Annotated in this window: 107 protein-coding genes and 5 pseudogenes (2 of these 112 only partly in view); 34 read left to right on the forward strand and 78 right to left on the reverse strand. The window is 41.4% G+C overall.

Annotation, left to right across the window (positions count from 1 at the left end; genetic code table 11):
• The 7 genes from GLV98_RS09965 to GLV98_RS09995 form a co-directional block, all read right to left on the reverse strand.
• Window positions 1-440: the 5' portion of an STAS domain-containing protein gene (locus tag GLV98_RS09965; protein ID WP_160914666.1), read on the reverse strand. 397 nt of this gene lie to the left of the window's left edge; only the first 440 of its 837 coding nucleotides appear in the window; its start codon is at window positions 438-440; its stop codon lies beyond the left edge, outside the window.
• A gap of 367 nt (window positions 441-807) precedes the next feature.
• Window positions 808-1,908 carry an NADH:flavin oxidoreductase gene (locus tag GLV98_RS09970; RefSeq protein WP_160914668.1) on the reverse strand — a complete coding sequence of 367 codons (1,101 nt, stop codon included), beginning with the start codon at window positions 1,906-1,908 and terminating at the stop codon, window positions 808-810.
• Between the two features lie 219 nt (window positions 1,909-2,127).
• Entirely contained in the window at window positions 2,128-4,344 is a 2,217-nt protein-coding gene (locus GLV98_RS09975) for a YhgE/Pip domain-containing protein (protein ID WP_202410008.1), read from the reverse strand.
• A 130-nt stretch (window positions 4,345-4,474) separates the two neighbouring features.
• Entirely contained in the window at window positions 4,475-7,630 is a 3,156-nt protein-coding gene (locus GLV98_RS09980) for a bifunctional cytochrome P450/NADPH--P450 reductase (RefSeq protein ID WP_160914670.1), read from the reverse strand.
• An 81-nt stretch (window positions 7,631-7,711) separates the two neighbouring features.
• Window positions 7,712-8,287 carry a TetR/AcrR family transcriptional regulator gene (locus GLV98_RS09985; RefSeq protein WP_160914672.1) on the reverse strand — a complete coding sequence of 192 codons (576 nt, stop codon included), beginning with the start codon at window positions 8,285-8,287 and terminating at the stop codon, window positions 7,712-7,714.
• A 168-nt stretch (window positions 8,288-8,455) separates the two neighbouring features.
• Window positions 8,456-9,664: a Bcr/CflA family efflux MFS transporter gene (locus GLV98_RS09990; RefSeq protein WP_160914674.1), complete on the reverse strand. Its 1,209-nt coding sequence runs from the start codon at window positions 9,662-9,664 to the stop codon at window positions 8,456-8,458.
• 164 nt (window positions 9,665-9,828) lie between these two features.
• The gene (locus GLV98_RS09995; protein WP_160914676.1) at window positions 9,829-10,815 is read right to left on the reverse strand and encodes a Gfo/Idh/MocA family protein; all 987 of its coding nucleotides are present in this window, start codon (window positions 10,813-10,815) and stop codon (window positions 9,829-9,831) included.
• A gap of 251 nt (window positions 10,816-11,066) precedes the next feature.
• Here GLV98_RS09995 and GLV98_RS10000 point away from each other — a divergent pair, with 251 nt between their 5' ends.
• From GLV98_RS10000 to GLV98_RS10015, 5 genes are all read left to right on the forward strand, one after another.
• Complete coding sequence (locus GLV98_RS10000) at window positions 11,067-11,801, forward strand: GntR family transcriptional regulator (RefSeq protein ID WP_160914678.1); 735 nt, start codon at window positions 11,067-11,069, stop codon at window positions 11,799-11,801.
• On the forward strand, window positions 11,794-13,332 hold the full coding sequence (gene gntK / locus GLV98_RS10005; RefSeq protein ID WP_160914680.1) for a gluconokinase: 1,539 nt from the start codon (window positions 11,794-11,796) through the stop codon (window positions 13,330-13,332). The genes GLV98_RS10000 and gntK overlap by 8 nt, the downstream gene beginning before the upstream one ends.
• A 24-nt stretch (window positions 13,333-13,356) precedes the next feature.
• Window positions 13,357-14,703 carry a GntP family permease gene (locus tag GLV98_RS10010; RefSeq protein ID WP_160914682.1) on the forward strand — a complete coding sequence of 449 codons (1,347 nt, stop codon included), beginning with the start codon at window positions 13,357-13,359 and terminating at the stop codon, window positions 14,701-14,703.
• A 219-nt stretch (window positions 14,704-14,922) separates the two neighbouring features.
• Complete coding sequence (locus GLV98_RS19980) at window positions 14,923-15,066, forward strand: hypothetical protein (RefSeq protein ID WP_167355989.1); 144 nt, start codon at window positions 14,923-14,925, stop codon at window positions 15,064-15,066.
• Window positions 15,067-15,132: 66 nt separating this feature from the next.
• Window positions 15,133-15,429: a hypothetical protein gene (locus GLV98_RS10015; RefSeq protein WP_160914684.1), complete on the forward strand. Its 297-nt coding sequence runs from the start codon at window positions 15,133-15,135 to the stop codon at window positions 15,427-15,429.
• Between the two features lie 136 nt (window positions 15,430-15,565).
• On the opposite strand, the gene GLV98_RS10020 is transcribed toward GLV98_RS10015, so the two are convergent.
• The 8 genes from GLV98_RS10020 to GLV98_RS10050 all read right to left on the reverse strand — a co-directional run bounded on the left by GLV98_RS10020 (window position 15,566) and on the right by GLV98_RS10050 (window position 22,223).
• Window positions 15,566-16,168 carry a class D sortase gene (locus tag GLV98_RS10020; RefSeq protein ID WP_423785009.1) on the reverse strand — a complete coding sequence of 201 codons (603 nt, stop codon included), beginning with the start codon at window positions 16,166-16,168 and terminating at the stop codon, window positions 15,566-15,568.
• Window positions 16,169-16,196: 28 nt separating this feature from the next.
• Window positions 16,197-17,201 (reverse strand): processed acidic surface protein, encoded by a 1,005-nt coding sequence (locus tag GLV98_RS10025; RefSeq protein WP_160914688.1) that lies wholly within the window; start codon window positions 17,199-17,201, stop codon window positions 16,197-16,199.
• Window positions 17,202-17,939: 738 nt separating this feature from the next.
• Window positions 17,940-18,113: a lipase/acyltransferase domain-containing protein gene (locus GLV98_RS20395; RefSeq protein ID WP_160915320.1), complete on the reverse strand. Its 174-nt coding sequence runs from the start codon at window positions 18,111-18,113 to the stop codon at window positions 17,940-17,942.
• 149 nt (window positions 18,114-18,262) lie between these two features.
• Window positions 18,263-18,931 (reverse strand): methanogen output domain 1-containing protein, encoded by a 669-nt coding sequence (locus GLV98_RS10035; protein WP_160914690.1) that lies wholly within the window; start codon window positions 18,929-18,931, stop codon window positions 18,263-18,265.
• Window positions 18,932-19,693: 762 nt separating this feature from the next.
• Complete coding sequence (locus GLV98_RS20120) at window positions 19,694-19,906, reverse strand: PF20097 family protein (RefSeq protein ID WP_237417105.1); 213 nt, start codon at window positions 19,904-19,906, stop codon at window positions 19,694-19,696.
• A gap of 504 nt (window positions 19,907-20,410) precedes the next feature.
• Window positions 20,411-20,851 carry an SMI1/KNR4 family protein gene (locus GLV98_RS10040; RefSeq protein WP_160914692.1) on the reverse strand — a complete coding sequence of 147 codons (441 nt, stop codon included), beginning with the start codon at window positions 20,849-20,851 and terminating at the stop codon, window positions 20,411-20,413.
• 123 nt (window positions 20,852-20,974) lie between these two features.
• On the reverse strand, window positions 20,975-21,187 hold the full coding sequence (locus tag GLV98_RS10045; protein ID WP_160914694.1) for a hypothetical protein: 213 nt from the start codon (window positions 21,185-21,187) through the stop codon (window positions 20,975-20,977).
• A 277-nt stretch (window positions 21,188-21,464) separates the two neighbouring features.
• The gene (locus GLV98_RS10050) at window positions 21,465-22,223 is read right to left on the reverse strand and encodes a DUF4397 domain-containing protein (protein WP_160915322.1); all 759 of its coding nucleotides are present in this window, start codon (window positions 22,221-22,223) and stop codon (window positions 21,465-21,467) included.
• A gap of 1,225 nt (window positions 22,224-23,448) precedes the next feature.
• Between GLV98_RS10050 and GLV98_RS10055 the strand changes: the two genes are divergently transcribed.
• Window positions 23,449-24,846 carry a sodium:solute symporter family protein gene (locus GLV98_RS10055; RefSeq protein WP_160914696.1) on the forward strand — a complete coding sequence of 466 codons (1,398 nt, stop codon included), beginning with the start codon at window positions 23,449-23,451 and terminating at the stop codon, window positions 24,844-24,846.
• A gap of 148 nt (window positions 24,847-24,994) precedes the next feature.
• Here the strand turns inward: GLV98_RS10055 and GLV98_RS10060 are convergent.
• A pseudogene (locus GLV98_RS10060) lies at window positions 24,995-25,470 on the reverse strand (N-acetyltransferase family protein); the annotation flags it as partial.
• A gap of 764 nt (window positions 25,471-26,234) precedes the next feature.
• Here GLV98_RS10060 and GLV98_RS10065 point away from each other — a divergent pair.
• Both GLV98_RS10065 and GLV98_RS10070 read left to right on the forward strand, forming a co-directional pair.
• Complete coding sequence (locus GLV98_RS10065; protein WP_237417106.1) at window positions 26,235-27,356, forward strand: chloride channel protein; 1,122 nt, start codon at window positions 26,235-26,237, stop codon at window positions 27,354-27,356.
• Window positions 27,357-27,362: 6 nt separating this feature from the next.
• Window positions 27,363-27,974, forward strand: coding sequence for a DUF421 domain-containing protein (locus tag GLV98_RS10070; RefSeq protein WP_160914700.1), 612 nt, complete (start codon window positions 27,363-27,365; stop codon window positions 27,972-27,974).
• 248 nt (window positions 27,975-28,222) lie between these two features.
• Here GLV98_RS10070 and GLV98_RS10075 read toward each other — a convergent pair whose 3' ends face one another.
• From GLV98_RS10075 to GLV98_RS10110, 8 genes are all read right to left on the reverse strand, one after another.
• Complete coding sequence (locus GLV98_RS10075; protein WP_160914703.1) at window positions 28,223-28,678, reverse strand: hypothetical protein; 456 nt, start codon at window positions 28,676-28,678, stop codon at window positions 28,223-28,225.
• Between the two features lie 378 nt (window positions 28,679-29,056).
• On the reverse strand, window positions 29,057-30,310 hold the full coding sequence (locus tag GLV98_RS10080; RefSeq protein ID WP_160914705.1) for an MFS transporter: 1,254 nt from the start codon (window positions 30,308-30,310) through the stop codon (window positions 29,057-29,059).
• Window positions 30,311-30,384: 74 nt separating this feature from the next.
• Window positions 30,385-30,993, reverse strand: a complete 609-nt coding sequence (locus tag GLV98_RS10085) for an ArsR family transcriptional regulator (RefSeq protein ID WP_160914707.1) — start codon at window positions 30,991-30,993, stop codon at window positions 30,385-30,387.
• 1,450 nt (window positions 30,994-32,443) lie between these two features.
• Entirely contained in the window at window positions 32,444-32,935 is a 492-nt protein-coding gene (locus tag GLV98_RS10090) for a hypothetical protein (protein ID WP_160914709.1), read from the reverse strand.
• Between the two features lie 248 nt (window positions 32,936-33,183).
• Entirely contained in the window at window positions 33,184-33,555 is a 372-nt protein-coding gene (locus tag GLV98_RS10095; protein ID WP_160914711.1) for an FAS1-like dehydratase domain-containing protein, read from the reverse strand.
• A gap of 94 nt (window positions 33,556-33,649) precedes the next feature.
• On the reverse strand, window positions 33,650-34,162 hold the full coding sequence (locus GLV98_RS10100) for a GNAT family N-acetyltransferase (RefSeq protein WP_160914713.1): 513 nt from the start codon (window positions 34,160-34,162) through the stop codon (window positions 33,650-33,652).
• Window position 34,163: 1 nt separating this feature from the next.
• Window positions 34,164-35,249 (reverse strand): hypothetical protein, encoded by a 1,086-nt coding sequence (locus GLV98_RS10105; RefSeq protein ID WP_160914715.1) that lies wholly within the window; start codon window positions 35,247-35,249, stop codon window positions 34,164-34,166.
• A 200-nt stretch (window positions 35,250-35,449) separates the two neighbouring features.
• On the reverse strand, window positions 35,450-36,157 hold the full coding sequence (locus GLV98_RS10110; RefSeq protein WP_160914717.1) for a class I SAM-dependent methyltransferase: 708 nt from the start codon (window positions 36,155-36,157) through the stop codon (window positions 35,450-35,452).
• Between the two features lie 467 nt (window positions 36,158-36,624).
• Here GLV98_RS10110 and GLV98_RS10115 point away from each other — a divergent pair, with 467 nt between their 5' ends.
• Together GLV98_RS10115 and brnQ are read left to right on the forward strand one after the other, a co-directional pair.
• Complete coding sequence (locus tag GLV98_RS10115; protein ID WP_160914719.1) at window positions 36,625-36,804, forward strand: hypothetical protein; 180 nt, start codon at window positions 36,625-36,627, stop codon at window positions 36,802-36,804.
• A gap of 235 nt (window positions 36,805-37,039) precedes the next feature.
• A complete protein-coding gene (gene brnQ / locus GLV98_RS10120; protein WP_160914721.1) occupies window positions 37,040-38,422 on the forward strand; it encodes a branched-chain amino acid transport system II carrier protein in 1,383 nt (460 codons plus the stop codon).
• Between the two features lie 41 nt (window positions 38,423-38,463).
• Here brnQ and GLV98_RS10125 read toward each other — a convergent pair whose 3' ends face one another.
• Together GLV98_RS10125 and GLV98_RS10130 are read right to left on the reverse strand one after the other, a co-directional pair.
• Complete coding sequence (locus GLV98_RS10125; protein WP_160914723.1) at window positions 38,464-39,120, reverse strand: YdeI/OmpD-associated family protein; 657 nt, start codon at window positions 39,118-39,120, stop codon at window positions 38,464-38,466.
• A 76-nt stretch (window positions 39,121-39,196) separates the two neighbouring features.
• Entirely contained in the window at window positions 39,197-39,550 is a 354-nt protein-coding gene (locus GLV98_RS10130; protein WP_160914725.1) for a glyoxalase superfamily protein, read from the reverse strand.
• Window positions 39,551-39,763: 213 nt separating this feature from the next.
• Between GLV98_RS10130 and GLV98_RS10135 the strand changes: the two genes are divergently transcribed.
• The 5 genes from GLV98_RS10135 to GLV98_RS20125 all read left to right on the forward strand — a co-directional run bounded on the left by GLV98_RS10135 (window position 39,764) and on the right by GLV98_RS20125 (window position 45,216).
• On the forward strand, window positions 39,764-40,333 hold the full coding sequence (locus tag GLV98_RS10135; RefSeq protein ID WP_160914727.1) for a glycerol-3-phosphate acyltransferase: 570 nt from the start codon (window positions 39,764-39,766) through the stop codon (window positions 40,331-40,333).
• Window positions 40,330-41,919, forward strand: a complete 1,590-nt coding sequence (locus GLV98_RS10140) for a GNAT family N-acetyltransferase (RefSeq protein WP_160914729.1) — start codon at window positions 40,330-40,332, stop codon at window positions 41,917-41,919. Before GLV98_RS10135 ends, GLV98_RS10140 begins: the two co-directional genes overlap by 4 nt.
• Window positions 41,916-43,709: an LTA synthase family protein gene (locus tag GLV98_RS10145; protein ID WP_160914731.1), complete on the forward strand. Its 1,794-nt coding sequence runs from the start codon at window positions 41,916-41,918 to the stop codon at window positions 43,707-43,709. Before GLV98_RS10140 ends, GLV98_RS10145 begins: the two co-directional genes overlap by 4 nt.
• Window positions 43,710-44,079: 370 nt before the next feature.
• Complete coding sequence (locus GLV98_RS10150; protein ID WP_160914733.1) at window positions 44,080-44,916, forward strand: protein-glutamine gamma-glutamyltransferase; 837 nt, start codon at window positions 44,080-44,082, stop codon at window positions 44,914-44,916.
• 117 nt (window positions 44,917-45,033) lie between these two features.
• Window positions 45,034-45,216, forward strand: a complete 183-nt coding sequence (locus GLV98_RS20125) for a YjcZ family sporulation protein (RefSeq protein WP_237417107.1) — start codon at window positions 45,034-45,036, stop codon at window positions 45,214-45,216.
• Window positions 45,217-45,329: 113 nt separating this feature from the next.
• Here GLV98_RS20125 and GLV98_RS10160 read toward each other — a convergent pair whose 3' ends face one another.
• The 5 genes from GLV98_RS10160 to GLV98_RS10180 all read right to left on the reverse strand — a co-directional run bounded on the left by GLV98_RS10160 (window position 45,330) and on the right by GLV98_RS10180 (window position 51,550).
• Window positions 45,330-47,261 (reverse strand): fructose-1,6-bisphosphatase, encoded by a 1,932-nt coding sequence (locus GLV98_RS10160; protein WP_160914735.1) that lies wholly within the window; start codon window positions 47,259-47,261, stop codon window positions 45,330-45,332.
• Window positions 47,262-47,426: 165 nt separating this feature from the next.
• Entirely contained in the window at window positions 47,427-48,707 is a 1,281-nt protein-coding gene (locus GLV98_RS10165) for an MFS transporter (RefSeq protein ID WP_160914737.1), read from the reverse strand.
• A 76-nt stretch (window positions 48,708-48,783) separates the two neighbouring features.
• Window positions 48,784-49,926 (reverse strand): winged helix-turn-helix domain-containing protein, encoded by a 1,143-nt coding sequence (locus GLV98_RS10170; protein ID WP_160914739.1) that lies wholly within the window; start codon window positions 49,924-49,926, stop codon window positions 48,784-48,786.
• 66 nt (window positions 49,927-49,992) lie between these two features.
• On the reverse strand, window positions 49,993-50,388 hold the full coding sequence (locus GLV98_RS10175; RefSeq protein WP_160914742.1) for a nuclear transport factor 2 family protein: 396 nt from the start codon (window positions 50,386-50,388) through the stop codon (window positions 49,993-49,995).
• Between the two features lie 166 nt (window positions 50,389-50,554).
• Entirely contained in the window at window positions 50,555-51,550 is a 996-nt protein-coding gene (locus GLV98_RS10180) for an NADPH:quinone oxidoreductase family protein (RefSeq protein WP_160914744.1), read from the reverse strand.
• A 161-nt stretch (window positions 51,551-51,711) separates the two neighbouring features.
• On the opposite strand from GLV98_RS10180, the gene GLV98_RS10185 reads away from it, so the two are divergent.
• Window positions 51,712-52,296, forward strand: a complete 585-nt coding sequence (locus GLV98_RS10185) for a TetR/AcrR family transcriptional regulator (RefSeq protein WP_160914746.1) — start codon at window positions 51,712-51,714, stop codon at window positions 52,294-52,296.
• Window positions 52,297-52,378: 82 nt separating this feature from the next.
• Here GLV98_RS10185 and GLV98_RS10190 read toward each other — a convergent pair whose 3' ends face one another.
• The 6 genes from GLV98_RS10190 to GLV98_RS10215 all read right to left on the reverse strand — a co-directional run bounded on the left by GLV98_RS10190 (window position 52,379) and on the right by GLV98_RS10215 (window position 57,649).
• Window positions 52,379-53,263, reverse strand: a complete 885-nt coding sequence (locus tag GLV98_RS10190) for an NAD(P)-dependent oxidoreductase (RefSeq protein ID WP_160914748.1) — start codon at window positions 53,261-53,263, stop codon at window positions 52,379-52,381.
• Between the two features lie 86 nt (window positions 53,264-53,349).
• Window positions 53,350-54,351 carry a serine hydrolase gene (locus GLV98_RS10195; RefSeq protein WP_160915324.1) on the reverse strand — a complete coding sequence of 334 codons (1,002 nt, stop codon included), beginning with the start codon at window positions 54,349-54,351 and terminating at the stop codon, window positions 53,350-53,352.
• 259 nt (window positions 54,352-54,610) lie between these two features.
• Window positions 54,611-54,880, reverse strand: coding sequence for a hypothetical protein (locus tag GLV98_RS10200; RefSeq protein ID WP_160914751.1), 270 nt, complete (start codon window positions 54,878-54,880; stop codon window positions 54,611-54,613).
• Window positions 54,881-55,095: 215 nt separating this feature from the next.
• Complete coding sequence (locus tag GLV98_RS10205) at window positions 55,096-55,968, reverse strand: AraC family transcriptional regulator (RefSeq protein WP_160914753.1); 873 nt, start codon at window positions 55,966-55,968, stop codon at window positions 55,096-55,098.
• Window positions 55,969-56,555: 587 nt separating this feature from the next.
• Window positions 56,556-56,966, reverse strand: coding sequence for an NUDIX domain-containing protein (locus GLV98_RS10210; RefSeq protein WP_160914755.1), 411 nt, complete (start codon window positions 56,964-56,966; stop codon window positions 56,556-56,558).
• A gap of 137 nt (window positions 56,967-57,103) precedes the next feature.
• Window positions 57,104-57,649 carry a hypothetical protein gene (locus GLV98_RS10215; protein WP_160914757.1) on the reverse strand — a complete coding sequence of 182 codons (546 nt, stop codon included), beginning with the start codon at window positions 57,647-57,649 and terminating at the stop codon, window positions 57,104-57,106.
• Between the two features lie 319 nt (window positions 57,650-57,968).
• Between GLV98_RS10215 and GLV98_RS10220 the strand changes: the two genes are divergently transcribed.
• Together GLV98_RS10220 and GLV98_RS10225 are read left to right on the forward strand one after the other, a co-directional pair.
• Window positions 57,969-58,277, forward strand: coding sequence for an inner-membrane translocator (locus GLV98_RS10220; RefSeq protein ID WP_160914759.1), 309 nt, complete (start codon window positions 57,969-57,971; stop codon window positions 58,275-58,277).
• A gap of 699 nt (window positions 58,278-58,976) precedes the next feature.
• Window positions 58,977-60,140, forward strand: a complete 1,164-nt coding sequence (locus tag GLV98_RS10225) for a CapA family protein (RefSeq protein WP_160914761.1) — start codon at window positions 58,977-58,979, stop codon at window positions 60,138-60,140.
• A 211-nt stretch (window positions 60,141-60,351) separates the two neighbouring features.
• Here the strand turns inward: GLV98_RS10225 and GLV98_RS10230 are convergent, their stop codons facing one another.
• Window positions 60,352-60,669 (reverse strand): hypothetical protein, encoded by a 318-nt coding sequence (locus tag GLV98_RS10230; RefSeq protein ID WP_160914763.1) that lies wholly within the window; start codon window positions 60,667-60,669, stop codon window positions 60,352-60,354.
• A gap of 1,183 nt (window positions 60,670-61,852) precedes the next feature.
• Window positions 61,853-62,827, reverse strand: a complete 975-nt coding sequence (locus GLV98_RS10235) for a DMT family transporter (protein WP_160914765.1) — start codon at window positions 62,825-62,827, stop codon at window positions 61,853-61,855.
• A gap of 93 nt (window positions 62,828-62,920) precedes the next feature.
• On the opposite strand from GLV98_RS10235, the gene GLV98_RS10240 reads away from it, so the two are divergent.
• Window positions 62,921-63,502 (forward strand): helix-turn-helix domain-containing protein, encoded by a 582-nt coding sequence (locus tag GLV98_RS10240; protein ID WP_160914767.1) that lies wholly within the window; start codon window positions 62,921-62,923, stop codon window positions 63,500-63,502.
• Between the two features lie 210 nt (window positions 63,503-63,712).
• Here the strand turns inward: GLV98_RS10240 and GLV98_RS10245 are convergent, their stop codons facing one another.
• The 3 genes from GLV98_RS10245 to GLV98_RS10255 form a co-directional block, all read right to left on the reverse strand.
• A complete protein-coding gene (locus GLV98_RS10245; protein ID WP_160914769.1) occupies window positions 63,713-64,090 on the reverse strand; it encodes a hypothetical protein in 378 nt (125 codons plus the stop codon).
• A 198-nt stretch (window positions 64,091-64,288) separates the two neighbouring features.
• The gene (locus GLV98_RS10250) at window positions 64,289-64,906 is read right to left on the reverse strand and encodes a DUF2651 family protein (protein WP_160914771.1); all 618 of its coding nucleotides are present in this window, start codon (window positions 64,904-64,906) and stop codon (window positions 64,289-64,291) included.
• Between the two features lie 599 nt (window positions 64,907-65,505).
• Window positions 65,506-66,978: a flavin monoamine oxidase family protein gene (locus tag GLV98_RS10255; protein WP_160914773.1), complete on the reverse strand. Its 1,473-nt coding sequence runs from the start codon at window positions 66,976-66,978 to the stop codon at window positions 65,506-65,508.
• 1,160 nt (window positions 66,979-68,138) lie between these two features.
• Between GLV98_RS10255 and GLV98_RS10260 the strand changes: the two genes are divergently transcribed.
• Together GLV98_RS10260 and GLV98_RS10265 are read left to right on the forward strand one after the other, a co-directional pair.
• Window positions 68,139-68,483, forward strand: a complete 345-nt coding sequence (locus GLV98_RS10260) for a PadR family transcriptional regulator (RefSeq protein ID WP_160914775.1) — start codon at window positions 68,139-68,141, stop codon at window positions 68,481-68,483.
• Window positions 68,474-69,730, forward strand: coding sequence for an FtsW/RodA/SpoVE family cell cycle protein (locus GLV98_RS10265; RefSeq protein WP_160914777.1), 1,257 nt, complete (start codon window positions 68,474-68,476; stop codon window positions 69,728-69,730). Before GLV98_RS10260 ends, GLV98_RS10265 begins: the two co-directional genes overlap by 10 nt.
• A 910-nt stretch (window positions 69,731-70,640) precedes the next feature.
• On the opposite strand, the gene GLV98_RS10270 is transcribed toward GLV98_RS10265, so the two are convergent.
• From GLV98_RS10270 to GLV98_RS10320, 12 genes and pseudogenes are all read right to left on the reverse strand, one after another.
• Entirely contained in the window at window positions 70,641-70,985 is a 345-nt protein-coding gene (locus tag GLV98_RS10270) for a hypothetical protein (RefSeq protein WP_160914779.1), read from the reverse strand.
• Between the two features lie 156 nt (window positions 70,986-71,141).
• Window positions 71,142-71,447, reverse strand: a pseudogene (locus GLV98_RS20130) (S66 family peptidase); the annotation flags it as partial.
• A 42-nt stretch (window positions 71,448-71,489) separates the two neighbouring features.
• Window positions 71,490-72,161 (reverse strand): LD-carboxypeptidase, encoded by a 672-nt coding sequence (locus GLV98_RS10275; protein ID WP_237417117.1) that lies wholly within the window; start codon window positions 72,159-72,161, stop codon window positions 71,490-71,492.
• Between the two features lie 214 nt (window positions 72,162-72,375).
• Window positions 72,376-73,629, reverse strand: coding sequence for an MFS transporter (locus GLV98_RS10280; protein ID WP_160914781.1), 1,254 nt, complete (start codon window positions 73,627-73,629; stop codon window positions 72,376-72,378).
• A gap of 75 nt (window positions 73,630-73,704) precedes the next feature.
• Window positions 73,705-74,313, reverse strand: coding sequence for an ArsR family transcriptional regulator (locus GLV98_RS10285; RefSeq protein ID WP_160914783.1), 609 nt, complete (start codon window positions 74,311-74,313; stop codon window positions 73,705-73,707).
• Window positions 74,314-75,021: 708 nt separating this feature from the next.
• On the reverse strand, window positions 75,022-75,573 hold the full coding sequence (locus tag GLV98_RS10290) for a uridine kinase family protein (protein WP_337193747.1): 552 nt from the start codon (window positions 75,571-75,573) through the stop codon (window positions 75,022-75,024).
• 168 nt (window positions 75,574-75,741) lie between these two features.
• Window positions 75,742-76,548 (reverse strand): undecaprenyl-diphosphate phosphatase, encoded by an 807-nt coding sequence (locus GLV98_RS10295; protein ID WP_160914786.1) that lies wholly within the window; start codon window positions 76,546-76,548, stop codon window positions 75,742-75,744.
• Window positions 76,549-76,610: 62 nt separating this feature from the next.
• A complete protein-coding gene (locus GLV98_RS10300) occupies window positions 76,611-76,871 on the reverse strand; it encodes a hypothetical protein (RefSeq protein WP_160914788.1) in 261 nt (86 codons plus the stop codon).
• Between the two features lie 675 nt (window positions 76,872-77,546).
• Entirely contained in the window at window positions 77,547-77,855 is a 309-nt protein-coding gene (locus GLV98_RS10305) for a DUF5316 family protein (protein WP_160914790.1), read from the reverse strand.
• A gap of 114 nt (window positions 77,856-77,969) precedes the next feature.
• Window positions 77,970-78,155 (reverse strand): DUF6366 family protein, encoded by a 186-nt coding sequence (locus GLV98_RS10310; protein ID WP_160914792.1) that lies wholly within the window; start codon window positions 78,153-78,155, stop codon window positions 77,970-77,972.
• A 1,160-nt stretch (window positions 78,156-79,315) separates the two neighbouring features.
• Window positions 79,316-80,353: a hypothetical protein gene (locus tag GLV98_RS10315; RefSeq protein WP_160914794.1), complete on the reverse strand. Its 1,038-nt coding sequence runs from the start codon at window positions 80,351-80,353 to the stop codon at window positions 79,316-79,318.
• 78 nt (window positions 80,354-80,431) lie between these two features.
• Window positions 80,432-81,160, reverse strand: coding sequence for a distant relative of cell wall-associated hydrolase-like protein (locus tag GLV98_RS10320; RefSeq protein ID WP_160914796.1), 729 nt, complete (start codon window positions 81,158-81,160; stop codon window positions 80,432-80,434).
• A 229-nt stretch (window positions 81,161-81,389) separates the two neighbouring features.
• Here GLV98_RS10320 and GLV98_RS20135 point away from each other — a divergent pair.
• The 3 genes and pseudogenes from GLV98_RS20135 to GLV98_RS10335 form a co-directional block, all read left to right on the forward strand.
• A pseudogene (locus GLV98_RS20135) lies at window positions 81,390-81,595 on the forward strand (transposase); the annotation flags it as partial.
• 156 nt (window positions 81,596-81,751) lie between these two features.
• Window positions 81,752-83,017: a helix-turn-helix domain-containing protein gene (locus tag GLV98_RS10330; RefSeq protein ID WP_160914800.1), complete on the forward strand. Its 1,266-nt coding sequence runs from the start codon at window positions 81,752-81,754 to the stop codon at window positions 83,015-83,017.
• 113 nt (window positions 83,018-83,130) lie between these two features.
• Window positions 83,131-83,271 (forward strand): hypothetical protein, encoded by a 141-nt coding sequence (locus tag GLV98_RS10335; protein ID WP_160914802.1) that lies wholly within the window; start codon window positions 83,131-83,133, stop codon window positions 83,269-83,271.
• A gap of 176 nt (window positions 83,272-83,447) precedes the next feature.
• Here the strand turns inward: GLV98_RS10335 and GLV98_RS10340 are convergent.
• From GLV98_RS10340 to GLV98_RS10375, 8 genes and pseudogenes are all read right to left on the reverse strand, one after another.
• Window positions 83,448-83,628: pseudogene (locus tag GLV98_RS10340) on the reverse strand (PAS domain-containing protein); the annotation flags it as partial.
• A gap of 118 nt (window positions 83,629-83,746) precedes the next feature.
• Window positions 83,747-85,075 (reverse strand): DUF4179 domain-containing protein, encoded by a 1,329-nt coding sequence (locus GLV98_RS10345; RefSeq protein ID WP_160914805.1) that lies wholly within the window; start codon window positions 85,073-85,075, stop codon window positions 83,747-83,749.
• Window positions 85,076-85,618, reverse strand: a complete 543-nt coding sequence (locus GLV98_RS10350) for a sigma-70 family RNA polymerase sigma factor (RefSeq protein WP_237417119.1) — start codon at window positions 85,616-85,618, stop codon at window positions 85,076-85,078.
• A gap of 105 nt (window positions 85,619-85,723) precedes the next feature.
• Window positions 85,724-86,371 (reverse strand): hypothetical protein, encoded by a 648-nt coding sequence (locus GLV98_RS10355; protein ID WP_160914809.1) that lies wholly within the window; start codon window positions 86,369-86,371, stop codon window positions 85,724-85,726.
• A 707-nt stretch (window positions 86,372-87,078) separates the two neighbouring features.
• Window positions 87,079-87,270, reverse strand: coding sequence for a PspC domain-containing protein (locus GLV98_RS10360; protein ID WP_337193742.1), 192 nt, complete (start codon window positions 87,268-87,270; stop codon window positions 87,079-87,081).
• 67 nt (window positions 87,271-87,337) lie between these two features.
• On the reverse strand, window positions 87,338-87,997 hold the full coding sequence (locus tag GLV98_RS10365; protein ID WP_160914811.1) for a DUF5626 family protein: 660 nt from the start codon (window positions 87,995-87,997) through the stop codon (window positions 87,338-87,340).
• 424 nt (window positions 87,998-88,421) lie between these two features.
• Complete coding sequence (locus GLV98_RS10370) at window positions 88,422-89,504, reverse strand: mechanosensitive ion channel family protein (RefSeq protein WP_160914814.1); 1,083 nt, start codon at window positions 89,502-89,504, stop codon at window positions 88,422-88,424.
• Between the two features lie 135 nt (window positions 89,505-89,639).
• Window positions 89,640-89,849 carry a transcription initiation factor TFIIIB gene (locus GLV98_RS10375; RefSeq protein WP_160914816.1) on the reverse strand — a complete coding sequence of 70 codons (210 nt, stop codon included), beginning with the start codon at window positions 89,847-89,849 and terminating at the stop codon, window positions 89,640-89,642.
• A gap of 240 nt (window positions 89,850-90,089) precedes the next feature.
• Between GLV98_RS10375 and GLV98_RS10380 the strand changes: the two genes are divergently transcribed.
• On the forward strand, window positions 90,090-91,193 hold the full coding sequence (locus GLV98_RS10380) for a GGDEF domain-containing protein (RefSeq protein ID WP_160914818.1): 1,104 nt from the start codon (window positions 90,090-90,092) through the stop codon (window positions 91,191-91,193).
• 273 nt (window positions 91,194-91,466) lie between these two features.
• Here GLV98_RS10380 and GLV98_RS10385 read toward each other — a convergent pair whose 3' ends face one another.
• The 12 genes and pseudogenes from GLV98_RS10385 to GLV98_RS10440 form a co-directional block, all read right to left on the reverse strand.
• A complete protein-coding gene (locus tag GLV98_RS10385; protein WP_160914820.1) occupies window positions 91,467-91,925 on the reverse strand; it encodes a GNAT family N-acetyltransferase in 459 nt (152 codons plus the stop codon).
• Between the two features lie 154 nt (window positions 91,926-92,079).
• Window positions 92,080-92,259 (reverse strand): hypothetical protein, encoded by a 180-nt coding sequence (locus tag GLV98_RS10390; RefSeq protein ID WP_160914822.1) that lies wholly within the window; start codon window positions 92,257-92,259, stop codon window positions 92,080-92,082.
• 480 nt (window positions 92,260-92,739) lie between these two features.
• On the reverse strand, window positions 92,740-93,177 hold the full coding sequence (locus tag GLV98_RS10395) for a cell wall hydrolase (RefSeq protein WP_160914824.1): 438 nt from the start codon (window positions 93,175-93,177) through the stop codon (window positions 92,740-92,742).
• Window positions 93,178-93,337: 160 nt separating this feature from the next.
• A complete protein-coding gene (locus GLV98_RS10400; RefSeq protein ID WP_160914826.1) occupies window positions 93,338-95,299 on the reverse strand; it encodes a phospholipase D-like domain-containing protein in 1,962 nt (653 codons plus the stop codon).
• Window positions 95,300-95,486: 187 nt separating this feature from the next.
• Window positions 95,487-95,747: a hypothetical protein gene (locus GLV98_RS10405; RefSeq protein WP_160914828.1), complete on the reverse strand. Its 261-nt coding sequence runs from the start codon at window positions 95,745-95,747 to the stop codon at window positions 95,487-95,489.
• A gap of 175 nt (window positions 95,748-95,922) precedes the next feature.
• Window positions 95,923-96,762: a DUF817 domain-containing protein gene (locus GLV98_RS10410; protein WP_160914830.1), complete on the reverse strand. Its 840-nt coding sequence runs from the start codon at window positions 96,760-96,762 to the stop codon at window positions 95,923-95,925.
• Window positions 96,763-96,772: 10 nt separating this feature from the next.
• Window positions 96,773-96,985, reverse strand: a complete 213-nt coding sequence (locus tag GLV98_RS10415) for a helix-turn-helix domain-containing protein (RefSeq protein ID WP_089650949.1) — start codon at window positions 96,983-96,985, stop codon at window positions 96,773-96,775.
• Window positions 96,986-96,995: 10 nt separating this feature from the next.
• The gene (locus tag GLV98_RS10420) at window positions 96,996-97,478 is read right to left on the reverse strand and encodes a DUF2975 domain-containing protein (RefSeq protein ID WP_160914833.1); all 483 of its coding nucleotides are present in this window, start codon (window positions 97,476-97,478) and stop codon (window positions 96,996-96,998) included.
• 237 nt (window positions 97,479-97,715) lie between these two features.
• Window positions 97,716-99,035 carry an aspartate aminotransferase family protein gene (locus GLV98_RS10425; RefSeq protein ID WP_160914835.1) on the reverse strand — a complete coding sequence of 440 codons (1,320 nt, stop codon included), beginning with the start codon at window positions 99,033-99,035 and terminating at the stop codon, window positions 97,716-97,718.
• A gap of 40 nt (window positions 99,036-99,075) precedes the next feature.
• Window positions 99,076-100,473, reverse strand: a complete 1,398-nt coding sequence (locus GLV98_RS10430) for a YjiH family protein (protein ID WP_160914836.1) — start codon at window positions 100,471-100,473, stop codon at window positions 99,076-99,078.
• Between the two features lie 84 nt (window positions 100,474-100,557).
• Window positions 100,558-101,919, reverse strand: a complete 1,362-nt coding sequence (locus GLV98_RS10435; protein WP_160914838.1) for a sigma-54 interaction domain-containing protein — start codon at window positions 101,917-101,919, stop codon at window positions 100,558-100,560.
• Between the two features lie 252 nt (window positions 101,920-102,171).
• Window positions 102,172-103,346: pseudogene (locus GLV98_RS10440) on the reverse strand (lactate 2-monooxygenase).
• Window positions 103,347-103,604: 258 nt separating this feature from the next.
• Here GLV98_RS10440 and GLV98_RS10445 point away from each other — a divergent pair.
• The 6 genes from GLV98_RS10445 to GLV98_RS10465 all read left to right on the forward strand — a co-directional run bounded on the left by GLV98_RS10445 (window position 103,605) and on the right by GLV98_RS10465 (window position 108,298).
• A complete protein-coding gene (locus GLV98_RS10445; protein WP_160914840.1) occupies window positions 103,605-104,447 on the forward strand; it encodes an aldo/keto reductase in 843 nt (280 codons plus the stop codon).
• Between the two features lie 423 nt (window positions 104,448-104,870).
• A complete protein-coding gene (locus GLV98_RS10450) occupies window positions 104,871-105,371 on the forward strand; it encodes a DUF3231 family protein (RefSeq protein WP_160914842.1) in 501 nt (166 codons plus the stop codon).
• An 81-nt stretch (window positions 105,372-105,452) separates the two neighbouring features.
• The gene (locus tag GLV98_RS20255; RefSeq protein ID WP_272917292.1) at window positions 105,453-105,575 is read left to right on the forward strand and encodes a hypothetical protein; all 123 of its coding nucleotides are present in this window, start codon (window positions 105,453-105,455) and stop codon (window positions 105,573-105,575) included.
• 83 nt (window positions 105,576-105,658) lie between these two features.
• The gene (locus GLV98_RS10455; RefSeq protein WP_160914844.1) at window positions 105,659-106,792 is read left to right on the forward strand and encodes a zinc-dependent alcohol dehydrogenase; all 1,134 of its coding nucleotides are present in this window, start codon (window positions 105,659-105,661) and stop codon (window positions 106,790-106,792) included.
• Between the two features lie 108 nt (window positions 106,793-106,900).
• Window positions 106,901-107,338, forward strand: a complete 438-nt coding sequence (locus GLV98_RS10460) for a YndM family protein (protein WP_160914846.1) — start codon at window positions 106,901-106,903, stop codon at window positions 107,336-107,338.
• 111 nt (window positions 107,339-107,449) lie between these two features.
• On the forward strand, window positions 107,450-108,298 hold the full coding sequence (locus GLV98_RS10465) for a manganese catalase family protein (RefSeq protein WP_160914848.1): 849 nt from the start codon (window positions 107,450-107,452) through the stop codon (window positions 108,296-108,298).
• 92 nt (window positions 108,299-108,390) lie between these two features.
• Here GLV98_RS10465 and GLV98_RS10470 read toward each other — a convergent pair whose 3' ends face one another.
• Window positions 108,391-109,329: a nucleoside hydrolase gene (locus GLV98_RS10470; RefSeq protein ID WP_160914851.1), complete on the reverse strand. Its 939-nt coding sequence runs from the start codon at window positions 109,327-109,329 to the stop codon at window positions 108,391-108,393.
• A 425-nt stretch (window positions 109,330-109,754) separates the two neighbouring features.
• Here GLV98_RS10470 and GLV98_RS10475 point away from each other — a divergent pair, with 425 nt between their 5' ends.
• Complete coding sequence (locus GLV98_RS10475) at window positions 109,755-110,483, forward strand: PAS domain-containing protein (RefSeq protein ID WP_160914853.1); 729 nt, start codon at window positions 109,755-109,757, stop codon at window positions 110,481-110,483.
• A gap of 496 nt (window positions 110,484-110,979) precedes the next feature.
• On the opposite strand, the gene GLV98_RS10480 is transcribed toward GLV98_RS10475, so the two are convergent.
• Window positions 110,980-111,282, reverse strand: a complete 303-nt coding sequence (locus GLV98_RS10480; protein ID WP_160914855.1) for a DUF3243 domain-containing protein — start codon at window positions 111,280-111,282, stop codon at window positions 110,980-110,982.
• A 182-nt stretch (window positions 111,283-111,464) separates the two neighbouring features.
• On the opposite strand from GLV98_RS10480, the gene GLV98_RS10485 reads away from it, so the two are divergent.
• The gene (locus tag GLV98_RS10485; RefSeq protein ID WP_160914857.1) at window positions 111,465-111,653 is read left to right on the forward strand and encodes a YjzC family protein; all 189 of its coding nucleotides are present in this window, start codon (window positions 111,465-111,467) and stop codon (window positions 111,651-111,653) included.
• A gap of 409 nt (window positions 111,654-112,062) precedes the next feature.
• A complete protein-coding gene (locus tag GLV98_RS10490; RefSeq protein WP_202410010.1) occupies window positions 112,063-113,007 on the forward strand; it encodes an alpha/beta hydrolase in 945 nt (314 codons plus the stop codon).
• Between the two features lie 59 nt (window positions 113,008-113,066).
• On the opposite strand, the gene GLV98_RS10495 is transcribed toward GLV98_RS10490, so the two are convergent.
• Entirely contained in the window at window positions 113,067-114,215 is a 1,149-nt protein-coding gene (locus GLV98_RS10495; RefSeq protein ID WP_160914859.1) for a M14 family metallopeptidase, read from the reverse strand.
• A gap of 167 nt (window positions 114,216-114,382) precedes the next feature.
• Window positions 114,383-115,343 carry the 3' portion of an aspartate kinase gene (locus tag GLV98_RS10500; RefSeq protein WP_160914861.1) on the reverse strand. It continues 248 nt past the right edge of the window, so 961 of the gene's 1,209 nt are visible here — the last part of the coding sequence; its start codon lies beyond the right edge, outside the window — the gene reads right to left on this strand; the stop codon is at window positions 114,383-114,385.

Below are 115,343 nucleotides of genomic sequence, written 5' to 3' on the forward strand. Positions count from 1 at the left end.
ATCGTATTTTCAAAGTCATCCATATAGGATTTACTCATGAATTGCATCGCTTGGTCAACCGCATGATTAAACGGAGAAAGGATACCATAAAAATCGTCAAAAGACAGATTCTGTGTTTTCGCTTCGTCTTTGATAATAGCGCCAATGACTTCCCTATACTCACTGATTTCTCCGAGGGCCAAGTTTAAAGGCAACCTTGATTCTACTAGTTCCCCTGAGACATGATCGCTCCATTTTTCCAAATTTTTTGTAACTTCCTCAAAGTCCTGACTTAAAGAAGTTGCGTAGGCTTCAATCAATTCCATTCTCCAAGTAATGACTTGTTCTGAAGCTCCTTTTCCTATTTCACTAGGTATAGCAACCGCGCGGGCCAGCTGTTCTTTTTGTTCAAGTATTGTAGTCGTTACAGGCTTCAATGTTCCTGACTTTGCCGCCGTCATTTAATTTCCTCCTCAAAAAATGGGGATGAGTAATTAATATAAACCCCTTTTAAAAAGCTCTTGATCTTTTAATCGTTTATAATTCCCAAATGATATTCATTAATATATTACAATAATAAGTTGAAGAATTCGAGTGGAAATAATAAACTTTACGTACATGAGTGTATTCGTGTATTGGATATCTATCCATTTTACCATCACTTTATCTAAAAATTAATACGCTTTTCTTACATAGAGACTAAGTTATATAGCTAAAAACCCTGATTTCAGCTTAGAAAACAGGGATATCATAAATATTGAGGTTGTTTTGTTATTTTATATTGTACAAAAAAACAGACGCCCTGATCGAAGGACGCCTGTTTTACCATTAATATAGTTTTTGAAGTGCTTCTTTATTGAAAGCTAGAAGATCATCTGCTCTACCTTCATGAACTTTCTTCACCCACTCAGGGTCCATTAATAAGGAACGGCCAATGGCCACAAGGTCGAACTCTTCACGATCCAGCTTGTCCACTAAACCGTCAAGACTTGTTGTACCCGCACCAGAGAAGTCTGTGAAGACACCATCCAGCCCGACAGATCCTACAGAAATGACCGGTTTGCCGGACAGCTTCTTCGTCCAGCCTGCAAGATTCAAATCGGAACCTTCAAACTCAGGCTCCCAGAACCTGCGGGTCGAGCAGTGGAAAATGTCCACGCCAGCTTCTACAAGCGGCTGAAGAAAACGTTCAAGCTCATCTGGCGTGCGGACTAATTTCGCTTGGAAGTCATTCATCTTCCATTGAGAGAAACGGAAAATGATTGGGAAATCTTCCCCGACTTCACGACGGCACGCTTCCACGATCTCTACGGCAAACTGTGTACGCCCAACGAAATCGCCGCCATAACGGTCGGTACGTTTATTGGTGTTTTCCCAGAAGAACTGGTCGATCAAGTACCCATGAGCCCCGTGGATTTCAATCGCATCAAAACCGAGGCGCTTGGCATCTCCTGCTGCTTTGGCATAGGATTCCACCAGTTCCTCTACTTCTTCAGTCGTTAATGGTTCATTCACTTTCTCTCCATCCAGGCTCAGGCCTGAAGGTCCCACTGGCATGGCCTCTTCATTGGGAAGTTCCCCTTTGCTGCGAGTCATTCCTACATGCCATAGCTGAGGGGCAATTTTACCACCGGCCTCATGTACTTGGTTCACAACATCAGCCCAGCCGTTCAAAGCCTTCTCTCCATGAAACACAGGAATATTCGCACCAGATACAGAAGCTGGATGGTCGATCCCTGTTCCTTCTGTAATGATTAACCCGACTTCATTCTCCGCACGTCTGCGGTAATACGCGGCCACTTCCTCATTAGGGATGTTGCCAGGTGAGAATCCGCGTGTCATTGGAGCCATGACGGTACGGTTCGGAAGATTCAATTTATCACTCGTAAATGTTTTGAATAAAGATTTCGTTGTTGTTTGGTTTGTCATTGATCTGCCTCCTTTTCAACGATGTCTGTCATTATTACAGATGAAAAATGGAAACGAAAGAAATCTGCTTCAATACAGCACATTCATTTCTTCTAAGAGCAAGTCTAAAAGATAAGTCATTCTGTAAAAAAAAAATTTTTAGGAAAGGAGCAAAAAGGAACCTCCGAATCGGAAGTTCCTTCTTACCCACTTATCATCAATCGTATACGATCGCTTATATTAATGGAATAAACCTGATTCCCGTGATTTTTTCATGAGTTTTCTTGAATTCTCATGCAGTGGACCTTTCAAGAAAATGCCAATCGCAAGGAATACCCCGGCAAAGATAGATAAGCGGATCACGTCTGTTTTAACACGTGCCTGAACGATCCCTCCAACTGCTTCTCTTAGTAAGTCAACCGCATACGAGAACGGCAGGAATGGATGGATGTTTTGGAAGAATTCCGGAAGTAAAGCCACTGGATACGTTCCTCCTGAACCTGCAATTTGCAGAACAAGGAAAACAATCGCCCCTGCCTTCCCCACATCTCCAAGAACAGATACGAGTGTAAACACAATCGTCATGAAAACAAAACTAATCCCAAGTCCAAACAGAACAAAATAGAGGGATTCAGCGATTCCAATCTTTAAAAAGAAAAGATTACCCAACGTTACAACTAAGGTCTGCAGGAAACCAATACTTACAAAAGTCGCAAGTTTACCCAGATACTGTTCGTAGGATCGGTACTCAGACGTATGAACAGGTTCCGTTGATAAAAGTGAAACCAGTAGAAGAGCCCCTACCCATAGCGCAAGAACCGTGTAAAATGGTGTCATTCCTGTTCCGTAATTTTCAATCGGAAACCGTGTATTCTTACTTAAACTCACCGGCTCCTTAAAGAAGCTTTCCTCTGCTTCAGGATCGTTTTTCAGAAGCTCAATGATTTCATTAATATCTGTCTCTCCTTGAATCTCCCGGATACGGTCAGCCATCTGATTGACTTTTTCGTTCACATACGGATATTCATTTAACATGTATTCAAGAATATCCTGACCTTCCGCCAGGTTGCTTTCTGTACTTCCAAGAATCTGCGAGATCTGTGGAATCGTAGATTGAGCTTCAGTCAGAATACTGCGGGCATCGGATAACGTCTGCTGAGCCTGATTGATTTCTTGGAGGAATTTTGGCTCTATATTTTCCTTGTACTCTGTCAGAAAAGCATCGATTCGATCGGCTGTTTCGCCGGATTTCTCTTCCAGTGTCGTCAGTGTTTGATCAATCTCAGTCTGACTATCCTTGAGTTGTTCTTCAAGCCGTCCTGTATCATTCTGAACGCTCTGTAAACCTTCACGAATACGCTCGACCTCTTTTAAAGCTTGATTCACTGTTTCCTGAGACGCTTCAGAACCAGTCTGCTGATTCTGATTCTCCTCTCCGTTTTCAGGATTCTCTTCACCATTCTGCTGTTGCTGCTCCTGAACCTGCTTCAGCAAGTTTTCCACGGTATTCAACTGTTCCAGTGCTTCACTGGTACGTTGATTAATTCCATCTTTCAATTCCGTGACGCCTGTTAAATCCAGGTCCACAGACTGAACGTCATTTATGAAGCTGTTGACATCTTCTGCTGTCTGCTGAGCTTTTTTCAAGTCAGCTTCAACTCTAGGCGCCACTTCATTTAACCGCTGTTCTGCTTCATTTAAGAAGCTTGTTGTCTCATCAATGGTGCCAAGACTTTCGCGGGTCACTTGATCTGCCCGGGGTAGAAGTCCCTGTACATCGTTAATGATGGAAGCCGCATTTTGTGAATCGTCATAAGCTCCGGAAATCAGGTCATAAATTTCAGGAAGATTTTCCTCAAGCTTAAAGACATATTCTTCAAAACGTTTGATGTCGGGGAGGTCTTTTTCAAGTTCCAGCCCCAGTTCGTTAAACAATTCCGCGACCGTTCCATTCACTTCTGAAACAAACTCTTTCGTGATCTGATCCACAATGACGCTGGCACCCTTTTCTGTGATCTTAGGTGCGATGGCATTGATCTTTTCATTGACATAATACTCGACATTGGACTTTTCCGGTTGATCACTGACCACTGTGCCCAGTTTCTCAGAAAAGGCATCCGGAATGACGATGACGGCATAATAATCCCCGTACTCTAATTGGTCCATAGCCGTTTCCCGATCGGTAAACTGCCAGTCAAAACTGTCATTACCTTTTAATTCCTCAACTAAATCTTTCCCTACATCAATTTCCGTACCTCTAACTGTGGCCCCTTCATCCTCATTGACTACAGCCACAGGCAGCTGGTCGGTCTGACTGTAGGGATCCCAAGAGGCCTTAATATTGAACCAGGCGTACAAAGAAGGCAGAACAATTAATCCACCAATCAAGATCATAGCCACCCAGTTTGTTGAAATACTTTTCCAATCTCTTGCAAATATCTTCCACATCTGTTTCATACGTGATGCTCCTGTATATATAAAATAATCATGACTGATGCATGGAACAACGGTTTATTATTTACTTCAGAGTTATTTTAAGTTGTTCATGAATGGTTCCGTGCATTCATCAATCAAGTAGTCAAATGTATTAAGAACCAGCCCAGACATCTTTCGCAAGCCGCCCGGACTTTTCCAGATCATCCAACCACAAAACAGCTTCCTGTTCACTGACCTGATGAAGATCCCGGTAACTCTCCACAAGCGTACGCGTTACTTCAGGAGCCATTTTACTGCCATCCCCGCAAATATAGAAACGGCCTCCTTGATCTAATAGAGAAAGGATCGCTTCCGCATTTTTCCTCATCACATGTTGGACATACACTTTTTCTCCATCCTTTTGCCTTGAAAAAGCAGTATGCAGATCAATTAATCCTAGACGTTCCGCTTCTTTCAGTTCCTCTTCATATAGAAAGTCCTCCTCAGGACGACGGCACCCGAAATAAAGGTGAGCTTCTCCCAGCGTTTTCCCTTCCTGATGCATCTCCTTGCGAGCCTGGATGAACCCACGGAAGGGAGCGATTCCAGTTCCCGGACCGACAAGGATCATCGGTGTTTCAGGATCTTCCGGCAGTTGGAAGTCTGATTGAGGGGTACGGACGAAACAAGCGATTTTGTCTCCGATTTCTCTCGATGCCAGATAGTTCGAAGCCACACCTTCATACTCGCCTTTTCCACTCCATGCCTCTCCTCGAACGACACTGACCGTCACACTCGGTTGATGGGCATGTACCCGTGGGGAACTGGAAATTGAATAATAACGGACTTTCAAAGCTGGAAGCAGAGAAATGAATTGCTCAAACTCCATTTCACACGATGGATACGCTTCTAGCAGCTCCAGCATCGTTTGACGTTTCTCCAGAATCTCAGTTTTATAGTTTTCATCCTCAACGAGTTGTTCGAGCTCGATTTTGTGTGGCGGGCAGGGGTTGCTCGCAGCTAGCGCACGGATTTGTGCCCTTGTGGCAGTCTCCTGCAATTCGACGTAAGAGGACAGCAATTGTTTGAGTTGAACTGGCTTGCCTGTAGGCAGGTGTACGGCACGGCCGCTTCCTTCGCTCAAAATCACATGCTCTTCTCCTTTGATTCCGAACCGGTCCAGCACCCTGGTGATGAGAGCCTTTGTGTTTTCCGGCACGACACCAAGGTGATCCCCCTCCTTGAAGGTCACCCCTGTAGGAAGTTCGACCTCCACGTGACGCGTGCTGCGGTCATCTGACTTCAACAGCTCCCTATTTTCAAGCACCACGGCTGTGAATGCATCATAGGTGCGAGCCACAGGCGTATAGCTCGTTCCACTTACGAATTCCATGGAAACAGGGCTGGAAGCATCTTGTCCTTCTTCCAAGTCCAAGTTGAAATATTCGGCTAACGACGGCCATAGCTTTTCTTCCCATTTTTCCAGATCACCATTAAAGTCTTCGTTGGCATCTCCTTCTCCCCGTTCAAGCAGAAGGACAGCTCCTTTCGCATCGAGTTCGCGATCGATGGTTGCAGGAACCCGTTGATAGGTGCTCGCCCAATTTCGGTCGCCGCAGCCGAAAACGGCGTAGGTGACCCCGTCAAGCTCTCCTTCCTCAGCAGAAGTCAGCCACTGGACAAAAGAGGTTGCGTTGTCTGGTGGGTTGCCGTTATAGGAAGCAGATACAATTAAGATCGCTCCTTCTTTCGGAAGCATTCCTGTCCATTCATCTAGCGGAGCCGTCGTTACAGAAAAGCCTTGGTGGCGCGCAGTTTCAGCAAGCTCCCGGGCTACTCCTTCTGCGGTTCCCATGTTCGACCCGTACAATACGTGGAATGGCGTGCCATGGGACTCGCGGGCGGGTATATCCTTCGTATCTTCCTTTTGCTTCGCTTCTTGAGGCTGGAAGCCGTTGAATTCTCTTCTTGCTTTCACTTTCATCGTCAGCCCGTCCGGCTTGAACGTTAGCGTTTCTTTGACATCCAGTTCATAATCCGTATGATCGACAAGATCGAAATGCTGCAAGACCATGCCGAGAACGAGCGTCGCTTCATGGAGCGCGAACTGCTGACCGATGCACGCCCGTTGTCCATTCCCAAAAGGTTTATAGGCATGGTGTGGAATGTCAGCTGGATTTTCAAAGCGTTCTGGATTGAATGCCTCCGCATCATCGCCCCAGACGGTGGGGTCCCGGTGAAGTTCCGGGATGAGCAGTGTGAACGTGTCTCCTTTTTCTACTTCATATTCACCATCAAGGGTTGTATCTTCTTTGGCATGAACGGAAAAAGCCGGAGCGGTAGGCCATAAGCGCAATGCTTCGTTCAAAACCATCCGCACATACTTCAACTGTTTCACTTGTTTAAAGGAAGGAGTATCATCACCAAGCACTTCATCCACTTCCTTATACGCTTTCTGTAACTTCTCCGGATGCTTTAATAGGTAATACGTAGCGAAAGATAAGAGCCCGCTCGTCGTTTCATGACCGGCGATCAGGAACGTGATGATTTGAAAACGGATATTCACATCGTCCAGTGCTTCCCCTGTTTCAGGGTCTTTCCCTTTCAACATATGGCCGAGCAGATCGTCCTCTCCCTGATCTCCGGCTTGTTTTCTATCTTCGATTAATTGATCGACAAGATTGAACATGTAGTCGATATCTTCTTTGAATTGACGTTTAGAACGGACCATCAGCTTATCCTGGATGCCCAGGCGCTGCGTCTGACTCATCGATTCATCAAGTGCGCGCACCATTTTTTCTATAAAAGGATGCGCATCTTCACGATAGAAACTGTTGAAACGGTAATTGAATCCGCACAAACCGATCGTATCCAGCGTCAGGCGTGTCATATCATCAGGGACGTCAACATCTTCATTCGGATTCAGTCTCGCCCATTTTTGAATCAGCTGAGAAGCAAGGTCGAGCATTTTATCATGATAGCCTTTCATCGCTTGCTGACTGAAACTTGGCAGCAGAATGTTATGGGCTTTCTTCCAATTCGGCTCTTCCGTCCCACTCGTGAACAATCCGTCTCCACCAAAGGCGCGAACCTTTTGGAGCGCAGGCCCTACTTTTTTATCAAAGCGCGTTTCATCACAGATTTCCGCAGCAAAACGTGCGTTTGAAATAAATGTACTGACCCGGCCCGGGAATTGAATTTGGTAAATCGGACCGAGATCCCGGGCATGCTTCATGAACGACTGCACAGGCTTTTCTTTATCAATGACCGGTAAATTTCCAAGCGGTCCATAGGTTTTCGGTTGTGGAAAATTTTCTGTATGATTCATGGACAAACACCTCTTTTAATCGTATTGAAGATACCGGAATGAATATTCATTCCGCATATAGGAGAAGAAGGCTCTGCCCCATCACTCATGATGACGCACAGCATCCCAGCAACTTTCCTCGACACCTGCCAATAAATCATCCGTCGCTTCAATCTCCCCGGCACGGATCAATTTGAAGAGCTCTAGAAATCCGCCGAAGATAATCGCGATCAACGCCTTGGATGGCAGATCCCTGATTTGATCTTTTTCCTTACCTTCATCAATAAAACCTTCAAGAATCATCAAGAGATGATTGAATTGACTGCGGCTATTATCGTCAAGGAAATAGGCAGCGTTATGAGTTTTTATAAAATAAAGCGCATGCTCATGCTCATTTGTAAAACGCACCATACCTTGAAACAAGTGATGAAACTGATCACGGATCCCTGCTTCTTTGGGATAATCTTCTTCAAGTGTCTTTGTGAACAAGTCTGTGTAATGCTGAAACAATGTATTGACGAGAACCTCTTTATTTTCGAAATAGCGGTAAATCGTTCCCGCTCCCACGTTCGCATCGCTGGCGATCATCGGAATGGTTGTGGCATCAAACCCTCGTTCTGCGAATAGCGACAGTGCACTATGGAAGATATGATCCCTTTTGCTTGTGGATGTCGACATATAAACTTCCTCCCTTTCGCGCGGAATGAACATTCATTCCTGTTTATTTTAGTATATTTCATTATTCCCTTCAATCAATCGTTGGACTCATAATTTCGCTTTTTTTACCTCATAAAAAAAACCCCTTCCTTCTTTTACGAAGGAAAGGGGGGAAAGTTTCGTCAGTAATCACGCAGAGGCCTGTTGTTTTTTCGACGTCAACGTAAAGAAGATCACTCCACCAATGGAAGCGGTCGTAAACAAGATCGCTCCCATCGGTACAGCCGTCGTTTCATCAAGGCCGACGAGTGGAGAAACGGTCGCGCCAAACAACAACGGCAACATTCCGAGCACCGCACTCGCGCTCCCTGCCCGGTGACCTTGATGCTCCATCGCCAGGGTGAACGTACTAGTCAGAACCATCCCCATCGCAGTCATATAGATGAAGATCGGAACGACGATGGAATACAACGGTCCCTCAATGATGGTCATCACTAAAAGGAAGCCCGTCGCACTAACGGCTACGAGTACAGCGGTCCGGAGCAAACTTCTTTCATGGAAAATCCCACCGAGACGCCCGACTAAAAAGCTTCCTGTAATGATGGCCAGGCCATTAATCCCGAATAAGACACTAAATGCTTGTGGAGATACACCGTAAATCCCCTGATAAACGAACGGCGTCCCGGATACATATGCGAAGCTTCCCCCATGGACAAAACCGATGGTCAACGCGTACCCGATGAACGAACGGTCCTTCAGCAGTCGGCCAATCGTCAGGATGGACTCTTTCACAGAACTTGGAATCCGTTTCTCCACGGGAAGGGTCTCCGGTAATTTTCCTGCTACTGTCAACACAATCGCGACCCCTACGATACTTAAAAAGTAGAAAATCGTCTCCCACGTGGCGAATGGTAAAAGCAGAATCGCTCCACCTGTCATCGGTGCAATCATCGGTGCCGTCGCATTGATCACCATGAGTAAAGCGAAGAACTTCGTAAGCTCCCTTCCCGAAAACACGTCACGCACAACGGCCCGCGAAAGAACGACCCCCGCAGAAGCCGTGAAGCCCTGAAGGAAACGAGCGATGACGAGCACAAGAATATTCGGTGCAAGCGCACAAAGGAAGGACGCCAGCGCGAAAAGGGAAAGGAAAACGATGAGTGGCTTTCTCCTCCCCTGCGAATCACTGATGGGACCTACGACAATTTGACCGACGGCAAGACCGATCAAGCACGTCGTTAAGCTGAGCTGAACAAGGGATGCGTTTGTCTCTAAATCGGACGCGATTCCTGGAAAGCTTGGCAGGTACATATCAATGTTCAGTGGACCCAGGATCCCAAGCATACCAAGTAGAAACGCAAGTCCTATCCTTTCTTTCCCTTTTGGATTATGTAACATCGTTAAACACCTTCTTCTATTCAATCTACATTTTAAAAGCCCTTGAATATAATCCCCAAGTTCTCCTGGCTGTTAAACTATGATTTTAGCTTCAATCATCCAGGAAGTCTATTCATAAGCACAGAAAAACCGTTCCATTATAAAAACATGGAACGGTTGGGATCTCATTGTTTTCCTTGATAATACTCTTTAACAAGCTCCCCCATCACCCAATTGGTGCGAAGAGCCGTTTTTCCGGTGCTTGGACAAGTGCCTTTTCCGAGCAGCTCATCCACGATCGTTTGAATATGAGCCTGTTGAATATGTTTCGGACGCTCGATGTAAAAAGACTCCTCCCCTGCATCTGTGACAAGGACAACCGGTTTGTCATCGAAGGTGGAAAACTGGATTTCTCCTTTTGTTCCGACAATACGGTTGTCATCCTCATTCTTATAAGAAGAGAAATTCCATACTCCTGTACCAACCGCTCCGCTCTCGAATTTCCATACACCACTGACCGTGTCTTCTGCGGGGTAGGAATTAGCCAGGTTCAGTCCAAATCCTCTCACATCTTTCAAAGGTCCAAGCAGATAATCAAAGAGATCCAACGTGTGAGATCCGACGTCGTAAAATAATCCGGCCCCACTTTTCTCCGGAATCACTCGCCACGGCCAATTCCCATCCTCATCCTTTTGCACGATTTGCTGGGTCTGCTGCATAGACGCAAACCGCACCTCTCCAATAGCCCCTTCTTCAATCAATTCTTTTACTTTTAAAAATCTCGGCAGGGACCTCCGGTAATAGGCCACATATAACGGTACACCATGCTCTTCACATACACGCACCATCTCTTCACATTCTTCCAAGTTGTTTGCCATCGGCTTCTCCACATAGACGGGCTTTCCCGCTTTGGCTGCCATAATGGTATATTCCATATGAGATGACGGTGGTGTAGCAATATACACCGCATCCACTTCGTCATCATGGATCAAATCCTCGGCCTTGTCATACCATTTGGGTACGCCGTGACGTTCGGCGTAGTCTTTCGCTTTCTCGCCATTTCTTCTCATCACCACTTGAAGAGAACTTTGTTCGATCAGCTGAAAAGCAGGACCACTTTTCACTTCGGTCACGTCCCCGCATCCTACAATTCCCCACTTGATGGTTTTCATTGAAATTCCTCCCCGTATTTTTTCATAGAAGCTCATTCCTGCCTCCTCATCTGTTCCCACTTTAGCACATGAAAAAGAATGTACCAATAAAAGGAATCAGTGGGCTTCTGGTCCAGCGAGTCATTCCTGTTTCCATCAATCCTCTTTCGATTTTTTTCGACATTTTATTTAAAAAGCGTTTTCAAAATAGAAAAGTTGTACTACACTACTTGTATACAAGTATACAGATAAGCATAAAACGAGGTGAATACATGAAAGAGTCCAATGATTTTTTGTACCCGTCCCAATGGTTAGCCAAAGCATCCGCTGGTGAACGTGTCGCCTGTGAGCTCCGAATGCGGATCATCTCAGGCACGGTTGAAAGCGGTTCAATCCTATCTGAGAATCAGCTGGCTTCCGAATTTTCCGTCAGCCGTTCCCCTGTACGGGATGCATTGAAAGCCCTTGCTTCGGAAAATCTCATCCGACTGGAAAGGATGGGTGCACGGGTTCTCGATATCACAGAAAAAGAAATCCAGGAAATGTACGATGTCCGGTTACTTATTGAAAGTTTCGTATTCGAGCGGCTCGTCCACATGGAAACAGAGGAACTGGTCAAAGATCTCAGCAAGATTTTTGAAATGATGAAAATAGCGATTCAATACAAGGATGCCGATGAATTTTCCAAGCAGGACCTGGAATTTCACGATACGATTATCCGTTCGATTGGACATTCTCACATTCAGATGATTTGGAACAACTTGAAACCTACACTCGAAAGCCTTGTCCTCCTCTCCATGCGATACAGGTTTGAAGAGATGTATGAGGATTTTGAACGGATCATAGAGAACCACGAATTATACATTGAAGCCATCCAAAAGAAGGATCGCGACCTTATGGTTCAATCCCTGCACCAGAATTTCGATGATGTTGCCAAAGGCCGAGTCGAAGAACTATGGATGGCTCAAGAAACCTTTACGAAAGGAGTCGAAAAAGAAGATGACTAACTTCATGCTCGGGATCGACATCGGTACCACAAGTACAAAAGCCGTATTATTCAGCGAAAAAGGCGAGGTCATTCAAAAGGAAAGCAAGGGGTATCCATTGCATACCCCGGACATCTCAACAGCAGAGCAGGATCCGGATGAAATTTTCCAGGCGGTGGTCTCGGTCATGACCGCCATTATGGATGATCATAAAGACAAGCATCTTTCTTTTGTGTCCTTCAGTAGTGCCATGCACAGTCTGATTGCCGTCGATAAGGACGGCCATCCCCTCACCCCATGTATTACCTGGGCGGATAACAGAAGTGAGGGATGGACACAGAAAATCAAACACGAATGGAACGGCCATGACGTTTACAGACGGACAGGCACCCCGATCCACCCCATGTCTCCATTGAGTAAAGTGACATGGTTGGTTCAGGAGCATCCTGAAATCGATTCCAACACCAGCAAGTACATCGGAATCAAAGAATACATATTCTACAAGTTTTTCAACGAATATGTCCTTGATCATTCGCTTGCTTCCGCTACTGGAATGATGAACCTGGAAAAATTGGACTGGGATGAGGAAGCGCTTCAAATCGCAGGGATTTCCCGGGATAAGTTATCAAGGCTTGTACCCACGACGGAAGCTTTTACCTCCTGCAACCGTTCACTTGCAGAGAAGATCGGAATAGACCCGGAAACTCCATTCATTATTGGCGCGAGCGATGGTGTTTTATCAAATCTTGGTGTAAACGCTATCGGAAAAGGTGAAGTCGCGGTCACGATTGGGACGAGCGGGGCGATCCGGACGATCATCGATCAACCGCAGACCGATGAAAAAGGAAGAATCTTTTGTTACGCCCTGACCGAAGATCACTGGGTCATCGGCGGCCCTGTCAACAATGGTGGAATGATTCTGCGCTGGATCAAAGACGAATTCGCTGCAGCTGAAATTGAAACCGCGAAGCGTCTCGGCATTGACCCTTATGAAGTCCTGACTAAAATCGCGGATGGGGTGAGACCAGGGGCCGAAGGCTTGATTTTCCATCCTTATTTAGCTGGAGAGCGGGCACCGCTTTGGAATCCGGATGTCCGTGGATCATTCTTTGGACTGACCATGTCCCATAAGAAAGAGCATATGATCCGCGCGGCCCTTGAGGGAATCATTTACAACTTATATACCGTCTACCTCGCCCTTTTGGAATGTATGGACACACCAGTGACCCGGATTCAGGCGACGGGAGGTTTCGCCCGTTCTGACGTATGGCGTCAGATGATGGCCGACATCTTCGAGTCAGAAGTCGCTGTACCAGAAAGCTATGAGAGCTCTTGTCTCGGGGCTTGTATTCTAGGACTCTATGCCACTGGAAAAGTAGAGTCGTTTGAAGTAGCTTCCGAGATGATAGGAAATACCCATCAACATAAACCGGTAGAGGAAGCCTCTCACGAATACCGCCAATTGCTGCCGATCTTCATCGATCTATCCAGAAGACTGTGCAGTGATTATACAAGAATTGCCGAATACCAGAGAGGTTTAATTCACAAGTAAAAAACACAACATGGAGGGATCATCATGCCATTAGTCATGGTTGCTATAGGAATTGTCGCCCTGCTGATCTTAATTATGGGGCTTAAACTGAATACATTTGTATCACTTATTATTGTTTCGTTCGGTGTCGCGATCTTACTCGGAATGCCGCTTGAAGATATCGTAGGAACGATTGAAACCGGATTAGGCGGTACCCTTGGACACCTGGCGCTGATCTTCGGTCTTGGTGCGATGCTCGGTAAGCTGATTACAGATGCCGGCGGTGCACAGCGCATTGCCATGACGTTTGTCAACAAATTTGGGGAGAAGAACATTCAATGGGCGGTCGTTTCCGCTTCCTTCGTCATCGGTATTGCCTTGTTCTTTGAAGTAGGACTTGTCCTCCTCATCCCTATCGTTTTTGCGATTTCAAGAGAATTGAAAGTTTCTATTCTTTATTTAGGCATCCCGATGGCAGCTGCATTGTCAGTCACTCACGGATTCCTGCCACCTCACCCGGGCCCGACTGTCATTGCTGGTGAATATGGAGCAGATCTCGGGGAAGTCCTGCTTTACGGAATCATCATCTCCATCCCGATCGTTATCGTAGCGGGACCGATTTTTACGAAGATGGCTCAAAAACTCGTTCCTGATTCATTTACCAAACAAGGGGACATCACTTCCTTAGGGGAACAGAAGAAATTCGACCTTGATGATACACCGAAGTTCGGCATCAGTGTTTTCACAGCGATGCTTCCGGTTATTCTTATCGCTATTTCCACGATCATTACATTGATCCAAGAAATGGCCGGGTTTGAAACCAACACGATCTTATCCATTGTGAACTTAATTGGTAACGCCTCCACGGCGATGATCATTTCCTTACTTGTAGCCATGTACACCATGGGAATCGCTCGTAACATCCCTGTGAAAACCGTGATGGATTCCTGCTCGACAGCCATTGCCCAAATTGGTATGATGCTCTTGATCATCGGGGGCGGCGGTGCGTTCAAACAAGTCCTCATCGATGGCGGTGTCGGCGATTATGTCGCAGAACTCTTTGAAGGGTCTACCATGTCGCCAATCGTACTTGCTTGGTTGATCGCAGCCATTCTACGGATTTCGCTAGGGTCCGCAACCGTTGCTGCCTTGACAACTGTCGGACTAGTCATCCCTCTCTTGGGACAGACAGACGTCAACTTGGCCCTTATGGTTCTTTCTACAGGGGCGGGAAGCTTGATCGCCTCCCACGTCAACGACGCCGGATTCTGGATGTTCAAAGAATACTTCGGCCTCACGATGAAAGAAACCTTCGCCACATGGACACTATTGGAAACGATCATCTCTGTCCTTGGCCTTGCCTTTACCCTATTACTGAGTCTTTTTGTATAAAAAATCTAAACAAAACAAAGACGGTCGAGACTTTCTCGACCGTCTTTGTTTCTGGAATCTTTTTAGCAAAACAGAGGAAAAGGACCAGCGGCAGACATCCAAATGTATAAGTATTCTATTAAAAGAGGCTATTGTACAAGCGCATCTGATAGATTTTCATAGAGTATCTATGTAAGAGACGTCTCCTACACACATTCTTGTGATGAAGGAGGAAACATGATGAACTTCTTAAGAAACTTAGTCGCTGTGGTCATTGCTGTTTTGTTTTTATTGGCACTTTTGGTCGCTGTTCTACTAGGATCAAGTGAGCAACGCCAGATTGTCATTTCATGCATTAATGAGATTCTAGGAACGATCAGCTAAGACTTAGAGGGCTATGTAGGATAACATAGCCCTCTCTATATATCTAAATAGAAAGGGGACATAAATATGAAAAGGAAAAAACCAGCAGAGGAAAACACGCCTTCATCTAATGATCTGGATTTAGACAGCCTTCTGAAACTTGCTTCAAACCTTACCCATCAAGAATCATTATGGAATCAACTTTCCCGGAACCCTTTAGCGGATGACTCGGATGATGTGGATCTATCCGGCATCATGAAAGACATCTCTGAAGCCGCTTCTCATACATTCAGTGGAGTAGAAGAAAGATTAACCGTTATGATTGAAGAACTGAAAAAATTGAACAACAACCTGGAATCCTTAAATACAAAGCTTGAACAATAATGAAGCGGGGGATGAACACTGCTCCCCTCTTTCCATAAATAAAGAAGCGCCGATCCTCCGCGGGGATGGGCGCTTCTTGTTCATTACTCAGGATACCTTTCGTTCAAAGAGTAAGGTGGGTATTTCTCCCTCTTTTTTACCGCTCGCTCTCTATTAAATCAGCAATCAGAATATATCTTTCTGGTGCAGGGCCGATAAAATCAAAAGGGTAGCAGGTGGAAACCGTCAACGTAGCCTTCGGTTTGGGAACGATGATCGTGCGGTCGTCCTGATCGACGATTCTTACCTTCCTGACCTTGTAGGTGAACACACCTGCTTCAGACTTGACGGTCAACCGATCACCGACCCCTACTTCCCCCAGGCGGCGGAAGACGGTATCGCGGTGACCGGATAATACTGTATTATCCTGTTCCCCCGGGAGCACACTTCCAGCGAAGTGCCCCACCCCTTTTTCCAATTCATCCTCATCCGTACCATGATAGATTGGAAGACTTGCATCAAGCTTAGGAATGATGAGCTCTCCCATGTGATCCCCGATATCCGGAACCGACGTGTACAAAGGGTCGCCGACTTCGCTGGCTGTTTCTTTAGCAGAAAGGCCTGATTCCTGTTCTTCTGACTCAACGACCGGAGCGGCATTGGTTTTATAAAGATAGTATCCTTTCACTAAAGGATGCAGGTTGGAGCTTGTGTACCACCATCCGAACAGGATCAGTCCGACACCAACCGACAATAACAAAAAGTTCCTCTTACGGTGCTGCCTTGCTCTATGCATCCTGTCTACGGAAGCAAAGGACGAACCAAGCGCCGAGCCCCATCACACTCAAACCGGCGAACACTTTAGTAAGGTACCCTCCGGAAGTTACTGGAAGACGCTCTCCTTTGACCGTTTTATCAACGCCTTCAGGAGCACTTCCTCCCGTTTTCGCCTCCGATTTTTCCGGAGTTTGCTGAGCCGTGACTGCCTGTTCGACCGTCGGCAGATCTTTCGCCGTCTCTTGAAGAAGCTCAGAACCAAACATCTCATTCGTCAGAATAAAGTCAGCTAAAAATTCTCCTTGAAGATTGTGTAGAACAATTTTCAAATCATAGCCTCCTCCATCAGTCATCTGAATGAGGTCGGCCAAAGTCACAGGCATTTCTTCTCCACTTTTCACGAGAAAGAACGTCGCATCGATCTCGAACAGGTCAAGCATCTCCTGCATGATCGATAGCAATTCTGCAATTTGTTCCGCCGACAATTCAGTGGCAGACTCAAATTCTTCAAAGGCCATCAAGCGTTCGTACAACCCATCCAATCTTGCTTCAATGGCTTCACCATCGAGACTTTCCAAGTGAAGGAACAAACGATCCAGTTCTTCATTCGATAGTCCAAAATCGCTGAACATATCTTCATAGTCAATATCTATAGTTTCTTCAATCAAGTAGAATTCAATATCATCAATAAACGTGTAATCTTCCACCGTTTCACCATATTCAGCAAGAATATCATCCAATTGCTGTCGCGTTAGGCCATAGTCATCCAGCAACTGTTGTAAACTTTCTTCTGTGATCACCGGACCAAGAAAATCTTTTAATTCTTCCAATGAATCAAAATCACGAAGCCTCAGATCATAATACTCCCATAAATAAGTCTCCAACTCCGCTTCTGTCCAACGAAGCTCGGAAAGATAGACCTCCAATTCGTTTTGATTCACAGCTGCAAAACCAGTACCCGGAAAACTGCATACCAACATAACCACCGTGAGAAACAGCAACGTCAACCTTTTCAATCGTCATCTTCCTCTACCATTTTATACTTACGAATCTATTATAATCGAGGAATTGAGGAAAAGGATATAAATATTTTACAGGTCATCATAGATTTGTATTCGCACCTGGTCCACCTTCCGCTAAAAAGCACAGGCCATTGATTCGGCCCGTGCTTTTTTCTAAAGGATATTGACGTCAGCTGTATGAACCGATTATGCGACGAAAAATGTCCTTGGATTTGTAAAGGACTTCAATATGTATCCCCTCAACTGTGTAGTGGTCTCCGTCCAGCAAAAAACACTTTCTTCTATGGCAGCCCCGTCCCCCCTTATTCGTAAAAGAGGCAGCGGCGGTTACCTCCCCTCCTACGCTCCCTTTGCTGTATAAGGAACACCTTCCAAGTAATTGATCGATGCTCCGTTCATTTATAATGGCGCGTTCAGCATTCAGCGAATTGAGAAAAGCATTGGTCGTCTTCAATTGAGAATAAGGAAGAAGGTTGCGGTTGCTTAGATTATTCATGATTTAATAGTTCTGATAAAGGTAAGATATCCTGTAAACCTGGAAAGTGCGTATGAATGACATGCATCCGGTTCCCCTTGTAATGATGGCTCAGATACTCCAAATACCACCGTATATAAAAATGCACAAAATCGATCTTACCCTATAGCGGTGGCGACAGTTCTCCACCGGTCCAATAACTGTAGTTCGGTGCTGAGACGGCATTCGGTGTACAGAGTTGAATCAGCTGATTGACATCATTCTTTTACTCGTCCCCCTTGGACATACGCCCTAGCAACTAAGCCTCCCATACTGTGACTGACATGTTTCACCCGTTCCGCTCCCGTCTGCCGCTTAGCGAGAGCAACCGTCTTCGCCAAGTAATGGCTTGCGGAATGTTCTACTTTTTGCCTCCAGTCATAAAAACAAATGAAAAGAGAATTATTTCACTTACTTTCTTGCTGGGCCCGTCCAATCGATCAGATGACTTCTCAACCCGGCAGTAAATAAAACAGAACTCCATTCGTAACTACGAATGGAGTTCTGTTTTCCGAGTTTTCTCCTCTTTTACTCAGCGAGATTACTTCAGACTCTTCACGTTCATTTGAGAATCTTTCTTTTTTATACCATCCACTTCCAGGCGTAGACGCTCTAATTCTTCCAGTAACTCCATCACCATTTCATCGCTCTTTCGCAGCTCATCATTCATAGCAGCAATCATTTCTTCTTCCCAGTTGAACGGATCCCCTAGTTCAGGAGTGATGGGAATATCTTTATAAACGATTCCTTCTTCTTCCTCTGTGGGCTTAAAGAAAATAGCGACCTCACAACCTCTATCACCTACTGCAATCCGTTTGCGCAAATTCACTTTTCCATATCCCATTCTTCTGGAGGCCATTCCTCCAAATACACTGGATGTCATCATACATAAATGTGGAGCATCGTGGACAGCTTCTCCAAAAGGACAAGCAGAAGCTTTTACAATAACATGATCTTCATGAACTTCTGAGATTTCAAAATGTCCACCGATTGAATTCTTCAAGTCGACGATCACACGGGCATATTGATCAGGTGTCCATGCTCTCCCTTTTTCATCGTAGAAGGATTCAAACCATTCCCCTGTTTTGATTCCTAACTGGCGGATATACTCCTCCGCTTTTGATCCGACCGTACGGCTGTGCAGGTGAGCGTATTGGGCAATGAGTTTTGATAAAAATAACGTCCCAGAAAGTTCCATAGGCTTTCTCATTCTACTACCTCTCCCTATCTTCTTTCCTTACATTATAGCCGATAGAGGAGGGGGTTCCTAATGAAAAAATCCCGTTCGTGCAATAAATTCAGACCTTAACACATGTGTTTTTGCAGAATAGAAATACACTGAAAATAAAAAGTCCGACTAAATAAATGACAATAAGTATGTAATCAATAATAAAAGCTTTGAAGCGAAGTAAAAATGAGGCATTCATTCACACGCCTTCTTTCGTTTAGAGTTGTAAGTCTACTAAAACTGCTCCGTTAGCATAATAAGCGATAGCCACTGTATAGCTATCGCCCTGATAAAGTAAGACTTAATTTCAATTATTTTGTATAAATTATTTACTAACGCACCATTTAGCTCTGTAAATGATCAATATTATTCCACTCTTATTCAAAAAGTAACTGCCAAGTCACCTGTTAAACCTGCATGACTGGATTTCTTCTTATACTTGAGTGTCCTTTTTCAAATTGCCAATATAAGCCCTATGATACAATGTATAAATCTATTACCTACTGTAATAAGACCTACAAAAGCTGCCATTATTGATCCCCCTTGACCGGCGTTATCAGCACCTATCAGGATCCCACCGACAGCAAAGCCAAGCCCAACGCCAAGAATTGCTAATAAAACACCAGAAGCCCAGAGGGATAATCCCCACTTCTATGCCAATGAATTGCGTATAGGTGTGCGGATACATAGCTCCCGTTTGTTATATAAGTTAAGTTCCAAATTACTGCTATTTTAATCGTTGTTTTACTTATGTTTGAAAATAACTATCCTACACTCTTCACACCTTAACGCTTGTGTTTTTTTGACTTTAAACCATGCATCACCTATTAATGTTTCACTCCCAAAATCAGCAAAGATGGAATCAGGCGAGTCTGACCAGCAAATTCTTCGAGGAGAGAATATATATCCTTGCTTCAACTCTTTCCCACATTCAGGACACCTTACAACATCGTCCATTGTTAGTTACACCACCTTCATCTTAGCTTTCTTATTGAAATAGCTAGTAAGCATGTTCCCGTTATTTTTAAATTAACTTTTATTTTGTTCTATGAGTATGTAATATGAGCGAGTACTCTATTAAGCAATCGCCCCCGTTTACGTTAGAGCTCAGTTTCAAGATAATCTATAGATCATATCGTTCTTTTACCTCCTTCATCTCCCTCCTTATATCTTTACTTTTATCCCTAGACAAATTGTTTATAATCCGGTTAAGAATTTTCAAAGAAGGCTCTGGACATTCATAAAGGAAATATTCTGTATTAACTCCTATGACACTAGCCACTGCTTCCCTCAATGATAAACTTGAATGCTCAGTAAGTTGCAATAGCTTGGCTAAATACCACTCCGTATCTTCCGTGTCCTGATAGCTAAGAAGCACCTCTTCAATCAGAAATTCCTCTTGACCTAAAAATATGGTTTCAGCTTCTTCCTTTGACCAACTGTCTTTCTCATATTCTTGACTCAATTCTTTATAAGTAAGTTTTTCAAGAACTCTTCAAAGCTCGCAGCTACTTTCATTACTTCTTTACTATCTGCTTCAATATATATAACATGGGGGGGTTCAGAGGAGTAATCTAAAGCAAACCAAGCGTTTCCTTCACCATTGAAGACTAAAATGTCTTGAAGAAGGTCCCACTCCTTAATCAAATATGGACTGTCTAATAACCCGGGATAGCCAACTCCATAAATGTGGTTAATTTCTAAGTAAACGTCCTCTTCTTGAAAGCCACCTACATGAATTGAGTTATATTTAATAGTTCCACCGTTTTGGTTTTGTAGTATCCTCTTATAGCTGAGTGGTAACTTAAGCTTAAGACTTCTCTCATAAGCATTTATTGTTAGCTCATCAATATCCCCTAATTTATAAGGATCAGCATCATAATTTGTAACCCAAATATCCAAATTAATTTATACCTCCTCAAATAGTACAAACTTGATAACCAGGCAATAAATGGGCTTTCTCAGTGACGATCCTTTTATTGAGGAATTCCCCCCAATGACGGAAGACTTGAATTCGTGATACCCTCAACTTATATATTTTGAACGTTTCTTATTAAAGAAATTTGATGTAATTATCAATAATAGTCCCATTACTATCATGGGAATTGATGCAACCTCTAACAAATTTGGCGTACCATTAATACCCAAAATCTCACTAAATGCTAATCCAGCAGCAAAAATCCATAAACCTAAATAAGCAAGCCATTTCCCTGTTGTGGTTTTCCTATTTGAAAACACCCACATTCTCCTCTCAGCAAATGCTATTTCATTTCACATTTTCTATACAAATTATTTAATAATAGGCAAGCAAATACATCATATCAAATTTACAGTTTAATGGAAATAATAACCATATTAGTCGTTTAGTCGTATATTCCTTTAATTATCTCGAAACTCAGCCTTCAACAATCCTGCTCCGTTTGACGAAGACTCTGCTTCGAGACAATAAATATCAACAGAGCCAAATGTAAAGAGAGTACAAAAAAACAGGCATAAACAATGCCTGTTTTTTTATCTAAGGTTGTAGAAACATAGCTTCTAGCTGCGGTTGACCACCTGCTAAACCTAACGCTGCAGCTGTATACACCTGATTCGGGCTTACAGTTACTCCAGGTACTTCTAATGCCGCTTGATTGGTTCCTGCCACGCGGACTTCCAAATCTACAGTTGATGGCGGCAGAGTCACATAGCGGGTAGCTTTTCCAAAAGGAATGTTTCTAAAGAGAACGTCTCCTCCTTTGACGGCAATGTCAACAGCTGGTGCATTCGGGGATAAATGCCAGAAACGAACCTTAGCTTTTCCATTTGACACTGCGTTATTATCCATAACTGCAATCAGTTGGAGGTTGTTGAGTTTTCCAGCAGCGGCAACTGTGTACATGTTCCCTCCCTCTACGCCAACGTTCTGCGAAAGTACGGGCTGATTGGTGGTACCAGCTGGATAAATATCGATTGTATACTGGCCTTCTGGAACATCTAAATAGTCGCTTTGCTGCTTATAAGAAACGTTTTCTAAGACCTTCTGACCATTCACATACACATCAACAGCTGGTGCATCTGGGGACGCGTGGAGAACTCTCACTTGTGCCGGTGAGCCGGTCATCCCCATCCCTTGATCACTCCGCTCACACATCAACCACTGCTGCATACATTGCAGATGCATGTGGTAATAGTGCACATGTTTTTGCGGATTCAAATACTTATAATAGTTGGCGAGCATATCATATTTAGCAGCCTGCCATGCCAACATATCCGGGTTTCCATATTGGTACATCACACCCACCCCTTTCAAAAATTCCCCAATTAAAGCTTATTCACCTATGAGAAGAGAAGAACTAAAAGCACATCTTCTCTAATGGCGAAGGATGGGTTGTTATAAAAATTCTTAATTAGGGGCTTTATTAAGGTTGATTGTCGATCTGCCTTAGTAAAGAAACTACCAATATTCAAGGAAGTTTCCTTTGTATATTCGCTTATTAAACTAAACTAACCCCTTAGAATACGCGGATTTAAATAAAGGATTTAAGATCTTTTTAAGGAAAACAGTTCTTTCTCTTTAATTTTTCATCACAAAAAGCATACCATTTTACGCGAGTAATGGTACTTATCTTAATATGCATAATGTGTCATCTCTGGTGGAAAACCCTCGTTAGTTGAAGACTCGAAATCAAGATATCATAATACGGATCCTTAATTAACGTCCTAGATAGGTTAACTAGCAGATTGAAACTTCTTTTTTCTCGACTTCACCATTTCTATTTACAGTGGCGGTTTTTAAGACTCAGCTTCAAGATATTCTAAGAAAGAAGCATTTATTTATACCTCAACGCACACCCGAACCGTTCAATTCCAAAATACTTTTCTCCTAAACTTGTTATTCCTTTATAGAAATTCACAGCATCGATTGACCATCGATATAAAAAAATTGTCAAAATATGTTCTTTCTTAAATTGAAATTATCAATCCACAAAATGAAACTTTTTGTAATAAATCACCGTATTACAGATGACCATATCTGGAGGTGCGTTATGAAAAACATTATCAAACTTATACTTGCAGTAATATTAGGTATAGCATTATGGGATGGAATAAAGTACATATGGAATCTACTAGTTTAAATCACGGAAGAACAACCATTTTTGGTTGTTTTTTTATACGGTCAATTAGTGATCAATGAACTATTGCATAAAAGACCCAATTAGTTGAAGACTTGATTTCGAGATATCTGATATTCAATTTGATTCTATAGCGTTATCTTTTTATAGATGAATTTTATAAAAATCATTAATTCCTTCATATAAATTTATAGCGAAGGTCAGGGACCGCCATTTCGGTACACTCACTTAAATTCCTAGCTCTTCAGCAAATACTCACATTGATTGGCCAAATTCAGAAACTGCCTTTATTTCAGAGAACATCCAGTAGTCTTCAGTGAAAAGGGATAAGGTCACGGTTTAGGTCCACACTAAAAAAAAGTTCGTATAAGGAGGATCTTCCATATGGAGTTAACAAATAATCCTACCCTGCTTTGGTATGTAGGTATATATGGAGTTATCATGATCGTAATGGGTATTTACTTTTCAAGAAAAATATCAAATAGCGAAGACTTTATTCTGGCAGGAAAAGGACTGGGGACTTTTGTATTAACGGGAACATTGCTTGCCACATGGACAGGAAGTGGAAGTATATCAGGCGGTGAAACCTCCATGGCTTACAGCTATGGTATTATCCCTGCATTGCTTATGATGCTCCCAACCCTTGTGGGGATAGGAACTCTTTATTTAATCGCACCAAAAATCCGTGCATTTGGTAAGTACACCGTCTCTGGTATTTTGGAAGAAAAATACGGGAAAACCTCACGAATGATCGCGAGTATTATTATCATTCTTGCTTTTGTAGGCATTGTTTCTTACCAAATGACTGGTCTTGGATTTATTCTAAATCTAACGACGGGCATTTCTGTAGAGACCGGAACCATCATTGGAGCAATCATGATTATTTTCCTTGCTTCTATAGGGGGACTACGATCCGTAGCGCCTACAGATGCATTAAGTGCTTTTTTAGCGATTGCCGCTCTATTGATAACCCTCCCCACTATTATCGTGATTGCAGGTGGTTGGGACACGATCACTTCTAATGTTCCATCAACTCACTTAACAGCAACCGGATCCTTAACCAATATTCAATTGCTAGGATTTCTTTTGCCTTCACTCTTTTTGCTCCTTGGCGACCAAAATATGTATCAACGATTAGCTTCTTCTAGCGGAGATCAATCATCTAAAAAGGCACAAATTGGCTGGCTCATAGGGATGGTCATCATTTCACCTTGCATTTCATTTATAGCATTCGCATCTTTGTCCATGTTTCCAGATATAGAACCAGGAATGGCCCTTATGGCAACAACTTTAGTCATGCCAGCAGTAGTCGGTGGAATATTGTTAGCTGCCGCAACGGCATTTATAGTCACGACCGGTAATTCCTATCTCTTATCCGCAGCTACGAACGTGACCTATGATATTGTTGGAAAATATATTGATAAAGAAGCTAGTGATGAGAAACTTTTAAAATTGACAAAAATATTTATTATTATCCTCGGGGCTTTGGCTTATCTCTTAATTAGTTATTTCCCAACCGTATTATCTGTACAAATGTATGCTTACACAGTATATGGCGCCGGACTTACACCTGCTCTGCTTGCTGTGTTCTTTTGGAAAAAGGTCAATAAAGCTGGGGGATTATCTTCCATGATTGCTGGAGTTGTAACGACATTGATCTGGGAAATTCCGTTAGCTAAACCTTTTGATTTAAACAGTGTTGTAATAGCCTTGCCGATTGCTGTCCTAGTATTAATTGTAGTTACGTTGATGTCACAAACAAAGCCTACCTCTGATGAATAGTTAAAGCTTATAGAGAAAGGTGCCCTTCCGAGTGACCTATGGAAGCGCACCTTTTCATTTAGCAAGAGTAAAAAAACATTTCCTTGAATTGAATCCAAAACCATTAATTCTAATAAACAATCTTTCACAATTTTAATTTCCCCATCATTTAAGTATTGTAGTAATTACCATCAGATAATAACTTGTCTTTCTGTAATACACCTTCAATCTTAAAACCATGATTTTTATAAAGAGTTATTGCTTTCTCGTTTGTTTCCAGGACATTCAAAGTGATTTTCTTCATGTTATTTGCATCTGCCCAACTAACACATTCTACTAAGAAATTCTTTCCTATTCCATATCCCAATCCATCAATACACCTACACCAAAATCTACTTTATGAGAACTTCTTTTTAATGTATTTCCTTCACATCTAGAGAAACCAACAAGGGTTCCATTTACTTCAGCTACCAAGAAAATATTATTCAAACTTTCTGAGTCACTTTTAATAATATCCTTAGATCCTTCTCCGTTTATGTATGCTTCTTCTTTAACTCTATCCAAATTTTCAGTTTCACCATCTATCTGTAACCTTAATTCAGATAAAGCTTGCGCGTCTTTGGACTGTGCAGATCTTACTTTGTAATGGAGATTACGAACCTCATATTCTTATGATTTCATTATCATATTATCCCCCCTCTTAAGTGTCCCTTCGAACCCCCGTAACTTTCTAATTATAGAAGACAACTGTTCTTATTCAATTAATTGCCCCCTATTGCGGAACACTCGAATTCGAAATATTTTATATATCTTTTACTTCTAATATTAAACCAAGAGTTAATTATAGAACTTCTGATGAAGCATGCTGACAATCCAAAAAAGAAAAATGCTATGAATTACATTTCAACACATCTTCTAAGGGGAATTTGAATTGTAAATCGCGGTTTGGGAATCTTGTTCATTGGTTTGTCTTAATTAACTGAAGTATCATAACATACCTAATGTCATTGAAAGCACTAACATAAAATTGAGTGTTAAACATTGGAATACTGATTCGTAATTCCTGAACCAAGATCATCCTATGCATGGACCAGATCTTCGAAGGCGCAGCCACTAACCCTAATTTATTCCATCCATGGTTTCATAATTCTATTCCAATAGGCAAAACTAGAACCAACATTCCCACTAGATGCAAATGAGGTGATTGGTGGATGCTTCTAAAGTATAAAAACTTCTTTTCAATTCTGGGCTTATGGATCTTCTTTGGGAGCATAATTGGTTTTATTGTCGGATCGGCAACCACTTTCCTTTTAGAAGTGAACGATTTCCTTGGAGATGAGGTTCGGTTAAAAAGAGATTGGCTGATCTACTTCCTCCCCCTTGGAGGAGTTCTCATAGGATATATGTATATGAACTACGGCAAGGTGTTTCTGAATAACACCTTAAATGACACGGCGGAATTAAATAATTTGGTGATCGATTCCGTTCATGGGAAAAAAGAAGTGCCGCGGCGGATGGGGGTAATCGTCTATCTCGGTACCTTTATAACCGTCCTGTTTGGCGGATCAACGGGTAGGGAAGGCGCAGCTATCCAGATGGGCGGCAGTGTAGCGGCCGCCGTCAATAAATTCTTTAAGGTAAACAAACTGGACAGAAAAACGCTGCTGATGAGCGGAATAAGCGCCGGCTTTGGAGCTGCCTTCGGGGCACCCATCACCGGTGCTGTATTTGGCATGGAAATGACGGCATTAGGAAAACTGAGATTGGAAGCATTCGTTCCCTGTCTGACGGCAAGCTTCGTCGGCTACTATGTAACGACGGCAGCCTGGGGACATGAGCACGAAGCATTCATCATTCAGAGCGTGCCGGAAGGATCGATGATTACTTTTATGAAGGTGATTCTATTAGCGATCATCTTCAGCCTGGTCAGTGTGTGCTACTGTCAGCTGAGGCACGGCATCCAGAATATCTCTGAGAAACTTTTTAATAAAAATCATATGAAACGAGCCTTCGTGGGAGGACTGATCGTTGTAGGACTCACACTCCTCGTTGGACCCCAAGATTATAACGGCCGGGGATTACAGATGCTTGAACAATCTTTTCGGGAGGACGTACCTCCCTTTGCCTTCCTGGCGAAGCTGGTATTCACGGCGGTCACTTTAGGTAGCGGATTTGTTGGCGGGGAAGCGATTCCTTTATTTTTCATTGGTGCCACTCTGGGCAATGCTTTACATGCCTTTGTTGACTTGCCCCTGTCTTTTCTCGCAGCCTTAGGATTAATTTCGGCCTTTTGTGCAGGGGCCAACACCCCTTTGGCCGCATTCTTTTTAGCGATGGAGATGTTTGACGGAAAAGGACTGGAGTTCTTTTTGGTGGCCTGTTTAATCAGTTATCTTTTTTCAGGACACCACGGACTATGGCCTTCTCAAAAAATTCACGGCCTTAAGAGCAGGTTATATCGTATTCCCCCGGGAAAAACGCTGGAAAATGTGGAGAAAAAGAAAAAGCCAAATGGATGGCCATGGAGGTAGATACTTATGGATTTTAACTTCATATGGAAAGCCATTGCCGTGGTGGTTGGCGGTGTCCTTATTTTACGGTTAGCCGGCCGAAAGTCCATCTCCCAGCTTACGGTAGCCCAGACAGTCATGATGATTGCGGTTGGATCCTTGATTATTCAGCCGGTTGGCGACCGGAACATCTGGATTACCATGGCGATAACCTTTCTCATGGTCTTGACTCTTCTATCGATTGAGTATGTGGTTCTAAAATCAAATACTTTGGAAACCCTCATCTACGGAAAGTCACTTCTAGTCGTCGAAAACGGCCAGATTAATGAAACCAACTTAAAAAAATTGCGCTTAACGGTCGATATGCTTGAGGTACGTATGCGACAGCAGAACATCAAGCATTTGTCTAATTTGCAATGGGCGACCATAGAACCCAATGGGCAGTTAGGGTATATGCTGAAGCCTGATAAGGATTATGCGACGAAGGAGGATATTCAAATGCTAAAATCGTTAATTGAAGCCCGGCAGTATAAACCACAAAATGATTCGTCAAGTGCTCAATCCGATACCTCGGATAACTTGTTTACCGAGGTTAAAAATAGAAAGCATCAGGAAAAACCTAAAGAGAAGCTGGATTAGGAGTAAAAATTATAAACCTTGAAGTTCCAGACTTAACATATCCTAAGACTTCTTCCTTTTATTAAGGTAATAACTCTTGTTGAAGTTTAGTGTTGATATTACTAACAAGAAATAACTTCCAATTACATGGGTGTCATTCATTTTTTTATATTGGCCTTATTCAACTAAAGCCCCCGTTTGTTGAAGACTTGATTTCGAGATAAATGAAGCATATTTTTATCTAACGCACCCTTAGCGAAAGAAAATATTTATTGATTTTCAGTAATGATTTTCTTTAACTTACTGCTTTCAACGAAGTATTCAAGAGGTCTATCCTTAAAACTATCTCCAGGAGCGATTACCTTAAAAGTATTATCTCCTTTGTAGCCTATATAATAATCGTTCCCCGTGGATCCTAAAATGATGGTAAAGTAGGATGCTGTCAATTCTTCTAAGGGTCCATCCGTGGGGATAGGGTCAATATTTACATGGTTTTCTTTTTCTTCTATTTCAACTGAAAGAAATTTTGCGTTATTATAGCTCTCAACAGCTTCCTTCAATAATTTTTCATTTTTCATCAATCTGATATCTTTCACCAAAGTGCCATCTTTATGAATTTTAAGCGATCCAAATGAAATTTCATTTGCGTTTATAGTTTTCATCCCTTCATTTGAACACCCAGCAATTAAAAATAACATTAAAATAATAGTTATAAATTTTTCCACTTATCTATCCTTACCTTTTATGTATATTTTAATAGAGATAAATCTAAACCTGTTCACTAAACCTGATCTATCACCTCAATAAGAAAGGTCCGAACTCCTCCTAGAAGAAAAGCCCTGGCAGTTTAATTAGAATACATTACTAAGTCAGTAACCATAAATGCAATGTACAGTAAAGTAAGTGCTATAACAAATAATAAGAAGACCTTAAACTTCTCCAAAAACATTCCCGCCTTTCCTCCACACTACTGATCCATAAACACAAACGATATTAAATGTGCAGCTAACGCCCCCGTTTCTTTAAGACTCAGTTTCGAGATAATATTGCTAAGAACTCAGATATATTTATACATTTAATCGAATGAATGTTCATTTTCAGTATTAGTCAGCTGTCCTCAATATAGGGTTTAGAAAGAACAATAAAACAACACTAAGTATTAATGGAAAGGAACTCCACGCCATCAAGGTTTGAATTTTTATTCCCATTCCCAAGAAAATAGATGTCACTGCATATGAAAGTGGAATTAACCCTAATGATCCAGTACGAATCAAACTCATTACGCGCCCTACTTTTTCTTGATTCGCATACGACTGGACCAATGAAATTAATGGAATGTTAACTCCGGGATTAAGCATACCGATAAAAATAATAATACTTACAGCAACCACAATAGAATTTACTTGACTAAAAATGAGCATGCCTACCCCTTGAAGACCGATTAGATACAGTGCATAAGCCCCTCTCTTACGTTGTATGTTCAATACTCCTATAAGCACTGAACCAAGGACCATTCCAAACGTAAATCCACCTTGCACAAAACTAAAGTCCACAGAGCTTCCATTAAGTACTCCCTCTACGAATATCGGTAGTCCCATCATTAAAGGGCCAGATATAAAGAAGTTCACAATAATTGTAATGATAAACAAAGCCCTCAACAAAGAAGAATTCCATGTATAAGTGAATCCCTCCCTTAACTGGACCTTAAAAGATTGCTGATTAATTTTACCTTGTTTGTTTTGATGTTTGTCAGTCCATTTTATGAATAAAACACCGATACCAGATATGATTAAAAATAAACCAATCAAAATCAAAACAGTGCTATAGCTGAAGATGTTAATTAAAATTCCTGCGAGTAAAGGACCAGTAAATAAAGCAATTTGAATAGCTCCTTGGAGTAATGAGTTCGCTCTTGTTAGTTGATTTTCTCTAACTACTTTAGGTATCAGTGCATCCCTGGATGGCTCAAATAAACCTCCACATGCCCCAAAGAAAGTTGCATTAATGGCGAGCACCCATATAGGAACTTCTGGCAATAATACAAAAAGTCCTGCAAGGATAATGACCAGACATGCTAACGATAGATCAGAAAAGGACATGATTTTCGTTTGTCTGCTTCTATCAGCAACGACTCCTCCTATCACCATAGAAACCATCCGCATGGTCGTTAAGCAAACCAATACAATACCAAGAGAAGCTTCCATACCAAGACTTTCTACTACATACCAGGATTGGATAAACATAAACATTGAGAGACTTAAACTTGAAACGACAGTTGTAAACCACAGCAAAATAAACGAGTTAGATTTTGATAAAGGAACCGTTACTTCTCTTTTCAATTGCTTTACACTTTCCATAAAACCTCTCCCTTAATAATTATTTTCACACGGTAAAATTAATTTTACTGTTAGTCCAAAAAAAAGAGAACTTTTTAAGATTCTCCTTCCTTCTTTTCATAGAGGCCTTCTTCCACTTGCAAGCCAAGGATATGGAAATAATAAAGTTTAGAATCTGACGAAGGTTCTGGTCTTTGTATTTCCGCAAGCTCTTCCATCAATGTTGAAAACTTCTGCTGCCAAGCTAAAAAATCTTCTTCTTTTGCATGAATCTCATATGCACTAGATCTATACTTCCACATGGCTGGGTCCTTTGAACCAGACTCGTCTTGTAAGGATTCTTCAGGTGCAGCAAGAATACGTCTCTTTGATTGTTCCAACATACTTACCATCATTCGTCTAACTGTTTCTGTCATATCAGAATACGGAATTAAAGACTGATCAGGTACGAAGCCACCTGCAACAGCTTGGTAAAATTTTTGTACAATTCCATTTTTCTCTTCTTTATGTACAATCTCTACTAGTTCATTCTTCTCTAATTCTTTTAAGTGGTAATGAATACGAGCTCTTGATAAATCAAAAACTTCTGAAAGTTGTTGTCCGGTTTTTGGTTTTTCCATTAGTCGCAGAAGTAATTCGGACCTAAACGGATCAGCTAAAGCTTTAAGCTGTTCATGAGTAGTCAATAACTTTATATCTTTCACCTTTACTGTTCACTCCATTTACTCGGTAAAATTAATTTAACAATAGTATGTAGGAAGCCCTTAAAAAAGTCAACGAACTGGATGTAATTGAATTAGGGAGCGATTAATCTTTGTTAAGCAATCGCCCCCGTTTTTATAAGACTTGATATTGAGATAAATAAAGATTGAATGAAAACTTAACGATTCAACATTCAATCCAGCACAGCCTTATTAAAAAGGTGTTTCAGAGCTATCTAAAATAAGCAGCCTCCATATTGAACCCGCTGCTCTTATTGTAAAGTTTTATTTTTTACTGTTTTTTCTAATGTAACTTATATATATACTAATTAATCCACCTACTGTAAAAGCAAGTACGGTAAAAGCAGATATCTGGGTACTAGGAAGGTCTCTGTTAAAAATATTATAGAGTGATATAACCACTATCAAAAATAAGCCTATTAGACTTAGAGTTAATTTCATTTTGAAATACCTCCTGACAAGTAATCTTTTATCTCACCATACAAGACCTCCCTAATTTGGATAGTAACATAATGTTTCATCTCAAATTTAAGCCTTCAACTATCCTAATTAACATAAGAAGGAAGCGATCCCCAATGTTCAAGAAACGCCCCCTTATCTTGAATACTCAGTATTGAGATAATATGATCAATTCTTATGTATCCAGTAACTTACCACGCCGTCTATCTACTCAGTATTTGTGCGTTCTACCTTTATAATGAAATACTTAGCATCTCCTATAGATCTTCTAACTACCTGAATACTTCTTTTTAAGATAATTAAAAGTGTAGAAAGAAGTACCAAACGTTAAAAACAGCATTATCATTAACCATAGAATTTGAGACAAGACTCCTCCATTAAATACGATGTTAAAAGGACGGTTTAGCAAATTATAAAATAATAAGAAGTTAGCCACTAGATTAACTAAGAATAGTGTTTTTTCCATTGAGGGAAAGCCTCCTATCACAATAATAAATACTGTACTTGAACTGTTATAAGTTTAAGGAAATCCCGCGTTTATGTAATACTCGAATTCGAGATTTCTCTACCCTTTTTTACTTTAGCCCTCTTTAGTTTAAGTCCTTCACACTTTAAGACGCTCCCTAATCCGATTTGTTACTTAATTCCTCTACCTTCTTTTCTAAGTATTCAATTCTGGACTCTTGTTTCGTAAAAAATGTAATTAACACTGCCAATACGAATGCAATAAGAGTAATTAGTGCCCATATATTTTCTACAATGAGTCCAAGGAAGAAAAATGAAAAAATCCAACAAAAAAATATACAAGTCAAAAATGTACCAAGAAATTCTCTCAATTTTATCTCCTTTTCTTATTGATTTTTACGTTCATCATAACAGCACCGTGGGTGAGAAACCTTCATTATGACACCCTCTGATAATGTAAGTGGGGCAGTACTCTTTTAAACAGTTGCCCCCTTATCTTTAATAAGGGTCATTGAGTATTTCCAACGAATTTTTCAGTCCCATCTCTATTTACAGTTTTCACTTTAATGTCTCTAACTTCCTGATATGTAGGAATAACACGATACCAATACCTTCTGCCATCATCTACTTCAATAAAGTTTGCTTGGTCTCCATTTACAATAACTTTTGAAATACTGCTATCACAGACTAACCCAGATACGATTCGTCCTTGATTCACTGTCCAATTAACAGGAGTACTGCAGTTTAAACCATGTCCTGACCTACGTATTAATTTTTTGTCTATCTTTTCAAAGTAAGAGGTCCAGACCTTTCCTTCTCCCTTAAAGAAGGCAAAAGCATCACCTTCTTCAAGAACATTCAATTCGTGGTGAAACAGGTTATAAGTGTTATTTTTATCATTCATTATCTCTTTGAATTGCTCTTCAAAAGGCCTTTCCTCCGTACATCCTATTAAAAATATGCTAACCATAATAACCAAATAAACTTTTACTTTTCTCATTTACATCCCCTGTTCTTTAAAGCCCCAACTAGCACCAATTATTTCAAAAAATCCCCATAAGCTCAACTTTACTTTTGCCATCAAATTGCTCTAATATCTCGAAACTGAGTCTTCCACTAACCTGCCCATTTGTGTAAGACTCAGTTTCAAGATAATCAACAACCAGACCCTAATTTGATTCAGCTACACCATGAAAAAACGGAAGATCTTTTCCACCATGAAAAGACCTTCCGCATCATATTTAAATACTAATCCCTAATGATTCCATAACTGGATCCGACCAGCACTTCTTTCCCCTTCTGATTCCGATACACCGTCTTCATTTCCACTTTCTTATGTCTATCCTCTTGCACAACCTTTTCCAAATTCACTTCACAGGTAATCGTATCACCAGTAAAAACAGGACGGAGAAATTCGTTGACCATATTTCTTGCAATGTAGTGCAAATCCCCGCCGATTTTCGTTCCGATGCTCGCCGTCAGCAACCCTTGAACCATCAGCCTTCCCTTTTCATCAGGCTCCACATGATGTCTCCCCTGATCTCCTGAAATCCGGCTGAACTCCAAAACTTCTTCATTCGTAAACGTGCGCTTCCATGTGTACACATCCCCGGTTTTCATCGGTCACTCTCCTTAACTACGGTAGTATTTATTCCATATTATCACAATAATGAATGATTAATCATTCATTATATGCTCATTATTGATGAGGATCTCACACCTGTAATCGTTTTTCGAAATGACAGCGGCGACCATCATCGGAAACAAAGCGATAGCCATTTGTTGTATAAAGTCTTATAGCACTTTCCCATGAGTTGTTCGTCTCTAACACAAGTGACTCATACTTGCAGGCTCGAGCAGAGTCCTCTAGCTTCGCCAGCATCCTTTGCCCGATTCCTTTTCTTCTATATGAACCTTTGACTGACATCCGTTCGATTCTCCCCACCCGATGATCCTCTTTCGTAACGGCACCCGTCGCAATAAGCTCTCCATCAACGAAAGCGACGAAGAACATATGCCCTTCCTTACCATAGGTACCCATCATATCGTTAAGGTCGGGATTCAGAGAATGGTCTATAAACCCGAAACGTTCTAAAAAGCCAGCCAATATGAGATCTCTAGCCTCGTCCACTACCTCTTTATGCAACGGCCGGATTTCCAAAGGGAGGATCTGCTCATTTCTGCCTATTTTCACAAACGTCACCTTCCTTTCAACTATCACTTTCATCTTAAAAATCCTCCAATTCATTCAGGTATATTTGTAGACGTTTTTCGATTTGCTCTTTTGTTCCAAATCGGATGATCTGTTCCTTGGTTAATGATTCTACCTGCAGCAATTCAAGATGGGTATGAGCCATCGTCACAAGTTTTAAGAACACTTCAATATGTAAATCCATGTGCTTCTGTTTCGAACCTTGCGTATATCCCTTCACAAAGCCACCTGCATGGGCTCTCAAAAGAGGGGTATGAAGATGATAGTTTCCTTTCCCATATCTTCGTGTATCGTGGACGGTATGGAAAAAGCTGTGATAATTAAAGACATGGTTGGCGGCAAGGGAAGTTCCCGTATAAAGAATAGGAACAGGGTCGATCATGGTAACGCCGTTCTTAGTAAATATCAAATTTTCAGGTGAAGTATCCTGATTGGTCAGAATCCGTTTTTCCCGGTCAATGGAACGATTCGGAATTAATTCCTTCCCTATTGCAGAAACTTTATCTCTATTAAATGGCTGATCGCTCGAAAGCAGCGCATGGAATTCCTCTTCATATTCTCCTCTTTCTTCGATGATACACGTGCGGAGGTCCATGTCGAGACCGCCTTTTAGTTCACCATTTTCTCCGACTTCCAAATATCCAATCCCTTCAAGAAGAGGATCAATTTCTTCAAGGGCGTGAAAGAACTCACCGATATCTCTTCCATATTGGTTTGACTGTTCCTCTGTCTGCCCTTCCAAACCTATGGTTTTCCCCATATAGGATTCCAGGGTATAGGTGAGGTCTTCATCGATGAAATAGTGGAAGTGTTCCGGACACATGCCTTTCTTTGCTTGATTCGCTGTTTGGTAAAAAGCTTTCGTCGACCCATATTCAGCAGTCAACTGTTCTCGGTTAAAAGCGACCTCCTGATCATAAGCCACTTTTTTCGGGATGCGGAGAACCAGCTGCTCTCCCTCGATCAAGTAAGCAAAGTGCCAGGAGCCTTCGCCTAATCGCTGGATATCATTTTCTCTAGATAATGGGTGTAACCCTTCGTTTTCCAGGGCACGATTGATCTGTTCTAATTCTGTGGCTGGTTGCTTCGTTAAAAATTTCACGTATCTATCCCCTTTTCTCATAACCATCTCAAGAGTTTGCTAGATTGAATGTCTTTTTTCAGAACAGTTAATTCTTCAATATTTTAACATATAATTCGTAATGTTCTGAATGAAAATAGAGACCTACCTTAGAAGCGCTCTTTCCTCAAATATATATACGCTCATGCTCCATGAAACTCATGTTCATTTACAGGACTTTTTTATATTTCCTTCTGGAATAATGCTGTTAACAACCCTGGTACTCCAAAAACGTTCGATGTCTGCCTTCGGTCTTCCATTTCTCTTATTTCTCTAGAGGAAAACCCAGAAAAAATCTCTCTTAGTTTTCGTTCTGAATATCCCAATCCCCCGAGCAAGCTCCGTGACCGGTACACCTCCCAATCGGAGATGTCCGCTCCTCCATACTCCCCCTTTTCCTTAAAGCAAGTGAGACCGTAAAATCCTCCAGGAATCAAAGCTTTTTTCAATAATTTTATGTAGTCCATTCTTCGGTGAGGAGCGATATGGTGAAAACATCCCGAATCATAAACCAAATCATAAGTCGATGGTTCAACATTCAGCTCGAATAGATTCTCATTCATAAAATGGATGTCCACTTCTTCTGCCCTGGCACGTTCATGTGCCCATTTCAGCGATTCTTCTGAAAGGTCGACGGCATCCACCTGGCACCCCTGCTTTGCGAGATAAATCGCATTTCTTCCTGGTCCACACCCAAGCTCCAGTACGCGACGTGGGCGTAACCATCCATTTTTAAAATACCCGACCAAATTCTCATCTGGAATATTCTCAAAGAAAGGAACACCTTTCTCACGATCATTATAAAACCCATTCCAGAATTCTGCCGGCTCTCTAAGAAGCGAGTCGAGCATGTCCAAAACATCTTCATAATTTCGAATCATTTCTTTCATCTTCATCCCCCGTTCTTCCGAAAAGTAAGCTCATCTTTATTTTACTAAAACTCAGATATTGGAAGGTTTCTACAGCGTTACAAGTCTATGAAATCACCCTACAGCCAAGGGGTAACCCTATGCCTAAAACCTCATTAAAGATCATTCCGACATCCTATTCAAACGAGAAATCCCTAAGAGTAATGTAACAACTTGAAGGATCGAAAAGGACTGACATGCAGGCTATAGGCCGTATAAAAAGAGTTCAGGTCCACTTAATATTACAAATATTACAAACAGGTTACACTCCTATCCCGGAAGGATAAGGCAATTGGTTGTACGGCAAAGTACCTTTAGAAACTACGTCTTCAATTGAATAAACTTCATTAGACTCCCTCCCTTTTTGACTCAACCGTTCATAAACGTTATACTAGAAAAACTCTTGAGGCTTCGGTACTCATTTGAAATAAGTGATCAGGAGTGAGCGTATGACACAACTTAACGTGGGGCAGAGCATCCAGGAAAGGTGCACAAGCTGCTACCATAATGTTCTTAAAGTACTCAAAGTCGTTCCGAAAGAATTTGAAGATAAAACGGCTTACGTTGTTTGGACACAGTGTCCGGAATGTGGAAACAACGATCATCAATTGACTCAAAAAGATGCATAAAGGACAGGAGATCTTTTCCATGGTCTTGTCATAAATAATGAGCAAAAGGACTTCCTTAATAAGGAAGTCCTTTTACTTTTATTGGTTAAATAACCTCTTACCTCCAACAAGAAAGCGGTGTCAACAGGGTATTTTCTAAGAATATTGAAAAGTCTATTGTTCCTTGAAGAGATTCTTGTTAGGATTATCTTTATTCCTTTAAAGCAAACCAATACATCAAGAAAGGAACATCCCTATGAAACAGAAAACCTCTTTCTCTACGTATGCCGTCATCGGGACGATGCTTTTCGGCCTTTTCTTCGGTGCGGGCAATTTAATTTTCCCTATTCAACTGGGGCAAATGGCGGGGACTTCGTTCTGGCCGGCCTTGATCGGATTCCTTGTGACAGCCATTGCTCTTCCTTTGATGGGAATCCTTGCGATCGTTTTGTCCGGAAGTCATGGGTTGAATGACTTGGCAAGCCGTGTCCATCCTTTATTCGGAATCTCTTTTGCTGTCATTCTTTATTTGACAATCGGACCTTTCTTTGCCATCCCAAGAACTGCGACCGTCCCATTCGTCGTTGGATTTGAGCCGTTCATTCAGCCGGATCAGAGCCAGCTTTGGCTTGCGGTGTTCAGCTTTGTATTTTTTGCACTTGTTTATTATTTCTCCCTGAACTCCGCAAAAGTCATGGACATTGTCGGCAAATACTTGACCCCGACATTCCTGTTGTTTTTGTCCATCTTAATCATAACCGCCATCGTTAAGCCGATGGGGCAGTTCGGTGCTCCGACCGGTGATTATGCCACCGTGCCCTTCATGACAGGATTCACGGAAGGTTACAATACGATGGACGCCCTCGGCGGATTGGCCCTGGGGATTGTAGTCATTACAGCGATCCGCAACATGGGAACCACCGACACTAAGGCCATCGCTCAAACGACATGGAAGTCAGGCATTTTCGCCATGGTACTCATGATGCTTATTTATGGACTTATTGCGTATATGGGAGCCTCAAGCGTTTCTGTCGTCGGAAATCTCGAAAACGGCGGCCTAACCTTTGCCGCGGTTGCCGAGCATTTCTTCGGGCCATATGGAGCGGTTTTGCTCGCGATCATCATTGTCCTCGCCTGCTTGAAAACGAGTATCGGACTGATCATTGCCTGCAGTGAATTTTTCCATACGGTCTACTCGAAAATCAGTTACAAAACGTACGTACTGATTCTATCTTTCATGTCGTTCATGATCGCGAACTTTGGTCTGACGAACATCATCCAGTACGCCATCCCTGTCCTGATGTTCTTATATCCAATGGCGATCGTCCTAATCCTGCTCGGCCTCAGCTCTAAACTGTTCCAGCATAAACGGACCGTTTATGCCGGAGCCATGACGCTGACCTTTTTCGTCAGTACGATTGATGGCTACAATGCCCTTTTGGGAACGATCCCTGATGTCGCCAATCCTTTGTTGGATTCGGTTAGCGAATTCTACCAGTCCTATCTTCCGCTTTACGGAATTGGCCTCGGCTGGATGTTGCCCGCGCTGCTCGGTGCCATCCTCGGGTACTTGTTTAAAGAAGGAAAAACGCCGGAAACCACTGTCCTCACTCATGAGGCTGAACACCTATCCCATTAAGAAGAAAAGACCAAGCCCCAAGGGTTTGGTCTTTTTTTTACCTACTTTTTCTTACGGCGGTACAAATCGAGCGATTTGTACCCTTCCGATAAGATATCGATCATTTGTTTTGTCCGCTTATCGCGAGTCGCTTGCTGCTTTGCGGAAAAAATATGACGCGCCCAATCCCTTTGATAACCTGGTGTCAAGTTCTTGAAAAACTCTTGTGCGACCGGATGACCATTTAATAGATTTTCAACATCCTTCACCTGGTCTTCATAGTCTGCGACACACTGACTGGCAGCAGCGGTTTTCGGTTCTTTTTTCTTTTCCCGCTTCATGCCGACAACTGTGAACACGTCATCCATACTGACCATACGGGAAAACTTGATATCACTGCCTTCGACGTACTTATCCTCCCCGATTCTCAATGCCGGAAACATGTCATCCCTGTGAATATATGTATCATAGCGCGTATTCCCTTTTTTCGGATAGGCAAAGAAAACGTAGCCTTTCTCTGCTAAAACTTCCTTACGATCGAGGAGTGTCTGCACGTGTTCTTTCATCTCCTCCAGGTTTTTCACAAAAATGAAAATCGCATCATGATGTTCGGATAGTGTTGTCGGTTGCTCATCAAATAAATGATAGTCTCCCGGCTGGTGAAGAACAACCAGATTCTTATATTTCGTTAACTTTAACTTGTCCTTGATCGTTGTCATGAAAAACTCCTCCTCTTCAGGTCAAACCTCTACGTATAATTCTAAAATAGTATGTCAGGATTGCTTTTAATGAACGTCATTTCTTCGCATTCATAAATCGAAGTTCATTTCCATCCGGATCGCTGATCCTTACCATACGGACCCCTTCCACCATTTCATAGGGAGGATTCACTTCAAGTTTTCCCTGCGGCAATGTTTCATAAAAACGGTCGATATCATCGACGAGGAAATGAACCAAACCACCCGGCTGGCAATCTCCTTCATGGGCAGTTAGATAGAGCACATCACCTTCCCTCGAAATCTGCATGAATACGGGATAACCAGGTTCAAAACGGTGCTCCCAGTCCACTTGAAATCCGAGAGCCTCTACATAAAAAGCCTGACTCCTTTCCTCATTTGAAATTTTCAACGTCGGAATGACCTTCTGCATCCGCCTTCCCCCTTATAAACAAAACTATTATCTTCTATTATAAAGAATATTTTCTAAAAGAATAGCTGGTGAAAAGCAAATCTTTTGTCATCTACCCAATATTTTGAAATAATTGTAAAATGCCATGTGCCAACGTATAAATTTTCCATATCATGAAACGATTTATAGATCTGCATCGTATGATAGATGATGGAAAGGACGAGGGGTGAGGACATGTGGATTTGTCCGATTATCAGCTATTTGTTTGCTGGAATCAATGGCGCATACGTGATGACGAAATATAAGCTTCAGGAAGATATTACAACGCTTGGAAGTGGAACAGGGGGAGCAAGAAACGCAGGCAGAATGGCAGGTAAACAGGCGTTCATTTGGACCGTGGTCATCGATGCACTGAAAACCATTCTTCCTCTGAGCCTCGCTCTTTACCTAAGCGTTTCCCCTGTCATCGTTGCGGCGATGATCATCGCTGCGGTTGCTGGCCATATTTGGTCCATTTGGCTGAAGGGGTGTGGTGGCAAGGGTGTCGTCACCTATCTCGCCTGCACCCTTGTGCTGGAATGGCCGGGACTTCTGACCTTTGGTGTGTCGGCTCTACTCGCCAAATCCCTTCCCATCTCTTTTTCAAAACTGATGGTAGGCGCCATGTTCATCCCTGTGGTCAGTGCCTTTTTCCGAGGAAATCCGGCTGTAAGCTTCGGACTCTTAATTGGATATGGATTAGTCGTCCTTTCTCATCTCATTCCTGTCCATCCCGGCATCAAGAAAGAGGAGGAACATCTATGAAACAACCGTTCATTTATAAAGTGGCATCAACAGAAGAAGAATACGAACAGATCCATCAGTTGAATTACGCCACCTTCGTCGAGGAGATTCCCCAACATAACCGTAACGAATCTCGTAAACTCACAGATCAATTTCATAATGAAAATACATATATCATTGCAAAAAAAGAAGAGGAAGTCATTGGCATGATTGCCGTCAGAGGCGATCGTCCCTTTTCTATCGATCATAAGCTACCGGATATCGATAAGTATTTGGAAGAGGGGTCCATCCCCTGTGAAATTCGTTTGCTCTCGGTGAAAAAAGAATACCGAAAGCGGACAACCTTCTTCGGTATGATTGACCAGCTGGCCAGTTACTGCCTGAAACAAAAATTTAATGTTGCGCTCATTTCCGGTACTGAACGCGAGCTCGTCCTGTATCGAAAACTGGGTTTCGAACCGTTTGCCCATACGGTAGGGACGAAAGAAGCGCCATATCAGCCGATGAAGCTGACGAAAGAGAAATTCGTCAAGGCGACACAGGCGTATCACCGCATCCTCGCCCGCTACGAACCGATCTCTTTTTTATCCGGTCCTGTTCCGATGGAGGAAGACGTGGCTCAGTCATTGAGCGAATCGACGCAGTCCCACCGTTCAGATGAATTTTTGGAGCTGATGAAGAGTGTACAGTCTCTGTTAACCGAGAAAACGAACGCGACTCATGCTTCCATTCTTGTCGGAACAGGGACACTTGCCAATGATGTGGTGGCCCAGCAAATCAAGCAGCTTGAAGGGGAAGGGCTGATTTTGTCCAATGGAGAGTTCGGAGAGCGGCTGATCGATCACGCCACAAGAGCAGGCCTCCCTTTTCATACCATCCAAAAAGAGTGGAACACAGCCATCTCCATGGAGGATGTCCGTTCCGTGCTGGATGAGCATCCGACCATCCGCTGGATATGGACGGTCCATTGTGAAACCTCCACCGGCTATTTATGCGATCTCGGAGCATTGAAAGAATCAGCTGCCGACTATGATGTTCACTTATGTCTCGATGCATGCAGCTCCCTCGGCGTCGATGACGTGGACCTTCATGGTGTGTACCTGGCTTCCAGTGTGAGCGGAAAAGGACTTGCCTCTTATCCCGGCCTTGCGATCGTCTTTCATCATCACAAACCGTTTCCAAATTCCACGATTCCAAGATATTTGGACTTAGGATTGTACGCGTCAAAGAAAAGCACACCCTTCACCCACTCATCAAACGCTCTTTTTGCTTTGAAAAAAGCACTGGTGCTTGGTGAATCAAAGAAGGCTGATTGGATGAATCTGCTGCGGTCGGAATTGGAAAACCAAGGTTGGACGGCTATTGGGGACAAGACGTACTCAAATGGGATCGTCACCATCGCCCTCCCCTCCACACTTTCTTCCGTCACGTATGGAGATCGTTTGAAGAAGCAGGGGATTCTCGTCAATTATGAGAGCAGCTATTTGCAAGAGCAGAACTGGATGCAGATTGCCTTGATGGGAACAGTCTCTCATGTAAACATCACCCGGTTACTTGATGCCATGAACCGTTTGAAGGAGAACGAACAGAAAAGGGTTTCTTCATGAAGCCGTACACGGGGCTGATCGCCTTTTACTGGGTCAAAATCGTGCTTCTTATGTACATCGGTTTTCAGCTGCAGCCGACTCATTGGCCTGGACACCTTGTGATGATTCTGACCATCATCGGTCCTGTCATGCTTCTTTTCAGCGTGCCGCTCTTTACACCGGATCGGCTCAGGAAGTGGGTATTTCCAGCACTCTTGTTTCTCATCACGTTCTGGATGTATGCCCATCTCCTGTACTATCGTTTTTATGAAGACTTCATGACTTTGACGATCTTCCTTCAAATTGGGAATGTCGGCGGTTTGAGCCGCAGTACGTGGGAGCTCTTTTCCCCGTGGGATCTGCTATTATTTATTGATATTTTTGTGATCGGTTGGGCGATGTTCAAAAAGGAAACATTCCAGCTGCCTCCGAAAAAGCGGTACCTTGGAGTTGCAAGCCTTCTGACCATCACCATGCTTGCGGCCGGCCTTCTCTACAAGCCGTATGTGCTCACAGAGAATTACAACCGCACCCAATTTGTGCAGACGATGAGTTTGTTTACCTATCAATGGTTCGATGTCGGGCACTCCATCCGCTCCCCGCTTTTTAAATGGATGTCAGACCCTGGCGATGCAGAGCCGATGCAGGCCTACGTCAAGGAGCAGGAAAAGGAAACGACAGAATGGTTCGGGGAAGCTGAAGGAATGAATGTCGTTTTCATAGGGTTGGAATCCGTACAAAACTTTGTGCTGGACATGGAGGTCGACGATCAGGAAGTCACCCCGTTTTTAAACGAAATCAAGGACGAGAGCTTTTATTTTTCCAATATATATGAACAAACCGCCCAAGGGAAAAGTTCCGATGCCGAGTTCATGATTGATACCGGCCTCTACCCGCTCGACGGCGGTTCCGTCTTCGTCCGCCGGCCAGACAATGCGTTCCACGGTCTTCCGGAGATTCTCGGAAACTACCAATCAGCCGTCTTCCACGGCAATGAGCGTTCGTTCTGGAACCGGACGGAAATGTATGACACGTTAGGCTATGACCACTTTTTTTCAGAAAGAGATTATAAGGTCACCGAAGAAAACTCCGTCAACTATGGCCTGGAAGACCGCCATTTCTTTGAGCAGTCGGTACCCAAATTGAAGGAATTGGACACGCCCTACTTAGCTAAATTCATCACGTTGACGAACCACTTCCCTTTTTTGCTCCATGAAGAGGATCAGACATTTGAAACGGACGTGACCTCAGAACCCGTTGTGAACCGCTATCTGTCAACGGTCCACTACTTGGATCAGTCCGTTGAAACTTTTATGGAGAAATTGAAAAAACAAGGCTTGTATGAAAATACGATGTTCGTCCTTTATGGGGATCATTACGGGATCTCAACGGAATACGAGGAGGGTCTATTTGAACTACTCGATCAGCCAGAGACGACCTTCTCTCACATCAAGAACCAGCGCGTCCCTGTCCTGATCCATATTCCAGGACTCCAAGGAGAAGCGTTTGATGAAGTTGCCGGCCAAATCGATATCCGTGCGACCGTTCTCCACCTGCTGGGAAAACGGAGCGCAAACTATATGAGCTACAGTGAAAACTTGTTGACCAGGCAGCACGACGCCTTTGTCACCTTCAGAAACGGTAATTACATCTCTGAATCTACCATGTATATTAAAGGGCAATGCCTGGATACAGAAAAAGGTACTCCCTTATCCAATCAGGATTGTGAAGAAGGAAGAAGCAAAGCCAGAAGCGAACTGCAGCTCTCTGATCAAGTGATCAAAGGGGATTGGCTGCGGTACAAAGATTAAGGAGTCATGAGAACATGACTCCTTTTTTCTTGTGTGTGTTTCATGTTTCTCGCGCGCGGTCCTCTGCTTCTTGCGCGCGGTCCCTGTTTCTCGCGCGCGATCCCTGCTTCTCGCGCGCGGTCCCTGCTTCTCGCGCGCGGTCCTTGCTTCTCGCGCGCGGTCCCTGCTTCTCGCGCGCGGTCCTTGCTTCTTGCGCGCGTTCCTCTACTTCTCACGCGCGTCTCACTCTTCCTGCGCGCATCTCACTCTTCCTGCACGATATACATTATTCACAGCCCAGCCCATAGGACAGCCTCTACACATCTTCCCCAGCACTCATGAATAAGATAGGTACAAGGACAGATGTTTCACTTCACAAAGGAGGAACCGTATGATCCAGGTATCCGGGATGCCGTTTCAACCCAGTGATTCGTGGAAGCCAGATCAAATCGAGACGACAATCATAAAAGCTTTACAGAAGACTCCGAACATCTACTCTTTTTCTTCGGAAAAGGAGCTTCTATTTGAGGTCAGAAGCAGAAAAAATATCATCCTTAGTGCTAAAGAAATGAACGATGGAGAATCAACCTTTGCTACTTTTCGTACGGCGCGTTGCAACCCTACGTATTGGCAGCTGACCAGAGCCGGCGGATTCTTATTGAGACGCCAGACCTCCCCCGCTGCTGCGATCCGGGATATCTTCACAAACAGCGAACAGTATAAATTCGAATGTGCGACCGCTTGTGTGATCAACTTTTACCACGGCCTCCTGAAAACGATGGGCGATTCTTCCTTCAGCACACTCTTTCCAAACCTCTACTTATACAGCTGGCACACCGATGATGATCTAGGGTTGTATTCAAATTTTGTGAATCATTATATACCTGGAGATGTTGTGTATTTCAACAACCCTGATGTGAATCCGACCACTCCATGGTTCCGGGGAGTCAATGCAATCGCAATCGGAAATGACGAGTTTTTCGGCCATGGATTCAGTATCCGGACAGAAGAAAAGATGATTGAAGCGCTGAATACGAAAAGGAAGGAAAACAGTCAGCAATCAGCTTATTTGACGAGCTTGATCACCCGCCCATCTTTCCGGCCATTAGCCAGATTCTCTGCCGGACGTACGATCCATAAAACGAGGCCATTCATCGTTCACCATAACAAGACTTCCGTTTCCTTCAGACAGTATCTTTATGAATTGACCTATAGACCGAAGTATTGAAAACACCTCTTTCGTGTACTCGTGACATGCACCCATTTTTAAGGTTGACGGGCTCAACTTTTTGTTAGGCGAGTACAATATAGTGACAAAGAAACAAAACGAAAGGGATGTTTTCACATGGAAAATGTAAATGCTCCGTACACGATGGGTGCAAACGTAAACGCGCCATATATGGGTGCGAATATGCCTCACATGCCCGTTGCTCCTATGTATCACTGCCGCCCACGTCGAAACAATTTTGTTTTGATCGTGGTGTTGTTCATTCTATTGATCATTGTCGGCTGCAGCATTAAGTGGTAGACCATGCTGATTCCGTCCATCTGAAGAAATTCTCATGGCCGGCCGCATGACACAGATGAAAACCTAAGAAAGGACGAAGGCTTTGAATGAGCCTTCGTCCTTTTTACATCGCCTTACTTCATATATTTGTATTCCATCAAACTGTTCAAAATATAAATCTCCTGCAGCAGTTCTTCCCCGACGTTCGTCTCGAGAACTTTCTTCCTCTCAAGCTCTTTATCTACCAACCGCTTCACAGACAAAACATCCGTTCCATCCCGCAGTACTTCTTCCTTCGAGTTGAAGCGTTTATGGGCGACAAGCTGCATGCCGAAAGAGTTATACAATAGAGTATAGCCGGCAATACCTGTGGTTGATTGATAGGCTTTAGAAAATCCACCATCTATGACGACCATCTTTCCACCAGCTTTGATTGGGTTTTCCCCCTCAATTTCTTTGACAGGCGTATGCCCATTGATGATATGGCCTTGGTCTGGATTCAAGTCGAATTCAGCAAGAATCTTCCGGCAGACATCTTCATCTTCCCGCAGATAATAGTAAGGATTTTTCCTCTCTTTGTGAGTGGATTTATCAGAGATGAAGTAACGCTCGAACGTCGTCATTTCCCTTTTGCCGAACAGGGATGAATACTGCCCTGTCCACAAATACCAGACCATATCAGTCGCGAGGTCATCCGTTTCTTTTGGATTCGCAAACGAATGGCGCAAGTAGTGCTCAAAAATATCAAGCAGCTCACGCCCAGCATAGGATTTGTCCTCGATCGTCATCTTTTCCATATTGCCTTCTTCATCAACCGGGATACACCCGTGAATCAATAGGTTTCCGTTGTATTTAAGATACAGGCTGCCCTTTTTCATAAGGAACTTCATGTGTCTGGCAAGCTTCTCTGAATGCTGGATGGAAAACAACAGCTTCTCGATCACCTGTTCTTCTTCCTCAAGAAGACGATTCGGATCTTCAGGATCGATCGTTGAAAAGCAAGGATTTTCAAGCGGATAGGTTTCCCCGTGGAGGGTGATTTCCTCCCGGTCATAATCCACTTTTTCAAGCAGCAAGCGCTCAGACATGTTGAAATACGGACGCCTCTTAATGATGGAACTCTCTAGTTTGAACTGAATCATCGCGATTGCCTGATGCATTTTCGTAATCTGCAGCTGCTCTTGGTCTGACGGTTTGTCATCGGTATGGATCTTAGGTCTGAAGGCAGCATGATCTCCATAGTATCTCTCGGCAAGGTTGAGCAGCGGCCTCAAGTTGATCCCATACGCATCTTCAATGATTTCCAGATTGTTGTAGCGGGCACAGATGCGGAGGATGTTGGCGAGACATACTTTCGACCCGGCAAAAGCACCGATCCACAGGACATCATGATTGCCCCACTGGATATCGACCGACGGATAATGAATGAGGGTTTCCATGATCTTATCCGGCTCCGGTCCCCGGTCGTAAATATCCCCGACGACATGAAGGTGGTCCACTACCAGTTTTTGTGTAGCATAAGCAAGCCCACTGATGAGCTTGTCCGCCTGTCCCAGGGAAATGACTTGCTGGACAATTTTTTTATAATACGATTCTTTATTTGTGATGTCATCCGTTTTATAGAGAAGTTCTTCTATGATATAAACGAATTGAGTAGGCAGGGCTTTACGCAACTTGGAGCGCGTGTACTTGGAAGAAGCATAGGAAATGAGCTTGATCATCCGGTCGATCGTGTTCGTGTACCACACTTCCAGATCCTCATTATTATCAAAACCGTTCTTAATCAACTTAATTTTTTCTTCCGGATAAAACACAAGCGTCGCGAATTCATCCAATTCTTTCTCTGTCAACACATCTTCAAAAAGATCCCTGATTTTCTCTTTGACTCTCCCAGAGCCATTCCTCAGCACATGTTGGAACGCCTGATATTCGCCATGAAGGTCACTGACAAAATGCTCGGTTCCTTTTGGCAGGTTAAGGATCGCTTTCAAATTGATAATTTCGGTGACCACTTTTTCTTCGCTGTCATATTTTTGAGCAAGTAAGTCTAAGTATTTTGTATTCAAGGTTATGTATCCCCTTTCAAAATTCACCATGAGATCATTAATAAAGACGAATTCTCTGACAAGCCTTGCTATTCCATTTAATTATTTCAAAGGATTCTTTTTAAGACAATACTCTTTGATAAAAAAAGAGGGATTTCCCCTTTTGGAAAATCCCTCTACCAGAATTCATGGATTGGAATTCGCTTGAATTCCTCTCCTCTTCACCGTCTTATTCGCATGAGGTCGTGCCCGCTTCCATATCAGATTCTGGAAGACTATCCCTACGAACCCGACACCCAATAAGCAGAAGCCGATCATTCGAAAAGCCATCGTTACACCGAACTGGTGAATGAGCAGACCGCCAAGTAACGGACCAATGATGAACAACAGACTCAACGTGGAGTCGACAATACCCGATACCCTCCCGATGGCTTCTTTCGGGGGCTCTTTCTGGATCAGATAGTTCACGGCAGTAAAAGCGAGACCATTTCCTATTCCTCCTAACAAGCCAAGCCCGATGACTACAAAAAGAAAGGTAGAGGCGTTCAGAAAGCCGAAACCACCGGTCATGACACCGATGAGAAGGCTCGCTGTCCCAAAGAACCAGCCGTATTTTTTAATATCATCCAATTTATTTAAAGCAAGGACCACGAGAAGCGAACCGATCCCGATGGCGGAAATGACCCAGCCGGTTAGCTCAGCTCTTTCAGGATAGATCTCACTGAATAAGGTGACGAATTGCGCATCAATCATCTGGATGGTCAATGTCGTGACAATTCCGAACAAAAGGCTCGCCGTCAAAATCCGGCTATTGAGCACATAGCTCCAACCTTCTTTCCACGACGTCCAGAACCCAACATCCTCCCCATGTTTACCTCCCTGTTCATCCGCCTCTTCCTTCTTAGGACGAATGAACAAAAGAATGACTCCGGAAAGAAGAAAAGAAGCACTATTGATCGCGATCGAGAAAGACGGGGAAAACGCTGTGGTCAGGGAACCACCGATCAAAGGGCCTACCACTTTTACGAGTTGAAACAAGCTGCCGTTGATCGTTACCGCCTTCATAATCTCTTCTTCATCTACAATCCTTCTTACCAGTCCCTGCTGGGCAGGCAGACTGATTGCTCCCGCCGTATTTCTCAGGAAAATAAATGCCAGTGCAAGGAATGGGAAAGGAGTGAAAACGAGCGCCAAAGTTAAGACTCCGCGAATCCAATCAGAATAAACGAGGATTTTCAGCTTATCCTTACGATCCGCAAAAACACCCGCGAACTGTCCAAGCAATATGCTGGGAATGGCATACATCACAGGAATCAATGCGATCAACAAAGGATCTGCCTTCCACGTATAACGAAATAAAATCAATACAGCCACAAAGTCCAACCAATTCCCTAAATTGGACAGCGCATTGGCTGAAAAAAACGTAACAAAATTCCTGTTTCTCCAAAGTGAGTGTTTCTGTTTCATTACGATACCTCCCCGTTATCTCTCAAAACTAAGAATAACGGAGAAATATCAGAGGAATATCAGAGGCACCTTTTTTTCAGTTCAAATAGCAATCCAACTTGGATTTGATGTGAGAGGTCAACTCAGAAAACCGATACTCGGAGGCATAGTCCTGCCACATTTTTTTGTATGTAGGGAGTAAGTCACTCTCCTCCCGGAATTCTTGGATGAAAAAGAGGATGACGTTCAGGCTGATCAGAAGTCCTGGAATATATTTCGCTTCCTTGAAAAGCTTGAACCCTTCTTGAAAGAAACGATCCGCCTTGGATTCTTCATGATTCAAAAAGCAATGGACACCTTTCATAATCACAAACGTCGCTTGTTCACGCGAGTAAGGATACTTCTCAAGCGTCCCTTTCACTTCTTCCATCTTTTCCTCAATCGCCTTTTTTTCGTTTTTCAAGAATGCTAGATAGAGTTCGGTTAATAGAATCAAAGGAAACATATGCTGTAACCCTCTATGTTCGACTTCCTTCTTGGAAGCACTGAGCTGGACTTCTGCTTCATGAAGCCTTTTGGTAAAGATCAAAAGGCTCAACCGGTTCAACAACCTTATTTCTGCCCTGTGGGATTCGGGCAGCTTCTCTTCCGCTAGCGCCTTTTCAAAAAAGTGAAGGCTTTTCTCTTTATCGGGTTGAATGTACGAATAGATGTGAAGCAAATAATAACAGACATCCCAAAACGACCGTTCACCCTTGAGGAACCACTGAAAATCTCCCTTCATGAAATGGAGATAACACTGGTTCTCAACATCCAGTTCAAAACCGAAGATATCCTGATTTTCCTCCAGCACCTTCAAAGCTTTTCCCTGCCCGTAAAGGTGGTACTTATGAAAAAGCACTTTCGCACTGGAGGCAACTTCCTGGTCTTTGGTGAGTGGGCTCCGATGAACTTCCTCATCCACTTTTAATAAATATCCCTTCCCCCTGACTGTGGCGATATTCAGGACAGAAGATAACGGCATCAGCTTTTTCCGCAGACGATAAATATGGTCATCAACAGTACGGTCACTCGGATTCTCCAAAGCCCATACCGCATCAAGCAGGTCCCCTCTTGAAAACACTTGAAAAGGTCGTTCCCATAAATACTGCAGCAACTGATATTCTTTTGGCAGCAAAAAAACTTCCTCTGCGCGATATTTCACTTTCAGCTCATGATCGATCCATTTTAATTTTTCCATATCTCCCACCTTCACTTATCCAGATCCTTCTCTTTATCATTCCAGGCATTCATCACAACAACAGGTCTAGAAAGCACCATTTTCATTCAGTGAGTCTTCCGGAATCGGTTGGCCGACATCCCACAACTCAACGATTTGTCCGTTCTCAAAGCGCATCATATGGACGACGGCCACTCCAGTGTCTTCCTGCTGTTGTTTAATATGAGAATGGACGACCACGATATCTTTCTCTTCGATTGCCCGATGAACCTCTAGCGTTTTATGAGGATTTTTGGAAGCGTCCTCTTCCATCGCCACCATGAGTGAATCCGCATCACCGCGAAAGTAGGGATTGTGGTGGGAAAAACCCGGAGAGATATACGTTCGATACGCTTCTCTTACCTCTCCATCTGCCACTTGCTTTAGAAAAGAAACCGCTCGTTCTTTGTTGGTACTTGCTGTATTGTTCTGTTCAGAACTCATATAAAAACATCCCTTCATCCATTTAGATATGTATCTTTCAATTATTTCAAACGCTTTCCAAATACTCAAGATTTATGAAAAAAGCGTAACCTTTTGAGAGGTTACGCTTTCCATATGGTTTGACTTTTCCAAGATAAAAAAGATACGCTCCCGCCCTGTCAGCTTTTTAGGAGAGGATGTTCACAACCGTTCTTCCTCTCACCTTTCCTTGTAAAATATCTGACAAAGTATCAGGAAGCTCTTGTAGAGAAACTTCCTTTTCAATTTCTCCTAAGTCATCCGGCTTCAGGTCTGTAGCCATCCTCGTCCATAACTTCTCTCTCAAGTCTTTAGGACAATAAACGGAATCGATGCCGAGCAGATTCACCCCTCTAAGGATGAATGGGAACACTGTTGTCGGCACTTCAACTCCAGCCGTCAATCCACTTACAGCAACAGCACCACCATATTTCGTGTTACTGAGGACAGATGCCAATGTTTTTCCTCCCACGGGATCGACGGCACCTGCCCACTTCTGCTTTCCAATTGGTCGGATTTTCTCCGGAGTCACTTCTTCTCGGGAAATAATCTCTTCAGCACCTAACGTTTTCAAATATTCGTGTTCCGACTCTTTCCCTGTACTAGCGGTCACATGGTACCCCCGTTTGGCGAGCATCGAAACAGCCATACTGCCGACTCCACCAGTGGCGCCGGTCACAAGAATCGTTCCGTCTTCAGGTCTGACGCCGCTTTCTTCAAGGCGGTGGACAGAAAGAGCAGCCGTAAATCCTGCAGTACCGAAAGCCATTGCTTCTTTCAACGTCATATTGTCAGGCAATGGCACAACCCAATCCCCCGGCACTCGAGCGTATTCGCTGTATCCACCATAATGGGAAACACCTAATTCGTAACTCGTAACAACCACTTCGTCCCCTTCTTGATAGCGGTCATCATCCGATGAAACGACCGTTCCGGCAAGGTCGATGCCAGGTACAAAAGGATACGATTGAACAATTTTTCCATTCGGAATACTGGCCAGCCCATCTTTATAGTTGACGCTGGAATAGTGAACACGAATCGTCACATCCCCTTCCGGGAGATCATTTAGACTCAACGATTCCACATTCACTGAAAAATCTTCGTCCGTCTTGTTCACAACAAGAGCTTTGAATTCTTTGGACATTTGCAAATTTCCCCTTCCGATAAATGATTGAAAGCTTATGAATCTATCGTAAATCATTTTATACTGACCGGTCAATTTATTTTGACCAGTCAGTATAAAAGATTCGTCATCTTTGCTACGATCTTGTATAATGGGAAGGAATATCCTATGGAGGTTGTAACATGGCACAAAAAGCAGAAAAGAGACGAAAGCAAATATTGAAAGCCGCCTTCCAAGCCGCCACTGAAAAAGGCTATGAATCCGTGACCCTACAGGACATCGCTGATTATGCGGATGTCAGCAAAGGGGTCACCAACTATTACTTTAAAAATAAATCCGATGTTTTCACGCAATTGTTTGAATGGATTACCTCGCGCATCTATGAAAAAGAAGCCGCATCCATCAGTGAACAGGAAACGGCCCTCAAAAAGCTTGAAGCCTACATCGACCGTGTGTTCATCAGTCCAGAAGAAAATAAAAACTTCTACCGTGTGTACCTGGACTTTTTATCCCAAGTGAAAAATAACGACTCATATAAAGAGATCAACCAAAAATTCTATGAAAACTGTTGGTCCATCGGGAGAGAGATCATCCAGCAAGGACTGGAAGAAGAGGTCTTTGAAGTTGAAGATGTGGAACAAACCGCCATCAGCATCCGTTGTATGATTGACGGCAGCCTGATTCAATGGTTGATGAGAGATGATGATCAATTGCACGATTACTACCGGAGGACTTGTTACGAGTCTATTCTAAAAATTCTTAGCTAAAAAAAATAAAGCGACCACTTCCGGTCGCTTTTTTCGATATGATCAACTATAACTTTCATATGATCTTTCTTATTCACTTTTTCTATGAGACCGGTGTCATCATTTGATAGTACTTATACAACGCCTGCGTCCCATTATTTTCTCCACCAGCTTCACTCAATTCCTCATAGAGCTGCTTCGCAAGTTTCAAACCAGGGACAGGGATCTGCATGTTCTCTGCTGAATCAATGGCGATCTTCATATCTTTGATAAAATGCTTCACATAGAAACCTGGATCAAAGTTCCCATCGATCATCCTAGGCCCAAGATTAGACAACGACCAGCTTCCAGCCGCTCCGAATTGAATGCTGCTCAGCACCTTCTTCGGATCAAGGCCTGCTTTTTCAGCATATGTAATCGCCTCACAGACGCCCAACATACAGGATGCAATCGCAATTTGGTTGCTCATTTTCGTATGCTGGCCGGCTCCCGCTTCGCCTTGGAGGACAATATTTTCGCCCATCGCTTGAAAAACAGGAAGGATTTCTTCAAACTGCCCCTGATTGCCACCGACCATGATGGTGAGTTTTCCGTTTCTTGCTCCAACGTCCCCGCCTGAAACAGGAGCATCATACGCAAAAATATCCTTGGCTGCCGCTTTTCCAGCAATCTCCTGGGCCAAATCCGGAGAAGACGTGGTCATATCGATCACGTAGGAACCGGGCTTCGCATTCTCTAAAATCCCATCACCACCGAAATACACTTCTTCCACATCGCTTGGGTAACCGACAATCGTAATGATGACATCGGAATGCTCCGATAAAGCAGCCACACTTTCGTTCCAGTTGGCCCCTTCAGCTAAAAGGTCGTTCGCTTTTTCCTTCGTACGTGTAAATACGTTCAGCTCATATCCAGCCTTCATCAAATTGCGCGCCATGCTGTTTCCCATCACACCGGCGCCGATGAAACCAATGGTTTGTTTCGTCATCTACCTCTCCCTTTCTTTTATAAACTTATCTCAAGTATAGCAACTTCAACACTTGATATAGAAGAGAAACACTTATTCAGCTGTGTCTACCGAAATGTGTCGGCTACTATGTTGCTGAATTCTTTTAGGTAGTAAAGATAGTTCTCATTTCCATAGTTATATCTCTTATTGTACATTTTTGCGACGACCACTTTGTATTTTGGAATCACTAACAAAGTTGGACCCGTCACTCCTAAGATTTGAAAAGAGCCCGTTGGCACGCGATCCCCTAATTCACTTTGTTCTCTAGGAACATCCTGCAGGAACCAAAACATCCCGTTACGCGGATACTCTTTGGAAAGGTGTTCAGGTGTATGGATGCGAATCGCAAATTCGGTGACCTCCTCAGGGATAATCTGTTTCCCATTCATTTTACCTTTATTTAAGAAGAGGTTTCCCCAAAGAGCAAATTCACGAGTAGAAACAAATAGATTGGATTCGGTCCCATCTTCCTTGGAACCTGTTGTATCCTCTCCATTTTTATCAGGATCAATGATCACTTTCACTAAATCATCGTTCTCTTGCGTTTCCCACCCTGTTTCCTTTAGTCCCATCGGTAAGAAAACCTTTCTATACAATAATTCTGTGAAGGGAACGCCGTAAAGGTTATGGATGAGTTGCGTCATGAGTTTAATATTGATTCCTCTGTAGGCCCATTTTTCACCAGCGTCGAACTCTCTAATGATCTCCCCTTCTGAATTCTCATCTAATCCATGGGTGTGAGTGACCATATGACGTAGTGTCGTATCTTTAAGTATGTCTGAGTCTATATCTTTAAAATACTCCCTTGCATAATCATCAAGGCTACGTATTTTCCCTTCATATTGAGCAATAGCAATGCACAACCCTAAGTAACTTTTCCTTGCAGATGCTACATTGAATCTAGAATTTTCATGAACAGGTTTTGCGTTGCTCGTATTGGAATGAGACCCGCTATAGTGTTCTAAAACAATCTCATTCTCTTTTATGACTGTGAGTGCAGCCGCAGAGCTGTTGTTTCTCTCCTTGATCTCTTCTACCCAAGAAACCATGTGATCGTATGTTGAAATCAAACTTAACCCCTCCGTCTTTAAGACTCTTAAAAAACCTGTTCAGCCAATGCACAATGTTCTGCTTAAAAAAATGAGACTAATAGAGGCCTCTCTAGCCGTGATGGCAATTCGGCAACGCTATTGGTGATAACACATTCTATTTGGATTTATAAAAAGGAACCTCATTAAGAATGGGTTCCCTACGTTGGTCATTCATTGTCATATTAAGTTGAAGAATAGAAATTAAGATAACTACCATGGAATGGGCATTTAACCCTTATTCATTGTGATCGTTCTTTTTCTTCAACGTAAATTTCATCCCCGCTTCTCCTGAAAAATCCACAAACAGTTTCGTCGCTCCACCAGAATCAAGGGCCCCTGTCACGTGTAATTCAATCGTATCCAACTCAAACCCCTGAAAAGAATCGACCAATTCCGTTAGTTCATCCGGTAAAAATTCTAAGTACTTTTGGCTTGAGGTATCTGCGATCGACGCCTCTTTTTGTTGATCAGGCAGCATAAACGTGATCTTTTTTTCTTCACTCATCCGAGCACCTCCGCTTTTTGGCCATTATACCACCATCTACCAAATAATAAAGCATAGCGGTAACATTTGAGATGATCATGAATCAGAAAATCCGATACCTACCATTAAGCTTATGATAGAATTGGTTACTCCCACGATCTATCCTCTGTGCGTGGAGTAATAAAAAATATCCCTGAACTGTCGCAACAGCTCAGAGATACATCTCAAACCGTATATTACTTTTTCAAAATTGGGATCCAAATTTCGCATTTCACTGATGGTGAGGTTAAATCTTTATTTTTGATCGATAAGATCTCGGGTCCTTCCGTCACTTGATAATTGGATGATGGGAACCACTCTGAATAAATTCTCCCCCAAGTTTCCTGGAGGGCGTTAGGAAATGGTCCTGTTGATTCAAAGATCGCCCATGTCAGGGCAGGAACTTCAAGTTTTGAATAGTTCCCACTGTTTTCAAGTGTTGTCGCTACTCCGATATACTGGTCCAGCTCTCCTTTTTCTTCCATCCGACCTTCTGAAAAGTTCGTAGATGCTTGAATCATTCCCTCTGGTTCAACGTTCGAGAGTTGTTGTAACTCGTCAATCTTTTCCTTCGTCAAGGATTGCCACATCGCAGCAATTTCCGGATTTTCTCCTTCAAAAATAATCGGGACACGCTTCATGATCCCCACAATGTTGAATGCTTCTTTTTGTTCGATTCGATAGTTCATTTCATTTCCTCCCATAATTGATAGTTGGAAGGTCATCAATGGATAGGCTTTTAGATGCTTGCCATTGTTTCTTGCTTCTGATGGTGTGACACCATGTAATTTCAGAAAAGCTCTTGAAAAGGAATCCGGTGAATGATATCCATATTTCATCGCCACATCGATCACTTTCACATTACTATTTTGAAGCTCAAATGCTGCCATACTAAGTCGTCTACGACGAATATATTCCGATAACGTAATTCCTGCAAGAAAAGAAAACATACGTTTAAAATGATATTCTGAACAATAGGCTAAACTCGCCACTACCTTGTAGTCTATTTCGTCCGTAAGGTTTTCTTCAATATACTTCATGGCAATATTCATATCCTTAAGCAAATCCATTCCTATGACCTCCTTCCATCAAAAGAATAACAGGAGTTTAATCACGCCACCCGACATTATGGGCACCATTTTGCAGGGTTATTTCATTGATATATCCTTAAGTTAATCTCAACATGTATTCAAAGTTAATCAGCACGATCTTATTTCCTTTCCCAAGTCACCTCATATACCCATTTGAAAAAAGTCATAAAAAAAGAGAAAGCAATCACCTCTAACGGGTTAAATGAGGTGAACAGCAACTGCCATAGGGAAAGGCCGACAATTAAAAATAAGAAGAATTTTAAATAACTTAACACCTCAACCACCTATATTTTCCTTTTGAAACTAGCCTCAGAAGAGTGTCTAATTCAACTGGTAAGAAAGACGGCAATTATTATCTCAGCTTAACTTTCCACTCTGAAAAAGGAAACGTATCTTAGATTGACATCACTCTCTCATACACAAGAATCTTCCCTTGAATCACTCATTGATCTTTATTGCCAAATGCGTAGGTTTACAAACTTTTCCAACACAAAAAAAGGAAAATGCCTCTTAATTAAAAATCGCCCTTTATTCTTGAAGAATCTAAAGATATTATATCCGAACTCTTAACCTTGGAATGTATAGGGAGCAGATGAGTGAAGCAAACTTTTCACCCCACCCGGATGGTAAGGCATCAGCTTGTTTGCGGTATCTATATTTATCCACTTAATTTCATCGATCTCATCTTTATTTAAGATTTGGATCTCACCTTCTACAATCTTTCCTTTGTATGTAATGAACAGAGCATGTTGGCCTTTATTTTCAAAAAATGCTTCATTTACAGCAACTACGTTTTCAATTTCTATTGTTACATTTGTTTCTTCCTTAGTTTCTCGTATGGCTGCTTGTTCAAATGTTTCTCCTACCTCCACAGCCCCACCGGGAAGAGACCAACCACTCCCTTGATTCTTAACCATCAAAACTTTTTCTTCTACCTCATTAAAGATAAAGGCATAAGAAACATCAACTCGATTCACTTTAAATCACTCCTACTGAATGGTTGTATTTCATTTTTTCCCGCACGTTAAGATATTCAGCCATCCCCCCTATTCTTTAAGACTCGAAATCAGGATATCTTAGTCAAACTCTAGCTTACTCACACTATGATTGAATTTCAGATGCCGTAACGGTCAATAACTTTCCCTTTTTCATTTAAGAATTTTATTGGTCCCCAAGCATTCACTTGATAGAAGTATCGACCCGATTCAGTGTTTATTATTTCTATTTCTTCTTCCTGGTCGTTCACATATGCTGTTACAGTAGTAATGTTTTCATTGTTTAAGTACCCAAACGCTATAGGCATCTCCTTTACATTTCCTTTAACTGTTTCATAATGAAAGACGCTGTGTGTTGCATTAAATGAGTCATCAGTGATGGCGGTCATATCAGAAACAATGAAATCCCAATCTTTATCGCTCTGACGCTTTAGTAATGCGAATCCCACTTTTTCAATTCTGTCACCTTCGCCTGCACCTTGGGCAGTAAAAAGAACGACTATTCCATCATCTGTTTTCTGACTAGAAAGTATCTCATTTACTTTTATTTCACTAGACCAACCATTGTTTATGGCCTCTTCAGGTGATTCGTTGCTACACCCTGTAAATATAAAAACAAATACCAGTAACAGTATGTGCTTGTTAATTTGTGTCGTATTTTTCACTAGTAGTCATCTCTCCACTCTTATGGTCAGTCTAACCATCAATCATATTTGGCGATCCTTCTGGACATGAAATATTCCATATACTCAAGGCTATCGAATGATTGAGGTCCCTTTTTATTAAAGATTCCTAGGAATGTTAGCGTATCATATGAGTTTAATGGTAACGACCTAAAAGACGCTTCTCTATAGTAGAGAAACTCCCCCGATTGTTTAAGACTTGAAATTAATGCATATCTGATCATTTAGGACAGTGAATTTTTTGTAAAATATTCCAATGTACCATATATTAAACATAAGAATTTATTTTAGGAGGGACTGCATGAAGGATTTGGATGGAGCGCTTACTATACTTCTTTTTATTTTTTTAATCCTGGTGAACGTTTACACCATTAAGTGGTATAGAAATGGACGTTTACATTTATGGGGTTCCGGTCTTCTACTGGCAACTGCGGGTGTTATACTTGGTTTTTTAACAGGTGCTATTTTGGTACCGCTGAGTGGCGCTGGAGGAGCACTGTATGGAGCATTCGTCGGTCTTGTTATCGTAGGCAATGGATTACTTCTTTTCCTCACAGGTCTTACCTTAACCATCGGAAAACGATTGTCTAAAAAGAATACTCAAGCATAAGAAACCCCAAAACCGACCGTCTCATTATGAGTCCGTCGGTTTTTTTATGTTAAAGTTTAGTGATGATATTACCCATAAAAAATGACTTCCAGCTTTTGTGGAAGTCATTTTTGGATATTTTGACTTATTAAACGAACGTCCCCGTTTGTGGAAGACCCTTAATCACGACGGTGCTCCCGCAAAACGCAGTACTATGCATCCTGCGCCCCATTTATAATTTCATACACCTTGTCAGTTGATCTACCACCCTCCATACTCACCACCAGACCTTTGCCATCACTTGTTATATCAATGAATAACATCATTTCTCTTCTTCGAATTAATCATAGCGACGGAAAGCAATTTATCTTTACTTGCATATTCCTTACTCAAATCATACATTTTGGATTTTTTACTCGCTTTAACAAAGTGTCTTAAAGGATCGTTCCGCTAAAAAAAGGGCTCTCTTGACTTGGTTCCTTTTACATTCTTTCATATATATTAGGGGAGAATAAATAATCATGGGATAATTTGCCTAAATTTAACGATCCTTATATAATATAAATATTAATATGTCGAAACTATTCCGCTTATGTCCCACAAAAAACCGCATGTGCCTGCTCATATAGGTTCTGTAAATGCTCTTTCACATTATTCTCAAGGATTTTCTTGGTGGTTTAGGAAAATTGAATCAAAAGATCTACAAATTAGGAGGATTTGATGAAAAATAAAAGCCTGCTTATTATGTTAGCGATTATTTTGATTACTAGTTTCATTGGCGGTTCCACCATCTTCTCCCAACCGAACGAAGCAGACATGGAAAAACGCGTGTCATCCGATCTGAGAACGCTATACAAACCAACGAAGAAGACAGAAGTGACAGAAGTGACAGAAGTGACAGAAGTGACAGAAGTTTCTCTCGCAGCCGTGGGGGATCTGTTAATACATAAAGAAGTATACAATGATGCGAAGACTTCTTCAGGCTATGATTTTAATCCTATGTTTCAGGAGGTCTCTTCCCATCTTTCAAGTGCTGACATTACATTTGCGAATTCAGAAAGCATCATGGGTGGTGCAGCAATCGGCGTATCCACCTATCCTTCATTCAACACGCCCTTTGAATTAGGGGATACGTTAAAAGCTAACGGCATTGATATTGTTTCTATGAGCAACAATCACACCCTGGACCGGGGTGTTCCCGCTATTGAAAACGCGATTAATCAATGGGATTTCCTAGGAATTGAAAAGGTGGGTTCCTACTTGTCACCTGAGGAAAGAGACACGATCACAACGATCGAAAAGAATGACATCACTTTCTCCTTTTTGGCTTACACCTATGGAACAAATGGAATTCCGACCCCAGATGGGAAGCCTTACCTGGTGAACAGGATTGATAAAGACCTGATTGCCTCTGACATCAAGCGGGCCTCCAGCAAATCTGATGTCGTCGTCATGAGTTTACATTTCGGCAAGGAATATGAAAGAAACCCAAGTGCTGACCAGAAGGAATTGGCAGCTTTTGCGGCCGAACAAGGAGCAGATATTATACTCGGGCATCACCCGCACGTGCTGCAGCCACCGGAATGGATTCAAAATACAGATGGGTCTCAAAGTCTCGTTTTTTATTCTCTCGGCAATTTTCTCTCCGGCCAGGAAGAAAAGTACCGACGAATTGGTGGCATAGCTGGAGTGACTGTCCAAAAAGTGAAGGGGATGGAAGGAACATCAATCGATATAAAGGAACCCCGGTTTAAACTCACGTATGTAGACTTTGAAAATGACCAGGATTTCAAAATTCTCCCTATGAAGGAATTTAATGCTGACATGTTTCAGGAACTATCCAAACACATGAAAACATCTATCCATGATCTATTGGTAAACTAAGTAAAAAAACGGACGCTCCTCTCAGCACATCGGTATGTTTTCCCCATTGGCTCTGTTAAAGTTTAGTGTTGATATTTCTAACAAAAAGGACTTCCATAAATTTATGGGAGTCCTTTTTTTATATTGGGCTTATTCAACTAAAGCCCCCGTTTCTATAAGATTTAAACTCGAGATAATTTAAGCGTATTAACAACTAACGCCGCCGTTAGTTTTACAATGCGCCCCTATCCCGATATAAAAACAACGTAGATGAATTTAATAATATGGTAACAATGACAAGTACAGTTGAAATAACAGCTACACCGTGCATTTCCAACAGAGCAGACCAGTCTTCAATGTTTACTAAGTGAAGGTTATAAAAAATTTGTAAACATATTGCGATATCGCAAGCGCTGAAACTGATAATGGTAAGAGCAATCCATTTCTTATTCATCTGTTTTTTACCTAACGCAAGATTAACAATAGGAATTATCCAAGCTACTAATCCAAGTACCAAACTGCCGATGTTAAGCCAACCAGCATCGAACATTTTTCATCCCACCTTCATTGTTTCTTTCTAATTTCTCCTCAACAAAATGTCTCGATTGCGGAACATAATACAAAAACACTCTTCCACTAATCTGCTCCGTCAGTTAAATAGGTTAAACCACTGATATTAATTGTGCTTATGTAATAAAGGGCTAATGCTCTATTAAACAATCGCCCCCGTTTTTAATAAGACTCGATTTCGAGATATATTTGAAGGAGTTAACTAAATAAACAATTTAGTCATAGTCTCTTAAATAGCTGCTCTACTTATCAAAATCTCAGAATCTAAACATAAGAAACTGATCATTTACAAGGAATAATTATTATTCATTAGTCTTGGAGAAGAAAACTTGCCAATAAGCTATTAAGATGACAGGTATAACAATTACTATATGCCCGAATAAACTTAAATCGATATCGAAGAAAGGATAAATCAATAAACTTAGCGCGAAAATATAAAGAGGTATTCCTATGATTTTAAATGCAGTTTTCAAATTATCCCACCTTATCCTCTTGAAACCTCCACTTCCTGATTAATTACTCTATTACCTTGAAAGTAAGTTTAAAAACTATCCAGATGCAAAGAAAAGACGATTACTCTTATTAAGCAATCGCCCCCGTTAGTTGAAGATTTGAATTCAAGATATCAGTAAAGAGTTTTGTAAATAAGTACTTATGTATATCCGGGAAATAATACTGAAATTATTTGATCGAAGAAGCAACTTTAATCATTTCATCTCTACTTTATGATTTATTGCCTTTAGAGTCTATAGCATATTCAACATCATTCATTCGCCAACTCATCATTTGAACATCATCACTTTCTGTATAATATGATTTTGTCCCGTTTGGTAATACATTTTCTATTCCCAACTTGATACATTGTTCTAACCAATTTCGTTAGTTCCCCTAATGGCTAGAGTATTGGTGGAACCTTACTAAGTTAACAAAACCAGATCAAAACCTGAAAGGAAAATTAGGAGCACCTAAGAAAACAGAAAGTAAAAAGGTGCAGCGCGGTACTTGCAATCATGCTCGTACTTGGGATTCTGATGCCATTAGCCGGAATTTCCATCGTCGTTATGTTCTTATTCGATCGCTACCTATTGCCGCTGGTGTGCCGAAAGTCCAGAAGTGGTTAGGAGCTTAACCGTTAGAGGAAGAGGGGGGGGATCCTCTTCCTTTTATTGTGCTTTCAACGATCTCGCAACCGTGACCGTATTCATCTTTTTCATATTAAACGTGTGAACAATAATTCCTAAGATAATGAACAGAACGCCTACTAAAGCAAATCCTGTAGGGAGCGGACTCGCTAACATTAGCATTTCACCTGCGATCACAAACAGTATCTGCGTCGACTGCGTGGCTTCCACTGTAGCGAGCTTTCCTTGGTGATGCTTCACGCGGTTCGTCGCGATGAAGAATAGCGTTGTCGCGATGACGCCTGAACAGATCGCGACGATAAACGATTGTGTCACTTGACTCGTGCTCGGTAAGCCAACTTTGGCGACTGCTACCCCGCTAATAATCAACCAAAATGGTAAACTAGCGATCGTCATCCCCAGTATTCTCTGAAACGTATCGAGCTTTCCTTCACATAACTCCATCATCTTGCGGTTTCCGAGTGGGTATGCGAACGCTGCTAAAATGACAGGACCGATCCCGATCATAACCTGAACGATCGTGAGCTCACTCGCTTTTTGCTGTTGAATCAATAGGACTCCGATCAAGATGATAAGCGAAATGGCGAGGGATTTTGTTTGGATGCGGTGTCGTCGTTTCACGATGCCAGTGGAGGTTCGTTCTACTTTGAAAAAGAAAGGAGCGATGAGGATCCCACCAATAATCGTGAATTGCCATGTGCCTGCCACTAACCAGCCTGGTCCATATGTTGCAGCGTACGTTAGAGGGGCGTAGAAAAGGACGAAACCTACAAAACTCCACGTCAGCCATTTCCAAGGTTCTTTTTTTAGTTCGATAAAAACTTGTTTTCGGTTGCTTCTCATCAGTACAATGAGGAGTAGAAAGGGAACCATGAAGAGGAAACGAAGGGAAGAACTCCACATCCAGCTTCCACCTTCAAGTTCCATCGAGCGGTTCAAGATAAATGTAACGGCAAAAAACATCGACGAAAGAATACCGAGGGCTATCTCTTTCAATAAAATCGCTCTTTTCTGTATAGTATAGTTAATAATATGTATATTATAGTATATGTAGTAGGATGTAAAATTGTTTGATGGAGAGGGTATCGTATGAGTGGAAAAAATAACTGGGAAGATCCAGAGAAATTATCGAAGCAAGTCGGTGCAACGCTACGATCGATTAGGAAGGAACGAAACCTTTCGTTATCAGATCTAGCAGAACGAACGGATGTTAGCAATTTAACGTTAGGGAAAATTGAAAGAGGAGAAGCGAATCCATCGTTAACGATTATCTGGAAGATTGCAAATGGCCTCGCGATTCCGATTTCATCGCTGCTCGCTGAAAAACAAGACGTGGTAATATCGAAGAAACACGAAGGGCAGAAAGTACTTAGCGCAAACGAATCTTTAGTCCTGGAACCGATGTTCAACATGAAGGGGTACGATTCATTAGAAACGCATCGAGCGTTTCTTGAGCCGAACAGCGAGTACAGTGCAGATGCCCATCAGCAAGGTCTGATTGAGTACATCACTGTGATGGAAGGGCGTGTGAACGTAAGGGTCCAAAATGAGATCTATGAGCTAGAACTGTATGATTCGATCAAGTTTCAGGCTGATCAAGATCATGCTTATATCAATCCAGACTCAGTTGGGGCCGTTCTACATTTCGTGATGATCTATACGCAGGCATAGAAAAAGCCGCCGCTTCGGCAGCCTTATTCTCCTTTGTTGAGATCGAATAACTGTCAAAGCGTGTTGTCATTTACAATAAGATCATCAAAAAAATATACCTTTGCAATACTCAAACGTATTTGAAAATACCATTATTGTTTCAAATCTGGCTATTATCTCGAAATCGAGATATATTCAAATTTTAACCTTTATTTTTCACATATTCGCATTCTAACTAAACTTGTTTACCAGCATAATATCAATAATAACTAGGATGAAAAATATAAAAGCACTACCATATATATAACGTTTTTTCTCCTTGCTCCACCATAGCGCCAAAGGCATGAGTGCCAAAACGACTATGAACACTTGAATTTTTTGAATTTTAACTTGCTTTTGAAATAAGTTAAGCGCTTCTTTTGGCTCACCTTTAAAAGGCTGCTCACTTATTTCCTTCCCATACCAATTGTAATTAATTACTTGATGAGTTGAAGTTTCCTCTATAAACTCTAACTTCTTAAAACCTAATACAGGCAAATCAATAGAAAAAGTAAATAGTAAACCACCGATAATAAAAATTAATATCTGAGCCACAGTCTTTCTTTTCAAAAAACTCCTCCTTGCTTGTTATTATTCAAATTTTGTTGCGATATTGCCCCCGTTTCTATAAGACTCGAAATTGAGAGGTTTTTACGATTTATCGGAAAAATAACTGGAAATAAACTGAACGCAGTGGAAAACCCACTAACTAAAGGTAAAAATAAGCTAAAAAATGGATACCCATCCTCCTACCGAAAAGGACCTTACTTATTCATAGCAGCCTCTCACCATATGTGGCCGCTCTTTGGTGTACTCATTTGTAAAGAAGTTCGGACTCCTCTCATACTCACACATTTGGATGACCTTATTTTCCTTTTTCAACTCAATATAACGATAAGTATGAGCAGGATCATCTGTAAACACAACCTTTGCAATAGTAGGCTTCGTCCGATTGGTATTCCGTTTGCCACTATGAAAGGTTTTCACTGATTCGATTTCACTTGATTTATAGCCCTCTTCCTGCAGGTGATCCTTCACTTTCCTTTCCATCATCACGGCATTCACGGGTCTGGAGCCGGCTAAAATAAGTGCAGGAATAACAACAGCACTTATTAGAATGACCCCCGTTACTTTTTTCGCTTTACGGCTGGGCTGAAATTTACGAAGAAGAATATGAGCGGTTATCCCTCCAAAGAAGGCGAGAGCGGTATAGATACAGGTCCAAGTAAAAAAGGAGTAGTTTAAGTAAAGTAGTTGAGCCGAAACCGAAATGACAAAAATGATTCCAGGGGCAAAGTACAGCTTGTTGAAGTAAGCGTAGCCTATAGCGCCGAGGACGAAAGCCAGACAAGGAAATAAAAACAGGACAAGTGGAATTAAGTACATAAGTAGTTACCTCCATTCAATCTTTAGTGTAATATTACACATAAAGTGTCCTATTTTCAACAATAACTACAAAGAAAAGGACAGAGAAACTTAACTGGATAGCTTCTCTTCTTCATCTGCGGCATTTCTTCTTCTTCTTAGGCTATGTTAAAATTTAGTGTTGATCTCACTAATAAAAAAGGAACTCCCAATCTTATGGAAGTCCTTTTTATATTGGACTTATTCAACTAAAGACCCCGTTTATGTAAGACTCAGCTTCAAGATAATATTAAAGCCTCTATATATTTATTCTTTGCTATCTATATGTGAACGCGCAAGCCATAAGAGAAATTCTCTTTCCTTTTCTGTTAATTCACGCTCCAAGTTTTTCGTGTACTCTTGGACTAGATGCTCATAAAAAGAATTTGACTTCACTCACTATTTCCTCCATTAAATAAAAATTACATTACAACCAATATTTTACTTTAATAATATATTTTATGGAAGATGATGCGTAGAATTATTTTTCCAAAGCCGGTAACCATCAATTGTTCGAACTTGACTTTCTTTAACCACCACTTAGGTGCCTAGATAAGTGTTTATAACACTTATCTAGGCGTCTAATCTCTCTTATTTACTTCGTAGGCCGCTCTTATTCCAGATTCAATAGCCCCTTCAATCCATCCATGAAAATCGGATGGTCCTTCCCCCGCAAAGTGTAACCGACCTTCCGTTTTTTTCATCACAGCGCTGAAGTTTTCCCCTTGTCCTGGAAGAAATAGAGTAAAAGCCCCTGCTGAAAAAGGATTCAATGCCCAGTCGTAAGCCACAGTCGTTAAGTACTCCTTGTATACAACATTTCCATATATTTTAGCAAGATCTGTGAGCGCTTCTTTGACTTTTCCCTCCAATGATAAACTTGTCCATAACTCTGAATCATGCCCCCAAGTGTAGCTCGCTAATAAAACGGCTGGTCCAGGAGTCCCCCTACCATGACTTGGTATGTAAGAATACCTTGTTGGTTGATCTGTGACTGCATTGCCAACACCAATCCTCTCCCAAAAACGGGTTTTAAACTCTATTCCTATCTTCACAGCATTGATTGAATTCAGTTCCCTAATGATTTGGTACTTATCAAACGATATAGAATCATAAGGGTAAATATCCACGAATTGTATTAAAGGGAATGGGATCGTTATCACTGAATAATTCCCCTCAAAGACACAAACCTGGTTTGTCAAAGTATTCTTAGTCTGAACTCTTATGCCACCTTTGGTGTTATAAATTCGTTCAACTTGTTGGTTAAAGCATATGTTACTTTTCAGGCCGGGATAGAATGACCAAGGTAAGCGATCATTCCCACCTGTGATTTCTACAAAATCTATTTCTTGACTAAAAATAGGGAACGCAATATCGGTCAATATATCAATAAAGGAATACTCCGGAAAACCCTCAATACCTAAAAGAACAGCAATTTTCCTAATAGCCCCGTCAGAGAGACTAATACCATAAGGATTAAACTTTAAGAATTCTCTCATTGAGTACTGCGAAAACCTATCTCTTAACTTTTCTTGTTCTTGAGGTGGGCTGCTGTAGTATAAGTCACGGAACGGCTGGGTGGCTTCTAAAAAAAGCTCCTGGGCTGTCTTCCCTCTTTCGCTCTGTTTTAATGGATATTCTAAGACATCTGGATTTAACTCATAATACTTCCTAGTAGTAAGAACATTATTAGCATAAATTAAGTCGTTAGGGTTCGTGTTGAAGAACGGGTTTACTGGTAAACGGAATTTATGTATATACTCCATAGCCAACTTATGATTTGATGGTATTCTCATTGCACCGACGTCAAAATAATTCCCGGGTGCAAAAAAAGGGGAACGAATCGTATAAACCCTTCCTCCTACGCGATTGTTTGCTTCTAAAATTGTAACGTGGTGGCCAGCTTGCTTAAGTAAAGAACCTGCAACAAGACCGGACATCCCTGCTCCTATAATGATTATTTTCTTTTTGTTACTCTTTCCACCAATGGGTAATCCGTTTCTAATAATAGAAAGCATATCAAATGGATATTGCAGAACACTTTCATACCTCATTTCTATCCCCCCTTCTTACACAGATATTCAAACTTCAATAAAATACCCCAATGACATGAAGGGTGTTTATAATTCGTTAGGTGTGATGCCAATTTAAAATAGGATAAGTGTTTTTTCTTGGGCAATACTAATAATGCTCTGTATATTAATAGCGACCAAACCATTAGACAGAGTACCTCCATCTCATTGAGTTGGGGGTTCCTTTCATTTAAAAAAACTCACTCTAATTTGAGTGAGCGATTCTATCTAACTTCCGATATATTTGACTATATAAAAAGACCCGCCTGGGGTTAGAAGGCGGGTCAGCTCTGTTATTGGACAATCGTTAGCATTTAGGTAATAAACAGAGTAAATGCATTTTACCAATAAAAGGATTAAAAATCAAAAACCTCAAAGCTAACCATTATTTCAGCACCCTAAGAGATAGCACTTATAAAACTATCGCCCCCTTTTCTTGAAGACTCAAATCCAAGAAAAATTACGTATTATCTTAGAAGATCATTGTGATTGTTTTCCATCCTTTTTGGATATTATAAAAAGTAGCAAACAAAAGGAGGATTTCTTTGTTGAACAAAACGTCTTTTGTATCTTGGTTCCTCATTGGAAGCACCCTGTTGTCAACAATGTTTAGTATTGTAGTAATTACAATGCTCACCAAGATTGTTAATTCTAATCAGAACAATAATGATTGAAGAAGCACTTTGTTAAAGGTGCTTTTTTATTTCGCTTTGTGAGTCCTACCTTCACTAACGCCCCAGTTTCTATAAGACTTGAATTCGAGATACTCTTATACTTTCAACCTACTCAGTTGTCATAGCATATATAGTACATTTTTTCACTAAATGCAAAATAGAGATCTGCTAAAAGTAATTAATACAATTAACCTTAAGCCTTTCAGATTCTCTCTTCTAGTAAAATCCCGATTTATCAGTCCCTTTTTCACAAATCGTTTTCCTTATCCACAGGTAAATCATTTCAAATATCATCATGTTGCGCAGACATAGTTCCCCGTTCAAAATCTCAACAACACTCTTTCATTCGTTCCAACTAAGGAAACCCCTTTCCCGCTAAACACATGTTGACTAGGTTAGTTTGTCAGGATACAATACACATATAATTACTATGCATTGTAATACTATGCATATGAAAGGAAGGTATCTATGAAAGTTAGTAAAGAGCTGCTTAAAGGGAGTACCCCCACGTTGATTTTAAGCTTGCTGCACACTGAGCCAAGGTATGGATATGAAATCATCAAGGAACTGGAATTGAAGTCTGACGGGATTTTCAGTTTCAAGGAAGGGACGATCTACCCTATCCTTCACACCCTTGAGAAAAAAGGACTTATCGTCTCCTTCTGGGGGGAAGGGACTGGAAAGAGAAAGAGGAAATATTACAAGTTGAATGAGTCGGGCAGAGAACTCATCCAAGAGAAAAAAGAGGAATGGTCCGTATTTAAAGATGCAGTGGACCAAGTGCTCTATGGAGAGAAAAACGTATGGGAATAGATAAGAAATTCGAAGTATATATTGATAGGTTGTGTAAGCGGATCAGGAATAAGGATGTACATGATAACATCAAGCTCGAGATAGGCGATCATCTTCAGGAACTCAAAGAGGATGCTATGCGAAGGGGGCTTTCTGAAGAAGAGGCTGTAAATGATGCTTTGGCGCATATAGGTGATGAGAAAGTATTAGGGAAGCAGTTAAACAAGACGCATAAAGCCCCGTTGGATGTACAAACCATCCTTCCCGTTCTCGCGGTTTCTCTGTTCGGACTTCTGGTTATGTACTACCTGCAATTTCATTCGACCATCACAGCGCTTCATGAGATGAACGTATTCAATAAAAGCCTAGTATTTTACTTAGCCGGACTTCTGCTCATGCTAGTCGTGTTCAGATTTGATTATAGAAAACTGGCAAAGCACTCGATCCACATTTATGCAGGGACGTTACTCGTTCTTTCATTGACCCTCCTTCTCGGTGTCCGAGTCGATGGCATCCCATTTTTAAATATCGGTTTTGCCTTTATCAATTTCACGGAAATCACCCCATACCTCTTGGCCGTATCCTTTGCGGGAATCTTTCATGCATGGAACTGGAAAGACATCCGAAAATTCTGGATTGGAGCAGGGCTTCTTGCCTTACCGATCCTTTTACTGTCAACGACTGGGGCAGTGGCTGCCACATTCATCAGCCTGATGGTATCCATTGCCATTATGTCCGTGTCTAGCGCCAGCATCAAGCAAGTTTTATCCTTTACTGTACCTTTATCCATTTTGCCGATGGCGCGTCTTTTCGTCCAAGCAGATACGTCCACATTACCTAACACGTATGCGGGTTTGACTTTGGGAGATGCGGACTTCATAGGAAGTGCCTTACAGTCCACTCCAGGACTTTTGTCAGAAGTCCATACAGATTTCATCTTTTCGTACACCATCTACACATTCGGTTGGTTGTCCGCCATCATTGTGTTCGCGTTGATTGCATATTTCATTTGGAGAATCATTAGTACGGGCATGAACATGGATTATTCCTATGGTCGACTTCTCACTATCGGTCTGGCAGCGACATTCTCCGTTCAGTTCATCCTGAGCATCCTGATAAACCTCGGTTTATCTGGGTTGCCCAGCTCAGCCATGCCTTTCATGAGTTTCGGCGGCTCCCATATACTACTTGAAATGATTGCTGTCGGTTTATTGTTGAGCATCTACAGAAGACGCAATACAGTCCAACAACCTATAGCATCCAGCTGAATGCGAAGGAAATCTTGCTACTTTCTATGAAAAAAAGTATAAAAGAAAACCGAAGACACGTGGCCGACCTTTTCGGCTACGTGTCTTCAAATTAATCAGCCTCAGACTCAATCATCAGCTTTAATGGCTTTTCTCTTCCGAGCAGCATGGACCAACCACCCGCCTACGATGAAACCGTCGATCCTCGTCGCTATCGGTTGATTCCGTCCCCTGTTGTGCCCCAGTCTCTTTGTTGTATTGGCTCTTGAAACTCTTCATTCCTTCGAACCGTAATCGAGAATTCCGGCCCTCTCTGCTAGTCGATTATTTATCCTCCATGTTCCAATCCCCATTAGAATTCATGGTACTTGTAAACTCGTTAATCCGTTCTTTTGATAAATCTTTGTTTCATATTGTTTCTTCAACCGAAAGGATATCCTGAAGAAGTATATAGTTTCTCACTTCTATTAAAACAACTCCATTTGTCCTAAAAGCTTATTAAGATAAGCCCCCTTTACTATAGGACTCAGCTTCAAGATATTTTCTTTTGTTGTATGTAAATAGATATAGCCGCATTTAGATTAGCCAATATCGATATAATACCCATGCCTAATAATGTGAACCTAATTTCTACACTGACTGTATCAAGGAATAAAACAATTATTGATATACAGCTGGCCGTAAGAAATGCACTAAGAATTTGTACTTGATAATTTTTTTCGAACTGTTTTCTGGAACTGAAATTTGGAATTTTTAACATTATAAAAAACAATGCAGAAAGTAGGAGTATAGCAATAATCAAAGATTTACACCTTCACCTAAAAACTTAGTTTTGAGATTTTATTTCCTTCAACTAAAGCCCCCGTTACAGGAAGGCTTGATTTGGAGATATCTTAAGGACTTTTTAATACGGGACTAATAGAAGAATATTCTAAGTTACTTCTTCTACTTCAAATTCTAACTTATCTAAATCCCATACATCTTCTTCATATTCTTTTATAACTTTGGCCTGTACTTTTTGTCCTTCCTCATATTCTTTGGGATTGGAAACTCTTATAGTTAGTGAATTTGGTTGTTTTTCAAATTCATATAATTTTGTTAAGGATTCTGCCTCATCAACTGTAAACGATCCTAAAATTTCGATTTCCATATTCCCACTTTTATCGTCAATTTCTTTTATATTCCCAAGAAGAAAAGTTCCTGCTTTATTTTGGGAACACCCCATCAAAGTAATAGCTAAAATCACAATAATGAAAGTCATCTTACTTTTAGACATTAGGCAACCATCCCTTGCAATTTATTCTATAATCGCTTTTTAAGCATTCGCCCCCAATACATGAAGATTCGATATCAAGATAAACTACCGCAAAAGGACGATCCCTCTTATTGAGTAATCGCCCCCGTTTGTTTAAGACTCGAATTCGAGATATACCTAAATATACTGCATCCTTATAGTCCCTTTTCCATCTTGATAGGTTACTGTTGAGTATGCTCCATTTACGAGTATATTCTGTGGAGGCATATGTCCAATATCTGCGTCATATATAACTGGTATCTCTTTTCCAAAAACATTCATTAAAGCATCCTCTAATTCAAAATCTTTGGTTGGAGAGTACCCACTCGCTCTTCCTATAAGTACTCCATTGACATTCTTAAACCATCCACTATATTTCATCTGCCACAAACACCTATATATCTCTGCAGCACTCCAATCAACAGATTCCAAGTACCAAATTACTCCCTCCTTGGCATGTTGAGTAGTGAATTCCTTTACCTTATCCTAAGGAGTACCAATTAAGGTTTGTAATGTATTCATGACGCCTCCTAGCAGCCTTCCGGCAAACTCATGGGTTTTCTGACCTGTATGTGACTTCCATTCTGTTTCTGTATCAAAGTAAAAACCTGTAGCTGGGTTCGCAAATGTTTCCGTCCATGAGGATTGATATTGATTTGAGGAGTACTGAGTTACATCCTGACCTTTACTACAGCCTAAAACATCCGTCCATTTTGAAGTGATTTCGTCCCATTTAGGAGCTGATAACTCATTGAAATTCGTTCCGTGTGCTGAAGCATTCCCAGTTATGGTCGTATACGCTAGCAGGATCGTGCTAACATCTGAATAACTCAGGATCCATTTAGGGGGTAAGGTCTTAATGTAATTCCAATCAATCATAGGTAGGACTTCCATGGAAAACTGTCCTCCCCACGGAGGGATAATTGCCTTAACACTCTTATCCTCGAGAAATTGAGTCAGTTCTTTTGCTCTTATAGATGCCTTAGCACTTCTAGATTTTGTTTCTGTCCATACTGTCTCACCTATCTTTACTATGAATCCTTTATTCTCAACATTTTCTTTAGCATTATGTACTAACATATGTAATTGCTCTTCTACGCCACTTGAAGGAGCTGTTACTGCAATCTCGTCTCCTTTTTCTAATGCTGATGGATACATAACCACTCGTTTGTCCTCCTTTTCCTTACCAAGATAATTATTTCATTATTGCAAAATCTGATACCATTATCAACCATTTATATGATTAAAAAGAGCGACTATCCTATTAGATAATCGCCCCAAGATACTTGAAGACTTTGTATCAAGATATTATTGTAAAAAACTATGATATTCGTTTAATATCGTCAACTACATTAACTTGTCACTTTAAGCATCAGTCAGCTGTCCTCAATATGGGATTTAAAATGTACAATAAAACAACACTAAGTATTAATGGTAAGGAACTCCACGCCATCAAGGTTTGAATTTTTATTCCCATACCTAAGAAAATAGATGTCACTGCGTATGAAAGTGGAATTAACCCTAATGATCCAGTACGAATCAAACTCATTACTCGCCCTACTTTTTCTTGGCTCGCATACGACTGGACCAATGAAATCAATGGAATGTTAACCCCAGGATTAAGCATACCGATGAAAACAATAATACTTACAGCAACCAAGATTGAATTGGCTTGACTAAAAATAAACATTCCCACTCCTTGAAGAGCGATTAGGTACAGTGCATAAGCTCCTCTCTTACGTTGAATATTCATAACTCCTATAAGGACTGAACCCAGTACCATCCCAAACGTAAATCCACCTTGTACAAAACTAAAGTCTACTGAACTCCCATTGAGGACTCCCTCTACGAATATCGGTAGTCCCATCATTAAAGGACCAGATATAAAAAAGTTTACAATAATTGTAATGATAAACAAAGCCCTCAACAAAGAAGAATTCCATGTATACGTGAACCCCTCTCTTAACTGGACCTTAAAAGATTGCTGATTAATGTCATCTTGTTTGTTTTGATCTTTGCCACTCCATTTTATGAATAAAACACTGATTCCAGATAGGATTAAAAATAAACCAATCAAAATCAAAACAGTGCTATAACTGAAAATGTTAATTAAAATTCCTGCAAGCAAAGGACCAGTGAATAAAGCAATTTGAATGGCTCCTTGGAGTAAAGAGTTTGCTCTTGTTAGTTGATTTTCTTTAACTACTTTAGGTATCAGAGCATCCCTGGATGGCTCAAACAACCCTCCGCATGCACCAAAGAAAGTTGCATTAATGGCGAGTACCCATATAGGAATCTCTGGTAGCAATGCGAAAAGTCCTGCAAGTATAATGACTAGAAAGGCTAACGATAGATCGGAAAAGGACATGATTTTCGTTTGTCTGCTTCTATCTGCAACTACCCCTCCTACAATCATAGAAACCGTCCGCATGGTCGTTAAACAAACCAATACAATACCAAGAGAAGCTTCCATTCCGAGACTTTCTACTACATACCATGATTGAATAAACATAAACATTGAGAGACTTAAGCTTGAAACTACAGTTGTAAACCACAGCAATATAAAGGACTTAGATTTTGATAAAGGAACCGTTGCTTCTCTTTCCAATTGCTTTACACTTTCCATATAACCTCTCCTTTAATAATTGTTTTTACACGGTAAAATTATTTTTACTGTTGGTCCAAAAAAAAGAGAACTTTTTCAAGATTCCCCTTTCTTCTTTTCATAGAGACCTTCTTCAACTTGCAAACCAAGTATATGGAAATAATAAAGTTTAGAATCTGACGAAGGTTCTGGTCTTTGTATTTCTGCAAGCTCCTCCATCAATGTTGAAAACTTCTGCTGCCAAGCTAAGAAATCTTCTTCTTTTGCGTGAATCTCATATGCACTAGACCTATACTTCCACATAGCTGGATCCTTTGAACCAGACTCGTCTTGTAGGGATTCTTCTGGTGCAGCGAGAATACGTCTCTTTGATTGTTCCAACATACTTACCATCATTCGTCTAACTGTTTCTGTCATATCAGAATACGGGATTAAAGACTGATCAGGTACGAAGCCACCTGCAACGGCCTGATAAAATTTTTGTACAATTCCATTTTTCTCTTCTTTATGTACAATCTCTACAAGTTCATTCTTCTCTAATTCTTTTAGGTGATAATGAATACGAGCTCTTGATAAATTAAACACTTCTGAAAGTTGTTGTCCGGTTTTTGGTTTTTCCATTAGTCGCAGAAGTAATTCGGACCTAAACGGGTCTGCTAAAGCTTTAAGCTGTTCATGAGTAGTCAATAACTTTATATCTTTCACCTTTACAGTTCACTCCATTTACTCGGTAAAATTAATTTAACAATAGTATGTAGGAAGCCTTTAATATTGTCAATTAACAGGATGAAATTAATTAAAGAAGCGATTACTTTTTGTTAAGCAATCGCCCCCGTTTTTATAAGACTTGAAACTGAGATAACTCCCAGATTATGTAGTATAAAATCACACCAAAAACAATATTCAATACTATAGTGTTTGTTATTGGACTAAATTAACGTCTTTTCTCTTCTTCACTTTATTTACCGCGAATCTAATTATTAAATAAATGATAAGTACATTTAACAGAAAAGTCGCAGGATTAATGGCCATTCCATCATTACCGCTAAATAAGTTATCAAAAAGCCAGACACTGTAAGGTTCTTTCTGGTGTATCGTTATATACTTTAATGGAAATCCAAAATTATGGTTGCCTATCCCTTCATTAGAATAATTACTAGACATGAAATATGGTATAAAAATACATAAAAGCAAACTCCAACTCATATGTTTCCAGTTTAACCTCTGCACAAAACCCCTCCCTGATTAAACTTTGTTCGTTTTTTAAATTTAAAATTTATATTCATCAGAACCACTATGCAAGTGAAATTAAGGGGGAGTAGTCTTTTAAGCAATTGCCCCCATTACAGGAAGACTCAGATTCGAGACAATTCTCAACATTCCTTAATTTTTGATCCGTTAGCTGGTGGATATTCAATTTGTACCATTAACAATGAGGTCAGCTCTTTCATATGGTCTTTGTTCTTCCACATAAATGTCTTCTGAAATCATCCAATTATTTTCCCACATATCGCGGGCGTCTTCCCCATCTCTTTCAAGACCTCGTGATAGCCTAGTTTCTCTTGGACAATCAACCCATATTGTAATATCGTATTCATTTGCTAATTCATTACGAATTGAATAAACACCTTCTATTACTACAATTCCTCCTACAGGGACAGTGTGCCACTCCGCTAATTGGTCAGTGTCCCAATCATAATTTTGATAGTATCCTTCTTGATCTTGGCTAATTGGTTCAAGAACTTGATTTAAGACACGTTTCCAATCAAAGTCTGCACCGATAGGTTTTTGCCTTGGATCTGCTTCTATAAGTTCTGAGGAGGGTAAATAAAAATCATCCATATGTACAACGGTTACATTAGAACATTTTTCTTTAAACTCATTTGCGAACGTGCTTTTTCCAGAGCCACCACAACCATCCATTCCAATTAATAAGGTTGATTGTTTTCTTGGAATTGAATTAATTGAGCTAACAAATTCGTCGAAATTGTGAAATTCACCTTTTTTAGTTTTGACTCTCAATCTTATTACCACCTTTAAGTATTAGTTGTTCATACACTGCATCACAGTCATTTTATTGAAGTAAAGTCCCCGTTACTTGAAGACTTGATTTCGAGATATCTTCAAGTAAATTTAAAATATGGATAGAATTAATAACCCCACCCCAAAGCAGTAGTATGCAAAATACTTTAGGTTTCCTCGTTCCATAACTCCCATAAACCATTTAAGAGAAAAGTATGAAAATGTAAGGGACAAAATAAATGCCACAGCATAAGGAAGTACCACTCCCTCAAAGGATATATCATTGATTTTTAGTAAGATGGTGCCGAGACTTACCGGGATATACAATAGAAAAGAAAAACGTAACGCAGTATCCCTTTGCATTCCAACACCCATAGAAGCCACAATTGTAGCCCCCGACCTACTGATACCCGGTATTAAAGCAATAGCTTGTGCGAAACCAACTATTATTGCATCTCGAAAGTTTAGGCTTTTATCACTTTTTCTCCCATTGAAATTCCTAATAATCCAGAGAGCAATACCTGTGATTAGTAATGCCACACCTACTGGAACAATTCCTTTCAATCTTTCTGATAACCAATCTTCTAATAATAAACCTAAAACACCTGCTGGAATAGTACCAACTATTAAATACAAGATAAACATAAAGTCTTTTTTATATGTATCGGAACGTTTGAATACAAATTTCAAACCATTATTCGATAGCCTAATTAAATCATTTCTGTAAATAATAACCACTGCTATAAGTGAAGCAAAGTTCATCAATACCTCAAAACCAAAATCATTTTTCGGAACATCAATACCCAACAATTCCTGTGCTATTACCAAGTGCCCACTTGATGAAATGGGGATTGGTTCAGTAAAGCCTTGAAGGGTTCCTAATAAAGCATACTTAAACAATAAAAATAACTCTTCCAAATAATAACACCTACTACTTCTGTTTTTTACTCACTAGCACACTGGAGCGCTTTAATCTTCGTTCAACCATTTGCTTTACTACGGTAATATTCCAATGCTTCTTTCAATCGCTCATTTTCCTTTTTAAGTTCTTCTATGTTATTTTCTTGTTTCCATTTGTAAATTAGTAATCCAACTACAGCTACTAAAGATAGCCCCCATCCAATTGAGTAAAAGGTAACTGGTTTTTCTGAAGTAATCCAAGTTAAAAATCTATGCTGCAATATCGTAAATGTAATCAACATCACAAAAGCAGTGTAAAACCATTTCCACCAATTCTTCAAGTAAACATCCCCTTGATTACCTATTCCACTTACCTGCTCCTTTAGTTCAATACATTCATCCACATAGTTTTAAAAAAACAATGTATTGTTCATGAATGCTCGCGTTAGTTGAAAAGAAAGTTTCCTACAACCCCAATTAAGATCATTAAGAAGAAACTCCCAAACAAAAAATATCCTATTAATCTTATTGGAAGTGGTAGTTTTCCTCCGCTAGCTTTAGGATAACCTTCAATGTTTTGTTTATGGGCTATAGCATCATTAAACGGTTTATGCTGGCCCCCATTATCCATAACGATCCAACACCTCCATTTTAGAAGTACAATCGTCTTCCTAGTTCAACTATATTGAAAATCCTCATATTACATATACGATACTTATCCAATTTTGTTTCAAAATACATAGTGAAAAAGCGATTGCCCTTATTGAACAATCGCCCCCGTTAGTGAAAGACTCGAATTCAAGATAAACTTTCTTTTTATTTAGAACTAATATGAATTAAGTTAAATTTAAATATGTAACTTATTGCCTGTTTAATCGATGACTTTCTTATTTTCGAATGGACGAGGAAATAGCAATTATAATTAATATAAAGAAAACCAACCCGACTCCAAGCATTATATTGATTAAGCTCATAAGCCTCCTCACCCTCCTTATCATATCCACTGCCTTCACCAATTAACTTTCCGTTAACATCGCTATAAGAACAATTACTAATAATGAAATTGCATTAGGTGCACTGAACATTAAGAGGGATATTGACCATTTATTTTTAGAGGCCTCATCTCTATCTACTTTTGTATGGTAATTGGATCTGTTCCTATCTCCGCTTACAAAAGCACCTGATAATACACCCGTAACTAAAAGTGGTAACAGTGCACTAAAAGCAATAATTTTCACGGTTGTTTCCCAATTATTGCTTGAGACCCCATATATAAGAGTAGACAATGTAATAACCAAGCCAAGCCCAAAGCTTTTTTTCTTCACGTAATCCCACCTTTTGTTTTCAGTTTGGACGATCAATTAATTCCATAAAATATCTAATAAGAAAACTGAAGGCTTTAATCAGATATATGTCTTTATGGTTTACCTTAGGGACTATTATTGGAAAAATAATGAATAAATTATTAACTCAGCTATTATTAGTAAAATAAATATACCCTTCCAGCCTAAACCACCAACTAAATCAGCAAGGTTGCTCCCATGGACACTACTTGAAGGGTTGCTTAACTCTTTTTGTCTTAGGCTTTCTCTTCTTTTTTCAGGAGTTACATTTTCATTTCTCATCTAACCCCTCCTAAAATCACTCCTCTTAATACACATACGATGCCAATCTAAATTAGTTTCAAATTCTCTATTATTTCGAAACTAAGTCCTTATCTCCCCTATCCATCACATTAAAAAGGGGGCAATTCTTTTAATTCAGAATTGCCCCCTTTTCTATAAGACTTGAAATTGAAATAAATAATCCTAAGTTATTGAGTATAAACAACCTAACCTACCATGAAAGGCAAGAAAATCAAACCTAATACAATACTCAATACCAATGTAATGATCCAGTCCCTTCTGCTTCTCATATTAAATACAAAGTTAAATATAGAACTTATGATACTAAAAATCCAAATAAGAAAAACGCTATGAATTCCATTTCAACACCTGTTTTAAAATAATGTTACTTATCTAATACAGAAACGCACCCGTTACGTGAAGTATCGAAACTGAGATATCTCCGAGTTAATCTTGATCCTGATAGTTGAGCTAATATTATGGAATATGCGGTGTTTTGCAAAATTCCTTTTAAGGAACTTGACCACATTTTCAACTTCACCCTTTTATACTGGATCAGGAGCTCTACATAGATAAACGGAAAATCCTCTTTGCTGTTTGTCCGCTTAGAAAGGTTCTTCATTCCTCAATTCCATAAATAAAAAAGCAACCCTTCCGATTAATCAGGAAAGGATTGCTTTTATTTTACTCTATATTATACAGACCTTTAACCTTATATAATAATAGGATTTCTAATTTAGTGGAAAAATCCATATTCTTATTTCCAATAAGTTGTATTAGCTACTTGTTTGATGATTAAAACTTTTTGTTTTTTTAAATAATAAGAACCACCAAAAGAACAAATACATTATTATAGCGGCTCCTAACAAAGCCCATATCTCTAAATTTAGAACGCTATAAAACCAGTACTGCAATTCATTTCTAGAAACTCTAGACATTGAACCTAGTATATTGAGAACAATAATTATGGGAATTAAGAAGAGGTTAATAAGGGATTGTTTAAATAGCTCTTTTTTATACAACATATAAATTGATACACCAAATGTAAGGAGTAAAAATCCATAATAGATTATTAAATTCCAAACGGGAACTGTAGGGGCCATATAAAACAGTCCTTTCTAGATGTGTGTTTAAAGAGAATATAGGTTATTACAAAATTCTTATTTTACATATAAATTTTGTAATTTATGGTCTTTCACTGGAAGTTTGAAAGAGTCAGTAATTTTGAAATCATCTAAATTAACAATGCGAAGAGTATTATTCTTCCCATAATCAGATGTGGTATTGAGATAAAGATTGTTATGTTTAAACTTAGATATGTTATGGGCGAATTCAAATTCTTTGCTGGATATTATTTTTAAGTCTTTTTCTAATGCCATTACTCCACTTTTCCCATTTTTCATATAACTAATATACACTCTTTCATTTCTTTGATGAATTTGATCGAAATTTTTCACGTCATCCAACGCTATATAAGAAACCTCTCCGTTATCTATATCATAGACAGTTAAATTTCCTTCTGTCGTTATTACAACCTTATTTGAGATGACCTCCATATCTGAAGCAAAATTATGTTCTAAATTTATTAACTCTTCTTTCCCAGTTTCTCTATCTATTTTGTATAGTACAGATTTTTCCTCTTCTATGACATCAGAAAAAATAAATACAAATGAATCATTGAAACTAATGTTTCTAACTAATGGAGGGAAATCGTATTCCCATGTATCTTTATCAGTGGTGATCTTGACAATATTAGATTGAGTATCTTTATTAAACCCCTGTACTTTTAGGTTAGGCTGAGATATGTATAAATTCAACGGGTATTCAGTCTTATCTTTGCGTACAACATCTAGTTTGTTCGGCTCAACCTCCACATTGTTATTTACCATGTCTGATGACAAGAGCAAATTCCCATTTTCTTTAGAATTTACGTCAAAAATACCGGTTGCATCTAGTTTAATAGTATTTACTTCTTTATCATTATTAATTTCACTTATATAACTATTTGTATCAGACGGGTGAGAATATATGAGTAGGATGTCATGAATTAATGCACCACTCTCATCCTTGCTTTCTTTACTTTCATCATCAACCGCTAAACTCTTCTCTACAGGCTCTCCTTCGAAAGTTGAGTAAATTACAATCGGGAGAATGATAATTGAACAAATCACGAGTATTCTTTTACTTAATTTTCCCATGGTGGTCCTCCTCTTAGGTAGTTTAAAAATAGAGTATAACTACTTTATGTAATAGTTATACTCTATTTTTATTAAGTATTATGATTTATCAAATACAATTGTATCGTTATCAAATAAAATATCTCTTGGGGTAACGTGAGTACCACCATCAGTATCTAGATTGAATCCACGGTACGACCACGCCTTGTAAGGAATTAAGGAACAATACCATTTACTAGATTGATTCTTTAATGCTAGTATTGAATAAGGCTCGCCTACTTGGCCTCTAGCATAAGATTCGGTATAGTCGTAATCGGATCCACTAGCCCCAGATACCCATAATCCCCACCAGTCAGTATATTCATTTTTCCAGTTGTTATCGTTGTATCTTACCCCGCCTGGCATTGCTTCAACGATATAATTAGTATCCCAACGGACTACTGCAGCGTGCCCGTGGTCATATCCTGCCGTCTTGTTGTCCGTAGTAATTAGAATATCACCATTAGTTCCTAGAGCACCGCTAGAAGCCATAGCACTTATTCCCTTACTTTTTTGTTTTTGATCTTGAATTGCTTTAAATTTCTCGGGTGCTTCTTTTTCAAGGCGCTTTAGTTCCTTTTCAGCTCTTTTTTCATCACGCTTTTCTTTTTTAAGCAGTTCTTTTTCTGTGTACTTTTTGTCAGCCTCTAATTCTGCCTGTAGATTTTCTGGTAAGTCAGTAGATGCACTTACTGAACCAATGCCAATACTGCTGATAATTGTCAGTGAAGCTAAAGAACTAACAATTATTTTTTTGAGTTTTTTTCCACATAAGAAATTCTTCTCCATTTTTGATGCCCCCTATTTAAAGTATAAATTAATGGTAACTGATAAAATCGGGATTTTGTATTGGGCATGTCCCTTAGTTTTTTGGATGTTACTCCACTATTTTCATACTTACTTGGGAAAGTTTGTTCAATTCGATAATGACAAGAAATGTGTGAAGATAGTACAAAGGAATAAATAAAGTCAGCTAAATCAAATTTCTCTACATTTTAAATTTATTTTCCTGACACAGATGGTAAAGCTTTATGAAAGTGGCAAGCCTCTAAAAGAAATCATCAAAGAGTATGAGCTTACCTCCTCCTCCTTTGTCCGTTGGATCCGCCAGTATAAGAGCTCCGGTTTTTTAAAGAGAATGACAATCTTTCACCAGAGGAAGAAGAACTGATGAAGCTGCGTAAAGAGAACCAACGTCTTTCCATGAAGAGTGACATTTTAAAGTAAGTGGCGCTGAGCATGAAACGAAAGTATATGTGATTCGGAACAACTGTAATATTCTACAAAATACACTTCATCACTACATAAGTATCCATTAATATTATCTCTTGAACTGTTTAAATGGTAAAATTTATTTAGAATCACTACGGAGGTATCAAGATGAAAAAAGGTGCTCTATTGAAGTATTACAGGAAGCAAAAAGACATGAGTCAAGAGGAAGTCTCTGAAGGCATCGTATCCCCATCCTACTTATCTAAGATAGAAAATAACCAAATTAATGCTGCAGATGAAACCATGAATTTGCTATTCGAACGAATCGGAATTGACTCATCCCACCTTCAACAGGTTGAGGATGAATTCAAGTCAGATTTAACCGACTGGGAAAGAACTTTGTTAACGAATGATCCAGTTGGTTCAAAGATAATTCATGAGAAGTTACAGGCGAATTTGGACACTATTAAAAATATTGAGCTGCTATTGGATTTTCATGTGAAGTTAATCAGATATCACATAATTAATACAAACTTTAATGCGGTTGGCCGCTCCTTAGAAATCATTCAGGGAATATCTGAACATATGAACAATCGTACAGAATTCTTTTACCATAAGCATTTAGGCAATTACTTACTAAACCATTTTGAGTATGAAGAAGCTCAAAACCATTTAGAACTAGCGACTAATAAATACTCAGATAATACATTTTCCAGAACTGAAAAAGCAGATCTATATTACCTATATAGCATATGTCTGGCAAGATTAAGAAGGGATGCCATCGCATTGGAGTATGCTAAAGAAGCTTTGGACATTTACCGTGATAAATATCTGTTAAAAGAATGCGCTAATACCCATGTTCAATTGGGAGCGTCCAATAGTAGGATTCAAAATTATGAGATAGCCCAATTCCACTACGATACAGCTAAAGATTTAGCTTTACAACTCAAGCTCACCCCTCTTCTTGGCATAATTGAACATAACATAGCTAACTTAAAGCTAAAAATGAATAAATACACAGAGGCTATCGATCATTTGGAGATATGCTTGGAATATAAAAGTGAGAGCTATAATACTAGTTACTTCACATCACTTATTCTCCTAGTTTCCATTAACTATAGAGCGAATAACTTGGAAGAAGCTCAAAAATGGGTTAAAGAAGGAATGCATTTAAAAAATAAGTATCAAGCAACTAACTTGCAAAAATTAGAACTAGAATTTTTTCACAAGCTTCTTCTCAATTCAACAGAGGAATGGGAAGCCTTTATTATGGATGATTTTATATCTTATTTAGAATCCAATCACAAATGGTATCATCTAATCACTTATTCGAAAATCATTGCGACTTATTTCAAAGAAAAATTTTCTTATAAAAAATCGACTTACTATTACGAATTAGCCGTTAATGCCTACCAGTCATTACACAGATATTAATTTATGTTGTATCCTCATTACATTATTAGTCAAATTGACTTAATTGTCCGACTAATTTATTATTGTATACGTTACATACTTAATATTCCAATAATATAATGAGGAGAGTTCACATGAAAAAGTTTTTAGCTACGCTATTTCTCGTGGCGTCCATTCTCACTTGGCCACTAGTTTCCTTAGCAGATGAGGAAAGTCCTCCAACAAATGGTGTCGAAGTACCTTATGACGAAGAAAGCCCTCCTACTAATGGGTAAAACATAAGTACAAAAAGACCTATCTTTCCGTTTTTATTAAAACGGAAAGATAGGTCTTTTTATTTTAAATTACTTTATTTTGTCATGCATCAAATCGATTGAAGGTAAGAAGTTAATTGTTAATCAGATATAAATATTGAACAAAACTGCTCTAGCAAAAAAGGCTAATGCAGGATTACAAGATGATCAAAGGATTGACCAACTTCTCTACCTGTTACATGATTATTTATTGTGAAGATGACAGATGCCTGGGGTTGTTAAACCGTGAATAACTATTTCACAATGATGTCCAGACATTTTAGCTGTTGATTTAGCTGAAGGAATGTATCTCTCCAATATTTGCTTTTTCTCTTCCATCTTTCTCTACCTCTCAGCCCGATTATAGTTTTCAATAAAAGATATATCCTACTTTACTTGATTGTATAAGTATTTATTCTGTTTAATTAGTGGGAATCGCATATAAATTCGAATTGACTCAACCAAAGGAGGGTTGTGGTAAGGGATCTCCCTCATTACCTTTATAGATCACCTGGTACTCTTCGTTATTGAGAAATTCTTGCCCTTCTGGCGTATTGAAATACTCAGTGATTTGGTTCTCTATTTCAGTAATCGTACTATTGGTGTCATCACTTGCATCTAATGTTGTATTTACATAAATATTAAATTGGTCATTTTTGTAGTTGGCCCCAACGTTATTTACATGTAATCCTTCTTGTCCGGCTAAAGCAACAGTTAGTTTTCTGGAAATGTCCAGAGCTATTGTTTCTTTTGAAGCCTGATCTCCTCCCATTAATCTATATTTAATTTCAAGTGTACCGAAGGTTACGGTTTCTAACTTTTCAGGAAGCGCATTTTTAACAGCTTTAACATCCATTTCTTTATTGTCTGCGTATATCGTTATCACATCCGGACTAAAGGAAAAGTCTATTTCTCCTTTAATATCACCTTCATCTTCTAGATAACTGTTTAGTATTTGCTGCTTCCTCCCCGCTGCAAAGGGGCCGGTCATATCTCCCCATGTGTCATAGGATGCTTCTTCAATAACAGTACCTTCAATATAACGGAAAACCTCAACGTTGTAGTTTTCCCTACCAAAAGAGTTAATCAAAGAGGAAACTTCTTGCTTCAATTCTGGATAATTATTCTGAAATGTTTTTTTCTCCATTTTGACTCCTACAGTAAATACCTCTTCAGTTGGAAGGTAGAAAGCTAAACCAGGAGAATAACCCATATCTGTAAGCTTCTCTTGTATTTGTTGTTCTTCACTTAACATTTTCTGGTCCTTCGTTACTTTTTCGGGCAACTGCATCATATCTTGTCCCGTGTATTGAACAACATCTACTTTATAAGCTGACAAACCTTTTTCTTCAAGGAGATTTTCGACTTGATTTTTCACCTTTTCATTTACTGTGTTAAAGTATCGATCTCCTCCCTCGATACTAATTTCATAAGTTTTTTCTAGGACGTGATTGTTAACGGCATGAACTTTAATATCTTTAGAATTCAGGAGGTCATGGATGTCCTCACTTACGGGTTCTACATCCTCAGAATCGAATATTGATCCAATGATCGGGAATTTAGCCATAACATTTGAAACAGTAGGGGATAAAAAGCTTGTCCCGAAGAGTATGGCCATGAAGATAGCCGCAGCGGAAGCGATATAAACAAAGTTATTTCTATTCCTTCTAGGTTTAGGGTTTTCGTTCAATGCATTATGCACATTTTGTTTTATCCGTTTATGCTGCTCGTCAGTATACTGTTTCTGTTCAAATTCTTTTCTGGCTTGTTTAAATAAGTCTTCCATTTACAACAACTCCTTTCGTATGAGTGGATTTGATTTTAGCTTTTCTCTTCCTCTCGAAAGTCGTGTCTTAATTGTGTTTTCTTTTTGGTCTAACGTCTTACCAATAGATTCAATAGATTGATCATGGAAGTAATGAAGAATAAGGACTTCTCTATACTTAAGAGGTAAGGACAATATTGCGGTCAATACTTGTTCTTTCTTGCTTTCTTTTAAGTAGGCTTCTTCTGTACTCTCCGCCTGGTTTTCTTGCTCAAAATACTTCAAAGGATATTTTATGTGGGCGAGTTTTCTTCTGCGTAAAATATCCTTTGCCCGGTTCACGGTAATACGATAAATCCAAGAGGAAATAGCCGCTTCGCCCCGGAAACTAGATAAATTATTATACAGTTTAATGAAGACATCTTGTGTAACATCTTCAGCAGTACCCTGGTCTTTAACATAAGAATAAGCTAATAAGTACACTTTCTTAGAGTGAGAATCCATAAGTTCATCTAACACATTTTCTTTGGAATTATAAGTTACAGCTTTATTTTTCATGGTCATCTCATTCACTCTTTCTCCCTCCCTTTTCATCCTTATGACTAATAAGTCCATTATAAGGTTTCAAAAAATAAGAAACCATATCATTAGATATGGTTTCTATAATTATCAATCATAAAAAGAAGCCTTAAGAGCCCCGCCCTGGTATTTCAATGTATAATTGTTTCTATAATGAACATCTATATTTCCAGGCTGGACGTCTCTAAGAACTAGTAGCCAATTCTCATCTGTAACTGGGTCCTGAGGAAGGCGATTTGCCGCTTTTCCTCTTTCATCTTCCATAATAAGCCACAATTCTGGAGATCCTGTTGAACTACCAACTCTATGTGCAGGGATATCAAATGCAAAATCTCCTCCTGTTGAATAAACGCTTCCGAAAGAGCGTGAAACATCTGAAATAGTGAAGTACATCCATTGTGTGTCCACTAAGTCCCAACCACTAGATAATGTGGTTAATTGTTTGCTTGGTTCGGATGATGTTTCTTTATTAGTTTTATAGCTTTCTGCTAAACGTTCACTTTTAGTGGCTCTTAGCATTGCCTTTCTTTCAGGAGTATTTTGGTTATACAAGTCAATTTGAATTCCATCTTCACTCGTAGTTGTTTTAACTAATTCTGCTCCTACTGTTGGATCAAGTTTATTTGAACCATCTACAGGAGTTAAAGGATCATGCGAAGTTTCAGCAGAGATACCTGTTCCAAAAGCAGTCGAAGAAATTCCTAACGCTAAGAGTGTAGCTAAACCTAGTTTTTTCATTATAGAATGACCTCCATATTATGTATTAGTTATTTTTGGCTGTGAAGTAGACCTCTCCCCCTTTATTCACTGTATATATTCATCTTAGATCAATTTCCAATTAATTGGTATTGGGAAAGTCATTACTCACAACCTCTAAATCTTTCTTTTTTTACTTCTGGGTTGTACAAGTCAATTATCCTCATGTTTTCTTAAATAAAAAGGACAAAGGAATAGGAAGAAGAAAGGTTTTAGTCAATGACCTTACAGACAAACTCTCGTATTTAAAGGAATTTTTTTAAAAAAGCAGCTGAATAATATTCTGCTGCTTTTTCTATTTACTGTTTTGAGACAGGTATAAAGAGGTTTTATAGGCTCTAAATGATTTAAACAATCTTGCATCAAATACTAAAAGGAAGCGATTGTCTATATTGAACAATCGCCCCCGTTTATGTAAGACTCGAAACTGAGATAAACACAAATTTTTCAGTGCTTCTTTCCTTTTTCCCATCGTCTTCTAACTGGATTTTATTTCTCTATATTTACAGCAAGTAACATGATTTCATGTAAAATTGAGCGATTATCCACATCGAATAATCGCTCCTCTTCAGTGAGACTTGATTTCAGAACAAATCAGAAGAAAAGGTGTAGACCCCATACTATACATATAAGAGTTGCAAATAATTTTTACAAATCTTGCGTAAAAGAAAGAACGCGGCTGTTGTCTTTCAAAGGATCTCTTGGTCTGCCGGTATAAAATAGGCCATAGCAGCGTAAAGAAGTATAGAAACTGGAGTAAATACAAATATCAACCTCACAAACAGGGAGGGAACGCCTAAAAAATTTGCAATACCTCCGCATACACCTGAAATAATGTAGTCCGCCGATGACCTTTTTAATTGCCTATAAATAAAAAACACCCCCTCTGAGCATGAAAAAGGTTGACCTAAATTAGTAGATCAACCTCTATTTTACATTATCAGTAAATTATTTAACATCATCGCGTGACAACGTCGTTTCATAATCGTTATCTCCGACTTGGAAGTACAAATCTATGGAACCTTGACCGGTCGGAACAGAATAGTCGAAATCCATTCTGGAATATGCACGTCTCGTGCTAGTTTCATACTTTCTCATAACTGTCACTTTCTTACCGCTATAACTCCCCCCGATAATGGATACATTCGGATTGTAAGATTTAAGGATGTAATCATTATCCGAACCAGACCTGATAACAAAATCAGTCTCGAAAGAATAGTTCATAAAACCAGTGTACCAATATGATTTCACAGTACGGGTTCCGGCGGACAACGATTGCATTGGAAATCCTGTATCTTTATAAATTGCTTCACTTCCGACAGAGAGCCTCGATCCATCTTCAAAGGTGATGGTTTTCGATTCCCCCAATTCTGCTTTTGCTGCATTTAGGTTTTCTTGTTTCATAGAATCTAAAGCTTCCCCATTCTCCAGCTTTTTGATTAGTTTTTTCTGGGTTTGTTTATCAATACCTAACTCAGTGAAGTTTTCAACTAATTGTTTCTTTTCAGTGTTGCTAAACTTCTCCTTTTCAGAATCCTCAGCAGAAACGCTTGTACCAAACACACCGAGCACCAACATCAACACAAGTAAACTAACAATCTTTTTCACAACACCACTCCTTATTTGAGAATAGATTATATATTCGTCCTTTTCACTATAATCACCTTCTTTTTTATTACATTAATTGAAAAAATATACATTAATTACAAAAATTTGATTATTATAGTGCATAACTTTCCTCCTGTTCCAATAACGCTTGTTTGTAAAATGTTTGTTTTTTTAATGTCCACTTATACTTAAAAATTCGGATTCAAGATACTCAAACATTCAGGTTGAGTAAATATGAACTGCACACTCCCCAGAATTAACCACACATTTTCCCTTTATAAAGATTCGATCATCTCGAAACTGAGTCTTCAACTAACCTGCCCTTTACCTAAAGACTCAGTTTCGAGATATTACTTTTCAAAAAGCAACAACAAAAAAGCATAAATCTTTTACTAAAAGATTTATGCTTAAGTTCACCCATTGTTTAAGAGTCTTCCTGTCGTATTTCCATAAAAGATTCAGGCGCAGACTTGATATGCAAATCTCGTTGAGGAAAAGGAATTTCAATCCCGTTTTCATTCAGTTGCTCATAAATGGAAAAGTTCAGCTCACTTTTCATGCGGATGACCTCTTTCGGATCGGAAATCCATACAAACAGTTCAAAGTCGAGCGATGAATCTCCAAAACCTTTGAAGTTAACAAAGGGCTTGGGGGCATCGAGGACGATGGCATTTTTTTGTTTAGACAAGTGAGCGACATGGAGGAGAATCTCCTTCACTTCTTGTGCATCACTTCCATAGGCTACCCCGATAGGAATGGTTAAACGCAGTCTTGGATCGCTAAATGAACGGTTCACCACTTTTTCCTCTAGAAAATAGGAGTTCGGAATAATGATGTGCTCATTTTCAAGGGTTCGGACAACTGTCGCTCTCATACTGATTTTTTCAACATCACCGATGACATCGTCAATGAGCACGCGGTCTCCGACTTTTATCGGGCGTTCAAAGAGGAGGATCAATCCTGAAATGAAGTTGGAGGCGATATTCTGCATACCGAAGCCGATCCCAACGCCTAATACACCGGCGAACACAGTAAGGGCACTCAAATCAATACCCACAGTCGTCAAGCTGACTAAGACCGCGACAACCATGATGACATAATGGACAACCCGCTCCATGGTGAACTGGATGCCTTTATCTAAATGGTGACGCTCGAAGAAAAATGGCAGCAGATGCTCATTCAAAATTTTTGATAGTCTGTAGGCGAAGGTAATGATCAGCACGGCAATAATGATCAGGAATAATGTAATATCTACTTGGCCGATGGTGAATAGGGGATACAAAAGCCAGGCGGCATCAGAGAAATAGAAAATCACAAATAAAAGCACACCATTGAATACAACCCAATTGATTAAAGAAAAGGCAGCTTTCTGAATACTTCCCTTTTCACGGAATATCCGGTTGATTAATAAGCTCGATCCCATGCGTATCAAGAATAGAAACAATAAGAAGCCCAACACGATAAGGATATCTGACCAGGGCCAGTCGTTTACCTGATTAATTGACATAAGTGCTCACTCCATACAAGTCTATAATCCTTTTATTCCCTCCTCTATGGATCTATGAAACAAAAGATAGGAATTTCCTTCTCTTCGACGAGTTGTTCATAGTCGAGCATCAAACTTCTTTTTGCATCTCAGAAATTATTCCATCGTCCCTTTAAATTTCTCCGGCTTCTTCACATAGCTTTCGATGATGTAACCGCAGCTCGTGCAGATGATATGTTCGACTTCAGACCCAAAAGACATGGCTTTATTAATAGGAAGCATGACAGCATATCCGTTCTGCTTCCCTCTACCAAATTCCCTTCCGGCACATTTTGGGCATTCTTCTATTTGTGATAATTGTTTCAACCTGTCCCCTCCTCCTGTGGTAAAGCACCGTCTCTACATTCTTTAAAAACGATCACATCCATTTTATATTTTTCTATTTTCTTCCTTTATAATAAAAGTATATAATACTACACAGGCTGTTCCAAAGATTATCCTTCTCCCCCTTCTTCGTACATAAATAATTTTAACTGAACAAGAGTAGTGGCTGGGGGCAGAACCCACCTCTCAAACGAGGAATTTTTACATACCCAGGTGATCCCAATGATTTTAAAAGAACTAGTTTCCAACGTAGCCCTTTTAATTGCATCTTTATTCGTTTATTCGCAGTCCACACATGCCATCCCTTTGAGCCGTTCTTCATCGTTGAAAACCAAAATCGTCTCAGGTATCCTCGCAGGGATATTGGCCAATGTCCTCATGCAATACAGCATGCATTTTGATACAACCATTGTGGATTTGCGACACATTCCCATCATTTTGGTCGCTTACTATGGAGGAACGATTCCTGCGGTAACGTCCATGTTTCTCGTCATTATCGGACGTTTTATAATCGGATTCAATACATCATCGTTGCTTGCTTTATTCCTAATCGTATCGATTACACTCATCACTGTGATCATCACACGACTGAACATGTCCAAGCGAATCAAAATCTTTTTGACCCTCACTTCATCGAACATCATTTTTACAATTTTGATTGTCTACCTTTTACAAAATGGAAGTACCCTCACTATACTGATTCCGTCTTTTTGGGTCATTTCGTATTTGGCTGGATTTGTATCTTTTTATGTCATTGAATTCGTACGGAGAAGTCAAAATCTATTGAACAAATACAAAGCAGAAGCAGCCACGGATGGTTTGACCGGGTTGAACAACGTCCGTAAGTTTGACCAATCGTTCAATGAGATCGCCGCTCAGGCTGTCCATAAGGAAGAAAAACTGTCGCTCTTGTACATTGATATCGACCATTTTAAAAAGGTGAACGATACATACGGTCACAAAGAAGGCGACCAAGTGCTGATTGAACTGAGCAGGATTTTGAAAAATACCGTACGATCTTTTGATATCGTGAGCAGAAACGGAGGGGAAGAATTCACGGTCATTCTCCTGGATTGTCCAACAGATCGAGCCAATGAAATCAGTGAAAGAATCAGAGAAAAAGTCGAAACCCACGCCTTTCTCCTAACTACGGGTCAAATGATTCACATTACGGTATCCATCGGTCTCGCCTGCTACAATGAAACAACCAGTGAGCCGAAATTATTGATCAAAGAAGCGGATCATGCTTTGTATGATGCGAAACAGACAGGCAGAAATAAAGTATGCATCTCCCCAAGCCATGAATGGGCGAGTCATCGAGCTTAACTTTCCACAGTTACGCTCGTTTTTTCTTCCACCCTTTGAGGAGAAGCAGAGGACATAGAATGGATATGCAGATCCTCAATACGCGACACCCGAGTCAAGAATCATTGAGGGGTTATTACTGAACACCATAGAACAACAATGCAGCCAGAAAAGATTAGAGCCTTCGAGCGGAGAAGTCCCAGGAATGCCCTCATGCAATGGCCAGGAAAACTAGTGAGGTCTATCAAACTCAAGAAACGGACGAAAAAGGGCAAACCCTCAGGTTTGCCCTTTTCATGATGGAAATGATGATCGCGACATTCGCATCTCCATATCATGGTCTTTCTGCTCCATTCTCTCAAAACCGATTTTTTCATAGACACGAATGGCTGCTTTATTTTGTTCATCCACCTCTAAACGTATTTCATCAACGTCCTGTTCATAGTGACGAACACCAAAAGCGATGCCCCGCTCCACATATGCTGCGCCTAAACCTTTTCCAATCCAATCAGGTCTCAATGCTAGTCCGATCTCCATGATTCTGCCATTTACATTGAATTCAAACAGTCCAACAACGTCATCGTCGTGTAAAGCTGCATATCCTTCACAACCGCCAGGACCTCGTAATTTACCTGTTTGCTCGAGTGACTCAAAATAAGGCTTCATTTCCACTTTCTCTACGAAGCCATCAAAATTCCATGAATCGATTTGTTTCACATCTTCCACCTTTACAGGCCTGAACTCAAATTCCATTGAACTCTCTCCTTCACACAATATTGCTGCATGACTTCATACGAATCATTGAAATATTCGGCTTAAAACATGGTTCAAACAGTGAACACATGGTTAGGGGACATTGAACATGATTTAGAGGACATTAACCATGTGTTACAGGACATAGATGAAGCTAATTCCTATTTCCTTGTCTTTTCCATATGAACAGAACGACGATGCCATATCCGAAAACACCCCCGATCAGAGTCAATAACAAATGGCTTCCATCAAAATGACGCTGTGTGAACATATTGCTTAAAATCAAACCGCCAAGTACGCCAAAAAGCAGAAAAACAGCTTTCTTCATATTCACGCCTTCTCCCCCTCTTTATTACAAATCTCCTAAATTGATCAAAGAAATGATCAGGTCAACCAAAATAGGGACTGATAATAGGAGGCCTAACATTCCGGTTGCGTTGTAGACACCCGGTTAGATTCACCGGTTTCATCTAACTTCTTATTCATTTTTCGTATTTCATCTTACCCAGACATATGAACCTCCGTAAAATGTTCAGATCAGAGGATACAGTAATCGTGGCTGGGATGACATTAATTCAATGCCTATGTACGCGATCCCTTCTCCATAACTTTCGCATCCTTTCTTTCCCCCTGGTCCATTCAAACACTCAACATAGACATCAAGACTCCACCTGTCTCTCTTGCAGGATGATGAATGACGGACCTGAATCCAATTATTTCAAACCCTTTCCCAATACTCAAGAGGCACTTAAAAAGCGCAACCCCGCAGGATTGCGCTTTTTATCTTACTTTTATAACGATTTAAATAGCTTCATTAAATATACACACTGGCACATGTTCCAGCGACAGGTTCGTAATAACAATGGTTTTTATATCGGCCAGTCAGCTGTTGACCAAACCATGTCGGTGGGCAGGGAGCACTTGGATTGAAATACCATAACGCATATTTCGCCGGGTGCATCCGCCAAAAATCCAAATTCTTCTTGGCTAATCTCTTCTCCGTAGATCGCGCTCGGTTGTAAAAAAGATTCCCTTTCTGAACCGCTTCGAATGAATAATTCCCTCCCTGGACTTGATAAATGACATCCCGGATCGTCCTCACATCCGTAAAGTCCAGGCAATCTGCTGCTGCACGGTTCACAATCACATTGCCGACATACAACATGCCCTGTTTCCCTTCCCCAACGGCCTCTGCCCGCATCATCCTAGCCATCAGCGCAACATCTGAATCGGTATATTTCACTCTCGCCATTTTACTCACCCCAACATATTGTATGAAAAAAAGCTGGGTTGATGTCATGATTTAGGAATGGATCCTCTTTGGACTGCCTCGCTGAGTCAAAGTACCTGAGTAATCATTACATATGAAAAAAGGTTCCGTAGCTCATTAAAGCTACGGAACCTTTTTCAATTTAAGGAGTCGGTACCTCTCCTCCTGCTGCCTCATACCGGGCATAAAACTCTTGTAAGAATTGATTCGTTACTCTTTCATCATGGATGAACAACATGTTTTCATCATTGATATCATTTCCGTTCGTGCTCCAATTCGTTGAGCCGACAATCGCGGTCGGATCACTGGACGGATGGGTGGCATCAATCAACATCGTCTTCGCGTGCATTTTACGATCTTCCGCATCTTCATAAACAGGAGCGGCATGATTCCATCGTACATTAGGGTTGTTCGTTGAAGACTGGCTTGCGGTACGGCCGGTCATTTCAATGGAAGCGGACCACCATTGGTTCCAGAAGCTTTGATCAAATACCCCGCGCACATCAAAGCCCGTCAAACTTCCTTCCAAATCGTTGTACGAGCCTTCCCACTTGTACTTCAATTCATCAACAAGGGCCTGGTCACTCCAGGCAAAGATAGAAAAATAACTGCTGTAATCCGCTTCATTTTTCACATAGGAAGTCATTTGTCCAACAGCATCATCACCTGCAGAAAAGTACACATCCACTTCTTTTCCACCAACATCCACGGTATGAAGCGTGTTGTCCACTTTGCGTCCATGATAATTGGATACCGCAGGGTCAGGATTCAGATCAGCACTTCCCCACATTTCATCAAATTCAGTTTTGAATACATCGGCCAGCGCCGTTGAATTCAATTCCACGACGTGTTGCGTGTTCCCTCCAAGGACATCATTCTGCATGTTTTCCTCTGAACCATACAGACCTGTAACCGTGAAGTTCCAGCTTCCTGTGAACACCCATGTTCCATCGATGACCGCAAATTTGTTATGCATCTGCTGTCCTGGCGAGTAATAACTGCCCGCTTCTTTTTGTTCTGCATCGGCAAGCTTATAACCGGTTTCTGTTCCACTTCCTACCTCTACGGTCACTTCCTCCATCCCGTCCGTTGTAGTTGGAAGTCCGTACTGTTCCCGAAGTGTCTGATCTTCGACAGCGAACATGATGGAATCAGAAAACACCGTCGTATCATCGCTTGTCCCAATGACATTGTCCTGTCCACGCACCAATTTTTCCACATACAAACGCATCGTTTGATAGCGTTCGGCATAGTGAGGATCACTGCCATCTTTCGCATCTGCGATGACTCTTACTTCGACCCCTTCAGCAGCTTTGGCCATCAGTGCATCAATGATGCCGGGCAGGTTGATTTCATAGGTGGCAAGATCGATTGATGTTGTCGCCTGATTAATGCGATGGATTAAACGATCTTCTAAGTTCACGTTATAGTTGGCTTCGTTTCCAGAAGTGGCGTAGTCATCATAGGCGCATTTGTTGAAGTACACATTGATGCTTCCCGCTGACTCGGTCACGTTATTCATCTGTTCGTTTGTCGTAGAACATCCTTCAGAAGCGGTTGAAGCGTTAGCAGAAGGTGTTCCGAGTCCTTCTGAATATGTATCCGTCGCTGTCCGCCAGTTCGAAGCGTCCGTCCCCGCTGATTTTGGGTCCACTCGTTCCATGGTAGCTTTACTGTTGTTGTCACCAGCATACCAGGCGTCAACAACATCAATGACTTGTGTCCCATCACTCAGCTCAAGCGCCTCACCGGAGTTACTCATGGAACCTGTGTAAATCAAGTCGGCATCTACAGACGTAACCGTTGAATCGTCCGTACGTTCCAGTAAATAATAACCTCCGGCAGGAATCGTACCTGATAATGAGATTACAGGCGATCCGTCCGTTGCGTTCAGGTTCCAGCCTTCCAGTGAAATATCTGCACCAGTCGGATTGTAAAGTTCAATCCATTCGTCGTTATAACTCACATTCGTTCCCATCCAGGCTACTTCACTTATGACCACATCATTGGCTCCCGCGGCCTCAGTCGCCTGACCTACAGGAATGCTCGTCCATCCTAATACAAAAATAAGTACAGCTATTAATCCCGGCTTCCATCTCTCCATGTTTCCATCCCCCATTCATTTTTTCTCACAATTCTCAACGTACCATAAATGGAGGGGGCGAATTCTGAATTTACGCATGATTTACAATAAACGAATCGATGGACCTGTTTGCCTTAAGAATGGATGAAACCTAAGATACATAAATCTTCCTCATTTTTACTTTTCATTCTTTTCACACATTCAGTGACTACATCTTTGACAGCCCTTCCAAAAAGAAAGCAAAAACAAAGCTGACAATAGTAAAACCAGCCAGGGGCACAGCAAAAGCGGTATTATTCTTAAACTCCACTCCCGCAAGAACAGCCCCGAAAGCACAGATCACGATCCATACCGGTAAAAAAATGACATCAGCTACACTTTCAGGAAGGAAAGCGTAAAAGCCCGATAACCATAAAACCCAGTGGACAAGAAGGACACCCCCGATCATCAAAGACCACTTATGCGGCATAGGGCCTCTCCCGTATTTTTTTATGAAACGATAAGGAAAAACAACCATCATGACACCAGCGACTACAAAGAAAACCAGCAAGATCACAGAGATCCCCAAAACATGTCCGCTCCCTTCCATGCTGTCGTTCCCATTCTATATCCCGGACGAAAAATGACCATACCACATCAAACCGTTACAAATATAATTTCCGCTTTTCAAAACGTTCTTCCACGTTTGGACTTCTCTCCTTACCCTTGAAGCTGCGTCTCTCAGAAGGGCCTTTCTTCACCCGCTTCAATGTCGCCACAATAAGAAAACTTACGATCACTAACAACAGCCAGGAACTCACTTTTCCTAGATGAACCAGACTCCATGCATCCGCCTGGTTCGGGTATTCCCATGCACTGAAATAAGTCGCGATATTTTCTGCAATCCATATAAAAAAGCCGATCAGCACAAACGAAAGCGCGAGCGGCATCCGATAATAGGTGCCGTTCACCTCATAGCGAACCCATGCCTTCCAAAAAACAAGGACCACAAGCGCGGATAACCACCAGCGGATGTCGAGCCAATAGTGGTGGGTGAAAAAGTTTAAATAAATCGCTGCGGCCAGAGGGACAACCAGCCAGGAAGAGGGCCACCGCACCAACTCCACCTTAAGTCTTCTCCACGCCTGGCAAAGATAGCTCGCCACACTCGCATACATGAACCCGCTATACAACGGGACCCCGAAAACTTTTGAAAATCCTTCTCCCGGATAAGACCAGGAACCCATATGAACCTTGAATAGTTCGAGCCCAAGCCCGATGAGGTGAAACAGGGAAATCACCTTCAGTTCATCCCGTGTTTCCAGACCGGCACGCACCATCCACCACTGCATCAACAGGCAGATGATCAGCAGCCAGTCATACCTCGGCAAGAAAGGCATCGGCATCCATTTGGTAACCGCCAATGAAGCGAAAATAACGACCGGAAACAAACACGACAACGCCTGTTGCCAGCCAAAGTGTAAGAGTTGTTTTACCGCCCGCATCCGACCCCTCCTAATCTTCGTCTTCCTGATATTCCAAAATGTCCCCCGGCTGACAGTCGAGTGCCTTACAAATCGCCTCCAAAGTAGAAAAACGGACGGCCTTCGCCTTGCCATTTTTCAATATAGAGAGGTTCGCCATCGTAATTCCAACCTTCTCCGAAAGCTCGGTCACGCTCATCTTTCTTTTCGCAAGCATCACATCAATGTTGATAATAATCGCCATGTTGATCACCTCAGACCGTAAGATCATTTTCAGATTTAATCGTAATCGCTTCCTGCAGGAGTCTTTGCAGGACAGCAGCAAAGACGGCAATGACGGCGGACGCGAAGATGATGACCATCGCGATGACAATCAGACCAGGAGCGTCATCGAGTTCAGCAACCGTATAGATCACCGGCATGAGCACAACGTAAAGAACGCTGATGGTGATGGCACAAAATTTGATGACCCTCAGCGCTTTGACCGACAAGTCTGAGAACGCCTCATTGCTGTCAATATAATTTAGAAGCTTAAACGCTTGATACAGCGCAAAGTAGAAAGGAATAGCTGTCAAATACATATAAATGAACACCACCGGTTCAATGATTGGGAAATCAGACAGCAACACGCCTGCATAATCCGCAAACCCAGGAACAAAAAATATACACAGCGCAAGTACCGGCAGACCAATCAAAATGACCGCCAGCTTCAAAAAGAGTGTCGAACCACGTTTCATAAAAAGCACCTCATCTCCTAATATCTTTTTTTATCATACATCCTCATTTATCGTTTATCAATAAAAATATATCATTTATAAATACTTTATTATCGAATCGTGTACACATAACCACTCAGATATCTTTTAAAAAAAAAACGCAGACCTCCGATAACTCAGAGATCTGCGCTATTCATTTTTGGATACTGGGAGAGGCTCTTTAGCCTGGTTTGCTGCCTCTTTGGCGCGATTCGCCACTTAACCTCGTACCGCTAGACTCTTTTCGTACTCCATCACAGCTTCTTCAAAGACGGCCAGCCCCTGATCAATCTCCTCACGAGAAACGACCAAAGGAGGAATCATCCGGATGACTTCCTGGTGCTTACCACAAAGGTAAAACAACACTCCTTTTTCAAGAGATAAATCAAGGACACGCATCATCCCTGCCCCATCAGCATCTCCAGTCACGGGATCGACAATTTCAATTCCAATCATAAGTCCGACACCACGGATATCGCCGATGACCCGGTGTTCTTCTCTCAACGCCTTCAACCGGTCCACGGCATAAGCTCCAAGTGTTCTCGCGTTTTGAAGCAGGTTCTCTTCTTCGATGACGTCAAGCGTGGCAAGGGCTGCTGAGCAGGCGAGTGGATTTCCTCCGAATGTCGTTCCATGGGTTCCCATCGGCCACTGGCTCATCAATTCTTTGGAAGCCACGGTGGCACTGAGCGGCATCCCTGAAGCAATGCCTTTCGCGATCGCCATGATGTCCGGGGTCACCCCGAACGTTTGAGCAGCAAACCATTCTCCTGTCCGGCCGAATCCGGTCTGTACCTCATCGAAAATCAAAAGAATGCCATGCTGATTACAAATGTCACGCACTTTTTGAAGCCACTCTTTCGGAGGAATGATGTATCCCCCTTCGCCAAGAACTGGTTCAACGATCATGCACGCCACCTCTTCTGGTGTGACTTGATGGTCGAACAGCATTTCTACGTCCTTTTCAAGCTGATTCACACAATAGACCGCAGGATCTTCTCCATCCGGAGAGTTCTTCGGATCAGCATAAGGAATTTGGTACGTCAGACCGTTCGGCTGTAGAAATTTGCGATACTTGCTTTTTGAAGTACTGACTCCCAGTGCGCCTAACGAACGACCATGAAAACAGCCGGTGAAGGAAACGACATACGGGCGTTTCGTCACATATTTCGCCAGCTTCAGCGCCCCTTCAATCGCTTCGGTCCCACTGTTTGCAAAAAAGAAACAATCCAGGTTTCCAGGTAAGATTCCCTGCAGTCGATCCGCGACCCTGAGGATCGAATCATACATGATGACCCCGGAAGGCCCATGCATGAGCTGGTCCACGCCTTCTTTAATCGCCTCCACGACCTTCGGATGACGGTGGCCGGTGTTGGCTACGGCGATGCCTGAGGTGAAATCCAAATACCTTTCCCCACCGAATCCATAGTAATAGCAACCTTCTTCTTTTACGACCGGTAAATTAGGATGATCTTTCGCCATGCTGGGTGCAAGCAAATCTGGTAAACGCGTGTACAATTCATCGAAGGTTGGTTTCATTTTTCCATCCCCTTTTATTTATTTGGGTCATACAAGATTTTTAAAAGATGAAATGAGCAATCACCACAATGATCGGCAGGGTAATCACGGTCCTTTGCAGGAAAATCACGGCCAACTCCAAAACGGAAATCGGGATTTTCGATTTGACGAGCAGCACACCGATTTCCGACATGTAAATCAACTGAGTCAGGGATACAGCGGCGATCACGAAACGTGTCAATTCACTTTCAATACCTGAGCCGATGACAGCCGGCAGGAACATGTCAGCAAACCCGACGAGCATGGCAGGAGCCGCTTGTGCAGCTTCCGGAATCCCCATCCATTGGAGGATCGGAACGATTGGCATAGACAAATAGGTGAAAAAGGGTGTGAATTCCGCAATAATCAAGGCCACCGTTCCAAGGGCCATGACTAATGGGATCAAAGCGAAATAAATATCAAGAACCGTTTGTACGCCTTGTTTCCCAACTTCCTTCAGACTCTTCACTTGTGAGGCTTTGTGGAGCGCTTTTTCCACTCCCCATTGAAAATCGGAAACTCCCTCAGGTGTATCTTCAGAAATTTTCATGCCTGTCCCTTCATAATACGTATCCGCTTTCCTGGATAAAGGTGGGATGCGGGGGCAGATAAACGCCGCTACCAAACCTGCGACAACGACAGTCAGATAGAAAGGAACAAAGTATTCTTCCAATCCAATAAAACTGATGACTACCAAACTGAACGCGATTGAATTAATGGAAAAGTTTGTAGCAATGATGGAAGCTTCCCGTTTCGTGTAGTAACCCTCTTCATATTGCTGAGTGGTAATGAGGACACCGACCGTCCCCGCGCCCATCCAGGAAGCAAGCGCATCGATGGAAGAACGGCCGGGCAGCTTGAACACCGGTCTCATAACTCGACGGAGCATCGTACCGATAAAATCCATCAATCCGAACTGCATGAGTAACGGCATCAAGACTCCGGCAAATAGGAACCAGGCAGCTAGAACAGGGACAAGGGCATAGAGCATCGTACCCCCTGTCACCTCAGATGTGATGACAGCCGGTCCGATTGTAAAAAGTGTCATAAGAGCAAATACAGCCCCAAGGATTCTCGTCGCCAACCAGAAAGGATGAATATAAAAGAGCTGTTTCATAAATGGACGGTTCATGATCACAGAAGGCTTAAAAGCTTTTGCGAAAATCGGGACAAGGGCGGACACGACCAGGATGCCAGTCATCAACCCCGGAAGAATAGGCTCTAAATAGGCCTGAACCGTTTCTGCAAGTACGCCGACACCGATCGTAATCTTCCCTCCGTATGGGATCGGGAATAAGAATAAAAACACTCCCAATAAAGAAGGAATGATGAACCATAGATAATTCCTTCTGGTTCGATAGCTGTCCGATTTTGATTCTGTATAGTCCTTGTCAAAGTCGTCCGTCTGTTTCACTTCCATGTCTTCCACTCCTTATAAAAGTAATAAAAAAGGCAAAGGATTTTTATCCCTCACCCTTTATATTGCAAGAACCATGCCAAACTTTCATTTTATTCTGTGTTTTTTAAGTTTTCTGACTACTGTTGGTTGGCTGATCCCTAAAGCTTCCGCCATCTTCGTAGTTGTTCTGAATTTTTCTTTTGCTCTTTCAAGCCTTTCTTTTTCCACTCGATCCAGGGTTTCCGCCAATGATTCATCAAAATTATTCATATTTGAATAAGCATCCACCTTCTTACGATATCCTTCCGGTAAATCGGCCGGATAGATCACTGGATTCGGAGAAGTGACCACTAAGCGTTCCAATAAATTGATGAGCTCTCTTACATTTCCCCGCCACTCGTATGTATTCAAATCGTGCATCACTTCTCTGCTCAACACTCGCTTCCGTTTATAACGGGCTGCGAAATGATCTAAAAAGGTATAAATCAGAGGAGTGATGTCATCCTTCCTTTCTCTTAAAGGGGGAATCGTGATGGGTACGACATTTAACCGAAAATAAAGATCCTCCCGAAACTCCTTATGATCGACCGCTTGATCCAGTTCCTTATTCGTTGCACTGATCAATCGGAAATCGGATTGAATTTCCTTACGGCCCCCGACAGGATAAAAAGATTTTTTCTGGATCAGCTTCAGAACCTTCACTTGATTCTGTAAGGAAAGCTCACCGATTTCATCTAAAAACATCGTTCCGTTATGAGCCAGTTCCGCGAACCCCTTCTTCCCGCCTTTAGTCGCTCCTGTGAAAGATCCACCTTCGTATCCGAAAAGTTCAGCTTCAAACAAGGCATCAGGAATGGCTCCGCAGTTGACTTCAATAAAAGGCCCGCACGCTCGGCCACTCTTTTCATGGATTCTTCTTGCGAGCTCGGTCTTACCGACCCCGGATTCACCAAGAAGAAGGACATTTGCATCCACTCCAGCCACTTGATTAGCTGTCGCAAGAACTTTGCGCATCTCTTCACTCTTGCCAATAAACGTTTCTTCCTTCTCTTGTTTCAGGCGGTTCAACTCGTCACGGACACGCACCATTTCGATCGTCATTTCTTCCATACCAGCTTTGATCTCCATAAGTTCTGTCACATCATGCGAATAACTGACGACTCGAACGAGTTCTCCTTCATCGTCAAAAACGGGTAATCCGGTCACAAGCAGCTTTTTTCCGTCGGCAACGGTTTGGACGAACGTCACCCGTTCCTGTGATTCCATCACCATTGGTGTAGCCAAAGGCGTAAATAACCCCTCTTTTTCTAAATCATAAACCGATCTCCCCAGCAACTCATCGGCATGGACGTCATAGACTTTACCTGTCGCTTCACTCACTTTAACAATCATTCCATCTGTATTGGTCACAAGGATGTCTTCTTGAAGTGAATGCAGAAGTGTTTTATATTCGGACCATTCTGACATGATATCCCCCAATTATTCATAATTGAATATTCTGTACAATTCTCGAAAAAAACCCACTGTGGCAACGAAACACTTATTCATTTCTGAATATTTCAACTTTTATTATATCATAACCTCTGATCATGGTTTAGGGGTCTGTAGAGAAATTGGATTGAAGTAACTCGTTCCCTACTCACTTAGGAAAGACCAAAAAAGCGCAGAACCTTGTTAGAAAGTGTTCTGCGCTGGTACATTGCATAATCCCCATATCCATCACCTTTTATGTTTATCATCAAGCAGGATCGATCGATTCAATTCAGCAACTGACGAACAACCGCTCAAAGCCATGGTGATATCCGTGTCCGCCAGTAAATTCCTTAACACCTCATGCACCCCTTGTTCTCCAGCAACAGCCAGCCCGTACATGCAGGGCCTTCCGACAAGTACAGCTTTCGCTCCTAGAGATAAGGCCTTGATCACGTCAGCTCCCCGACGGATGCCACCATCCATCAGCACAGGGAGTTCTTTTCCTACTGTCTCCAATATCGGTGACAGAGCGTCCAAAGCACTCACAGCTCCATCGACCTGCCGTCCACCATGATTGGAAACAATGATTCCATCCACACCGTACACCAGCGCCTTCTTCGCATCATCCGGATGAAGAATGCCCTTCAGCAAGATCGGTAAATCGGTATGCTCTCTTAGGAAAGCAGATGTTCCCATGTCAGCCCAGGATTGCCGAAGGTTTTCGTCCAATGCATCACAGCCTCTGTAGGGTTCTCTTCTGGAGGGGATTCCAGTCGAGAACGGAACACGGGATCTGTAAAATAGTTCCCGACGCCTTCGCCGATCAAAAATGGCAAGTACACATTCTTTAAATCCTTCTCCCGCCAAGCCATCATCGGTGTGTCCAATGTGACGACGATCGCATCATATCCAGCCGCTTCTGCCCGCCGGACAAAACTCGCGGTCACCTCTGGATCTTTGTTCCAATAAAGTTGAAACCATTTAGGAGCTTCTCCCATCACTTCGGCAATCTCCTCCATCGTTTTCGTAGAGGCAGAGCTTGCGATGTATGGAATATTCAAAGCGGCAGATGCTTTCGCCGAAGCCAGTTCTCCACCCTCATGAATAATCGACTGCACACCAATTGGCGCCTGCAGAAGGGGGGAATCATAGCTTTTCCCGAACAGTTCTATGCTTAAATCACGATCCTCTACATTATTAAGCATCCGCGGGACGATTTTGTACCGGGAAAAGCTGTGAAGGTTATCTTTCATCGTTTCTTCCCCGCCCGCTCCTCCTGCGACGTAATAAAATGGACCATCATCCAGGACTCCTCTAGCCTTTGCTTCCCATTCTTCATAGGATACGGGAAGCCGGTCAGGATCGGGCTGCTTCATCGTTTGATAGACCTCGAATTGAACGTGATTTCCAAAATTGGACATCCTTCATCCTCCTTATTGATTACGGTTCAACTGGTGACTTTTCCCATTATGCACTCTTATCCTAACACAGATATGTAAGCGCTTCACAAACCGCTTTATTGAGGATTGAAAACTCCCACCCTTTTCTCCCAACACTTTCTTTCAACAATTTTCCACTGTGCGCGCTTACACTTGTTTATCGATTCTCATTCAAGGTAAAAGAATAGAGGTTTCATCTTTAATAAGAAAAGCAGAAAAACGAAAAGGAGTGCATGCACGATGAGTCAATCAATCCCTGAAATCCAACTGAACGATGGTCTCACGATTCCTGCCTTAGGATTCGGGACGTATCGCCTGAATGGAAACCGCGGTGCTTCCGCCATTCAAAGTGCGGTTGAAACAGGCTATCGATTAATTGACACGGCCTATAATTACGAAAATGAAGCCACGGTCGGAGAAGGGATCCGCCGTAGCAGCATCCCAAGAAATGAATTAAGAATTACATCCAAACTTCCTGGCAGATACCACGAATACGACAAAGCCGTCACGGCCATCCAGGAGTCCCTGTTCCGCGCGCAGCTGGACTATTATGACCTTTACTTCATCCATTGGCCGAATCCAAAAGAAGATTTATATGTAGAAGCATGGCAAGCATTGATTGATGCCCAGAAATGGGGTCTGATCCGCTCCATCGGGGTATGTAATTTTCTACCCGAACATTTAGACCGCCTTGAACATGAAACAGGCGTCAAACCGAGCATGAATCAAGTGGAGCTCCATCCGTTTTTCAACCAGGAAGAACAAAGAGCTTACCACCAGGAAAAGCAGATCCAGACCCAATCCTGGAGTCCATTGGCCCGTGTCCAGAACATCCTCGACAATGAGGTGATCCAATCCATAGCCGACCATTATGACAAAACGCCTTCCCAGGTCATCCTGCGCTGGCATTACCAGCTCGGTTCCGTCGCTATTCCAAAATCTTCTTCCCCTGTTCGTCAAAGAGAGAATTTATCGATTTTTGACTTTAATCTGACCGAAGAGGACATGAATAGAATCAACCAATTGACTCGTCAGGACGGCAGAGTGAATGATCAGAATCCTGCCACTTATCAAGAGTTTTAAATCAATAAAAAGCTGCACTAAAATGATCACAACTCAGGATCCCATTCTAATTTGAGCGGATTTAAAGGACAATTGATTAATTGCACAAGAGATGTTATACGCTGGGGAGTTTGAGAGCAAGGGAAAAGTAGAGAAAAATGAAAAAAGTAAAGATACAAACACAAATAACCTTTCATTCAATAAATAAAATATTCATTTCGTGACAATACATGGGCACGGCCACGGAATGATTCTTTAGGATACAGCAGACAGCACTATGGACAAATAGTGCTGTTTTTTTAACTTGTAACCTAAAAAAGGGAGGGCGACTACATAGTTGGAAAGTTCCAGCCACTTGCTGCCTACATTCCGTGCCATAGGATGAATCAATTCCGGTAAAGAATAAATACTACCTTTGTACCAAAAAACAAAGGAGTGGAACAAATGGGAATATTAAGCGGAAACCAACAGCAAGAACCTCTTCATTACGGTGAAGTTTTCAGCCTCTGGAGCTACTTGTCAGTGGCAAAAGGGGATTCTGCGAGCTACCAGACCATGTACAACCATGCAGGTGATAAAGAATTGAAGCGCCTTCTGGAAGAACTCGTTCAGGGGATTAAACAAGAGAGCCAAGAGATTGAAGAAATCTTGAAAATAAATGGCGTCGTCCTTCCTCCTTCTCCACCAGAAAGATCCGTGGCAGACCTTGAAGACATTCCAGTAGGCGCACGGATGAATGACCCAGAAATTAGTGCAGCAATCTCCCTAAATATTGCTCAAGGTCTAGTCGCATGCAGCCAGGCAATCGGTCAGTGCACGAGAGAAGATATTGCTATGTTGTTTGGAAAATTCCATATGAATAAGGCCCAAGCAGGGGCAAAAGCACTTCGATTGAACAAAGAAAAAGGCTGGTTGGTTCACCCTCCTTTGCATAAAAAAAGCTGATTAACGTAAGGTGATTCATCATTTACCACAAGGGTCTCCCTTGTGGTAAAACTTATATTTGTAAGGAAAAGAGGGATAGGTTTGAATGAAAAAGTAGACAAGATCTATTTCACCCTTTTAGGAAGTACAATTTTGTCCACCATACTAAGTATCATCGTGATTACTCTTGCAGTAAAACATGATCAGAAAGTGAATGGGAAATAAGTGAACACACCCCTTGGTTACATACTCATAAGTAACCTCCCATTCACAGGTGTGAACGAATTTATTAGGAAGTGGGGTTATGGATGAAAGCTGTTACTTACCAGGGAAAATACTCGGTGGCCGTCAAAGAAGTAGAAGCTCCCAGGATCCAAGATAAAGAGGATATCATTGTCCGGATTACATCCACAGCCATCTGCGGTTCTGATTTGCATTTATACCAGGGTAACTTTCCTCTGCCGATTGGCTATATCATCGGCCATGAACCGATGGGCATCGTTGAAGAAGTTGGCTCTGAAGTCACCAAAGTTAAAAAAGGAGACCGCGTGGTTATTCCATTCACCGTTGCCTGCGGCCGCTGCCCGTATTGTGAAAGCAACCATGTCAGTCAATGCGATCAGTCCAATCCTCATTATGATTCTGGTGGATTGTTGGGTTACTCGGAGAAATTCGGAAATTATCCGGGTGGACAAGCAGAATACCTGCGCGTACCTTTTGGGAACTTCACTCCGTTTAAGGTTCCTGAGGACTGCGAACTGGATGATGCATCGTTGTTGTTCCTTTCTGATGTACTTCCGACTGCCTATTGGAGCGTGGAAAATGCAAGTGTCAAACCGGGAGATACTGTGATTATCCTTGGTTGTGGCCCTGTTGGTTTAATGGCACAAAAATTCGCTTGGCAGAAAGGAGCCGAACGAGTCATCGCCGTCGACCACCTTTCCTATCGGCTCAACCATTCCAAGGTCACAAACCGGACAGAAGTTTTTAACTTTACGAAGTATAAAGACATGGGCGAAGTACTTAAAGAAACGACCAAAGGCGGAGCCGATGTTGTGATCGATTGTGTGGGCATGGATGGAAAGAAATCTCCACTGGAATTTATGGAGCAAAAACTTAAACTCCAGGGAGGAACGCTTGGACCTATTCAAATCGCATCGAAAGCCGTAAAGAAATGTGGGACCGTACAGCTTACAGGGGTCTATGGAGGAAATTACAATGCATTTCCACTTGGGGCATTTTTTTCGAGAAACATCCAAATTAAAATGGGGCAATCCCATGCCAGGGCCTACATGAACCCCCTATACGATCAAATTGTGCGAAATGAAATCGACCCCAAAAGCATACTGACACATGAACTGCCTTTAGAAAAAGCGGCAGAGGGCTATAAAAAATTCAACAACCGAGAAGACGATTGCATTAAAGTCATTTTAAAACCTTGACACTCTTAAGGAATCAAGACTTTACCATATGAAGGAGAAGTCACCATAGTCATATAGCGAATAATTTCCCTTCATTGGCTAACCTTATATCTTGAGGAGGTGCCATAAATGACACACTTAAAATTACTGGCCCTGAAGTTTGTCTTCACTTTAGGCTTATTGTTTATCATTTTAGGTCTTGGGTTTGACGTCTCTTTCGGAAACGTCTTTCTCATATCCCTTGTTGTAAGTGCCCTTGGTTATTTGGGAGACGTGACAATTCTAAAGAGATCCAACAATACCATGGCCACAGCCGGGGATTTCGTGCTTAGCTTCGCTGTCATATACTTTATGACAGATGCACTGACGGTCGGTGACGATGTATTTGAAGCCACACTGATTTCAGCGGTTTCCTTAGCGATTTTCGAATACTTCTTCCATCAATCGGTAGCACGAAGTCTCGATCAGGAAAAGAAAGAAAATCACGAAGTCCGTTCCACTGGTCAACTTCAGACGGAGGCTTCAGAAGAACTTTTTCCTTATGAAAAAGAGGATAAAGATAAATAAACGCACGTCCAAGGGAAAACATGTTATATGTTTTCCCTTGTTTTTTCTACATATATATAGCTCTAATCCAAACAATAAAAAGGTTACACCATCCAAACGAGGAGTGATTTCTTGTTCTATCACATCAAGGAACTTCAATATAATGCAAAACCATCCCAGCCTGATCCTGTATATGCAAAAAAGCTGCAGGAAATTCTAGGCGGACAGTACGGAGAAATGTCTGTCATGATGCAGTACCTTTTTCAAGGGTGGAACTGCCGGGCTGAAAATAAATACAAAGATATGATACTGGACATTGCGACAGAGGAAATCGCACATGTGGAAATGATTGCAACGATGATTGCCCAGCTTCTAGATGGCGCACCCGCGCACGCTCAGGAACAAGCGGCTGCGGACCCCGCTATTGAGGCTGTGCTCGGTGGAATGAACCCCCAACACGCCATTGTCAATGGATTGGGCGCACAGCCTAACGACAGCGTCGGTTACCCTTGGACGGCCCGATATACGGTTGCAAGCGGCAACCTGCTTGCTGACTTCCGAGCGAACCTTAATGCGGAATCGCAAGGGAGACTCCAAGTATGCAGGCTTTACGAAATGACGACAGACCCTGGGGTAAGAGATATGCTTTCTTTCTTAATTGCTCGTGATACGATGCACCAGAATCAATGGATGGCTGCCATCGAAGAACTGGAGCAAACCCAGGGAGCCGTGGTACCAAGTTCGTTTAACCCAGAATACGAAAAGCAAGAAGTTTCCTACTCGTTTTACAATTTTTCTAAAGGCACGGAAAGCCAACAAGGACGATGGGCAAGTGGCCCGACATTGGACGGAAAAGGTTCTTTTGAATACATCGAAGATCCAAAGTCTATGGGGCAGGTACCTGACCTTAAACCAGGCCCTCCTTATATGCATGGGACTCCGCCCGAAGATATTCGGGCAGGTCAAAACCCTCCTTCATAATCCTTAAACAATTTAAAGGAACCCGCGTCAAGGAAGGCTCTCTCTGGATGCGGGTTCTAATCATTTATAGCGAGAAAAATACACAGCCATTACTAATACTCTGGCACCATAACCTCCTTAAACCGCATGATAAACTTTTCGTAATGGAGATCGATGGCGATTCTAGTCTGTCCTTTTGGTCTTGAAGGGCGAACGTCAATATAAGAAAGCCCCTTTGTTTCAATCCCCTCTGCTACATTGGCATCATAATTTATGTAATCGACTAAATCGGGATTTTTCACAAGCATGACGGTCAATAAGTCATGGATGGGGGCTCCCTTAATACCAGGAGTTTTTTCTTTATAGAATCGGTAGTAGTACTTGAAGATAGGAGCAATCATGAAGGAATAAACATTCTTTTTTGATTGTGCAATTTCATCCACTAAACCAGGAGTAATGACAGCATGCCGAGTAACGTTCAGCGGAGTGATAGTCAGATTTTGCGCAAACGTAAGGACATAGTTGGAAGATGTCGGATCACCAAAGAAATTTGCTTCCGCAAGAGCGGTCACATTACCCGGAACGAAAAACGCCCCTCCCATCACATAAAAAGACTGGACGAATTCCATTTGGTCAGGAAATAAAATGAATACGTTCGCAAGGGTTGTCGACCGCCCAGTACTTACGATGATGAGCTCATTTTTATACCTTTCAATGATCGTACGAATGGTATCAAAAGGGTAAATATGATATTCCATATCCGCAGGAGGACGGATGGGACCGATGCCTTCTTTCCCATGAATTTCAGGATAAAAGATTACATCTTCCTGCTGCACTGGACTCGAGGCCCCAGGTATGATGGGAATGTCCCCTCTTCCTGCTAACTGGACAAGATAAGCGGCATTGGCTGTTGCCTGCTCCCTTGTTATATTTCCATACCCCGTAACGATGCCTACGAGGTCAAGTGCAGGGTCCAGCATCGCATACATAATAGCTAAAGAATCATCGATACCAGGATCACAAAATAAAAGAATCTTCTTCCTCATCCACATGCCCTCCTCTTCCCTCTTATCTTATTCATAAGGAATGAACGCTTATGCCGTTCATAAGAGAATGAAGATACACCTCCGCAACTTATCCCATGCTGCGAAGCAAATTTCAAAACTTCTAGTCAGAAATCTCCTTTTCCCAGCTTCCTAGAATACTTTATTCAGCGTGTAAAAAATTCCCCAGACATCAATTCAAGCTAGGATTCTATCTCCCTTTTTATTAAACTTATGGCTTGATCAGAAATCAGCGAACAGATGTTTTGACTTTTATATTCAAATAATGAATGATGGACGATGCGAAGCAAAAAAATAAACATTCAAGTATTCAAACATTATATAAATATATGAAAAGGGTTTTGGTCGTAGGAAATCGAACTTAATAATAAAGTACAGATCGCTGCATCAATCAAGTTCTAAGGGGGAGCAAGATGACGCCAGAAAATGAAGTGTTTGATCAACTGTCCTTAGGTGTGATGGTGATTGATTTAGACTACCGGATCACTCAAATGAATAGACAAGGCGCATGCCTTTTGCAAGTGAACGGAGAAAATGTCATAGGAGAAAGTGTGTATGATTTGTTTCCAAACGCTCCGGAAGAAGTCCGTCATGTGGAGCGAACCCTGCGGACATCCGAAGAATTCACGTTTGAGGCCATTCCCTATCAATGGGGAAAATATAATTTATACTTATCGATTCGCACCCGTATATTAGAAAATAACGGAGAAGTTTATGGAGCGATGGTTGAATATAATGATGTGACCAATTTCTATGAAAAAGAACAGCGAATGCGGAAATGGATGGAAGACATGTCGGTGAATGTCATTCCCCTATCCAATGGCATCGTTCTTCTCCCTTTGCAGCCAATCATGGATCAAGTCGAATTCGAATACATCCTGGATCAAGGCTTGCATAATGTGGTCTATATGAAAGCCACCCAAGTGATCATCGATTGTTCAACCATCAGTACGGTAGACCTTGTTTTCTTTGAAAAACTATCCAAGCTCATTCAATCCCTATCCTTAATGGGCATCCGTACGACGATTACTGGGATGAAGCCCGAATTATCTAAGTTGTGGGTTTCTTCCAACCTTCCAGCTCTTAAAGTCAAGTTCTTTACAAATTTACAAGTCGCTTTAAAAGAGTTATACACCAAATAAATCAAAATAGTATGGTATTTTCTAACCTATGAACCATTTTAAAGTTGTAAGACCACAGGAATGGAGCGGCAATAGCTTCATCCCTGTGGTTCAACACCGTACGACTAAACGCTTTTAGACATGGCCGATGAGGATTCGATTTCGGGAAAGAAAACTTCCCGATTTTAATAAAGCTCATAACATCCATTCGTGTTGGTCACAGACCCTCATCAGCTAATGCATTCTTGCACGGAAGGACAGAAAAAATGAATCTTTTCCCCTTTAGAAACGTAAATAAACCAGAAACGAATGCTTCTGTCTGGAGGTGATTCTCATGTTTTTCAGAATCTTCCACAAAGCTAACCGACCCACAAAAATCATCCTGCTCTCAGGATCTGTTCTACTACTCCTCACTGGGCTGATTTCCCTCATTTTTTAAAACAAAAGAAAGTAAGATGGTTTTCCAACAACTATTCATAAAAAAATGAGCGCCCCATCTGACTGGGACGCTTGTCTTTTAGTTGGTTTGATCTGTCAGTTTAACCAATACATGAGCCATGTGTTCCCGTTCTTCTTTATTCGCTACATTCCATAATTCGTTTAAGACCTTCTCTTCACGGTTTCTCGGTTCTTCGTGCTCAGCCAGGTAATCAGCTACTCGCTTCGCCCCTTTGGAAAGACCTTCTTCCCCTAAACCTAACTTTTCTCCTTTTTGGACCTTGTCACCTAAATAATCTTTGAACGTGTCAAAGTGCTGTAGAATATCTTCTTTCTTTTCTTCATTCATTTGTTTGGCTGCTTGTTTCGGATCTTGTGCCATTGGAACTCCTCCTTTTATTGATGTATAGAAGGCGTTTCCTTTTTTGACCTAGGACTAAACATCTCGAAATGTCACATAAAATATAAAAAACACACAATTATTTTTCCATGTTTTAACATTCGTTAAACGGGTATCTATAGGATGTGCGCACATAAAACCATTACAAAAAGGAGTTTTCAACTATGGCTGATCGTTACAAAACAGGAGAAAAAGCCCCAGAAAACGGAACATACAAATTCGACGGTTTAGTAAATGATGGAAATGAAAACGAAGTAACTGAAGATGAAAAACATATCGAATTGAGCAGCGGAGACCAGTTTCCTCCGATCCGTTCCAATAAAGAAGCCGCTTATTGGACAAAAGCTAACTAATGGATAAACATAAAATTCCTGAGTACTAGGCTCAGGAATTTTTTATTTCTTATTATCTTGAATAATTAAGGTTATTTCTGAAAGGACTACCTTGAACGAGCAAGAGAAAAAGCCTTCGCCTATTGAGGTAAAACGTATTCTATAGCTACAGCAAACCTCTTCCTTTCCACTCCTTCTCCCAATGATTCTCGATTCTTTTTAATACAAAACTGAGTCCAATCAAGGACATGCTTCACATTGCCGCCAGTGCCATTCATTTCCTTTGGTTCATGAAAGATTAGAGGTCCTAATAAGATCTCATCAGCTCCCCCCCTTTTCTTCATAAAAAAATGAAACCGTAGAAAGATACAGTTCGTAAGCTAAAAGGAATAGTAATCAATGGTCTATCCAAACTCAGGAGGAGGACAAAATGATTATAAATATCCTGCTTATTTTTATTGGGATCGTGTTCTTAGTTATTGCGTTTAGCGCTGCCTATCACAGCATGCAATTAGCACGGGAGAAAGATTCTTTTGTACCTATGGGTGAAATGGTGGAAGTTGATCATCAGAAGATGCACGTATATCAAGAAGGAGGCGGGCAGGAGACGCTTGTTTTCATGTCAGGAAACGGCATCAGTTCCCCGATATTCGATTTCAAATCCCTTTTTTCACTGTTAAGAGACCAATATAAGATTGCTGTCGTAGAGAAACAAGGCTATGGGTTCAGTGAAATTACCAATAGCCCTCGTGACATTCACACTATTATGTCACAAACACGCAAAGCCCTGGCTGACGCAGGCATCCGTGCCCCCTATATTTTAGTTCCACATTCGGCTTCGGGACTTGAGGCCTTATATTGGGCACATAAGCACCCCGAAGAAGTAAAGGCGATCATCGGACTGGATATCGCGGTGCCGGCAGCTTATGAAAATCTTAAAATCAATATTCCTCTGTTCCATTTCGCTTCATTCTTAGCCAAAATGGGAATCACAAGATGGATCCCAAACGCCTCCGAAAGTTCTGCTATGAAGGGAGGAACGTTGACGGAAAGGGAAAAGGAGATAAACCGCGCCGTCTTTTATCGACGAACAGCTACGAAAAATATGTTGAATGAAGTAAAAGAAATCCACTGTAACGCTGAAAAGGTTGGAAACTTACCTACCCCCGACGTCCCCATCTTATTATTTGCTTCCAACGGGGAGGGAACAGGATGGGATAAAGAGACATGGTCCAGAACCCAACGGGACTTCATCCAAAAGGCAAGACAAGGAAGAATGATAGAATTAAACACTCCTCACTCTGTTCATAATATTGAATACCATAAAATTGCAACGGAAACGAAAGAATTTTTAAACCATGAAGCAGCAGGGTAAACGTTTCATAATAAAAATAACCCCCAGCTATTAACGTTTGCTGGGGGGGATTGTATTCACTAAAACGTTTGATTTGGTGCTGACGATTGAAGGATGTCCTCTTCCTTTAACAAAGCCTCAATCGCCACACGAGCTTCCTGCAAAACCGCTTCCTTCCATTCATCTTCTTGCGGATAGAACATATTCATCAACTCTTCCCGGATCCATTCCCTGCTTTCCGGATGGTCCGTTCCTTCCCAATACAGCTGGTTTTCCAGGATGATCGTCGTAAACTCCCGCAGTTCTGCTTCGCGGCTGGTCCCGAATGTCCCAAACTCAAATAAAGCTGAGAAAAGAGAGGTAGAAGAGAATTCAGATTCTCTTAATTCATAAAAGTAATTCGTTGAATCTCCTTTGACGTCATCCGGAGAAAATACCTGGATATTATCCATTCCATAGGAAGCTTTCAATTCCTCTTCCTCTTTGCCGTGCTTCTCTGAGATAACCATGGTCACTTCATTGGTTGGGCCAAGGGCTGTGTGCCAATCCATGTGAATGACCTTCTTGAATTGTTCCAACAAGTGTCTTTGCCACGTTTTGATATGGGAAGCCGATTGCTCTTCATCGTAACCACCAAAATATACGCCACGATCGAACTGAAACTGTCCCATACCCTTCGCCTGCTTGATTCCTTTGTACCCTTCGTTCATCATCCCTTTACTTAAAGCTTCATATAGCTCCGTCTTCTCTTTAGAAATCAGATCCACTGGTTTCTTCGGGAGAAAGATGTGACTTTCTTTTTCGTAATTTTCATTAAGGTCATAAGGGATCTCCGTTTCTTCTAAAAAGTAGTTGCGGTTCAAATCCACGTTGTTTTCTGTGACTCTGCGAAAATGCCTCATCCCCCACGGGTTGATGGCATGCACGAAACACACCCCTGTGATCGATGGGTCGATGGATTCAAGGTATTGATCGACGAACAAATGGATGACAGCTGCTCCTGCGTATCCTTCGATCCCATGCTCTCCCGATGTTAGCATGGCGACTTTGTCGTTAGAAGAAGTCGCTTCCGCATAAATGATGTCAATCGTGTTGTCTTCATTTTCACCAATGGAATGCTGATAGAGTTTGGCTTCTGGCCATACTTTTTGAACCTTACTCAATAAACCTCTAAATGTCTCTCTGGATTCTTCATAATCATTTTTGAAATAGTTATGGATATCGATCATACTCACCATCCCTTTATAGTAATAGACGAGACTTCTAAACAGTTTCCAATTCACTCAATCTCTTTAGTAAAGATACCTTTCATTCGAAATCCCGAAACCTATGATCGATAAAAAAGAATGCCTGACCCCAGCTTAAACACAGTTGGGGTCAGGCATTCGATTAACTTTCAATGAGCAAGTGGAAATTTGTGCTGCTTCCCACTCATAAAGGCAGCATACAACCGACGTGCCAAATCCATTCCATGTTCTTCAGGAACGGAAACACTCCATACCGCTGGGTGAGTGTCGATCGAATGGACGCCTTCCAAAGGCATCAACTTTTTCTCATTCAGCAAAGCAGTCTGCATCCTTTTTTCTTCCTCGTTCACAAAGATCAAGTGAATGGCCGATTGTTGAAATTCCGGTTGAATCGTTTGGATTCCTAATTGATCTTTGGATTGGTTCAGCCATGATATCGCCTGATTGAAGTCGTCTTCCTTAATCACTAGGAGAAACTCATCAGAATGAGAATGGATTTGCTTGGTTCCGATCATGCCGTAATCCTTCATCCCCCTTAAAAGTTTTTCCTTTTTCAAGCTGCTTCCAGAAAGGCGGAGATGACAGAGACTTCTTTGGTGGGTTACCCCTGCGACAGAAGGAAGGGATGGATCTTTTGATATCCAGGTCCCTGAGTGTTCGCAGAAACTTGAACGAATGACAAGAGGCACTTGATATTCTTTCGCATGGGCGACCGCACGCGGATGAATGACCCCGGCCCCCATTTCAGCCATGGTAAGCAGGCTGTCGTAATCCATGGTTGAATATTTCCCTGCGTCCGGGATCACACGTGGATCTGCCGCATACACCCCATCGACATCGGTGCAGATTTCACAACGGTCCGCCTTCAGTGCTGCAGCCAAGGCAGCGGCCGTCGTATCGGAACCTCCTCGGCCAAGCGTACAGATCTCTCCGTTTGCAGCTGCGCCTTGGAACCCGGCGACAACGACAACCTTCCCTTTTTGCATCTGTTTTTCAATCGCGTCGGTATCAATCGCCGTTATTCTAGCATTCCCGTGAAGGTATTCCACTTCAATCCCTGCCTGCTCGCCGGTCATAGCGATCGCTGCCTGTCCTTTTTCTTGAAGGGCG

This window comes from Halobacillus litoralis (assembly GCF_009856415.1).
Lineage (GTDB): Bacteria > Bacillota > Bacilli > Bacillales > Halobacillaceae > Halobacillus > Halobacillus litoralis_C.

Excerpts from the sequence above, each read along its gene's own strand:
- GLV98_RS09970 (WP_160914668.1), bottom strand. The coding sequence starts at position 1,908 with ATGACAAACCAAACAACAACGAAATCTTTATTCAAAACATTTACGAGT.
- GLV98_RS09975 (WP_202410008.1), bottom strand. The coding sequence starts at position 4,344 with ATGAAACAGATGTGGAAGATATTTGCAAGAGATTGGAAAAGTATTTCA.
- GLV98_RS09980 (WP_160914670.1), bottom strand. The coding sequence starts at position 7,630 with ATGAATCATACAGAAAATTTTCCACAACCGAAAACCTATGGACCGCTT.
- GLV98_RS09985 (WP_160914672.1), bottom strand. The coding sequence starts at position 8,287 with ATGTCGACATCCACAAGCAAAAGGGATCATATCTTCCATAGTGCACTG.
- GLV98_RS09990 (WP_160914674.1), bottom strand. The coding sequence starts at position 9,664 with ATGTTACATAATCCAAAAGGGAAAGAAAGGATAGGACTTGCGTTTCTA.
- GLV98_RS09995 (WP_160914676.1), bottom strand. The coding sequence starts at position 10,815 with ATGAAAACCATCAAGTGGGGAATTGTAGGATGCGGGGACGTGACCGAA.
- GLV98_RS10000 (WP_160914678.1), top strand. The coding sequence starts at position 11,067 with ATGAAAGAGTCCAATGATTTTTTGTACCCGTCCCAATGGTTAGCCAAA.
- gntK (WP_160914680.1), top strand. The coding sequence starts at position 11,794 with ATGACTAACTTCATGCTCGGGATCGACATCGGTACCACAAGTACAAAA.
- GLV98_RS10010 (WP_160914682.1), top strand. The coding sequence starts at position 13,357 with ATGCCATTAGTCATGGTTGCTATAGGAATTGTCGCCCTGCTGATCTTA.
- GLV98_RS19980 (WP_167355989.1), top strand. The coding sequence starts at position 14,923 with ATGAACTTCTTAAGAAACTTAGTCGCTGTGGTCATTGCTGTTTTGTTT.
- GLV98_RS10015 (WP_160914684.1), top strand. The coding sequence starts at position 15,133 with ATGAAAAGGAAAAAACCAGCAGAGGAAAACACGCCTTCATCTAATGAT.
- GLV98_RS10035 (WP_160914690.1), bottom strand. The coding sequence starts at position 18,931 with ATGAGAAAGCCTATGGAACTTTCTGGGACGTTATTTTTATCAAAACTC.
- GLV98_RS20120 (WP_237417105.1), bottom strand. The coding sequence starts at position 19,906 with ATGGACGATGTTGTAAGGTGTCCTGAATGTGGGAAAGAGTTGAAGCAA.
- GLV98_RS10050 (WP_160915322.1), bottom strand. The coding sequence starts at position 22,223 with ATGTACCAATATGGAAACCCGGATATGTTGGCATGGCAGGCTGCTAAA.
- GLV98_RS10055 (WP_160914696.1), top strand. The coding sequence starts at position 23,449 with ATGGAGTTAACAAATAATCCTACCCTGCTTTGGTATGTAGGTATATAT.
- GLV98_RS10065 (WP_237417106.1), top strand. The coding sequence starts at position 26,235 with ATGAACTACGGCAAGGTGTTTCTGAATAACACCTTAAATGACACGGCG.
- GLV98_RS10070 (WP_160914700.1), top strand. The coding sequence starts at position 27,363 with ATGGATTTTAACTTCATATGGAAAGCCATTGCCGTGGTGGTTGGCGGT.
- GLV98_RS10080 (WP_160914705.1), bottom strand. The coding sequence starts at position 30,310 with ATGGAAAGTGTAAAGCAATTGAAAAGAGAAGTAACGGTTCCTTTATCA.
- GLV98_RS10090 (WP_160914709.1), bottom strand. The coding sequence starts at position 32,935 with ATGAGAAAAGTAAAAGTTTATTTGGTTATTATGGTTAGCATATTTTTA.
- GLV98_RS10095 (WP_160914711.1), bottom strand. The coding sequence starts at position 33,555 with ATGAAAACCGGGGATGTGTACACATGGAAGCGCACGTTTACGAATGAA.
- GLV98_RS10100 (WP_160914713.1), bottom strand. The coding sequence starts at position 34,162 with ATGAAAGTGATAGTTGAAAGGAAGGTGACGTTTGTGAAAATAGGCAGA.
- GLV98_RS10110 (WP_160914717.1), bottom strand. The coding sequence starts at position 36,157 with ATGAAAGAAATGATTCGAAATTATGAAGATGTTTTGGACATGCTCGAC.
- GLV98_RS10115 (WP_160914719.1), top strand. The coding sequence starts at position 36,625 with ATGACACAACTTAACGTGGGGCAGAGCATCCAGGAAAGGTGCACAAGC.
- brnQ (WP_160914721.1), top strand. The coding sequence starts at position 37,040 with ATGAAACAGAAAACCTCTTTCTCTACGTATGCCGTCATCGGGACGATG.
- GLV98_RS10125 (WP_160914723.1), bottom strand. The coding sequence starts at position 39,120 with ATGACAACGATCAAGGACAAGTTAAAGTTAACGAAATATAAGAATCTG.
- GLV98_RS10130 (WP_160914725.1), bottom strand. The coding sequence starts at position 39,550 with ATGCAGAAGGTCATTCCGACGTTGAAAATTTCAAATGAGGAAAGGAGT.
- GLV98_RS10135 (WP_160914727.1), top strand. The coding sequence starts at position 39,764 with ATGTGGATTTGTCCGATTATCAGCTATTTGTTTGCTGGAATCAATGGC.
- GLV98_RS10140 (WP_160914729.1), top strand. The coding sequence starts at position 40,330 with ATGAAACAACCGTTCATTTATAAAGTGGCATCAACAGAAGAAGAATAC.
- GLV98_RS10145 (WP_160914731.1), top strand. The coding sequence starts at position 41,916 with ATGAAGCCGTACACGGGGCTGATCGCCTTTTACTGGGTCAAAATCGTG.
- GLV98_RS10150 (WP_160914733.1), top strand. The coding sequence starts at position 44,080 with ATGATCCAGGTATCCGGGATGCCGTTTCAACCCAGTGATTCGTGGAAG.
- GLV98_RS20125 (WP_237417107.1), top strand. The coding sequence starts at position 45,034 with ATGGAAAATGTAAATGCTCCGTACACGATGGGTGCAAACGTAAACGCG.
- GLV98_RS10165 (WP_160914737.1), bottom strand. The coding sequence starts at position 48,707 with ATGAAACAGAAACACTCACTTTGGAGAAACAGGAATTTTGTTACGTTT.
- GLV98_RS10170 (WP_160914739.1), bottom strand. The coding sequence starts at position 49,926 with ATGGAAAAATTAAAATGGATCGATCATGAGCTGAAAGTGAAATATCGC.
- GLV98_RS10175 (WP_160914742.1), bottom strand. The coding sequence starts at position 50,388 with ATGAGTTCTGAACAGAACAATACAGCAAGTACCAACAAAGAACGAGCG.
- GLV98_RS10180 (WP_160914744.1), bottom strand. The coding sequence starts at position 51,550 with ATGTCCAAAGAATTCAAAGCTCTTGTTGTGAACAAGACGGACGAAGAT.
- GLV98_RS10185 (WP_160914746.1), top strand. The coding sequence starts at position 51,712 with ATGGCACAAAAAGCAGAAAAGAGACGAAAGCAAATATTGAAAGCCGCC.
- GLV98_RS10190 (WP_160914748.1), bottom strand. The coding sequence starts at position 53,263 with ATGACGAAACAAACCATTGGTTTCATCGGCGCCGGTGTGATGGGAAAC.
- GLV98_RS10200 (WP_160914751.1), bottom strand. The coding sequence starts at position 54,880 with ATGAGTGAAGAAAAAAAGATCACGTTTATGCTGCCTGATCAACAAAAA.
- GLV98_RS10205 (WP_160914753.1), bottom strand. The coding sequence starts at position 55,968 with ATGGATTTGCTTAAGGATATGAATATTGCCATGAAGTATATTGAAGAA.
- GLV98_RS10220 (WP_160914759.1), top strand. The coding sequence starts at position 57,969 with ATGAAGGATTTGGATGGAGCGCTTACTATACTTCTTTTTATTTTTTTA.
- GLV98_RS10225 (WP_160914761.1), top strand. The coding sequence starts at position 58,977 with ATGAAAAATAAAAGCCTGCTTATTATGTTAGCGATTATTTTGATTACT.
- GLV98_RS10230 (WP_160914763.1), bottom strand. The coding sequence starts at position 60,669 with ATGTTCGATGCTGGTTGGCTTAACATCGGCAGTTTGGTACTTGGATTA.
- GLV98_RS10240 (WP_160914767.1), top strand. The coding sequence starts at position 62,921 with ATGAGTGGAAAAAATAACTGGGAAGATCCAGAGAAATTATCGAAGCAA.
- GLV98_RS10250 (WP_160914771.1), bottom strand. The coding sequence starts at position 64,906 with ATGTACTTAATTCCACTTGTCCTGTTTTTATTTCCTTGTCTGGCTTTC.
- GLV98_RS10255 (WP_160914773.1), bottom strand. The coding sequence starts at position 66,978 with ATGAGGTATGAAAGTGTTCTGCAATATCCATTTGATATGCTTTCTATT.
- GLV98_RS10260 (WP_160914775.1), top strand. The coding sequence starts at position 68,139 with ATGAAAGTTAGTAAAGAGCTGCTTAAAGGGAGTACCCCCACGTTGATT.
- GLV98_RS10265 (WP_160914777.1), top strand. The coding sequence starts at position 68,474 with ATGGGAATAGATAAGAAATTCGAAGTATATATTGATAGGTTGTGTAAG.
- GLV98_RS10270 (WP_160914779.1), bottom strand. The coding sequence starts at position 70,985 with ATGTCTAAAAGTAAGATGACTTTCATTATTGTGATTTTAGCTATTACT.
- GLV98_RS10275 (WP_237417117.1), bottom strand. The coding sequence starts at position 72,161 with ATGTATCCATCAGCATTAGAAAAAGGAGACGAGATTGCAGTAACAGCT.
- GLV98_RS10280 (WP_160914781.1), bottom strand. The coding sequence starts at position 73,629 with ATGGAAAGTGTAAAGCAATTGGAAAGAGAAGCAACGGTTCCTTTATCA.
- GLV98_RS10310 (WP_160914792.1), bottom strand. The coding sequence starts at position 78,155 with ATGAGAAATGAAAATGTAACTCCTGAAAAAAGAAGAGAAAGCCTAAGA.
- GLV98_RS10315 (WP_160914794.1), bottom strand. The coding sequence starts at position 80,353 with ATGGGAAAATTAAGTAAAAGAATACTCGTGATTTGTTCAATTATCATT.
- GLV98_RS10320 (WP_160914796.1), bottom strand. The coding sequence starts at position 81,160 with ATGGAGAAGAATTTCTTATGTGGAAAAAAACTCAAAAAAATAATTGTT.
- GLV98_RS10330 (WP_160914800.1), top strand. The coding sequence starts at position 81,752 with ATGAAAAAAGGTGCTCTATTGAAGTATTACAGGAAGCAAAAAGACATG.
- GLV98_RS10335 (WP_160914802.1), top strand. The coding sequence starts at position 83,131 with ATGAAAAAGTTTTTAGCTACGCTATTTCTCGTGGCGTCCATTCTCACT.
- GLV98_RS10345 (WP_160914805.1), bottom strand. The coding sequence starts at position 85,075 with ATGGAAGACTTATTTAAACAAGCCAGAAAAGAATTTGAACAGAAACAG.
- GLV98_RS10350 (WP_237417119.1), bottom strand. The coding sequence starts at position 85,618 with ATGACCATGAAAAATAAAGCTGTAACTTATAATTCCAAAGAAAATGTG.
- GLV98_RS10355 (WP_160914809.1), bottom strand. The coding sequence starts at position 86,371 with ATGAAAAAACTAGGTTTAGCTACACTCTTAGCGTTAGGAATTTCTTCG.
- GLV98_RS10370 (WP_160914814.1), bottom strand. The coding sequence starts at position 89,504 with ATGTCAATTAATCAGGTAAACGACTGGCCCTGGTCAGATATCCTTATC.
- GLV98_RS10380 (WP_160914818.1), top strand. The coding sequence starts at position 90,090 with ATGATTTTAAAAGAACTAGTTTCCAACGTAGCCCTTTTAATTGCATCT.
- GLV98_RS10385 (WP_160914820.1), bottom strand. The coding sequence starts at position 91,925 with ATGGAATTTGAGTTCAGGCCTGTAAAGGTGGAAGATGTGAAACAAATC.
- GLV98_RS10395 (WP_160914824.1), bottom strand. The coding sequence starts at position 93,177 with ATGGCGAGAGTGAAATATACCGATTCAGATGTTGCGCTGATGGCTAGG.
- GLV98_RS10400 (WP_160914826.1), bottom strand. The coding sequence starts at position 95,299 with ATGGAGAGATGGAAGCCGGGATTAATAGCTGTACTTATTTTTGTATTA.
- GLV98_RS10405 (WP_160914828.1), bottom strand. The coding sequence starts at position 95,747 with ATGCCGCATAAGTGGTCTTTGATGATCGGGGGTGTCCTTCTTGTCCAC.
- GLV98_RS10410 (WP_160914830.1), bottom strand. The coding sequence starts at position 96,762 with ATGCGGGCGGTAAAACAACTCTTACACTTTGGCTGGCAACAGGCGTTG.
- GLV98_RS10415 (WP_089650949.1), bottom strand. The coding sequence starts at position 96,985 with ATGGCGATTATTATCAACATTGATGTGATGCTTGCGAAAAGAAAGATG.
- GLV98_RS10420 (WP_160914833.1), bottom strand. The coding sequence starts at position 97,478 with ATGAAACGTGGTTCGACACTCTTTTTGAAGCTGGCGGTCATTTTGATT.
- GLV98_RS10425 (WP_160914835.1), bottom strand. The coding sequence starts at position 99,035 with ATGAAACCAACCTTCGATGAATTGTACACGCGTTTACCAGATTTGCTT.
- GLV98_RS10430 (WP_160914836.1), bottom strand. The coding sequence starts at position 100,473 with ATGGAAGTGAAACAGACGGACGACTTTGACAAGGACTATACAGAATCA.
- GLV98_RS10435 (WP_160914838.1), bottom strand. The coding sequence starts at position 101,919 with ATGTCAGAATGGTCCGAATATAAAACACTTCTGCATTCACTTCAAGAA.
- GLV98_RS10445 (WP_160914840.1), top strand. The coding sequence starts at position 103,605 with ATGAGTCAATCAATCCCTGAAATCCAACTGAACGATGGTCTCACGATT.
- GLV98_RS10450 (WP_160914842.1), top strand. The coding sequence starts at position 104,871 with ATGGGAATATTAAGCGGAAACCAACAGCAAGAACCTCTTCATTACGGT.
- GLV98_RS10455 (WP_160914844.1), top strand. The coding sequence starts at position 105,659 with ATGAAAGCTGTTACTTACCAGGGAAAATACTCGGTGGCCGTCAAAGAA.
- GLV98_RS10460 (WP_160914846.1), top strand. The coding sequence starts at position 106,901 with ATGACACACTTAAAATTACTGGCCCTGAAGTTTGTCTTCACTTTAGGC.
- GLV98_RS10470 (WP_160914851.1), bottom strand. The coding sequence starts at position 109,329 with ATGTGGATGAGGAAGAAGATTCTTTTATTTTGTGATCCTGGTATCGAT.
- GLV98_RS10475 (WP_160914853.1), top strand. The coding sequence starts at position 109,755 with ATGACGCCAGAAAATGAAGTGTTTGATCAACTGTCCTTAGGTGTGATG.
- GLV98_RS10480 (WP_160914855.1), bottom strand. The coding sequence starts at position 111,282 with ATGGCACAAGATCCGAAACAAGCAGCCAAACAAATGAATGAAGAAAAG.
- GLV98_RS10485 (WP_160914857.1), top strand. The coding sequence starts at position 111,465 with ATGGCTGATCGTTACAAAACAGGAGAAAAAGCCCCAGAAAACGGAACA.
- GLV98_RS10490 (WP_202410010.1), top strand. The coding sequence starts at position 112,063 with ATGATTATAAATATCCTGCTTATTTTTATTGGGATCGTGTTCTTAGTT.
- GLV98_RS10495 (WP_160914859.1), bottom strand. The coding sequence starts at position 114,215 with ATGATCGATATCCATAACTATTTCAAAAATGATTATGAAGAATCCAGA.